Raw genomic sequence first — 114,195 nt, 5'->3', positions numbered from 1 at the left:
CACCCTGCGTCTGGGCGACACCACGGTGTCCTTCGTGCCGGACGGGGTGATCCAGGGCCGCCCGACCGCCTGGCTGCCGGACAGCACCGACGCGTTCTGGACGGCCCACCCGGAGTACCTGGACGCCTCCGGGCACCTGGTCGCGAGCGTCGGCGGTCTCCTGGTGGAGCACGGCGACCGCGCCCTCCTGATCGACGCGGGCTTCGGTCCGCACACGCTCCCGGCGGACCCGGCCACCCCCAACGGCGCCATGCGCGGCGGCGACCTCCCGGCCGCCCTGGCCGCGCTCGGCCGGGCCCCGGACCGCATCGAGGCCGTCGCCTTCAGCCACCTCCACCCGGACCACACGGGCTGGGCCACCCACGAACGGCTCTTCTCCCGCGCCGCATACCTGGTGGCGGAGCCGGAATGGGCCGCCCGGGAGCCCGGCGACGGGCTGGACGCCCTCGCGCCCCACGTCCGTACGGTGGCCGACGGCGAGGAGGTCTTCCCGGGCGTCCGGGCCCGGGTCACCGCCGGACACACCGCGGGCCACACGGAGTACGTCATCACCGGCGGCGGGCAGCGGCTGATCGCCTTCGGGGACTCGCTGCACTCACCGGTCCAGGTGGACCGGCCCGACTGGTCCTGCGTCTACGACCACGACCCGGCCGGGTCCGCCGAGCACCGCCGCCGCCTCGTCGCCGAGCTGGCGGAGCCCGGCACGCTGGGCTTCGGCATCCACTTCGCGGACAGGGTCTTCGGCCGGGTCGTACCGGACGGCGACGGACCGGCCTGGCGACCCCTGGGCACCGCCGACGGTCTCGCGTAGAGCCGGGAAACGCATCAGCCCCCGACCTGTCTCACAGGTCGGGGGCTGATCCTTCAGGGTGAGTAACGGGACTCGAACCCGCGACATCCTGGACCACAACCAGGTGCTCTACCATCTGAGCTATACCCACCGCGTCCGATCTTTCCGACCGGCCGAGAAAAAGTGTACAGGGTCCGGGAGGGTGCTCGCGCACTCATTTCCCGGCGGGTGGTCACGGCCCTCGGGAGGGCCGTGACCAGCGCCTTCAGGCGCGGGGCTGCGAGACCCGCGCGGCCGCCGCCTTCGCCTGCTCGGAGTCCGGGCCGGGCTGCGGGACGAAGACCGCCTCGCGGTAGTACCGCAGCTCGGTGATCGAGTCGCGGATGTCGGCGAGCGCCCGGTGGTTGCCGTTCTTCTCCGGGCTGTTGAAGTACGCCCTCGGGTACCAGCGGCGGGACAGCTCCTTGATGGAGGAGACGTCCACGATCCGGTAGTGGAGGTAGCCCTCAAGGAGCGGCATGTCCCGGGACAGGAAGCCGCGGTCGGTGCCGACCGAGTTCCCGCACAGGGGCGCCTTCCCGGGCTCCTTCACGTGCTCGCGTACGTAGGCGAGGACCTGCTCCTCGGCGTCGGCCAGCGTCGTGCCGCCGGCCAGCTCGTCGAGGAGGCCCGAGGCGGTGTGCATCTGCCGCACCACCTCGGGCATGGTCTCCAGCGCCGCGTCCGGCGGGCGGATCACGATGTCCACCCCTTCGCCGAGCACGTTCAGCTCAGAGTCGGTGACCAGTGCGGCCACCTCGATGAGCGCGTCATCCGCCAACGAGAGCCCGGTCATCTCGCAGTCGATCCACACCATGCGGTCGTTCATGGGCCCCACCCTACGGGGCGCTCCGCTGCCCGGGCAGGGCCGGGCGCCCCGCGGCGAACACGTCGGTGCCCGCCTTCGCCTCCAGGGCCGCGGGTGCGGCGCCGGACGGGCCGGGGACGGCGGGACGGCGGCTCTGCGCGGTGCCCTGGCTGGGCACCGCCACCTCCGTCACCATGACCGGCTCCGGTGCCCCGCCCTGCGGACGGCGGGCCCGGTAGGCGGCCCGGTACGCGGCGGGGGAGGAGCCGAGCTGGCGGCGGAAGTGACCGCGCAGCGCGACCGGCGAGCGGAAGCCGCAGCGGCCCGCGACCTCGTCCACCGAGTAGTCCGACGTCTCAAGGAGGCGCTGCGCCTGCAGCACCCGCTGGGTGATCAGCCACTGGAGCGGTGCGCTGCCCGTCAGCGAGCGGAACCTCCGGTCGAAGGTCCGGCGGCTCATGTAGGCACGCGCGGCCAGCGTCTCCACGTCGAACTGCTCGTGGAGATGCTCCAGCGCCCAGGCGACGACCTCGGCGAGCGGGTCGGAGCCGATCTCTTCAGGTAAAGACCTGTCGAGGTAGCGCTCCTGACCGCCACTGCGCCGGGGCGGCACGACGAGCCTGCGGGCGAGCGCGCCGGCGGCCTCCGTGCCGTGGTCCGAGCGGACTATGTGCAGACACAGGTCGATGCCGGCCGCCGTCCCGGCGGAGGTCAGCACGTCCCCGTCGTCCACGAACAGCTCGCGTGGGTCGACGTGCACCGACGGATAGCGCTTGGCCAGCGTCGGTGCGTACATCCAGTGTGTGGTGGCCGGCCGGCCGTCCAGCAGCCCGGCGGCGGCGAGCACGAAGGCCCCCGTGCACAGGCCGACGATGCGGGCGCCCTCCTCGTGGGCGCGACGCAGCGCGTCCAGCGCCTCCATGGGTGGCGGCGACGTGATCGAGCGCCAGGCGGGCACCACGACGGTGCCGGCCCTGCTGATCGCCTCCAGCCCGTAGGGCGCGGTCAGTTCGAGTCCGCCGGTGGTGCGCAGCGGTCCCTCTTCGCCGCTGCACACGAGCAACCGGTAGCGCGGAACTCCCGCGTCCTGGCGGTCGATTCCGAACACCGACAGCGGGATGGAGCTCTCGAAGATGGGGCCACCGCTGAAGAGCAGGACGGCGACGACTTCCCGGCGTCGTCTTCCGCCCAGCTTCCGTACAGCCTCCGTTGCGGTGGCGGAGTCCTGGCTCATGACGCTAAGCCCCCCTCGGTGTTCGCGTCTTCCTGGTCCTTACGGGCCTGTCGCACCTGCACTTGTCCCCTCGGTCGTGCACGAGTCCCCGGCCTTAGACGCCCAAGATCGAATCTACTGCGTCCCGTGGTGCCGTCGTGACAAGTTCACCAACCGGCTCATTGTCGACAAGGCAACCTGGCGGGAAGCGTTCGATCACGAAGCGTTTCACTCGCGGCCCGTGCAGGGAAGTGCGTCCGGCGTTGATGGCCCGTCCCCATTGGGCGGAAGCGTACCGCCCGGTCTCTTCCTGCCTGGTGGCAAGGGGGTTGATCGGCCATTTCGACAAGGAATCGACCGGTCCTCGAAGTTGGCTGAAAATGTACGGTCGCGTGTGCGGAAATCAGTCGTTCTACCGGCGCACAACCCGGGGCGCCCACCCGCCCCCGCGCGCCCCCTCGCCGGGCCCGGCGGCCCCGGCGGCGGCTTCGGCGCACCCGGCCGGGGTCCTCTCCGGGCGGGCAGCCGAATACCGCTCTACCGGCCGTCCCCGGAGCAGACCGTGCGGTGGGTTCCGGACGTCCCCCGGGGTCCGGCCGACTCCCCCGGAAGGGTGGGTTCCGCTCCTCGTGGGCGACGCCCCCGGACCGCCCGCGCGAGCCCGGCCGGAGCGGTTCCGCCGGGCGCCGCAAGGGGCCCGGGGGGTGGCCGGCACGTCTGTGTAGAGGGCAACCGGCATTGCCACGGGGGCCCGGTCTCGGGCATGCTCCGGAAACCGCCGCACGCCGCTGTGCGCGGGGCGGGCAATGGAGGAGTGGAGCCGTACCCTTGGGGGTAAGGGGTTGGGAAGATGATTCCCGGACACCACGACACCGCCCGCTGACGCACCTTTCCACGTCGCTCTCCTCACGAGGACTCTCTTCGCCGAGACATCGATGGCCGGTCACGAAATCCCCGAACCCGCGGACCGCAAGCAGGTAGCCGACCCCCTGTCGGACCCGCTGGCGGCCGAACAAGCGCGCCGTCCGTGCGATCCCGCCTTCCGGCATGGGGTCGTCGTCGGCTTCGACGGCTCGACCTCAAGCGAGCGGGCCCTCGCCTATGCGATCGGAATGTCCCGCCGGACGGGCTCCGGTCTGATCATCGTCCACGTCGCCAACCGGCTGCCGACCACGGTCTGGGCGGGCTGCGAGCCCCCCGTCTTCGTGGACGTGCCGGACCACCGCACCGAGGTCCTGGGCCTGGAGCTCGCCTGCGCGGACTACCTCTCCGAGGTGCCCTGGGTGCTCGTGGAGCGCGGCGGTGACATCTGCCACGAGCTGGAGGAGGTCGGCCGGGAGTACTCGGCGGACGCCATCGTGGTGGGCTCCACGCACGGCCTGGTGGGCAAGATCTTCGGCTCGGTGGCCGGCCGGCTGGCCCGCCGCGCCCAGCGGCCGGTCGTGGTCATCCCGTAGCCGCCCGGACGCCTCCCCGGGCACGTGGCGTCAACTCGCCTGTGGAAAACGCCGCATGGGCCCTTCCCGGCCGCCCCGGGGCCGATTCCGGTCCGTACGCCGAAGGCCCCGCGGTCACCGACCGCGGGGCCTTCGTCTGCGGAACGTGACTATTCGACGGTGACCGACTTCGCCAAGTTGCGGGGCTTGTCGATGTCCCGGCCCATGGCCAGCGCCGTGTGGTACGCGAAGAGCTGGAGCGGGATGCCCATGAGGATCGGGTCCAGCTCGTTCTCGTTCTTCGGTACGACGATGGTGTGGTCGGCCTTCTCCTGGACCTGGTGGGCCACGGCGAGGATGCGGCCGCTGCGGGCCTTGATCTCCTCCATCGCGGCGCGGTTCTTCTCCAGCAGGTCGTCGTCCGGCACGATCGCCACGGTCGGCATCGCGGGCTCGATCAGGGCGAGCGGGCCGTGCTTCAGCTCGGAGGCGGGGTACGCCTCGGCGTGGATGTACGAGACCTCCTTGAGCTTCAGCGACGCCTCACGGGCCACGGGGTAGCCGCGCACCCGGCCGATGAACATCATCGACTTCGCGTCCGCGTACTCGGCGGCCAGCCGCTTGATCTCGTCCTCGCCCTGGAGGATCTCGCTGATCTGGGCGGGCAGCTTGCGCAGGCCCTCGATGATCCGCTTGCCGTCGGCCACCGACAGGTCCCGGATGCGGCCCAGGTGCAGGGCGAGCAGCGCGAACGCGACCACGGTGTTGGTGAAGCACTTGGTGGAGACCACGCACACCTCGGGCCCGGCGTGCACGTAGGTGCCGCCGTCCGCCTCGCGGGCGATCGCCGAGCCGACCACGTTGACCACGCCGAGGACGCGGGCGCCCTTGCGCTTCAGCTCCTGGACGGCGGCCAGCACGTCGTACGTCTCACCGGACTGCGAGACCGCGACGTACAGCGTGTCGGGGTCCACGACCGGGTTGCGGTAGCGGAACTCGGAGGCGGGCTCGGCGTCCGCGGGGATGCGGGCGAGCTCCTCGATCAGCTGGGCACCGATCTGGCCCGCGTGGTACGAGGTGCCGCAGCCCAGGATCTTGATGCGGCGGACCCCGCGCGCCTCGCGGGCGTCCAGGTTGAGGCCGCCCAGGTGCACAGTGGAGAAACGGTCGTCGATCCGGCCGCGCAGCACCCGGTCGACGGCGTCCGCCTGCTCCGAGATCTCCTTGTGCATGTACGTGTCGTGGCCGCCCATGTCGTACGACTCGGCCTCCCACTCCACGGTGGTCGGCGTGGCCGTCGTGGTCGAGCCCTCCGTGGTGTACGTACGGAAGTCGTCGGCCTTCAGGGTGGCCATCTCGCCGTCGTCCAGAGTGACGACCTGGCGGGTGTGGGCGACCAGGGCGGCGACGTCCGAGGCGACGAACATCTCCTTCTCGCCGATGCCGAGGACGACCGGGGAGCCGTTGCGGGCGACCACGATGCGGTCGTTGAAGTCGGCGTGCAGGACGGCGATGCCGTAGGTGCCCTCGACGGAGCGCAGGGCCTCCCGGACCTTCTCCTCCAGCGTCCCGGCGTCCGAGCGGGCGATCAGGTGGACCAGCACCTCGGTGTCGGTCTCGGAGAGGAAGACGACGCCCTCGGCGGTCAGCCGGGCGCGCAGCTCGGCGGCGTTGTCGATGATCCCGTTGTGGACGACGGCGACCTTGCCCTCGGCGTCCAGGTGCGGGTGGGCGTTCTCGTCGCTGGGGGCGCCGTGGGTGGCCCAGCGGGTGTGGGCGATGCCGGTGGTGCCGGCGAAGCGCTTGGGGACCCGGGACTCCAGCTCGCGGACCCGGCCCTTGGCCTTGACCGACTTCAGCGCGGCGGGCTTCCCGGCCGCGGGCTTCCCGGTGATCACGATCCCGGCGGAGTCGTAACCCCGGTACTCCAGCCGCTGCAGGCCCTCCAGCAGCAGCGGGGCCACGTCACGCTTTCCGATGTAACCGACGATTCCGCACATAGAGCGTTCTGTCCTCCGACGACGAACAAGTTAAGGGGTACCCGGCCGTGAGTCGGCCTCAGCCGTAGACGATCCGGCGCAGCTGGCGGAGCGAGAGCTCCGGCGGCGCGACCGCGCGGTGCGGCAGTTCGGCCGCGATCCGCTCGAAGATCTCCGTGTTCACCAGGCCGCCGGCCTGCAGTTCGCGGTGGCGGCGGCGGACGAAGACCTCGGTCGTCTCGTCGAAGTACGCCAGCACGTCGAGGATCACCCGGGCGGCTTCGCCGCGGGGCAGCGTGGTGCTGCGCACCACGTGGTCAATGAGGTCGTCGTACGACGAGAGGCGTTCGAGCACTCGTCGATATTGCGGCGGAAGAGGGTCGAGCGCAACAATCCTGCCCGATATCGGGCAGGGAACGGCGATACTGGCCCTCTTTTTTCTGGCTTGGGTGGATTCGTGGGGGGCGCCCCAGGGGGCGGGGGAGGGGTCGGCGCGGGAGTGGTCGGAGCCGAAAGGGTGAATGTGCACATAAGCCACAAAAGCTCATCAGGGTGCCTGGGTGACCAACGCCGGTAAGTGGTCTACACCTTGACCACCCGTGAGACGCGCGGTACGCATGGCGACGGAGAAAGGTCAGGAGACCCCGCAGAGTGACCCCCAGAAAGGGACCCGGCTTGTGAGACTGCACACGGTACGTCGCAGTGCTCTTCCCCGTGCGCTGCCCCGGCTCCTCGGCTCGCTGCTACTCGTCGCGGCGGCCGGTGTCTCCAGCGCGTGCGCCGCCCCCCAGGCGTCCGCCGCGGGCACCGCCACGGCGGCGTGGGCGCCCAGGCCGCTCGGCCAGGTGGTGCCCGCCCCCGCCTCGGTCAGGCCCGGCGGCGACCCGTACGTCCTCAACGGCTCCACCAGAATCCGGACCATCGGCGCCTCCGGCGAGGCCCGGAAGATCGGCGACTACCTGGCGGGGCTGCTGCGCCCCTCCACCGGGTTCGCCCTGCCCGTCACCGCCAAGGACGGCGCCGACGGCATCCGGCTCCGGCTCGACCCCCGGGCCGGCAAGCTGGGCGCGGAGGGCTACACGCTCACCTCCGGGCGCGGCAACGTCACCATCACCGCCAGGCAGCCCGCAGGGCTCTTCCACGGCGTCCAGACGCTGCGCCAGCTGCTCCCGGCCCAAGTCGAGCGCGACACCCGCCAGAAGGGCCCCTGGAGGATCTCCGGCGGCTCCATCACCGACACCCCGCGCTACGCCTACCGGGGCGCGATGCTCGACGTCGCGCGCCACTTCTTCTCGGTGGACGAGGTCAAGCGCTACATCGACCAGGTCGCCCAGTACAAGTTCAACACCTTCCACATCCACCTCTCCGACGACCAGGGCTGGCGCATCGCCGTCGACTCCTGGCCGAGGCTGGCCACGTACGGCGGCTCCACCGAGGTCGGCGGCGGGCCCGGCGGGTACTACACCAAGGAGCAGTACAAGGAGATCGTGCGCTACGCGGCCTCCCGCTACCTGGAGGTGGTCCCGGAGATCGACATGCCGAGCCACACCAACGCCGCGCTCGCCTCGTACGCGGAGCTGAACTGCGACGGCGTCGCGCCGCCGCTCTACACCGGCATCAAGGTCGGCTTCAGCACGCTGTGCGCGGGCAAGGACGTCACGTACGACTTCATCGACGACGTCGTCGGCGAGGTGGCCGCGCTCACGCCCGGCCGCTACTTCCACATCGGCGGCGACGAGGCGCACTCCACGACCCACGAGGACTACGTGGAGATCATGGACCGGGCCCAGGCGATCGTCGGCAAGTACGGGAAGACCGTGATGGGCTGGCACCAGCTGACCGGCGCCCACCCCGTGCAGGGCGCCGTCGCGCAGTACTGGGGCTACGACAAGACCAGCGCCGCGGACCGGCAGCAGGTGGTGGACGCGGCGAAGAACGGCACGAAGCTGGTGCTGTCCCCGGCCGACCGGGTGTACCTCGACATGAAGTACACCGACGAGACCGTGCTGGGCCTGAAGTGGGCCGGCACCGTCGAGGTCCAGCGCAGTTACGACTGGGACCCGGGGACGTACCTCACCGGCGCCCCGGAGAGCGCGGTGCTCGGCGTCGAGGCGCCGATCTGGGCCGAGACCCTGACCGACAGCGACGACATCGACGCCATGGCGTTCCCGAGGCTGCCCGGCGCGGGCGAGCTCGCCTGGTCCCCGGCGTCGACGCACGACTGGGACACGTACAAGGTGCGGCTCGCGGCGCTCGGGGAGCGGTTCACCGCCCAGGGCATCGACTACTACCGCTCGCCCCAGGTCCCGTGGCCCGCGTCGGAGACCGGCGGGAACTGACACGAAACCGCCCCGGCGGCCGGGTTTCCGGCCGCCGGGGCGGTGAACGGCCGTGTCAGGCGACCTTCTTGGCGTTCTCGATGGCCTTCGCCAGGTCCTCCAGGATCGGCGCGCACTTGTCGTAGCTGTAGATCGGCTCCGTCGTACGCGGAATGACCTGGCCCGCCTTGACCGCGGGCAGCTGCGCCCAGGTCGGCTTGGAGGTGAGGGCCTCGGGCTGGAGGGCCGAGGAGCGGTTGTCCATCATGATGATGTCGGCGTCGTACTTGTCGACGTTCTCCCAGCTCAGCTCCTCGAAGAAGCCCGCCGAGTTCACCTTCGGCGCCACGAACTCCACGCCCAGCTCCTGGAAGTACAGGGTGTCGGCGGACATCTTGGCGAGCGAGACGTAGAACAGGTCCTGGCTGGCCGAGCCGACCATGACCCTGATTCCCGGCTTCGACTTCGCGGCCGCGCGCAGCCGGGCCGCCGCCTTCTCGAACCGCGTCTTCGCGGCGGTGACCTTCGCGGACTTCACATCGGCGCCGAGCGAGGCCGCCAGGTCCTCGTGGCGCTGGATCGCCTTCGGGATCGTGGTCTCGGCGGCCCACAGGGCGACGCTCGGGGCGAGCTTCAGGATCTTGTCCTTGGACTGGTCCGGCACGTACCAGAGGGCGTCCTTCTCCCACATCGCCGTGACCAGCAGCTCCGGGCCGAGCTCCGCGTACTTCTCGACGTTGAACTCGCCCCAGACGTTGCCCAGGATCTCGACCTTGCTGATGTCGAGGTCCCCGGCCTGCACGTCCGGCTTGCCGTCCTTGGTCTTCGTCGGGCCGAAGACCGCCTTGACCTCGATGCCGTAGTCGTGGAGGGCGGCGGCGACACCGGTGAACGCGACGATGTTCTTGGGTATGGACTTCGCCTCGGCGACCTGGCCCCGGTCGTCCTTGAACTTCCACGGCCCCGCGTCGGCGCTCTTGGCGCCCGAACCTGCGGAGTCCTTCGCGTCGCTGCCGCCGCAGGCCGCCAGTACGGCGCCGAGACCAACGGCGCCGCCCATGGCCAGCAGGCCGCGGCGGGTGGGACGGGACACTCGGGTAGTGCTCATGACGGAGTCCGCTTTCGTACGAGCCGGGGACCGGCCGGTGACACGTTCGAGGGAAGGTTAGCCTAACCTCATGGTGTGTCCACCAGGGGCCCCGGCCCGTACGGGCCCGGGGTCGGGTCAGGCCTGCAACCCCAGCTCGCGGGCGATCAGCATGCGCTGGACCTCGCTGGTGCCCTCGCCGATCTCCAGGATCTTGGAGTCGCGCCACATGCGGGCCACCGGGTACTCGTTCATGAAGCCGTAGCCGCCGTGGATCTGGGTCGCCTCGCGGGCGTTGTCCACGGCCACCGTCGAGGAGTACAGCTTGGCGATGGCCGCCTCCTTCTTGAACGGCTCCTCCGCCAGCAGCCGCGATGCCGCGTCCCGCCAGCCGATACGGGCCATGTGCGCCCGCATCTCCATGTCCGCGATCTTGAACTGGATGGCCTGGTTGGCGCCGATCGGCTTGCCGAAGGCGTGCCGCTCGGCCGCGTACTTCACCGACTCGTCCACACAGCCCTGCGCCAGGCCCGTCGAGAGCGCCGCGATGGCGATGCGGCCCTCGTCCAGGATGCGCAGGAACTGCGCGTAGCCCCGGCCCTCCTCGCCGAGCAGGTTCTCCAGCGGGACGCGGACGTCGGAGAAGGACAGCTCCCGGGTGTCCGAGGCGTTCCAGCCGACCTTGGAGTAGGGCGCGGCCACCGTGAAGCCCGGGGTGCCGGAGGGGACGATGATCGAGGAGATCAGCGGGGCGCCGTTCTCCTTGCGGCCGGTCACCGCCGTGACCGTGACCAACTCCGTGATGTCCGTACCGGAGTTGGTGATGAAGCACTTGGAGCCGTTGATCACCCACTCGCCCGCCGCCTCGTCGCGCACGGCCGTCGTCCGCGTCCCGCCCGCGTCCGAGCCGCCGTCCGGCTCGGTCAGGCCGAACGCGCCCAGCGCCTCGCCCGAGCAGAGCTTCGGCAGCCACCGCCGCTTCTGCTCCTCGGTGCCGAAGCGGTAGACCGGCATCGCGCCCAGCGATACGCCCGCCTCCAGCGTGATCGCCACCGAGGAGTCGACCCGGGCCAGCTCCTCCAGGGCGATGCCGAGCGCGAGGTAGTCGCCGCCCATCCCGCCGTACTCCTCGGGGAAGGGCAGCCCGAACAGGCCCATCCGCCCCATCTCGCGCACGATCTCGTACGGGAACTCGTGCCGCTCGTAGAAGTCGCCGATCTTCGGGGCGACGACGTCATGGGCGAACTCCTCGACGGTGCGGCGGAGTTCCTCGTGCTCGGCGGTCAGCCGGTGGTCCAGGGACATCGGGGGATCACTGCTCCTTGTGGGACAGGGCGCGGACGGTGCGGGAAGGGCTGGGTCGGCCCAGATGACCGGCGAGCCACACGCTGGTGGCGGTGAGCTCGCCGAGGTCGACCCCGGTTTCGATGCCGAGGCCGTCGAGCATCCACACGAGATCCTCGGTGGCGAGATTTCCGGTCGCGCTCTTCGCGTACGGGCAGCCGCCGAGGCCGCCCGCCGAGGCGTCGACCGTGGACACGCCGTGCCGGAGCGCGGCGAGGGTGTTGGACAGGGCCTGCCCGTACGTGTCGTGGAAGTGCACGCCGATCACGTCGGTGGCCACCCCGGCCTCGTTCAGCCCGGTCAGCAGCGCCGTCACGTGGCCGGGGGTGGCGACGCCGATGGTGTCGCCGAGGGACAGCTCGTCGCAGCCGAGGTCCATCAGCGCCCTGGCGACCCGGACGACCTGCGGGACGGGCACGGCGCCCTCCCAGGGGTCGCCGAAACACATCGACAGGTAGCCGCGCACGTGCACCGACTCCGCCTTGGCCCGGGCCACCACCGGCGCGAACATGGCCAGCGACTCGTCCACCGTGCGGTTGAGGTTGCGCGCGGCGAACGTCTCCGTCGCCGAGCCGAACACCGCGATCCCGCGGGCCCCGAGCGCCAGCGCCCGGTCCAGCCCGCGTTCGTTCGGCACGAGGACCGGCAGCGCCACGTCGCCGACGTCCGCGATGTCGCCGAGCATCGGGAACAGCTGCTCGGCGTCGGCGAGCTGGGGCACCCACTTGGGGTGCACGAAGCTGGTGGCCTCGATGGTGGTCAGTCCGGCGACCGCGAGCCGGCGGATGAACTCCGCCTTCACCTCGGTCGGGACGACCTCCTTCTCGTTCTGGAGGCCGTCGCGGGCGCCGACCTCGTGGATGCGGACCCGGGCGGGCATTCCCTCGGCGGGCACGGCCATCGGCAGGGCGCGGGCTTCGGCGCTCATGCGTCCTCCCCGGCACCGGCGGCGGGCACGACCACGGCGAGCACCTGGTCCATGGCCACCGTGGACCCGGCGGTCACGTCGAGTTCGGTCACGGTGCCGGCGTGCGGCGCGGAGATGACGTGCTCCATCTTCATCGCCTCCACCACCAGCAGGCTCTGCCCGGCGGCGACCTCGTCCCCGACGGCCACCTTCACCACGGTCACCGTCCCGGGCATGGGCGCGGCGAGAGTGTCCGCGCCGGAGCGGGCGGCGCCGGTCAGCGACGCCTCGACCGGGTCGTGGTCGCGGACGTGCCAGCTGTCGCCGTCCCGGCCGATCCAGTGCCCCTCCGGGGAGACCGCGTACGCGAACACATGGGTGACTCCGGCGAGTTCGAACGCGATCCGGCCGTCACCGGCCGCGAGGGTCCTGGCCTTCTCCGCCGTACCGGGGAGCGGCCCGAGCGGTCCGCAGGACCCCGATTCCGGGGCGGGCGGGCTCGCGCCCTCGCCGACATGGCCGAACGTCAGCTCCGTGTCCCCGCCGCCGCACGGCCGCAGGCCCACCTGGACCGGGTCGTGGCCCGGGATGTGGAAGTCGAGCACCGTCCGGGCCGGGGCGCCGCCGAGCCGCCAGCCGTTCCCGGCGGAGAACGGGTCGGCCCAGGCGCCGGGCGCGGGGCGGGCGGCGGCGGACGCGGTGTGCTGCCGCAGCAGTGCGGCGGCCGCGTACACCTCCTCCGGCACGCCCTCCGGGACCAGCGCGGCCACCTCGCGCTCCACCAGACCGGTGTCCAGCTCGCCCGCCACCACGGCCGGGTGGGCCAGCAGCCGGCGCAGGAAGCCCGCGTTGACCGGGACGCCGAGGACGACCGTCTCCGCGAGGGCCACCCGCAGCCGGCGCAGGGCGGTCGCCCGGTCCGGGCCGTACGCGATGACCTTGGACAGCATCGGGTCGTACAGGCTGCCGACCTCGCCGCCCCCGACGAGCCCCGAGTCGGTGCGGACCCCGCCGCCCTGCGGTTCGTGGAGCGCGAGCACGGTGCCGCCGGAGGGCAGGAAGCCGCGGGCCGGGTCCTCGGCGCAGACCCGGGCCTCCACGGCGTGCCCGGTGAGCGTGATGGCGTCCTGCCCGTACGGCAGCGGCTCACCGGCGGCGACGCGCAGCTGCCACTCCACCAGGTCGAGTCCGGTGACCAGCTCGGTCACCGGGTGCTCGACCTGGAGGCGGGTGTTCATCTCCATGAAGTAGTACGAGGACGGGTCGTTGCCCGGGACGATGAACTCCACCGTGCCCGCGCCGACGTACCCGCAGGAGCGGGCCGCCTGGACGGCCGCCTCGCCCATCGAGGCCCGGGTCGCCTCGTCCAGCAGGACGGACGGGGCCTCCTCGATGATCTTCTGGTGGCGGCGCTGGAGCGAGCACTCGCGCTCGCCCAGGTGGACCACGTTGCCGTGCGCGTCGGCCAGGACCTGGATCTCGATGTGGCGCGGCCGGTCGATCCACCGCTCCACCAGCAGCGTGTCGTCGCCGAAGGAGGCGCGGGCCTCGCGCCGGGCCGCCGCGATCTCGTCCGCGAGCAGCGCTGCGTCCCGGACGAGCCGCATGCCCTTGCCGCCGCCGCCGGCCGAGGGCTTCAGCAGCACGGGCATGCCGATGCCGGCAGCAGCCTCCGCCAGCTCGGCGTCGCTCAGCCCGCTCCCGGAGGAGCCGGGTACGACGGGGACGCCCGCGGCGGCGACCGTCTCCTTGGCCCGGATCTTGTCGCCCATCAGCGAGATCGCGGTGGCGGGCGGCCCGATGAAGACCAGCCCCGCCTCCGTGCAGGCGCGGGCGAACGCCGCGTTCTCCGCGAGGAAGCCGTAGCCGGGGTGGACCGCCTGCGCACCGGTGCGGCGGGCGGCCTCCAGGAGGCGGTCGGCGCTCAGATAGCTCTCGGAGGCGGGCGCGGGGCCGATCCGTACCGCCGTGTCGGCCTCCCGTACGTGGCGCGCGTCGGCGTCCGCGTCGCTGAAGACGGCGACCGAGCGGACACCCAGCTCGCGCAGGGTCCGGATGACCCGGACCGCGATCTCGCCGCGGTTGGCGACGAGGACCGTGTCGAACATCGTCATCTCTTCCTCACATCCGGAAGACGCCGAAGCCGGCGTCGCCCAAGGGCGCGTTGGCGCACGCGGTCAGGGCGAGCCCCAGCACCTGCCGGGTCTCCAGCGGGTCGATCACCCCGTCGTCCCAGAGCCGGGCGGTGGCGTAGTAGGCGTTGCCCTGGGTCTCGTACTGCTCGCGGATCGGGGCCTTGAAGGCCTCCTCGTCCTCGGCGCTCCAGTCGTCGCCCAGCTGGTCGCGCTTGACCGTGGCGAGGACGGACGCGGCCTGCTCGCCGCCCATGACGGAGATCTTCGCGTTGGGCCACATCCACAGGAAGCGGGGGCTGTAGGCCCGGCCGCACATGGAGTAGTTGCCCGCACCGTAGGAGCCGCCGACGACCACGGTCAGCTTCGGCACCCGGGTGCAGGCGACGGCGGTGACCATCTTCGCGCCGTGCTTGGCGATGCCGCCGGCCTCGTAGTCGCGGCCGACCATGAAGCCCGAGATGTTCTGGAGGAAGACCAGCGGGATGCCGCGCTGGTCGCACAGCTCGATGAAGTGGGCGCCCTTCTGGGCGGACTCGGAGAACAGGATGCCGTTGTTGGCGACGATCCCGACCGGGTGGCCGTGGATGTGCGCGAAGCCGGTGATCAGCGTCGTGCCGTACTCCGCCTTGAACTCGGCGAACCGCGAGCCGTCGACCACCCGGGCGATCACCTCGCGCACGTCGTACGGCGTGCGCGAGTCGACCGGGACCGCGCCGTAGAGCCCGGCCGGGTCCACCTTCGGCTCCTCGACCGGCCGCACCGACCAGGGCAGCGCGCCCCGGTCCGGCAGCGTGGCCACGATGTTCCGGACGATCCGCAGCGCGTGCGCGTCGTCCTCCGCGAGGTGGTCGGTGACGCCCGACGTACGGGAGTGCACCTCGCCGCCGCCCAGCTCCTCGGCCGTGACCACCTCGCCGGTGGCGGCCTTCACCAGCGGCGGGCCGCCCAGGAAGATCGTGCCCTGGTTCCGGACGATGACGGCCTCGTCGCTCATCGCCGGGACGTACGCCCCGCCCGCCGTGCAGGAGCCCAGGACCGCCGCGATCTGCGGGATGCCGGCCCCCGACATCCGGGCCTGGTTGTAGAAGATCCGGCCGAAGTGCTCGCGGTCCGGGAAGACCTCGTCCTGCATCGGCAGGAAGGCGCCGCCCGAGTCCACCAGGTAGAGGCAGGGGAGACGATTCTCCAGCGCCACCTCCTGGGCCCTCAGGTGCTTCTTCACGGTCATCGGGTAGTAGGTGCCGCCCTTGACCGTCGCGTCGTTGGCGACGACCACGCACTCCCGGCCGCTGACCCGGCCGATCCCGGCGATCACCCCGGCGGCCGGGGCGGCGCCTCCGTAGAGCCCCTCGGCCGCCAGCGGGGCCAGCTCCAGGAAGGGCGAGCCCGGGTCGAGCAGGGTGTCCACCCGCTCCCTTGGCAGCAGCTTGCCGCGCGCCACATGCCGGGCGCGGGCCCTCTCACCTCCGCCGAGCCTGGCCGTGGCGAGCCGCTTGCGCAGCTCGTCGGCGAGCGCGTGATGCGCCGCCTCGTTGGCCTGCCAGGCCGCCGAGGCGGGATCCGCCGCGCTCGTCAGCACCGGTGCCTGCTGCATCGTGTCGAGCCCCCTTGCCCGTACCGCGCCGTTCCGATCGCCAACGCCACCGTGTTAATGAGCGTTAACGTGATCACAGGTTAACGAGCGCTAACCCGCCTGTCTAGAATGGCTGCTCATGAGCACCCATGCCGCCGCCCGCGTCGCGGCCCCCACCCGTCGCGAGCAGATCCTCCGGGAGGCCGCCCGGCTCTTCGCCGAGCGCGGCTTCCACGGTGTCGGCGTAGACGAGATAGGGGCCGCCGTCGGCATCAGCGGCCCCGGCCTCTACCGGCACTTTCCCGGCAAGGACGCGATGCTCGCCGAACTCCTCGTCGGCATCAGCGAACGGCTGCTGGCCGGGGGGGAGCTCCGGGTGTCCGAGGACGCCGCCTCCGGCGACGGATCGCCCGAGGCCCTGCTGGACGCGCTCATCGAGGGCCACATCGACTTCGCCCTCGACGACCGCCCCCTGATCACCCTGCACGACCGGGAGCTGGACCGCCTGCGGGACACCGACCGAAAGCGGGTGCGCCGGCTCCAGCGGCAGTACGTCGAGGTGTGGGTCGCCGTCGTCCGCGACCTCTACCCGGACCTCCCCGAGCACGAGGCCCGCGCCGCCGTCCACGCGGTGTTCGGCCTGCTGAACTCCACCCCGCACCTGGGACGCCCCGGCGCGCTGCCCGGGCGCGCCGAGACGGCGGCGCTGCTGCACCGGCTGGCCCGGGGCGCCTTCGCCGCGGCGGGGGAGCAGCAGGCGGGCTGACCGGTCCGCGGACCACCGGGACGCCGCGCAGGCGCCACGGCACAATGGCCCCATGCCGATACCCAGCCGCGCCGCCCTCGTCGAACACCTCGTCCGTACGCGCATCGCGGGGGACGTCGCCACCCCGCGCGACAACAACCTGGCCCACTACCGCAGCCTGGCCAACGGGGACCGGCACTACTGGCTGGGCCTGGAGCTGGGCGACCGGTGGCGCGACGAGCAGGACGTGCTGGCCGTGATGGCCGAGCGGTGCGGGGTCAGCGACGACCCGGAGCACCGGTTCGGGCAGGACACCATCGACCCCGAGCTGACCGTCGACGCCCTGGAGCGGGCCGCCGCCCGGCTCCGCAAGGCCGTCGAGGGCGCCGAGCGGGTCCTCTTCGCCACCGGCCACCCCGGCGGCCTGCTCGACGTCCACCGCCAGACCGCGCAGGCGCTGCGGGCGGCCGGCTGCGAGATCGTACGCATCCCCGGCGGGCTGATGGCCGACGAGGGCATGGTCTTCCAGTTCGCCGACGTCGCCGTCCAGGAGCGCGGCGCGACGCTCTGGCACACCCACTCCCCGGCCCCGATGGCCGCCATCCTCGACGGCCTGGAACGCGAGGGCCGCCCGCTGCCCGACCTGGTCGTCGCCGACCACGGCTGGGCGGGCTGCGCCGCGCAGCGCGGCCTGGACGCCATCGGCTACGCGGACTGCAACGACCCCGCCCTGTTCCTCGGCGAGTCCGAGGGCACCCTCCAGGTGGCGGTCCCGCTGGACGACCACGTCCTGGACCCGCGCTTCTACGACCCGATGACGGACTACCTGCTGGACGCGGCGGGGCTGCTCTGAGGCTTCACGACCCCTCCTCCTCCGCCGCGCGGGCCCGGCGGCGCGCCTCCCGGCCCGACGTGGGGTCCAGGTACACCCGCTTGATGGACGCGTACCGCTGCCGCAGCCGGCGCTCGGCCTGCTCGCACGCCGTCTCGACCTGCTCGGCGGTCACCGTGTCCCGGAAGTCGACCTTCGCGGCGACCAGGATCTCGTCCGGCCCCTGGAGGAGCGTGGTCAGCTCCAGTACGGAGATGAGGTGGTCGACGCCGAGCAGCTCCTCCCGGATGCCGTCCCGCATCGGCCGCGACACCGGCCGCCCGATCAGCAGCTGGACGTTGGACCGGCCGAGCACCCACGCCACGTACACCAGCAGTACCCCGATGAGCAGCGAGGCGATGCCGTCCCACACCCCGGACCCGGTCAGCTGGCCGCCGAGCAGCCCGCCCGCCGCGAGCAGCAGGCCGAGCAGGGCCGCCGAGTCCTCCATCACGACGGCCTTGACGGCGGTGTCCGGGGTGCGCCGGAAGTAGTGCCGGGCGGGCGCGCCCAGGCGGACGGCCTCCTCGCGGACCTGCTTGAGCCCGGTCCGCAGCGAGAAGCCCTCCAGGAGGAAGGCGACGACGAGCACGAGGTACGAGATGAGCGGGTCGCCCAGGTCCTCGCCCGCGAGCAGGGTGTGCACCCCGTCGTAGATCGAGAAGACCGCGCCGCCGACGAACGTGGCGACGGACGCCAGCAGCGCCCAGATGTACCGCTCGGGGCCGTACCCCAGCGGGTGGTCCTCGTCGGCCGGCTTCTCGCTGCGCTTGAGCGCGGTGAGCAGCAGGACCTCGGTGACGGTGTCCGCGACCGAGTGCGCCGCCTCGGAGAGCATCGCGCTCGACCCGCTGATCAGCCCGGCGACCGCCTTCGCCACGGCGATGCCGAGATTGGCCAGCGCCGCGACGACGACGGTGAACGTGGACCCCCCGCCACTGCTTTTCGCGTCAGTCATGCCGGTGAGTATGTCCGCGCCCGGCCCGCTCATGTCCGACGCGCGGCCGGGGGCCGGTCAGCGGGGGACCCGGACCACACCCTCCTGGATGACGGTGATCGCGAGCCGGCCGTCCTGGGTGTAGATGCGGGCCTGGCCGAGGCCGCGCCCGCCGGACGCGGACGGCGACTCCTGGTCGTACAGCAGCCACTCGTCGGCCCGGAACGGCCGGTGGAACCACATCGCGTGGTCCAGGCTGGCGCCGACGACGTCCCCGACCGCCCAGCCGCCGCGCCCGTGGGCGAGCAGCACGGAGTCGAGCAGCGTCATGTCGGAGACGTACGTGGCCATGCAGACGTGCAGCAGCGGATCGTCGGCCAGCTTGCCGTGGGTACGGAACCACACCTGCGACCTGGGCTCGCGGGGTTCGCCCACCGTGCCGAACGGCGGCGCGTCCACGTACCGCAGATCGACGGCGGCCCGGGCCTCGATCAGCCGGTCCACCATGCCGGGGTCGCTGAACCGGTCGGCGTAGCGGGGCAGCATCTCGGCGGCGGTGGGCAGCGTCTCCGGGTCGGGCGCGGGCGGCATGTCCGCCTGGTGCTCAAGACCGTCCTCGTACGTCTGGAAGGACGCGGAGAGGTGGAAGATCGGCTGCCCGTGCTGGACGGCGACGACCCTGCGGGTGGTGAAGGAGCGGCCGTCGCGGATGCGGTCCACGGTGTAGACGATCGGCGCGCCCGGGTCGCCCATGCGGAGGAAGTACGCGTGCAGCGAGTGGGCGGACGTGCCGGCGGGGACGGTGCGGCCCGCGGCGACGAGCGCCTGGGCCGCGACCTGTCCGCCGAAGACCCGGGGCACGACCGCCGAGCGGCTGGTGCCCCGGAAGATGTCCTGCTCGATCCGCTCCAGGTCGAGCAGATCGAGCAGGGAATCGAGTGCGGTGCTCATGGCTGTGTGGACGCGGTCCCTACAGGCCCATGGACTTGGCGATGATCGACTTCATGACCTCGCTGGTGCCGCCGTAGATGCGGTTGACGCGGTTGTCCGCGTACAGGCGGGCGATCGGGTACTCGTTCATGAAGCCGTAGCCGCCGTGCAGCTGGAGGCAGCGGTCGATCACGCGGTGGGCGACCTCGGTGCAGAACAGCTTCGCGGAGGCGGCCTCGGCGGCGGTCAGCTCACCGGCGTCCAGCGCCTCCAGCGCGCGGTCGGCGACGGCCTGGGCCGCGTCCACCTCGGCCTGGCAGGCGGCCAGCTCGAACTTGGTGTTCTGGAACGAGGCGACGGTCTTGCCGAAGACGGTGCGCTCCTGGACGTACTCCTTGGCGAACCGCACGGCGGCGGCGGCCTGGGCGTACGCGCCGAATGCGATGCCCCAGCGCTCGGAGGCCAGGTTGGTGCCGAGGTAGCCGAAGCCCTTGTTCTCCTCGCCGAGCAGGTCCTCGGCGGGCACCTTGACGTCCACGAACGCCAGCTCGGCGGTGTCGGAGACCTTCAGGCCCAGCTTGTCGAGCTTGCGGCCGATGGAGTAGCCCTCGGACTTGGTGTCCACGGCGAACAGCGAGATGCCGAAGCGGCGGTCGTCCTCGCGCGGGGCGGAGGTGCGGGCGCAGACGATGACGCGGTCGGCGTGGACGCCGCCGGTGATGAACGTCTTGGCGCCGTTGAGGACGTAGTGCGTGCCGTCCTCGGAGAGCTTGGCGGTGGTCTTCATGCCCGCGACGTCCGACCCGGTGCCCGGCTCGGTCATCGCGAGGGCCCACATCTCGTCGCCGGTGACGAACTTCGGCAGCCAGCGCTTCTTCTGCTCCTCGGTGGCGAGCATCTTGATGTACGGCAGGCCGAGCAGCGTGTGCACGCCGGAGCCGCCGAAGGAGACACCGGCCCGGGCGGTCTCCTCGTAGATGACCGCCTCGTACTTGTGCGAGTCGATGCCCGCGCCGTCGTACTCCTCGTCGACGTTGATCCCGAAGACGCCCAGCTCACCGAGCTGCTTGTAGAACTCGCGCGGCGCCTGCCCGGCGGCGAACCACTCCTCGTACACGGGCACGACCTCGGCCGCGATGAACGCCCGGATGGTCTCCCGGAACGCCTCGTGGTCCTCGTTGAATACCGTACGGCGCACGGGGTGCCTCCCTGGTCGGCTGCGTCTTCTGGGTCTACGTCTTCCGGAGCATGGCTAAGCGCTTGCTCAGCCATGGTTAAAAGTTACCCGGCGGTCATGGGGCTGTCCAGGGTGATGCGGAGCACGTGGGAACGGGGTGGTGGCGACTACGGGGCGATAGGGGGACGCGCGATCCGCGCCTTCGGGCGGACGCGGGCGAGACGGAACGGTGGAGCTGTGCGCATGGAGCGGCATGTGGTCGACGAGGCGCGCGTCTCGGCCGCGCTGGACGGATTCGAGGGGCGGATCGGCGGGCTGGTGCGGAGCCTGTCCTCGGAGCGGATGACCGCCAACGACTGGTCCCTGCTGGCGGAGGAGTTCCTCGACCACCTCGGTGCGCTGTCCGTCCAGCACCCCGCACTCGACACCTCGCAGGCGGAACACGTCCTCCGCGCCGCCGAGCAGGCGGCAAGCGGCGCCGTCGCCTTCGCCGCGTACTTCCCGGGCCATCCCTTCACGGTCTTCCTCGACTACGTGAACTTCGGGGTGTCCTACGACGCGGGTGCGGACGGAAGCCCTGCTTCCCTCGGGTCGTCCGACTGGCTCGACGCTTTCTGTCTGGCCGTGCTCGGGGGTACGGTCGAGCGCCACCGTGAGGCGTTCCACCACGCGCGGAAACCTCGGGAGGGAGCAGGCTTCCCCGTTGACGCGCTCGCCGACGGCCTCATGGTGTACGTCCTGGGGGACCTGGGCGACGACGACGCGGACTACCCGCCCACGGAGGCGCAGGTGCTCGCGGCGATCGACGGGGGGCTCGCCCGGATCCGCGCGTTCGGCGCCGAGCTGGGGCGCGACGTCGGGGGGTGCCCCGATTACCTCGCCCTCCTGGCGCTGCGCGCCCTCGCTGCCGGGGACCGGGAGGCGTTCGACGCGGCGTTGGGTCAACTGCTGCTTACGTACAGGTCATTCGGCGAAGTCGGCGCACAGCCCCGTTCCCTTCTGCCGCTCCCACCCCTGGCGCTCGCCGCATTGGCCCACCGCCGCCTGGGCTGGACGCCTGCCGTGGACAGCGACTACCTTCCCCGCGCCGTGATCACCGGATTCGAGACCGCGCGCTCGCCGGAGGCTCCGAACCGGGCCGACATGGTCGCCGCGCTCCGTTCGGGGGCGGAACTCTTCGGGCGGCCCGGCGAGTAGTGCGGTTGGTGCCCTCAGGTGGGGAATTCGCCGATCCAGGTGCGCTGGAGGAGGTGCTTGGGGAGGTAGTCAGATTCGATGTCGAGGGGGAAGTCGGCGTCATAGGCGAGGCACGCCATGGCCAGCGGGCCGAGCGCCAGATAGCCCTCGACGCTGGCTTCTCTCTCCGGGGTTGCGGTCCAGTACGCCTTGTGCAGTTCCAGAGCCTCGAAGAGGGCCTGGTTGAAACCTGCTCGGTCTTTGCGCACGAAGAGATGGAAGAGGTTGATCGGTTGATAGAGGATCTTGTCGATGAGATCTCGTTCCGTCACCCGCGCAACGTCAGGATGCGAGCCTTCGATGGTGGTGACGAGTTTCCCCACGAGGCCGGGACGCTCGTCCCAGTAGGACTGAAGTGTGTCGACCCAATCGAACATGAACTCGTCGAACCGCGCTCGTGACGCCCTCAGCAGCTCCAGCGATACGGTGCACAGCTGGGTCATCCGCGCTTGGTCACGGCAGACGATGGCCAGCCAGAAGGCATTGATCCAGTGACCGGGATTGGCGGAACGGGCCGGTCCGGTCGCCGGGATCGATCGCATCTCTTCGGCGATGTGGCACAGGACGTGCCCCTCCGTCCGATCAGCGGCCGCGAACAGCGCGGAATGCACCTGCAACGCCGTCACCACGGCCTCCCAGGTGCGCAGCTCCGACGCGTCCGGGTCGGTGGCCAGATGGGCCCGGACATTCAACAGGGATTTGCCGAGGCCGCTGTCGAACATCCCGGGCGAGCGTTCCAAAGTCTCGATGGTCCTCAGGAGCCCCGCGCTCAGGTTCCGCGCGTACGTCTCGTCGTCAGGCCCCGCATTGCCGTGCCGAGCCACATGCCGTGTCACAAGGTGCTCCCGTTACCCAGGTCGTCCAACTTGCGGATGTCGAACTTCTCCATAGTGTAACCACCGTACAGGCCGCCATCCGCCTTGCCCTTGACCAGGATGTAGTCGAGATTTCCGTGGTCCAGTGCGAACTCAAGTTCCTCCGCCAGGCTCAATTCGCTGGGGTGGGCTCGGCCTCTCTCCTGCATCTTCCGGAGAATGTCGAAGAAATATTCTCTTGAGCCTTGCATGGCGCTACCTCCCTCGGGGAGTTGGCGCGAATTATGAGGGGTCTTGACATTCGACTTGGCCTCTACGACTACAAACTTTCCATCCTTGCGCCGGTAGACCTGGTCGAACTGGTCGTTTCCATTCGCCGGGCCGTACAGATGTTCCTTCTTGACGACGTCGTCATAGAGTTCCGGAATGACCTGGTGCTCTGCCACCAGTTCTCCGTACGTCTCCGCAGCCTTGGTCTGTGTACCCAAGGCGGAGCTGTACTCGTTGGCCGTATCGATCCGTTCAGGGGTTCCGTCGGGAAATTCGGAGTGCATTCCCCTGTGTCGTTCGGCCGCTTGCGCGTAGTCGATGGAGCTTCTTCGGTGAGCGGCTGCTTCATCCAGCATCCGTAGCGTATTCTGATCGGTCGCGTCTCCGCGAACACGGCTTACTCCTTCGCCGTCGAAGTATCGCTCCGGAATGGGTGGCGGGGCATCGCTTGCGGCGATCCACTCCCCGTCCTTCTTGATGAGGTGCGGTGGTGCGTAGCCGCTCTCGTCCACGACCTTGACGCGTATGCGGCGGCCATCGATTGAGTAATACCTCTGGAAATATCCTTCCTCGTGATTGGCCCGATAGACCTGGATTTCTTGCACCTGTTCACGAGTGAGTGAATGGCGAGGGCCATAGTGATCGGCGCCCTGGTGCATGAAGCTGGGGGGCTCATGGCCACCACCTGAACCGACTGGCGCGGAGTGCCCTCCCGCTCCCGTCGATGGGACGCGTCCCGCGCGGCCGTTTACCCCGGCCAGCGCCTCCTCCGGCGAGGCCGAAGCCCGCGCCCCCGCCCCCTCCTGGTGGGCCGCCGAGTGGTGTTGGAGGAGGGTGCCGTCCTCGCGCAGGAGGTTGCCGTGGCCGTCCAAGTAGACCGTGTTGCCGGCCTCGTCCACGCCCCTGAGCACGTTCTCCGGCAGGGCCGTCGTGCCCTCGGGAAGTTTGAGCGCGCCCTCGGGTATGCGGAGGGAGCCCTCCGGGGGGTGTACGCCCTCCGGGAGGCGGACCACGCCGTCGCCCAGGTCCGTCGCGCCCGCAGGGATCTCCGCGCCCTCGGGGAGCTTGACCGTGCGGCTCGGGACCTCGAACGCGCACTCCGGGACCGCAGCGCCCTCAGGAAGGTGCAGGGTGCCGTCCGGGAGCTTGAACGCGCCCTCCGGGAGGGTGATCGCACCCTCGGGGAGGGCGGGTATGTCGAGCGTTCCCAGGCCCTTGAGCGCCGCCAGGCCGTCGCCGATCTTCGTCAGGCCCATGCCCGCGCCCTTGAAGACGTACGTCATCGGGTCCACGACCCGGCCCACCTTGCCCGCCGCCGACACGGCCTTCGCCGCGACCGCCGCCTTTCCGGCGCCGGAGGCCGCGCCGCCCGTGCCGCCGGTGAACACCGTCGTGACGACGTTGAACGACACCGCGCCCAGCGCCCGGGACGGGTTCTCGCTCCACTGGTCCCAGGCCAGCAGCGCCTTGCCGGTCTCCTTCATCGCCGTACGCGATTCACGCAGGTAGGAAGGGAGTTGGTCGTCCGGCAGGCCCCAGTACAGGCCGGCCAGCGGGGTAGCGGTGATCGCCACGCCCGTGGCGAGCTTGCCCAGGCCCGACCACGCCTGCTTCGCGGAGTCCCAGCCGTCGGTGCCGACCAGGGTGCCCAGGCCCTTGATCGTGCCCCAGACGCCGTCGACGAAGAAGCCCTTGACGAAGTCCCAGGCGTGCTCGTGGAGTTGCCACCAGGGCTTGGACTCCTCGACCGGGTCTCCCCAGGGCAGGCCCCCGGCGTGCTTCAGGGTCTCGGCGTCGTAGCCGTACGTGCCCTTCTTGCCGGAGCCGTCGTCCGTCTTCAGCGCGGGGCCGCCGACCAGGGCGACGATCTTGTCGTGGCAGGCCCGCTCCACCGCCTGGAACGCCGCCCAGGTCTCGGCGATCTCGTCGTGGCGGCGGTTGTTCTCCTCGACCAGGTCGCCGTCCTCGCGCCACTTGTCGTCGTCCTTGATCCGGACGACGAACGCCTCGGCCTCGCGCTTGAGCTCCTTCAGCTTCTCGACCAGCGGGGCGGCGTCCGACGCGTACGTGGACAGCGCGGCCGTGATCGTCTCCAGCTCCGACTTCAGGGAGGTCCCGCGGTCCGCGACCGGTTTCGTCGTCGCGAACAGCTGGTCGGCCTCCGGCGCCTTGTAGAAGGCCTGGAGGCCGCCGAAACTGCTGTGGACGTCGCCTGCGGCGGTGGCGGTCGACGCCGCGCTCTTCGTCAGCGTGGTCACGCTGGTGTCCAGCAGGGCGAGGTTGCCGGTGAAGACCGGTATGCCCGACGGGGTGACCGCCTCGTTCTTGCTCACTTGCCCGCCCGGATGTCCTTGAGCACGTCCAGGCGGACGGACTTGGCGGCGTCCTGGGCCCGCTTGGCCGTGTCGAGGTCGCCCTCCACGTACTCGTTCGTCGCCGTCGCGGCGCCCAGCACGGCGGCCTGGATGCGCTCCGCCATGGACTTCAGCTGTGGCTTCCGCTCCGTGATGTACGCGCCCAGCGCGGCGGCGACCGGCCCGAGGGTGGGGTGGGACAGGGGCTCCGCCCCCACCGCCACCGGCCCGGCGACCGGCAGCGACGCCGCAGAGCCCGGCACCGCCGTGCCCGCGTGCGTCGCCGCCTCCGACATCGCGGTGACCATGGCGTTCAACGCCTTCTCCAGGTCACCGGCGTGCGTGCCGACCTTCTTCAGCTGCCCCTGTACGCCCTGCGGTTTGATGTCCCAAGCCGTCACCGGCCGCCCCCCGGAGTCGTAGACGTCAGCCGATGTTGTCGACGGCCGCCTTCGCGCGGGCCAGGGTCTGGTGGGCCGTGCCGTCGTTCTTCTCCAGCGTGGAGCGGAGGAGCTGGATGATGTTCTTGACCTCCTGGGAGGTCGCCTGCCAGCGCAGTTCCTTGCCGTGGTACTCGTCGGCCACGCCGTCCGCCGCGAAGTCGCTCATCGCCGCCTTGACCTGGCCGTCCCGCGCCGTGATGACCAGTTCGAGCTGGGCGATCACCGTCTGGAGGCTGCCCTGCACCTCGGTCGATGCGCCGGTGTCGTACGAGCGCCGGTCCGTGTTGCCGCCTTTTCCTGCCATGACCTTTTTCTCCCCGTCAGGAATGTGTACGGATGCGTCGAAAGTGCCGGTCGTACCGGCTCAGCGGGCGCCGAAGCGGGCCGCGTCGAAGTTGGCCGAAGCCATCTGCGTACGCGCGTTCTCGCCCTGCTCCTGCTCGCCCGAGCCGAAGGCCGCGTCCATGCCCTGCTGGCCGCCCAGGATGCCGGAGAGCGAGGCGTTCAGCGCCGCGGTGATCTCGTCGGAGCGGTTCTTGAAGTCGTCGAACGCGATCTTGCCCGCACCGTTGAACTTGCCCTCCAGCGGCTCCGCCGCGGCGATCAACTGCCGGATCAGCGTGCCCAGATCGGTGCTGGAGCCCTGCGAGTGCTTGAGCAGCGTCGACAGGACCGTGGACCCCATGTCGAACTTCATCGGCTTCCCCCATGCGTCGGACCTCGAACGGTCGTATCCGTTCCAGCATCATGTCTATCAATCCGCGCGTCGCTACTGCAATCTGCAATCGGCCATATCGTCACGAGGGGCGTGCGAGTGGGCTGGTGACCCCCTCGGCCGCGCTTTGCGAAGGGGTACGTCAGCGCGGTACGTACACCGTCTGCGTCAGCCGGTTCGGGCGCCCCCGCTGGATGAACACCCCCCGGCCAGGCGCCTGTTGGGAGGCGTACACGCCGGGGAAGAGCTGGCCCTCGCTGCGGTCGCCGGACATCACCAGCGCCGAGGCCCCCGACTCCCGCAGGCTCTGCACCACCGGCTCGTACATCCCGCGCGCCGCCCCCGCCACGCGCCGCGACAGGACGAAGTGCAGGCCGATGTCCACGGCGGACGGGATGTACGGGAGGAACGCGGCCAGCGGTGACTGGCCCGCCGTCGTCAGCACGTCGTAGTCGTCCACCAGGACCACGATGCGCGGGCCCTTGCCCCAGCTGCCCGGCTCCAGATCCTCGAGACGGGCGTTCTCGTCCGGCAGCCGCTTCTCCAGCTCGGAGGCGATCGCGGCCGAAAGGCCCATGCAGAGCTTGGAGTTGTACGCGTAACCGCCGTTCAGCTCCTCCGGGACCACCCCGCGCAGCGCGCGCCGGGGGTCCATCACCGCGAAGACCAGGTCGTCCTCGCCGTAACGGTCGGCGAGCCCCTGCGCGACGGCGCGCAGCAGGTTCGTCTTGCCGCACTCGCTGTCCCCGAGGACCAGGAGGTGCTGGTCGTGGCCGAAGAGGTCGAGGAGCACGGGCGCCAGGGCCGACTGGTCGAGGCCCAGCGGCACGCGCTCCGGCTCCGCCGCCCGGCCGGGCAGCAGGTGCGGTTCGAGCACGTGCGGCAGCACCCGCACCGGCTGGGCGACCTCGCCGTGCCAGGTGGCCCGGACCGTGCGCGTGGCCCGCTCCAGGACCGCGCCCAGCTCCGACGTCTCCGCCACCCCGTCCGCGCGGGGCAGGGCGACCTGGGCGAAGAGCTTCCCGTCGGTGAGGACGCGGCCCGGCTCGTCGGGGGAGAGGGTCTCGGCCAGCTTGCGGTCGATGCTCGACTCGCCCGGGTCGTTGAGCCGCAACTCCACGCGGGTGCCGAAGTTGGACTGGATCGCGATGCGCACGTCGTTCCACCGGAGCATCCCGGCGACGACGTGGATGCCGTAGCCGCCGCCCCGCTTGAGGATGTCCGCGACCGCGTCGTCCAGCTCGTCGAAGTCGTCGCGCAGCGCGCCGAACCCGTCGATGATCAGGACGATCTCGGCGGACGCCAGCTCCGGCAGCCGGCCCGCCGCGTGCAGGGTGCGCAACTGCTCGACCGAGTCGATGCCGTGCTCGCGGAACAGCTCCTCGCGCAGCGTCAGCATCGCGCGCACCTCCTCTACCGTGCGCGCCGCCCGCTCCCGGTCGGCGCGGCCGGCCACGCCGCCGACGTGCGGCAGCCCGGCGAGCGCCTGGAGGCCGCCGCCGACCAGGTCGAGGCCGTAGACGCCGACCTCCTGCGGGGTGTGCGTGAGCGCGAGCGAGAGGACCAGGGTGCGCAGCAGCGTCGTCTTGCCGGACTGCGGGCCGCCGATGACCGCCGCGTGCCCGCCGGCCACCGTGAGGTCCAGGAGCCACTGCCCCTGCCACTGCTTGGCCGGGTCGTCCAGCAGCCCGAGCGGTACGAGCAGCGGGCCGCGCTGCCGGGTGCCCGGCCGGCCCGCGTCCGGGCGCACCCCGGTCAGCCGCATCCCGCGCACCCCCGCGTCCAGCGGTCCGGCGACCGCGTCCAGGGTGATCGCCGGGGGCAGCGGGGGCAGCCAGATGCTCCGTACCCCGGGCGCCGCACCGGTCAGCTGGTCCACCATGACCGCGAGTTCGGTCGGCCCGGTCTCGCGGCGGCGGGCCGACGGCTCGCGGTCCTGCGGGGCGCTCTCCGGCCCGGCGAGGGTGTTGTACGCCTCGTACGGGAGGGCGAGCGGCCCGGTCTCCTCCTCGTCGGTCCGCACGGGCCCCCGGTACGCGCCGGAGACGTAACCCGCCTTGAAGCGCGTGTAGTGGCTGGTGTCCACCTTGAGGAAGCCGAAGCCGGGCAGCGGCGGCAGGTGGAAGGCGTCCGTGGTGTCCAGGACCATCCGCGACTCGTCGGCGGAGAAGGTCCGCAGGCCGAGGCGGTACGAGAGATAGGTCTCCAGGCCCTTGAGCTTGCCGCTCTCGATGCGCTGGCTGGACAGCAGCAGGTGCACGCCGATGGACCGGCCGATCCGGCCGATGGAGAGGAACAGGTCGATGAAGTCCGGCTTGGCGGTGAGGAGTTCACCGAACTCGTCGATCACCACGAACAGGTGCGGCAGCGGTTCCAGGTCCGGCCGCTTCTGCGCGCGCAGCGCCGCGTAGTCCCCGATGTCCGCGACGTTGCCCGCGTCCTTCAGGGCCTGCTGGCGGCGCTTGACCTCACCGGCGAGCGAGGAGTGCACCCGCTCGACCAGACCCGCCTGGTTCTCCAGGTTGGTGATGACCCCCGCGACGTGCGGCAGGTCCGCGAACGGGGCGAAGGTGGCGCCGCCCTTGTAGTCGACCAGGACGAGCGCCAGGTCCTCCGGCGGATGCGTGGCCGCCAGGCCGAGGACCAGGGTGCGCAGCAGCTCCGACTTCCCGGAGCCCGTCGCGCCCACGCACAGCCCGTGCGGGCCCATGCCCAGCTCGGAGGACTCCTTGAGGTCCAGGAGCACCGGCTCGTGCGCGTCGCTGATCCCGATCGGCACCCGCAGGAAGGCCCGTTCGCCGCGCGGCGCCCACAGCCGGTCCAGGTCCAGCGCCGCCACGTCCTGGATGCCGAGCATCGCGGCGAACTCGACGGGCCCGGCCAGCGGCGCGTCGGCCAGGGACTCCGCGGACAGCCGCAGCGGCGCGATCATCCGGGCCAGGCCCTCCGCGAAGTCCACCCCGACCTCGTCCACCGTGCCGTGCGACGCGACGGTCTCCGCCGCACGCAGGTCCTCCACGACCACGTCGGTGCCGTCCACGGTGAGTCGCACGTTGACGTGGTCCGGCTCCTGGACCCGCCGGTCGAGCAGGTGCACCACGGTCACACCCATCTCGCGCAGCCCGACCGCGTCGTCGGGGCGCGGCAGTTCCACGGCGTCCTCGCCGTGCCCGTCGACCACCACGAGCAGCCGGGAGTTCATCGCGAGCGCGTCCCGTCCGGCCAGTCCCCGGCGCACCTCGGCGGCGTAGGAGGCGCGGCGGCGCAGCTCGGGTCCGAGGAGGCGGGCCAGCTGCGCGGCGGAGGGCGCGAAGCGGCGGGCCGCGACCGGTCCGTCGGACTGCTCGGGGTCGAGCAGATGCGGCAGCCACTTGACCCACTCCCAGTCGGCCATGCGCTCACCGGACGCGGCGACCGCGATGGCCACGTCGTCCGGCGCGTGCAGGGCGGCCGCCTGGACGAGCAGGGCGCGCACGACCCGCAGCCCGTCCTCGCGGGGGCCGACGACGCTGACGTTCCCGGCCCGGTCCAGCGGGACGGTCAGGGGGAGTTCGGTGCCGTTGCGGAACCGCTGCACCAGGGCCGACGCCTCGTTGAGCATGAAGAGGTCGGGCGGGGTGAGGACGGACGAGCCCTGCTCGCCGATCCGGAGGTCCCGCAGCGGCATCTCGCCCGTGCCGGCCCGTATCCGCAGGAAGTCGTCGTCGGCCCTGCGCCGCTCCCAGAGCCGGGCCGGGTCGCGCACGATGTCGTAGAGGGCGTACGGGGACGGGTTGAGCACGTCCGCCTGCTCGCGCCGGACCCGCTCCTCGGCCGACAACTCCTCGCGCAGGTCCTCCACATAGGCGAGATACGCCTCGCGCTGGGTGCGCCGGGTCCGCTGCGCCTTGCCGCGCTGGGAGAGCAGCAGCACCGCCGAGCCGATGACCGTGACGACGAGGATGATCGCGCCGAGCCCGGCGAACTGGCTGTTGCGGACCACCGTCATCATCACCACGGACGACATGACCCCGGCGACCGGGAGCAGTGACATCGCGATGTTCCCGGACTTGCCCTCGGGCAGGTTCGGCGGCGCCTCGATGGTGCGCGGCTCGGAATCGGCCGGCGGGCGCGTCGTGCGGGCGGGGCGGTGGATCAGGCGGGTGCTCATCGGCTCCGTCCGGGGATCTCGGCCGGGTGGGCGTACGAACGTGGCACCGGGGTCACCGGCGCTTCTGGGACAGCTCGAAGACCTCGGCGGCGAGGCGGGTGGCGGCCAGCCGGGCCGGGCGCGAGAGCAGTCCGGTGCGCAACGGTCCGCCGGCCGCCAGGTGCCGGTCGTACGGCAGGACCCGGACGCGGGCGCCGGTCGTGGCGAGGCGTTCGGCCGCCGCGTCGACGTCGATGCCGGGGCGCGGGGTCATCACGGAGAGCGCGACGACGGTCCCCTCGATGACGTGCGGGGGGAGCGCCCGCAGCCACTGGAGCACGGCGTACGTGCTGGTCACCCCGTCGAGCGTGGCGGGCGCGGCGAGCACCCTGGCCTGCGCGGCGGACAGGGCGACCCGGGCGACCTCGGCGGGCAGCGTCTCGCAGTCCACCACGGTCACCCCGAAGTAGCGGCGCAGGGCGACCATCACCCGTTCGTACGTGACGGTGTCGATCATGGCCCCGATCCGGCCCTGGCTGCCGGGCAGCAGCCAGGCGTTGTCCGGGAGCTGGGCGAGATAACCGGTGATGTCGAGCAGTGACATCTGCGGGACGGCGATGTCCGCCAGGTCGGCCGTGGTCCACCGCAGCGCCTCGGCGCCCAGCCGCAGCGGCAGCGAGCCCAGCGCCGGGTCGGCCTCCACGAGGAGGACGGGGTCCTGCCGGTAGTGCGCGTACGTGGTGCCGAGCAGCGCGGTCACCGTCGTCTTGCCGGCGCCGCCCCGGATGGACGTGACCGCGATCTGCCGCCCCGTCGTCACCGGCTGCTGGAGCACCTCGGCGGTACGGGTGAGCGCGGCGACCTCCCGGGCGGCGGACCCGGAGACGATGCGGCGCACGGCGCGCGCGGCCCGTACGGCGACGGCTTCACCGCGCACCGGCCGCCGCGCCGCGGCGGCCATCGCCTGGTCGAGGACGGGGAGCGAGTCGGGGGTGGGGGGAGGCGTGGGCGTCCCGGGCCAGGCGCGGGCGGCGGGGGCTTGCGCCGCCGGTTCCGTCCGTGCGGGCGGGACCGCGGGGCGCGGGGCCTCCGGGGCCGCCGGGGCCTCGGCCGGGCCCGGCCCGCTCAGGTCGCGCAAAAGGTCGCCCTGCCAGTTGTGGTCCGCGTTCGGCATGTCTGCCCTTCTTCGCCGCTTCGCTGCCCCGCCGGGAGCGCCCGCGTGTGTGGTCTCGGAGTCGTCAGAACTTGTTCAGCAGCTGCCCGTAGACGCCGAACACCCCGACGGCGAGCGGGAAGAGCCCCACGACGCCGATGGACTCGATGAGGTCGGCCGTCCGCCGCAGCCGCACCCGTACGTGCTCCGGCGGCTCCGCCACCAGTGCGATCAGGGGCAGCAGCGCGGCCGCGCACAGGACCGCGACGGGCCCCGCGCCCCCGGAGTGGTCCAGCCACAGCACCACCAGCCGCACCCCGGTGAACGCGGCGGCGGCGAACAGCGCCACCACCTCCGCGACCAGCGGGAACGCCCGGGCCCGGGACAGCAGCACCACCGCGACCAGGCACGGCAGCAGCACCGTCCACACCGTCGGCCGGTCCGCCGTGGTGAGGAGGTGGGCGCCGGCGGCCGCCGACACCGCCGTGACGAGCGTCGCCAGGGCGAGGCCCCGGTGCGTGGCGGCCAGCGCGTTGCCCACGTCGTGGCGGCTGACCGAGGCACCGCCCGAGCGGCGGTCGTCCAGCCCCGTGAGGCCCGACGCCATCAGGGCGAGCCGGGGCAGCAGGCCGAGCAGGACCACGGAGAACACGGCCATCACGGCGCCGAGCCGGGCCGGGTCCGCCGTGGTGGCGGCGACGGCCTCCCAGACCCCCGTCAGTACGGCCGTGGCCAGCGCCCCGATCAGCCCGCCCCGGCCCAGCGCCGACAGCAGCCCGAGCAGCACCAGCGACAGGGCGACCGCCCCGGCCACGGCCGCCAGCCGCAGCTCACCGGACCAGTCGTACGCGTCGGCGGCCGTCCACGCCGTGAGGACGCCGAGCCCGGCCGACACGAGGAGCAGGGCGGTCGCCAGCGGGCGGTTGCCCCGGCCGAGCCGGGCGACCAGCGCCCCGGCCACCAGCAGCAGGACCGTGATGCCCGCCAGCGCCCCGGCCAGGGCGCCCAGCGGGAACTCGCGGCGGGCGAGCAGCGCGGCCGTCACCGCGAAGACCGCGGTCGCCGTGCCCGCGCCGACGCGGCGGGCGGCCGGACGCCAGCGCCAGGCCTGCAGGTCCAGGCTGTCGGCCACCTGGTCCGTGACGTCGTGGACCACCGGGGCGGGCGGGGCCGCGTGGCTGCGGACCAGCCGGAGCACGGCACCGTCGCCGATGCCCGCCGAGGCCAGCGTCGCGTCGTGCGGCAGCGCCGAGCCGTCGGCGGTGAGCAGCTGCCTGGTCAGCGGGCGGGACGCGGCGCGGTCGTCCAGCAGCTGGAGAATGTCCGGAAGGAGCTGCCCGACCGGGGTGTCGGACGGCAGGACCAGATCCGCGCGGCGCCGCTCGCCGACCAGGGTCACCCGGCTCATTTCCGCTCGGGGAGCCATTGCCGTACTCACTGACGAGAACCAATCATCACGACGTCCAGGATTTCGGGGGCAATCGGGCACATCCGTCAACCGGTCAGCGGTTGTACTGCTGGTACTGCCGCTGCTGCTTCTCCTGCTCGGCCTTCTGCTTGTCCAGGGTGTGCTGGAGGAAGGACCAGCCGACGCAGCCCGCGCACAGCACCGCGGTGATCGCGATGCCCGCGAACACCTTGCCCAGGCGCTCGTCGGCCGTCCGCCGCGCACGGCCGGTGCCGAACAGGAGCGCGTCGCGCATCCGCCGGCGGCGTACTCCCACCGACTCCAGCAGCTGACTGTCGTAATCCCGTGCCATGCGACCCCCCTTTGCCACTGCAACATAGGCCATGGGGTGACGGGAGGGACACCTCGGGTGGCCGGATCGGGGGCGAGCGGGGCCGGGCGTGGGGGTTTCATCCGTTCCGGTGGGTGAGTGGACGAAACGTACACTTCAGTCCGGCCCCGCGGCCCCCTAACGTCGCCCCGGCACACGCATCCCAGGAAAGGGCACCCCCCGTCATGACCAGCAACGAGACGCCCCGCGGCCCCGTCGACTCCTCCCGCGTCCCCCGGTACGCCGGGCCCGCGACGTTCGCCCGGCTGCCCCGCCTGGACGAGGTCGGCGCGGCGGACGTGGCCGTCGTCGGGGTGCCGTTCGACTCGGGTGTCTCCTACCGGCCCGGCGCCCGCTTCGGAGGCAACGCGATCCGTGAGGCGTCGCGCCTGCTGCGCCCCTACAACCCGGCGCAGGACGCCTCGCCCTTCGCCCTGGCGCAGGTCGCCGACGCGGGGGACATCGCGGCCAACCCGTTCAACATCGAGGAGGCCGTGGAGACCGTCGAGGCGGCGGCCGACGAGCTGCTGTCCACGGGCGCCCGGCTGATGACGCTCGGCGGCGACCACACCATCGCGCTGCCGCTGCTCCGCTCCGTCGCCAAGAAGCACGGCCCGGTCGCGCTGCTCCACTTCGACGCCCACCTCGACACCTGGGACACCTACTTCGGCGCCGCCTACACCCACGGCACCCCGTTCCGCCGGGCCGTCGAGGAGGGCATCCTCGACACCTCGGCGCTCTCCCACGTCGGCACCCGGGGCCCGCTCTACGGCAAGCAGGACCTCACCGACGACGCCAAGATGGGCTTCGGGATCGTCACCTCCGCCGACGTGATGCGGCGCGGCGTGGACGAGATCGCCGACCAGCTGCGCCAGCGCATCGGCGACCGGCCGCTGTACATCTCCATCGACATCGACGTGCTGGACCCGGCGCACGCCCCCGGCACCGGCACCCCCGAGGCCGGCGGCCTCACCTCGCGCGAGCTCCTGGAGATCGTGCGCGGCCTGTCCTCCTGCCACCTGGTCTCCGCCGACCTGGTCGAGGTCGCCCCCGCGTACGATCACGCGGAGATCACCTCCGTCGCCGCCTCGCACACCGCGTACGAGCTGACGACGATCATGACCCGCCAGATCGCGGAGGCCCGGCAGCGTTGAGTCACGACCACCACGACGAGCGGCCCGAACTCACCCCGGCGCAGATCGAGGCCGCGCTGAATCCTCCACCCGGGCGCACCGGCGGCGACCTCGTCGTGGAGACGCTGCGCGGGCTCGGCGCGACGACGGTCTTCGGGCTCCCCGGCCAGCACGCGCTGGCGCTGTTCGACGCGGTGCGCCGCTCGTCGCTCCAGTACGTCGGGCTGCGCGTCGAGAACAACGCGGGCTTCGCCGCCGACGCCTACGGGCGGATCACCGGCGAGGTCGCCCCGCTGTTCCTGTCGACCGGGCCCGGCGCGCTGACGTCGCTCGCCGCGCTCCAGGAGGCGGCGGCGGCCTCCGCGCCGGTGCTCGCGGTCTCCAGCCAGATCCCGGTCCGGGGCCTGGGCGGCGGGCGCCACGGACACCTCCACGAACTGCGCGACCAGCAGGCGTCGTTCCGGGACGTGGTGAAGTCCGTCCACACCGTGCGCGCGGCCTCGCAGATCCCGTCCGCGATCGCCGCCGCCTGGGAGTCCGCGCTGACGGCCCCGCACGGCCCCGTCTGGGTCGAGATCCCGCAGGACGTGCTGGACGCGGCGGCCGGGCTGCCCGTCGTCCTCGCCCCGGACGCCACCCCGCGCGAACTCCATGCCCGCCCCGAGCTCATCGCGGTCGCCGCGCACCTGCTGTCGCACGCCGAGCGCCCGGCGATCGTCGCGGGCGGCGGAGTCGTACGGTCCGACGCCTCCGGGAAGCTGCGGGCGCTGGCCGAGAAGCTGGCGGCCCCCGTCGTCACCACGTACGGCGGGAAGGGCGCCTTCCCCTGGGTCCATCCGCTCTCGCTCCAGTCGTGGGTGGAGGACCGGCACGTCACCGACTTCCTGGAGGACGCCGACGTCCTGCTCGTCGTCGGCTCCGGACTCGGTGAACTCTCCTCCAACTACTACACGTTCGCCCCGCGCGGCCGGGTGATCCAGATCGAGGCGGACGCCGGGAAGCTGGAGGCCAACCTCCCGGCCCTCGGTATCCACGCGGACGCCCGCGACGCGCTCGCCGACCTCGTCGACGCGGTCGCCCCGCGCGAGGACCCGGCAGCCGCCGACCGGGCGGCCGGGGTGCTCGCCCGGGTCCGGGACCGGATCGCCGGCCAGGGCCGCGACCTGGAACAGGACCTTCTCGCGGCGATCCGGACCGCCCTGCCTGACGCCTCGCCCAGCTTCTGGGACATGACGATCCTGGGCTACTGGGCCTGGGCCGCGTTCGACGCCCGCCGCCCGAACACCATGCACTCCGCCCAGGGCGCGGGCGGCCTCGGCTACGCGTTCCCGGCGGCGCTCGGCGCGGCGGTGGCCGACCCGACCCGGCCGGTCCTCGCGGTCTCCGGCGACGGCGGCGCGATGTACTCCCTCGCGGAACTGGCCACCGCCCGGCAGTACGGCCTGCCGGTGACCTGGCTCGTCGTGGACGACGGCGGCTACGGCATCCTGCGCGAGTACCTGACCGGCGCCTTCGGCGAGACCACCGGCACGGAGCTGGCCCGCCCCGACTTCGCGGCCCTCGCCGAGTCCTTCGGCGTCCCCGCGGTCCGGACGAGCCCCGAAACGCTCGCCGCGGACCTGGCGGAGGCGTTCGGACGTCCGGGGCCCTCGGTCGTCGTGCTCCCGGCCCTGCTGAAGATGTTCGAGCCGACGCATCTGTAGGCCCCCGCGGCCGCAAGTCGACAGACCTGTAACAGGCCCCCGCCGGGCCCTGTGCCGCGTACAACCTTCCGGCCCCCCGCGAGTCATCACTTGCGGGCGTGCCGGGGGGCCGCCCACAGGAATCGTTCAGGGGGAACGCACCATGACCACGTCCCGTATCACCGGGCGCACCCGCGCCGCGCTCTGTGCCGCCGTCGCCGCCGGGGTCCTCGCGCCCGTCGCCCTCGCCGCCGCGCCCGCGTCCGCCGCGACCACCGGGGTGAGCTGCACCTCCGGCCGGGCCGGGCTCGCCGCGCAGCTGACCAAGGACATCACCGCCGCGCTGAAGGGCCGCAAGTCCACCGTCGCGCTCGCGCTCTACGACCGCTCCACCAACACCACGTGCACGCTGCGCGCGACCAGCAAGTACGACTCGGCGAGCGTCGTGAAGGCGACCGTGCTGGCCACGCTCCTCTGGGACAACGCCAAGCACAACCGCTACCTCACCCAGCGCGAGATCGACCTCAGCACCAAGATGATCACCAAGTCCGACAACGACGCGACCACCAGCCTCTGGAAGCAGCTCGGCGTCACCAAGATCAACGGCTTCCTCAAGGCGGCCGGAATGACCCACACCGTGCCCGGCTCCGGCGGCTACTGGGGCCTGACCCAGATCACCGCCCAGGACGAGCAGCGGCTGCTGACCCTGCTGACCTCGAAGAACTCCGTGCTCACCGACAGCGCCCGCTCCTACGAGCTGGGGCTGATGAGGAAGGTCGTCTCCTCGCAGCGCTGGGGCACCCCGGCCGGTGCCGTCACCGGGACGACCGTCCAGGTCAAGAACGGCTGGCTGTCGCGCTCCACCCACGGCTGGCGGGTCCACAGCATCGGCGCCTTCACCGGCAACGGCCACGACTACGGGCTGACCGTGCTCACCCAGGACAACAAGACGATGACCGACGGCATCAACACCATCCAGGCCGTCGCCCGGGTCGTCCACAAGGACCTCAACCCGCGCATCATGCACGCCGCCCGTTTCTAGGCACGATCCGGGCAGGGACCTAGGTCCCAGGTCCCGTATTTGTTGCGGAGGGATGAAATCCGCAGCACACCGTGTTGGTGCCTTCCGTCGGAACAGGTCGAACGGGAGGCACCGGGTGGCGGACGCACGGGAGACGGAACGCGGGCAGCGGGGCGGCTGGGCGCGGAGACTGAGCGGGTACGCCTGGCGCTACCGGCGCAACGTCCTGCTGGCCCTCGGCTCCTCGCTGGCCGGCATGGCCGTGATGGCCCTCGTCCCCCTGATCACCAAGGTGATCATCGATGACGTGGTCGTCGGCCACACCCGCTCCCTCGCCGTCTGGACCGGCCTGCTGATCGTGGCGGCCGCCCTCGTCTACGCCTCCACCTACATCCGCCGCTACTACGGCGGGCGGCTCGCCCTGGACGTCCAGCACGACCTGCGGACCGGCATGTACGGGACGATCACCCGGCTCGACGGCAAGCGCCAGGACGAACTGTCCACCGGGCAGGTCGTCGGCCGCGCGACCAGCGACCTCCAGCTCATCCAGAGCCTGCTCTTCATGCTCCCCATGACCATCGGGAACGTGCTGCTGTTCCTGATCTCGCTGGTCATCATGGCCTGGCTGTCGCCGCTGCTGACCCTCGTCGCCGTCGCCGTCGCCCCCGCCCTCTGGTACATCGCCCGCCGCTCCCGCGCCCGCCTCTTCCCCGCCACCTGGTACGCCCAGTCGCAGGCGGCCGCCGTCGCCGGTGTCGTGGACGGGGCCGTCTCCGGCGTCCGCGTCGTCAAGGGCTTCGGGCAGGAGGAGCAGGAGACCGGCAAGCTGCGCGAGGTCGGCCGCAAGCTGTTCGCGGGCCGGTTGCGCACCATCCGGCTGAACTCCCGCTACACCCCTGCCCTCCAGGCCGTACCCGCCCTCGGCCAGGTCGCGATGCTGGCCCTCGGCGGCTGGCTGGCCACCCGGGGCGAGATCACCCTCGGCACGTTCGTCGCGTTCTCCACGTACCTCGCGCAGCTCGTCGGCCCGGTCCGGATGCTCGCCATGGTCCTCACCGTCGGCCAGCAGGCCCGCGCCGGAGTGGAACGCGTCCTGGAGCTCATCGACACCGAGCCCTCCATCGAGGACGGCACCAAGGAGCTGCCCGCCGACGCCCCGGCCAGCGTGGAGTTCGAGAACGTCCGGTTCGGCTACGACCAGACCCGCCGCCCGGTCCTCGACGGCTTCTCGCTCACCATCGAACCCGGCGAGACCGTCGCCGTCGTCGGCGCGTCCGGCAGCGGCAAGTCCACCGTCTCGCTGCTGCTGCCGCGCTTCTACGACGTGACGCACGGCGCGGTCCTCGTCGGCGGCCACGACGTGCGGGAGCTCACCCTCGACTCGTTGCGCGCCGCGATCGGACTCGTCCCCGAGGACAGCTTCCTGTTCTCCGACACCGTCCGCGCCAACATCGCTTACGGCCTGCCCGGCGCCACCGACGAGCAGATCGAACAGGCCGCCCGCTCCGCCCAGGCCCACCGCTTCATCACCGAGCTGCCGAACGGCTACGACACCAGGGTCGGCGAGCACGGCCTCACCCTCTCCGGCGGCCAGCGCCAGCGCGTCGCCCTCGCCCGCGCCATCCTCACCGATCCCCGCCTCCTGCTCCTGGACGACGCGACCTCCGCCGTGGACGCCCGCGTCGAGCACGAGATCCACGAGGCCCTGCGCCAGGTGATGGCCGGGCGTACGACCCTGCTCATCGCCCACCGCCGCTCCACCCTGAACCTCGCGGACCGCATCGCCGTCCTCGACAACGGCCGCCTCGCCGACCTAGGCACCCACGAGGAGCTGGAGCGCCGCTGCGCCCTCTACCGGCGCCTGCTCACCGACCCCGACGAGCTGGGCACCCCCTCACCCGGCCACCGCCCGGCCGCCGCCCCCGAGGAGCCGCGCCGGGACCGCGCGCTCCAGGAGGAGATCGACGCCGAATTCGACGCCGAGCGCGGCATCACGCCCGCGCTGTGGGTGCGCCGGGAGCAGGACCGGGGCGCCGACACGGCGGGCACGCCCGCCACACCCGAACTGCTCGCCCAGGTGGAAGCCCTGCCCCCGGCGAACGACACCCCGGACGTGGACGAGGCCCGCGCGGTGCGCCCCGAGGACTCCTACGGGCTGCGCAGGCTGCTGCGGGGCTTCGGGCTGCCGCTCCTCGTCAGCCTCGGCCTGGTCGCCGCGGACGCCGGGGCCGGGCTGCTGCTCCCGGTCCTGATCCGGAACGGCATCGACGACGGGGTCACCCAGCTCGCGCTGGGCGCGGTCTGGACGGCGTCCGCCTTCGCCCTGGTCGTCGTCCTCGTGCAGTGGGCGGCCCAGATCGGCGAGACCCGGATGACCGGCCGCACCGGAGAGCGGGTGCTGTACGCGCTGCGGCTGAAGATCTTCGCCCAGCTCCAGCGCCTGGGGCTCGACTACTACGAGCGCGAGCTGACCGGCCGCATCATGACCCGGATGACGACGGACGTGGACGCGCTGTCCACGTTCCTCCAGACCGGCCTGGTCACCGCCTTCGTCTCCGTCGTCACCTTCCTCGGCATCATGGTCGCGCTGCTGGTCCTCGACGTGGAACTGGCCCTGGTCGTCTTCGCGACCCTGCCCGTCCTCGTCGTCGGGACCGTCTTCTTCCGCCGCAAGAGCGTCAAGGCGTACGAGCTGGCCCGGGAGCGGATCAGCGTCGTCAACGCCGACCTCCAGGAGTCCGTCGCCGGGCTCCGCATCGTGCAGGCGTTCCGGCGCGAGCGGGACGGGGCCGAGGCGTTCGCCGCGCGCAGCGACGAGTACCGCGAGGCCCGGGTGCGCGGGCAGTGGCTGATCTCCGTCTACTTCCCGTTCGTCCAGCTGCTGTCCTCGGTGGCCGCGGCGGCGGTGCTGATCGTCGGCGCCCACCGGGTGGACGACTCCACGCTCACCGCGGGCGCGCTGGTCGCCTACCTGCTCTACATCGACCTGTTCTTCGCGCCCGTCCAGCAGCTCTCCCAGGTCTTCGACGGCTACCAGCAGGCCGCCGTCTCCCTCGGCCGCATCCAGGAACTGCTGCGCGAGCCCGCCTCCACCACCGACCGCGACGACCCGCACCACGTCCGCGAACTGCGCGGCGAGATCGCCTTCGAGGACGTGTCCTTCGCCTACGGGGACGAGGAGGCGGCCCTCCGGGGCATCGACCTGCGCATCCCGGCCGGGCAGACCGTCGCGTTCGTCGGGGAGACCGGGGCCGGGAAGTCCACCCTGGTCAAGCTGGTCGCCCGGTACTACGACCCGACGGACGGGCGGATCACCGTGGACGGCGCCGACCTGCGCGGCCTCGAACTCACCGGGTACCGGCGCAGGCTCGGTGTCGTACCGCAGGAGGCGTACCTCTTCCCCGGGACCGTGCGCGACGCCATCGCCTACGGGCGGCCGGACGCCACCGACGCGGAGGTGGAGGCGGCCGCCAGGGCGGTCGGGGCGCACGACATGATCGCCACGCTGGACGGCGGCTACCTCCACGAGGTCGCCGAGCGCGGCCGCAACCTCTCGGCCGGGCAGCGCCAGCTGATCGCGCTCGCCCGCGCCGAGCTGGTCGACCCGGACATCCTGCTCCTGGACGAGGCGACCGCCTCCCTCGACCTGGCCAGCGAGGCGCAGGTGAACCAGGCGACCGACCGGCTCGCGGGCCGCCGCACCACGCTCGTCGTCGCCCACCGCCTGACCACCGCCGCCCGCGCGGACCGGGTCGTGGTGATGGACCACGGCCGGGTCGTGGAGGACGGCACCCACGACGACCTCCTGGCCCGCGACGGGCACTACGCGGTGCTGTGGCGCACGTTCATAGGGGAGGACGAGCCCGCGGGCGTGTGACCCAGGGCCTATTCCCCGTCGCGGATCGCCGAGATCTTCCCGGTCGCGAGGTCCGAGCGCACCGTCAGATAGGTGTACGCGGGGTCCTCCGGCGATCCCCAGGTGAGCCGGACCGTCGACCAGGTGTGCCCGGCGCCGCTGTGGCCCGCGGTGACCAGGTGGTCCACGGGGACGTCCTGGGCGAGGAGCACACCGTCCGCGTGGTTGGCCGCCTCCCACCCGGCGAGGCGGTCGCGCAGGCCCGGGGTGAGGTAGAAGCCGCGCAGCGCGGTGGCGAGGTCGCCGCCGTCCTCGGCGGCCACCGCGTCGATGTAGGCACTGTAGAAGTCGTCCACCAGCCGGGACTCCTGGGTCGCGGTCCCGTCGTCGACCGTCGCCCCGGCGGTCGCCTCGCGCGGGGCGACCGCAGCGGCGGCGGGCACGGCGACGGGCACGGCGACGGCGGCGGCGAGGAGCGCGGAGGCGAGCAGCGTACGACCGGCGGTGCGCCGGGCGGAGCGGGTTCGGGTCATGACGGTTCCTGCCTTTCGTGGTGGTCTGTCCTGTCCGGCTCCATGGTGGGCCGCCCCGGTCCCCGCAGCCGCCGGGCCCGCCGGATGCAACCTCCGGATGGCCTCCCGCGTCGTACGCAGGTACAGGCATATGCGCCCAGGTGTCGGGTAGAGGCGCGGATGTTCGAGGAAGCGATGGGGCTGCTGTGACCAGAGGGACCGAAGGGCACGTCCGGGGCGCGCGGCGAGGGTTCCGCCGCCATGCCACGGTCCTCGCCCTGGCCACCGCCTTCGCACTGGTGACCGGCGGGGCGGTCGCGGGGAGCGCGGACGCCGCCTCGGTCTGCGCGGGCCGCCCCAGGAAGACGGTCAAGTTCGCGACGGGCGAGCTCCGCGTCTACAAGTCACGCGCCTACGCCTGCGTCACCGCCGTCGCCGCCCGGCCCGGCAAGCGCCGCCCCATGGCCGTGACGATCCAGCCGCGCGGCGGCCTCCCCGTCACGGACAGCGGCCGCTTCACGCGGCTGGCGGGCCCGGTGACCGTCCACGCCCTGAACCGCTGCGTGCGGGTCTCCGGCACGGTCGACGGCAAGGGCGCCCGCACGGGCTGGATCCTGTGCTGACCGGGTGACAGCTCCGGACCCCGGGCAAGGAGGTCTGGTGGTACGCGTGTTGCCCCGCTAGGTTCACCGCGTCAGCTGTGGACCAAGAGGCGTCCCACGGAATCCGGAGACGTCTCAGGGGAGGACGCGTCATGCGCAAGGCGCTCAGAGGAATCCTGTCGCTCGCGGTGCTCATCGGCACGGTGAGTGCGACGGGTGCCTCGGCCGGGGCGGCCACCGCCGCCGTACCGGCCCCGCTCGGTACCGCCGTGAACGACAGCGGAACGAGCACGGACATCAAGGACCGCATCCTGGCCATCCCGGGAATGAGTCTCATCGAGGAGAAGCCCTACGCGGGCTACCGCTACTTCGTCCTCAACTACACCCAGCCCGTCGACCACCGCCACCCGTCCAAGGGAACGTTCCAGCAGCGGATCACCCTGCTGCACAAGGACACCTCACGCCCCACGGTCTTCTACACCGGCGGCTACAACGTCTCCACCAACCCCAGCCGCTCCGAGCCCACCCGGATCATCGACGGCAACCAGGTCTCGCTGGAGTACCGCTACTTCACCCCGTCGCGGCCCTCGCCCGCCGACTGGTCGAAGCTGGACATCTGGCAGGCGGCCAGCGACCAGCACCGCGTCTTCACCGCGCTCAAGGGGATCTACTCCAAGAACTGGCTGACCACCGGCGGCTCCAAGGGCGGCATGACCGCCACGTACTACGAGCGCTTCTACCCCGAGGACATGGACGGCGTCGTCGCCTATGTCGCCCCCAACGACGTGGTGAACAAGGAGGACTCGGCGTACGACCGGTTCTTCGCGAACGTCGGCACCAAGGAGTGCCGGGACAAGCTGAGCGGCGTCCAGCGCGAGGCCCTGGTGCGCCGGGCACCGCTGGAGGAGAAGTACGCGCGGTACGCGGCCGACAACGGCTACACCTTCGAGACCGTCGGCTCGCTGGACAAGGCGTACGAGGCCGTCGTCATGGACTACGTGTGGGCGTTCTGGCAGTACAGCCGGCTCGCCGACTGCGACTCCCTCCCGGCCGACGCGGAGAAGGCGACCGACCAGGAGATCTGGGACTCGGTCGACGCGATCTCCGGGTTCTCCGCCTACGCCGACCAGGGCCTGGCCAACTACACGCCGTACTACTACCAGGCGGGCACCCAGCTCGGTTCGCCCGACATCGAGCAGCCCTGGCTGGGGAATCTGAGCCGCTACGGCTACCAGCCGCCGCGCAACTTCGTTCCGCGCTCCATCCCGATGAAGTTCCAGCCGGCCGTGATGCGCGACGTCGACACCTGGGTGAAGCACCACGCCACGCACATGCTGTACGTCTACGGCGAGAACGACCCGTGGGGCGCGGAGCGCTTCCGGCTCGGGGCGGGTGCCCGTGACAGCTACGTGTTCACCGTGCCCGGCGGGAACCACGGCTCGAACGTCGCCGGTCTGGTGCCCTCGGAGAACGCCACGGCCACGGCCGCGATCCTGCGCTGGGCGGGCGTCGCCCCGGCCGCCGTCCAGCAGGACGAGTCCAAGGCGAAGCCGCTCGCGAAGTTCGACGCGCGGCTCGACAACAAGGACCTGACGACCGACCACCGTCTCGGCGTCCGGCGTCCGTGACGCGATCCCGTCCCGGCGGCCGTGACACGGCCGCCGGGACGGGAAGCGGTCAGTACTCCAGCCCGTACCCCACCGGATACAGCACCTTCGACGGGTCGTCCGCCCGTTGCACCGGGACCGGGAGCTTCCCCTCCGGGCGGGCCCGGCCCGCGATCACCCGGACCGCCGCGCGCAGTTCGACATCGGTCCAGGAGTACGCGGCCAGGTGTGCCCTGTGCCCGGTCCCCGCCAGCTGCGCGATGTCGTACGGATTGCGGATGGCGATCGTGATCACCGGGACGCCCGTCGCGGCCAGCGCGGTGACCAGGGTGCGCTGCGAGCTGGTCGCCGAGACGTTGTACGTCCCCACGACCACCGCGTCCTTGCCCTGTGCCGCCGCCACCGCCGCGTCGATGGCCGCCTTGGTCGGCGCGGTCCCGGTGGACAGCGCGGTCGCGGTGAAGCCCAGCTCGTTGAACGCCCCGGCCAGCGTCGTCGTCGGCGGGCCCGTGGTGCCCGAAGGGGAGGCCGGGTCGGCGCCCACCACCAGCAGGTTCCGGTGCGAGCGGCGCGACAGCGGCAGCAGCCGGCCCTCGTTGGCCAGCAGGGTCGTCGTGCGCTCGGCGATCCGGTCGGCGGCGGCCAGATGCGCCGGGGTGCCGACCGTGCGGTCCACCCCGGCCCCGGAGACGAACGGCTGGTCGAAGAGCCCCAGCTTCGTCTTCAGGCGCAGGATGCGCAGGATCGATTCGTCCAGCCTGGCCTCGCTGACCTCGCCGCTCTTGACGGCCGCCAGCAGCGCGTTCCACGAGACGTCCAGGCTCGGCGGGTTGAGCAGCTGGTCCACTCCGGCCTGGAGCGCGAGCACCGGCACCCGCTCGTCCCCGTACTTCGTCCGCACGCCCTGCATACCGAGGGAGTCGGTGACCACGACCCCGTCGTAGCCCAGTTCCTCGCGCAGGATGCCGGTGAGGATCGGCTTCGAGAGGGTCGCCGGGTCCTCCGCCGGGTCGAGCGCGGGCACCACGATGTGCGCGGTCATGATCGAGTCGATGCCCGCCGCGATGGCCGCCCGGAACGGGGGCGCGTCCAGCTCCGCCCACTGCTCCCGGGTGTGGCCGATGACCGGCAGGCCCGTGTGGCTGTCGGTGCTGGTGTCGCCGTGGCCCGGGAAGTGCTTGGCCGTGGAGGCGATCCCGGCGCTCTGATACCCCTTCACCTGCGCGGCGACCATCCCGGCCACGGACTGCGGGTCCGAGCCGAAGGAGCGGACGCCGATGACCGGGTTGGCCGGGTTCACGTTGACGTCGGCGTCCGGCGCGTAGTTCTGGTTGATGCCGATCGCCGCCAGTTCGGCGCCCGCGATCTGCCCGGCCCTGCGGGCGTCGGAGCGCGAACCGCCCGCGCCCAGCGCCATCGCGCCCGGCATCAGCGTGGCGGGCTCGCCGACGCGGCAGACGATGCCGTGCTCCTGGTCGGTGGAGATCAGCAGCGGCAGGCGTGACGGGCCCGCGAGGCCCGCGCGCTGGATGCCGTTGGAGAGCTCGGCGATCTGGTGCGGGTCGCGGGTGTTGTGCGCCCAGGCGAAGTAGATGATCCCGCCGACGTGGTACTTGGCGATCATCTCGGCGGCCGTACGCACCCCGATCTCGGCGAGGTTGGCGTCGATGTCGGCCTGGTCGGGGTCGGTGGCGGAGTGCCCGTAGACCCGCATGACGAAGAGCTGGCCGACCTTCTCCTCCAGGCTCATCCCGGAGATGAGCCGCTTCAGCCGCCGGGTGGTGGCGGCGGAGTCGTGGCTGCTGTGCGCGGAGCCCTGGGAGGCGAGGGCCCCGGGGGCGGTCGCCATGCCCGCTGCCGCCGCGACGGCGGTGGCGGCGGTGGCGGTGAGGAGGGTGCGTCTGGAGGTGCGGTGGTGCACGTGAGCTCCTTCGGCCGTTCTCGGTGACGAGGGGGTGAAAGAAACTTCCAAGGAGCACGGATATCCAGAAAATAACTTCCGGTCAAGGGTGCGGGCCGTTTTGAGCGCGTCCCGGACGCCCTCGCCCGCCGCAGCCCACCCGCGCCCGTCCGCCCCACCGCCCGCCCGGTACCGCTTACTGCTTGGGCGCGCCCAGCCGCAGCAGGTGCTCGCGCCCCGCGCCCAGCAGCCCCGGCAGCTCCGCCGCCTCCGGGTACCAGCGCTTCTCGTACTCCCAGCAGACCCAGCCGTCCGGGTCCAGCGTGTCCAGGCACGCCCGCAGCGGCAGCACCCCCGCGCCCAGCGCCAACGGGGTCGTGTCCTCGGCCGACGCGATGTCCTTCACCTGTACGTAGCCGAGGTGCGGGGCCAGCACCGCATGGCTGGCCACCGGCTCCTCGCCCGCCAGCCAGGTGTGCATGACGTCCCACAGCGCACCGATGTTCTTGTGCCCCACCGTCCCGGCCACCCGGGCCACGTCGGCCCCCGCCCGGTGCGAGTCATGGGTCTCCAGGAGCAGGCGTACGCCCAGGTCGGCGGCGTACGGAGCGGCCGCCCCGAGCCTGCGCGCGGCGGTCGCGTCGGCCTCCTCCGGGTCCTGGTCGCCGCCCCCGGGGAACACCCGGACGTACGGCGCCCCCAGGTCCCGGGCCAGCTCGGTCAGCGCGGCCAGCTCGTCCAGGACCGGCTGGTCGTACCCCTCGGCGGCGACCTTCGCGTACCCCGCCACGCCCAGGATCGCGACCCCGCCGCGCTCGGACTCGGCGCGCACGGCCGCCCGTTCCGCCTGTCCGAGTCCCAGGTGCACCGGCTCCTCGGGGTGGGCGCGCAGCTCGACCCCCTGGTAGCCGTGGTCGGCGGCCAGCCGGACGACATCGGCGATGGGCAGCCCCGGCACCCCGAGGGTGGAGAAAGCGAGCTTCACGTGCGTTCCTTCCGTCGTTCCGTGCCGCCGCACCCTACGAGAGGCGGGCGCCCCCACACGTACCCCGCCCCATGGTGCTCATCCCCGGGGCGCCGCCGTCGAGCCGCGCACCATCAGCTCGGCCGGGATCAGCGCGATGCCGCCCGGCGGAGGGTCCTCCTTGCCCATGGCCAGCCTGCCCGCCCGCGCCCCCGCCTCGAAGAGCGGCAGCCGCACGGTGGTCAGGGCCGGGACCACGTCCACCGAGAACGGCAGGTCGTCGAATCCGGCCACCGAGATGTCCTCCGGGATGCGCAGCCCCCGGTCGCGGATCGCCGCCGCCGCGCCGAGCGCCACGGTGTCGTTCGCGGCGACGACCGCCGTGATCCCCGGTTCGCGGCGCAGGAGTTCGACCGTGGCGTCGTAGCCGGAGCCCCGGTCGTACGAGCCGTGCACGGTCAGCCGGTCCTCGTCCCCGGCCGCCCCCGCGGCGCGCATCGCCTCGCGGTGACCGGCCAGGCGGTGGCGGGTGGTGGTCCGTTCCAGCGGGCCCGCGACATAGCCGATGCGGCGGTGGCCCAGGGAGAGCAGATGGCCGGTGAGGCGCCGGGCGCCGCCCTGGTTGTCGAAGGCCAGCGCGGCCACCACGGACGCCCCGTCCGGCAGCGGGGGCCGCCCGCAGAGCACGACCCGGGTCCCCGCCTCCGCGAGCTTCGCCAGCTTCGCGGCCATCGCCGTCTGGTGCTCCGGGTCCTCCACGGCGCCCCCGGTGAGGACGACGGCGGCGGCGCGCTGGCGCTGGAGCAGGGTGAGGTAGGTCAGCTCGCGGGCGGGGGAGCCCCCGGTGTTGCAGACGACCGCCAGTTTCTCGCCGCCCGCCCGGCCGGACCCGTCGCCGGGTCCGCCGATCTCGGTCTGCGCGGCGCCCGCCATGATCCCGAAGAACGGGTCGGCGATGTCGTTGACGAGAACGCCGACCAGGTCGGACGTGGCCGCCGCCAGGGCGCTGGCCTGCCCGTTCAGCACATAGTCCAGGTCGTCCACCGCGCGCAGCACCCGTTCCCGGGTGGACGCCGCCACCGGGTAATTGCCGTTCAGCACACGGGAGACGGTGGCCGGGGACACCCGGGCGCGGGCCGCCACGTCCGCCAGGGTGACTGTCATCGCTTTCCTCCGTGGCCGGTGACCGATTGACGGGCCCCCTCTTGTCCGGGCCGCTGTCGGCAGGCTAGCGTCATCCCGCATAGAAAGCGCTTGCTACGGCTGTACGGAGGGAACTTTCGTGACACGCAGGACAGTGCGCATCGCCATGAACGGCGTGACGGGACGCATGGGATACCGGCAGCACCTGGTGCGCTCGATCCTCGCGATCCGCGAGCAGGGCGGCCTCGACCTCGGCGACGGCGACGTGCTGTGGCCGGAACCGGTCCTGGTCGGCCGCCGCGCCCACGCCCTGGAGGAGCTGGCCGCCCGCCACGGTCTGACCGAGTGGTCGACCGACCTGGACGCGGTCCTCGCGGACGACACCGTCGACATCTACTTCGACGCCCAGGTCACCCAGGCCCGGGTCGAGGCGATCAAGAAGGCCGTCGCCGCGGGCAAGCACATCTACACCGAGAAGCCCACCGCCACGGACGTCGAGGGCGCCCTCGACCTGGCCCGGCTGGCCCAGGAGGCCGGCATCAAGCACGGCGTCGTCCAGGACAAGATCTTCCTGCCGGGCCTGCTGAAGCTGAAGCGCCTCATCGACGGCGGCTTCTTCGGCGAGATCCTGTCCGTGCGCGGCGAGTTCGGCTACTGGGTCTTCGAGGGCGACTGGCAGGAGGCGCAGCGCCCGTCCTGGAACTACCGCGCGGAGGACGGCGGCGGCATCGTCGTGGACATGTTCCCGCACTGGGAGTACGTGCTCCACGAGCTGTTCGGCCGGGTCACCACGGTCCAGGCGCACGTCCAGACGCACATCCCGGAGCGGCGCGACGAGCACGGCAAGCCCTACGCCGCGACCGCCGACGACGCCGCCTACGGCATCTTCCAGCTGGAGGGCGGCGCGGTCGCCCAGATCAACTCCTCCTGGGCGGTCCGGGTCAACCGCGACGAGCTGGTCGAGTTCCAGGTGGACGGCACCCACGGCTCCGCTGTCGCGGGCCTGCGCAACTGCCGCGTCCAGCACCGTTCGGCCACCCCGAAGCCGGTCTGGAACCCGGACCTGCCGGTCACCGAGTCCTTCCGCGACCAGTGGCAGGAGGTCCCGGACAACGCGGTCTTCGACAACGGCTTCAAGGCCCAGTGGGAGCTGTTCCTCCGCCACATCGTGCTGGACGAGCCCTACACCTGGGACCTCATGGCGGGCGCCCGCGGCGTGCAGCTCGCCGAGCTGGGCCTGAAGTCCCACGCGGAGGGCCGCCGCCTGGACGTCCCGGAGCTGTCCCTGTGACCCGCCGCCTCCCCTCCGGCCCCGAGGAGCCGTCACCGTGACCATCCATCTCCCGCAGGGCCCGTACGAACCCCGGGCCACCCCGCTCGACCTCACCCCGACGGGGACGCCGCTCGCCTCCCGTAAGGTCTTCTCCGCCGCGCATGTCGTCGCCGACCCGTACGCCGACACCACGCCGGACTCCCCGGCCGCCGTCGACTGGGACGCCACGCTCGCCTTCCGCCGCCACCTCTGGTCGCACGGCCTGGGCGTGGCCGAGGCCATGGACACCGCGCAGCGCGGCATGGGCCTGGACTGGGCGGGCGCCGAGGAGCTGATCCGCCGCTCGGCCGCCGAGGCGAAGTCGGTCGGCGGACGCATCGCCTGCGGCGTCGGCACGGACCAGCTGCCGCCGGGCCTGGCGACGCTCGCCGAGGTGCGCGCGGCGTACGAGGAACAGCTCGCCGTCGTCGAGGAGAGCGGCGCCCAGGCGATCCTGATGGCCTCCCGCGCGCTCGCCGCCGCCGCGAAGGGCCCCCAGGACTACCTGGACACGTACGCCCATCTGCTGCGCCAGGCCACCGAACCGGTCGTCCTGCACTGGCTGGGTCCGATGTTCGACCCGGCGCTCGAAGGCTACTGGGGCTCCGCCGACCTCGACCTGGCCACCGACACCTTCCTCCAGGTCATCGCGGAGCACCCGGACAAGGTCGACGGCATCAAGATGTCGCTGCTCGACGCGGACCGCGAGATCGACGTGCGCCGCCGCCTGCCGAGCGGGGTCCGCTGCTACACCGGCGACGACTTCAACTACCCGGAGCTGATCGCGGGCGACGACCGGGGCTTCAGCCACGCGCTGCTCGGCATCTTCGACCCGCTGGGCCCGCTGGCCGCGCACGCGGTACGGGTCCTGGACACCGGTGACACGAAGGGCTTCCGCGAACTGCTCGACCCCACGGTCGAGTTGTCACGGCACCTCTTCCAGGCGCCGACGCGCTTCTACAAGACGGGCGTCGTCTTCCTGGCCTGGCTGGCGGGCCACCAGGACCACTTCACGATGGTGGGCGGCCTCCAGTCGGCCCGCTCGCTGCCGCACCTGGCGAAGGCGTACCAACTCGCCGACGGGCTCGGCCTGTTCCCGGACCCGGAGCTCGCGGAGTCGAGGATGCGTTCACTGCTGACCGTGCAGGGGGGCACCCGATGAGCGACGGCCGTCTTTCCATCAACCAGGAGACCATCAAGCAGTGGTCGCTCCCCGAGCTGGCCGAGGGCTGCGCGAAGGCGGGCATCGACAAGGTGGGCCTCTGGCGGGCCCCGGTGCAGGCGTACGGGGTCGAGGCGACGGCCCGGTTGCTGTCCGACCAGGGCCTGACCGTCACCAGCCTGTGCCGGGGCGGCTTCCTGACCGCCGTCGACCCGGCCGCACGCAGCGCCGCCCTGGACGACAACCGCGCCGCGCTGGACGAGGCGGCGGGCGTGGGCACGGACACCCTGGTCCTCGTCTCGGGCGGTCTCCCGGAGGGCAGCAAGGACCTGTACGGCGCCCGCGAACGCATCGCGGACGCCCTGGCCGAGCTGGCCCCGTACGCCGCCGAACGCGGGGTGCGCCTGGCCATCGAGCCCCTGCACCCCATGTTCGCCTCGGACCGCTGCGTGGTCTCGACGCTCTCCCAGGCGCTGGACCTCGCCGAGCGCTTCCCCGCCGACCAGGTGGGCGTCGTCGTGGACACGTACCACCTCTGGTGGGACGACCAGGCCCCCGCCCAGATCGCGCGGGCCGGTGCGTCCGGCCGCATCCACTCCTTCCAGCTCGCGGACTGGATCACCCCGCTCCCGGCGGGCGTCCTGCTGGGCCGGGGCCAACTCGGCGACGGCAGCGTGGACTTCCGCTTCTTCCGGGAGGCGGTGGAGGCGACGGGCTTCGACGGCCCGGTCGAAGTGGAGATCTTCAACGAGGCGCTGTGGGCGAGGAACGGCGCGGAGGTGCTGGCGGAGGTGGCGGCGCGTTACGCGGAACACGCCTGCTGAACGCGGACGTCCCGGGGCCCGCCTGTGCGGTGCGGGTCCCGGGGCGGGCCGTCAGGCGGAGAGGTGCCCACCCTTGATCGCGGTGACGAAGGAGGTCCAGCCGTCGGCGGAGAAGACGACGGCGGGGCCGTCAGTGGCCTTGCTGTCACGGACGGGGACGGAGGCGTAGCCGCGGGCGGCTTCGAGGCAGTCACCGTTGTTGCCCCCGCTGTAGCTGGACTTGAACCACCCGGTCAGGGACCTGGAGTCAGCGTAGGGGCGGTTCCTGCTGTGCATTTTCGTGCTCCTCTGCGATGGCCCGGATGAGATCGATCGAAGCCCGTTGGGGCGCCGCGTCACCCAGGGCGAGAGTGTAGGACTCCTGGCAGGCGGCTACCAACGCCGGATCATCCATCAGATTTCCCGTCTGAAGTCCCTCTACGTACGCGAGGGGAGGGCCGTCCGCGAAGTCGAGCATGTAGAGCGCGCTCTCCATGAGCGCGTGGGCCCCTACGGCAAAAGGCAGTACATGCAGGCGCAGTCGCCCGGAGGCCGCCATGTCCGCGATCTTTCGCAATTGCTCCGCCATGACCTGCGGGCCACCCACACGCCGTCGGAGGGCCGCTTCGTCGAGAAGCGCCCACACCACCGGACGCGCCGACTCCGCGAGCATCCGGCCGCGCTCCAGGCGGTTGACGACGAACGTGTCAAGCTCGTCCGGCTGGTAGTTGGTCCTGTACGCCTCGAAGACGGCACGGGCGTACGGGCCGGTCTGGAGGAGCCCGGGGATGAGCGACAACCCGTACAGGCGCACCTCGGTGGCCTGCCGCTCCAACTCGGCCACGTGCGCGAAGTACTGGACGAACTTCGAGTCCAGGTCCTCAAGCCACCGTACGAAGAACCCGCCCGTGTCCAACGCCCGGTCGATTCTCGCCGCGTCCTCCGGGCTCGGCAGCCGCCGCCCCGCCTCGTAGTGACTGATCAGCGTCGGCGAGCAGACCACCATCTCGCTCAGCGCTTCCTGCGTCAGGTTCGCCGCGACGCGTTGCAGCCGCAGCTCCGCGCCGTACTTCTGCCGTGGTGAACGCGGCACCCGATTCGTACCCATGCGGCTCAACTCCCCGTCTTGACGTGCCCGCTGTCATCCCCAACCCCCTGGCAGCGTAGCGACGCGCGACCCCACTCTGTGATGGGTTCGCTACAGAACGCAGGCCCCCGGAAGGAAGCAGGCAGACGTGAAGGAAAACGAGGCGCAGACGATCAGGCTGCTGCCGTGGGAGAGCCAGGGCGGCAAGCCCTGCTACGTCCTCGGGGACGGCAACGGCTACGTCTCGCGGCTGGCCGACAACATCGAGAGCGTCCAGCTCGGCATGGCCGACGACCTCCTGGGCCACGCGGCCGACCTCCTGGCCGACCAGAAGGTGACGGGCCCGGAACTGCACTTCCTGGCGAGCCGCCTGACCGAGTCCCTGCGGGACGTACGGCGCGTGGCGGAGAGCCGGGGCTCGCGCATGACGGGGGCGGCGGCACGGTCAGCGGAGGGCTGACCCGGCCACCCGCTCGTACGCTTCGCGGGCGCCCTCCACCTCCGGGAGATGCGCGGCGGCCCAGGCGCAGCAGGCCGCCATGGGGGCGAGCAGCGAGCGGCCGAGGGGGGAGAGCGCGTAGTCGACGCGGGGCGGGATGCCCTCGCCGACCGTACGGGTGATCAGGCCGTCCCGCTCCATGGAGCGGAGGGTCTCGGTGAGGACCTTCGGGGTGATGCCGCGCAGGGGGACCGCCAGTTCGGAGAAGCGCCGGGGGCCGTCCTCCAGGCACCGGACGATCTTCGCGGTCCACTTGCCGCCCAGCCGGAACGGCGATTCGGTGTGGTCGCAGCCGGTGAACATCTCGGCGTCCAGGGGTTGGCTCACGCTGTCGAGCGTACGTAACTATCGTTGCGGAAACCATGGGGTGCCGGTCTAGCGTCGCGGCGACGGCCCACGGACGGCGTGGGTCCTGGCGGGGGGACAACCCATGAGCAAGATCGTTGTGTTCGGAGCCGGTGGACGCGCGGGGCGGCGGGCGGTCACGGAGGCCGTGGAGCGGGGGCACCGGGTCACGGCCGTGGTGCGGGACCCCGCCGCATACCAAGGGTTCGCCGGACCCGGGGTGGACGTGGTCGCCGGGGACGTGACCGACGCGGAGAGCGTGGCGGCGGTGGCGCAGGGCCATGACGCGGCGATCGGTGCGGCGGCGCGGATGGACATGCCGTCGGCGGAGTTCTTCGCGGGTGCGGCGCACGCGCTGCTGGCCGGGCTGGAGCGGGCGGGCGTGACCCGGCTGGTGCTGGTCGGGATCGGTACGACGCTGGAGGCGGCGCCGGGCGTCATGCTCCACGACACCCCCGGATTCCCGGCGGACGCCCGGACCTTCTCGCTCGGCCACGCGGCGGAACTGGACGTACTGCGCGCCGCCGAAACCGCCATCGACTGGCTGGTGCTCGCCCCGCCGCCGGTCTTCCTGGACGACCGGGCCGACCGCACCGGCCACTACCGGACGGGCGGCAGCGAACTGCTGCCCGACGCCGACTTTTTCTCGTACGCGGACCTGGCGGTCGCCCTGATCGACGAGATCGAGACCCCGAGGCACAGCCGTTCGCTGACCGCTGTGGCCTCCTGACCGATCCGCGAAGTCAGGTGTAGTGGTACCGGGCCTGCACGACGATGAGCTCCGACTCCGTCGGCTTGTACACGAGACGGTGCTCGTCGTCGATGCGCCGCGACCAGTAGCCGCTCAGGTCGCCCCGCAGCGGCTCCGGTTTGCCGATGCCATTGAAGGGGTCTCGGATGGTGTCGGCGATCAGTTTGTTGATGCGACGCGTCATGCGCCGGTCGCTCTCCGACCAGAAGGTGTAGTCGTCCCAACCACGCGTGGTGAACGCGAGTTTCACGCGCGACCCTCGCCGTCGTCGTCCGGCACGTCCGCCAGTTCGTGGTACTCGGTCCCGCCCGCCTCGGCTTCCGCGATGGAGTCGAGCAGTCGACGCGCGTTGGCGGGGGTGCGCAGCAGGTAGATCGTCTCCTGCCAGGAGGTGAAGTCCTGCTCGGACATGAGGACCGCGTTGCCCTTGCGCGAGGTGATGTGCACGGGGGAGTGGTCCTCGTTGACCTGCTCGATCAGCGGGAAAAGGTGCTTTCGGGCTTCGCTTGCCGTTATCGACATCTCGGAACCTCTTCTGCCGCGACCGACTGGTACTGCTTATGGTACCAGTCGAGCCTCGCTCGCGCTGGGAGCCGTGCTGTCGCACCCGCCCGATACCGTCGCCCCATGGCCACCACCGCGTCCCACACCCCCAACCTGGCCGTCCTCGAAGGCGTCCTCGAACGGATCACGTACGCCAACGAGGAGAACGGGTACACCGTCGCCCGTGTCGACACCGGGCGGGGAGCCAACGATCTGCTCACCGTCGTCGGGGCGCTGCTCGGGGCGCAGCCCGGGGAGTCCTTGCGGATGGAGGGGCGTTGGGGCTCCCACTCGCAGTACGGGAAGCAGTTCCACGTCGAGAACTACCGGACCGTCCTCCCCGCCACGATCCAGGGCATCCGGCGCTACCTAGGCTCCGGGCTGATCAAGGGCATCGGGCCGGTCATGGCCGACCGGATCACGACCCACTTCGGAGTGGACACGCTCGACATCATCGAGCGCGAGCCCAAGCGGCTCATCGAGGTCCCCGGGCTCGGCCCCAAGCGGACGAAGATGATCGCCGCCGCCTGGGAGGAGCAGAAGGCCATCAAGGAGGTCATGGTCTTCCTCCAGGGCGTCGGCGTCTCCACGTCCATCGCCGTGCGGATCTACAAGAAGTACGAGGACGCCTCGATCTCCGTCGTGAAGAACCAGCCCTACCGGCTGGCCGCCGACGTCTGGGGCATCGGGTTCCTGACCGCCGACAGGATCGCCCAGGCCGTGGGCATCCCGCACGACAGCCCGGAACGGGTCAAGGCCGGGCTGCAGTACGCGCTGTCGCAGTCCACCGACCAGGGCCACTGCTTCCTGCCCGAGGAGCGGCTGATCGCGGACGCGGTGAAGCTGCTCCAGGTGGACACCGGGCTCGTCATCGAGTGCCTGGCGGAGCTGGCCGAGGAACCGGAGGGCGTCGTACGGGAGAAGGTGCCGTCGCCCGAGGGCGGGGAGCCGGTCACGGCGGTCTATCTGGTGCCGTTCCACCGGGCGGAGATCTCCCTCGCCGCCCAGGTGCGGCGATTGCTGCGGACGCCGGAGGAACGGATGCCGGCCTTCGCGGACGTGGACTGGGAGAAGGCGCTGAAGTGGCTCGGGGGCCGGACGGGCGCCACGCTGGCGCCCGAGCAGGAGGCCGCCGTGCGGCTCGCGCTCACCCGGAAGGTCGCCGTGCTCACCGGCGGCCCCGGCTGCGGCAAGTCGTTCACCGTCCGGTCCATCGTGGAGCTGGCCCGGGCCAAGAAGGCGAAGGTGGTGCTGGCCGCGCCGACCGGGCGGGCCGCCAAGCGGCTGTCCGAGCTGACCGGGGCCGAAGCCTCCACCGTGCACCGTCTCCTCGAACTGAAGCCCGGGGGCGACGCGGCGTACGACAAGGACCGCCCGCTCGACGCCGATCTGGTCGTCGTGGACGAGGCGTCGATGCTCGATCTGCTGCTCGCCAACAAGCTGGTGAAGGCGGTGGCACCGGGTGCCCACCTGCTGCTGGTCGGCGATGTGGACCAGCTGCCGTCCGTGGGGGCGGGGGAGGTGCTGCGGGACCTCCTCGCCGAGGGCGGCCCCGTGCCCGCGGTCCGGCTGACCACGATTTTCCGCCAGGCCCAGCAGTCGGGCGTCGTCACCAACGCGCACCGCATCAACTCCGGCGTACCGCCCCTCACTCAGGGGCTCAGTGACTTCTTCCTCTTCGTGGAGGACGAGACGGAGGACGCCGGGGTGCTCGCGGTGGACGTCGCGTCCCGCCGCATTCCGGCCAAGTTCGGGCTGAACCCGCGCCGGGACGTCCAGGTGCTCGCCCCCATGCACCGGGGCCCGGCCGGGGCCGGACATCTCAACGGTCTGCTCCAGCAGGCGATCACCCCGGGCAGGCCGGGCGTGCCCGAGAAGCGGTTCGGCGGCCGGGTCTTCCGGGTGGGGGACAAGGTCACCCAGATCCGCAACAACTACGACAAGGGGGAGAACGGGGTCTTCAACGGCACCGTCGGCGTCGTCACCGGCCTGGACCTGGACGAACAGCGGCTGACAGTCCTCACCGACGAGGACGAGGAGATCGGCTACGACTTCGACGAGCTGGACGAACTCGCCCACGCGTACGCCATGACGATCCACCGTTCCCAGGGCAGCGAGTACCCGGCCGTCGTCATCCCCGTGACGAAGAGTGCCTGGATGATGCTCCAGCGCAACCTGCTCTACACCGCCGTGACCAGAGCCAAGAAGCTCGTCGTACTGGTCGGCTCGCGGCAGGCGATCGGCCAGGCGGTCCGCACGGTTTCCGCAGGCAGACGCTGTACGGCGCTGGATCACCGGCTCCGAGGAGGCGGCGACGGAGGATCGTCGGTAAAAATGATCGATCAAATCGGTGGGAAACATCACGGAGGTCTTCCGGAACCGCAGTCAAGGGGGCAGGATGGCTAAGTTCGCGGCACTCAGTGCCGCGAGTAGGTCCAATGGACGACCCCGAGTGCACTCTCCTGAGCCAAATGGGGGAGGGTGGAGACAGTCAGGGAACCTCGAAGAAGAGGCACTACGTCGGTGAGGGATGACGTGAGCGAGCACACCAACAACGCTGTGGTACTGCGGTACGGCGATGGCGAGTACACCTACCCGGTGATCGACAGCACCGTCGGCGACAAGGGCTTCGACATCGGGAAGCTCCGGGCGAACACCGGCCTGGTGACGCTGGACAGCGGATACGGCAACACCGCTGCCTATAAATCGGCCATCACCTACCTCGACGGCGAGCAGGGCATCCTGCGCTACCGCGGCTACCCGATCGAGCAGCTCGCGGAGCGTTCGACCTTCCTTGAGGTCGCGTACACGCTGATCAACGGTGAGCTTCCCAAGGTCGACGAGCTGTCGACCTTCAAGAACGAGATCACCCAGCACACGCTGCTGCACGAGGACGTCAAGCGGTTCTTCGACGGCTTCCCCCGCGACGCCCACCCGATGGCCATGCTGTCCTCGGTCGTCAGCGCGCTGTCCACGTTCTACCAGGACAGCCACAACCCGTTCGACGAGGAGCAGCGCCACCTCTCGACGATCCGGCTGCTCGCCAAGCTCCCGACCATCGCCGCGTACGCGTACAAGAAGTCGATCGGTCACCCGTTCGTCTACCCGCGCAACGACCTGGGCTACGTCGAGAACTTCCTGCGCATGACCTTCTCGGTCCCCGCCCAGGAGTACGAGCTCGACCCGGTCGTCGTCTCGGCGCTCGACAAGCTGCTCATCCTGCACGCGGACCACGAGCAGAACTGTTCGACCTCCACCGTGCGCCTGGTCGGCTCCTCGCAGGCGAACATGTTCGCCTCGATCTCCGCCGGTATCTCGGCGCTCTGGGGCCCCCTGCACGGCGGCGCCAACCAGTCGGTCCTGGAGATGCTGGAAGGCATCCAGGCCAACGGCGGCGACGTCGACTCCTTCATCCGCAAGGTGAAGAACAAGGAGGACGGCGTCCGCCTGATGGGCTTCGGTCACCGGGTGTACAAGTCCTTCGACCCGCGCGCCAAGATCATCAAGGCCGCCGCGCACGACGTGCTGTCCGCCCTCGGCAAGTCCGACGAGCTGCTGGACATCGCGCTCAAGCTGGAGGAGCACGCGCTCTCCGACGAGTACTTCGTCTCGCGCAACCTCTACCCGAACGTGGACTTCTACACGGGCCTCATCTACCGCGCGATGGGCTTCCCGACCGAGATGTTCACCGTGCTCTTCGCGCTCGGCCGGCTCCCCGGCTGGATCGCCCAGTGGCACGAGATGATCAAGGAGCCCGGCTCCCGCATCGGCCGCCCGCGCCAGATCTACACCGGCGAGGTCCTGCGCGACTTCGTCCCGGTCGAGGGCCGCTGAACGCTCCCTCCCGCTTCACCCCGGCCCTGACTGACGCCGGACCCGCGCCCCCGCCTGCCGCGCCCTCGCCCCGAGCGACGCGGCGAGCGGGGGCGTCGGGCGTTCCGGGGGGCGTACGGGAGCGGGCTGGGCGCGTACGCCGGGGCGCGCGCCGGTCCGGGAGCGCTCCCGTGCAAGAGAGAAGCGCCTCGCCATCGATCCCCCCACGGGCCGACAGCGAGGCGCTTCCCATGTCCCGGAGCGGATTCCCCCCACGGGATCCGGCCGGGCGTTCAGTGGGAGCCGTAGCTCCTGGGCTGTGCCTCGGTACTGCTTGTCCTGCTCCTGCGCTGTGGTCTGCCGGGGTACGTACCGACGGGAGGGCCGCTCAAAGCTCCCCGGTGTACGTGCCCCGGCCCACTCTTGCCCGGAGCATCCCCCAAGATGCTCCGTCGGACGTCCCCCAAGACATCCTTGGCATCGCACTCTAAGACTTACGAGCCCATCGAATGGTTACCCTGAAACCGATGTGATCTGAATCTCATTGTGGAAATTACGTGAAGGAGCGCAGGCGCAGGCTGTTCGTCACGACGAAGACCGATGAGAACGCCATCGCCGCTCCGGCAATCATAGGGTTGAGCAGCCCAAATGCCGCAAGGGGTAGGGCGGCCACGTTGTAGCCGAATGCCCAGAAAAGGTTGCCCCTGATGGTGGTGAGGGTGCGCCGGGAGAGGCGGATGGCGTCCGCTGTCACCTTGAGATCTCCACGAACCAGGGTGAGGTCGCCGGCCTCGATCGCGGCGTCCGTGCCCGTGCCCATCGCCAGGCCCAGGTCGGCGGTGGCCAGCGCGGCGGCGTCGTTGACCCCGTCGCCGACCATGGCGACGACCCGCCCCTGCTCCTGGAGACCCCGGATGACGTGCGCCTTCTCCTCCGGCAGCACCTCGGCGCGGACCTCGTCGATCCCGGCCTCCCGGGCCACGGACTCTGCCACGGCGCGGTTGTCGCCGGTCAGCAGGATCGGTGTGAGGCCGAGGTCCCGGAGCGCGGTGACGGCCTCCGCGCTGGTGTCCTTGATCGCGTCGGCGACTTCCAGGACCGCGCGCGCCTCGCCGTCCCAGCCGACCGCGATGGCCGTGCGCCCTTGAGCGGCGGCGTCCGTGACGGCGGCGGCCAGGGTGCCGGGGAGGGGCATTCCGGCCTCCGTGAGCAGCCTGGGGCGCCCGACGAGGACGGTGTGGCCCTCGACGGTGCCCCGGACGCCGAGCCCGGGCACGTTGGTGAAGCCCTCGGCGGCGGGGAGGGCGGTGCCGGTGCGTTCGGCGGCTCCGGTGGCGACCGCTTGGGCGATGGGGTGTTCGGAGGCGTGTTCCAGGGCTCCGGCGAGGCGGAGGGCGTCGGTCTCGGTGGTTCCGGGGGTGGTGTGGACGGCCTGGAGGGTCATGCGGCCGGTGGTGACGGTGCCGGTCTTGTCCAGGACGATGGTGTCGACGCGGCGGGTGGATTCGAGGACTTCGGGGCCCTTGATCAGGATGCCGAGCTGGGCGCCTCGTCCGGTGCCGACCATGAGGGCGGTCGGGGTGGCGAGGCCGAGGGCGCAGGGGCAGGCGATGATCAGGACCGCCACCGCCGCCGTGAACGCGGCCGTCACGTCGTCGGTGGCCAGCAGCCAGCCGATGAGCGTGGCGAGGGAGAGCAGCAGGACGACCGGGACGAACACCGCCGAGATCCGGTCCGCGAGGCGCTGCACCTCGGCCTTGCCGTTCTGCGCGTCCTCGACCAGCTTCGCCATCCGGGCCAGCTGGGTGTCCGCGCCGACGCGGGTCGCCTCCACGACGAGGCGGCCGGAGACGTTGAGCGTCGCGCCGGTCACCGCGTCGCCGACGCCCACGTCCACGGGCACGGACTCGCCGGTGAGCATCGACGCGTCCACCGCCGAGGAGCCCTCGGCCACGGTGCCGTCCGTGGCGATCTTCTCGCCGGGGCGGACGAGGAAGCGGTCGCCCACGACGAGCCGGGCGACGGGGACCCGGACCTCGGCCCCGTCGCGCAGGACGGTCACGTCCTTGGCGCCGAGGTGCATCAGGGCGCGCAGCGCGGACCCGGCCCTCCGCTTGGACTTCGCCTCCAGATAGCGGCCCAGCAGGATGAAGGTGACGACGCCCGCCGCGACCTCCAGGTAGATGGTGGACGAGGCGTCGGCCCCGGTGGCCGTCAGGTCGAAGCCGTGCCGCATGCCGGGCATTCCGGCGTCCCCGAGGAACAGCGCCCACAACGACCAGCCGAAGGCGGCGAGCGTCCCGACGGACACCAGCGTGTCCATGGTCGCCGCGCCGTGCCTCAGATTGGTCCAGGTGGCCCGGTGGAAGGGCAGCCCGCCCCAGACCACGACGGGCGCGGCGAGGGTGAGCGAGAGCCACTGCCAGGAGTCGAACTGGAAGGCGGGGATCATCGCCAGGGCGACCACGGGGGCGGCGAGCACGGCGGAGACGACGAGCCGCTGCCGGAGGGCGGTGAGGGCGGGGTCGGGGGTGTCGTCGGCGGTGGCGTCGGGGTGCGGCGGGGCTTCCGGTTCCGGTTCCGCTTCCGGCCGGGGTGCGCGCGGTGCGGGATCGTGGCGGGAGGACCCGGCGGGCTGCGGGGCTTCGGCGGCGACAGCGGGCTCGGGGGGCTGAAGGGCTTCCGCGGCGGCGGGGCCGGGGGCCCGTACGGCAGCTCCGGGCAGCGGCTTCGCCGTGTAGCCGGTCCGCTCCACCGTGGCGACGAGGTCGCCCACGGAGACGGCGCCGCCGTCATAGCTGACGCGGGCCTTCTCGGTGGCGTAGTTGACCGTGGCGGTGACGCCGTCCATCCGGTTGAGCTTCTTCTCGACGCGGGCCGCGCAGGAGGCGCAGGTCATGCCGCCGATCATGAACTCGGCCCGTGAAGGCTCCGCCGCCGGGGCTCCGGCCTCCGTCGCGCTGTGCGTATCCGATGCGCTGTGCATGTCCGAACTCCTGGAACGCCGACCGGGCCGTACCCCACCAGTATCTGCTGGTCGGTCCGGCCCGGCGGTGACGGGTGGTGCGAGTGGTGCGAGTGGTGCGGGATCGCGGGGCGCTCCCGGGGCGGTCAGGCGCGCCCGGTGAGCTCGTAGCCCGCCTCGTCCACGGCGGCGCGCACGGCCTCGTCGTCCAGGGGGCCCTCCGAGACCACCGTCACCTGCCCGGTGGACGCCACGGCCTTCACCGAGGTGACACCCTCGATGGCGGAGACCTCCTCGGAGACGGCGCCCTCGCAGTGGCCGCAGGTCATGCCGGCCACCTGGTAGACGGTGGTCACGCCGGACTGCCCGGCGTCGGCGCCCGCGCTGTCGTGGCAGGAACCGCTGGGCGAGCAGCAGGAGCCGGTCGCCTGGGGGAGCTGGGTCTCGGCGGTCATGGTGTTCTCCTCTTCGACGGGCACACGGGGGCGGAGGGGCGCGTACCGGTGCGCCTCCACAACCCCACTCTATACCCCTAGGGGGTATGAAGCGAGTGGGGTCCGGTCGTCGTGTCGCCGGGGATCATGGGTTCGAGGTACCGGTGGAGGACCCTCTTCACCTCACGGATGTACGCCTCCCGCTCGTCCCCCTCGTGCGCCATGATCACGTCCAGCCCGGACTTGAAGATGTTGAAGATCATCGTGGCGATCCGGGTGACCTCGGCGGGCTGCTTGTCCGGCAGGTATCCGGCGAGGATCGTCTCGACGCGGCTCAGCATCGTGACGTGTACGGCGTCGTGGTCCTTGGTGGCCATGCCGGGGATCTCGGAACCGTGCATCAGGACCGTGAACGCCGGGTTCGCGCAGTTGAACTCGATCAGCGGGTCGAGGGTGGCGTCGAGCATCCGGTCCAGCGGGAGTTCCAGGTGGTCGGCCAGGAAGGCGGTGCCGTAGGTCTCCCGCCAGCGGGTCAGTAGCTGGTCGCCGAGCTCGACCGCGATGGCTTCCTTGTTGGGGAAGAACTGGTAGAGCGTGCCGGGGGAGACCCCGGCCTCGCGCGCGATGGCATTGGTGCTCGCCGCGGTGTAGCCGGTCGTGCAGAACACGCTGGCGGCGGCTTTGAGCAGCTGTGCGACACGGGCCTCACCCCGGGCCTGCCGCCTGCGCGGCCGGGCGGGGGTGTCGGTGTTGCCGGTGGTCCCGGCTCCTCGGGCGGCCCCGGTGTCCTCGGAGCCCGCCGCTCTGGACTGCGACACGGTGAATCCCCAGCTTTCGTGCACGGTTGACAAACACGAGCGGTCGCTCGCATTCTTGAGAAACGCGAGCGATGACTCGTGTTTGCCAGTGTATGTGGCAATGACTGATCCATGCTGCCCTGCGCGGCTGCCTCGTGCTGCCGCCCCGCGCGCCCGGATCCGGGGGAAAAGGGGACATCGCACCATGCCTGAAGTCAACGGCCCGCGGCGACCGGGAGGCTGGACGCGCTTCGTCACCGCGCGTCCCCGGCTCTCCCTGCTGACGGCTCTGGTGATCACCGCGCTCGCGGTCCTCGCGGGCAGTGGGGTCGCCGACCGGATGGGCAGCGGCGGCTGGCAGGCCCCGGACGCCGAGTCGGCCTACGCCACGAAGGCGCTGGAGCGCGCGTTTCCCGCCTCCCAGCCGAATCTGCTGCTGCTTGTCGACAGCGGCGGCGCCTCCGTCGACGACCCCGCCGTGGCAGCCGAGGCGGCGCGCCTGACGAAGCGGCTGGCCGGTGAGGCGGATGTCGTCGGCGTCCGCTCCTACTGGCAGGACAAGGCGCCCGCGCTGCGCGCCGAAGACGGCAAGGAGGCGCTGATCGCCGCCCGGATCGAGGGCGACGACAAGGCGTCGGGCGAGGTGCTGGACCGGATCGCCCCGGCCTACCGGGGCGGGCACGGCCCGGTGAATGTCTCGATCGGCGGGCCCGTGGCCGTGCAGCACGAGATGCAGACGATCATCCAGGAGGACCTGCTGAGGGCCGAGATGATCGCCCTGCCGGTGACGCTGGTGCTGCTCGTCATGGTCTTCGGCAGCGCCATCGCCGCCCTGCTGCCCCTGGGCGTGGGCATCGTCGCCATCCTGGGGACCAACGCGGTGCTGCGCGGCATCACCGAGTTCACCGACGTCTCCGTCTTCGCCCAGAACCTCACCACGGCACTCGGGCTCGGACTCGCCATCGACTACGCCCTGTTCATCGTGCGCCGCTTCCGCGAGGAGCTGGCGGCCGGTGCCCCGACCAGGGAGGCCATCGGTGCGACGCTGCGCACGGCGGGCCGGACCGTGCTGTTCTCCGCGCTGACCGTCGCGGTGTCGCTCGCCGCGATGCTGGTCTTCCCGCAGTACTTCCTGCGCTCCTTCGCGTACGCGGGCATCGCCGTGGTGCTCCTCGCCGCCGCGGCCGCGCTGATCCTTCTCCCGGCCGCGCTGATGCTCCTCGGCCCCCGGGTGAACTCCCTCGACCTCCGGAAGCCGCTGCGGCGGGGCCGCCCGAAGCCGCGGACGGAAGCCGGTGCGGGGTGGGCCCGGTTCACGGCTCTGGTGATGCGCAGGGCGCCGGTCTTCGCGGTGGTCACGGGCGTCGGGCTCGTCCTCCTCGGACTGCCCTTCCTGGGCGTGAAGTTCGGTACGGCGGACGACCGCCAGCTGCCCGCCTCCTCCGAGTCCCACGTGGTGCAGCAGCATCTGCGGGACGGCTTCCCCGGCAGTCCGGGCGGGAGCCTCGACATCCTGGCGGAGGGCGGGGCGACCCCTGCCCAGTACGCCGAGTACCGCGGCAGGCTCGCCGCACTGCCGGGGGTCCTCCGGGTGGACGGGCCGGTCACGGAGGGGCGGAGCGCCTACTTCAGCGTGCTCGGCAAGGGCGAGCCGGTCGGGGAGGAGGCCCAGCGCCTGGTGAAGGACCTGCGCGCCGAGCCCGCCCCCTTCGACACCTCCGTGACGGGCACGGCGGCGGTCCTGGTCGACTCCAAGGCGGCCATCGGCGACCGGCTGCCGTGGGCGGTGGGCATCATCGCCTCGGTGACGCTGCTACTGGTCTTCCTGCTGACCGGAAGCGTCCTGATCCCCGTCCAGGCCGTCATGCTCAACGCCCTGAGCCTCACCGCGATGTTCGGAGCCGTGGTCTGGGTCTTCCAGGACGGCCACCTCTCCGGGCTGCTCGCCTTCACCAGTACCGGAGACATAGAGACGACGCTGCCGGTGCTCATGTTCTGCGTCGCCTTCGGACTCTCCATGGACTACGGGGTGTTCCTGCTCTCCCGGATCAAGGAGGAGCACGACCGCACCGGCGACCACGAGCAGGCGGTCTCCTTCGGACTCCGGCGCACCGGCGGGCTGATCACCGCGGCGGCCGTGATCCTGGCGGTCGTGATGGTCGCCATCGGCACCTCGCGGGTGACCAACACCAAGATGCTCGGCCTCGGCATCGCGCTCGCCGTGCTCATGGACGCGATGGTGGTCCGCAGCCTGCTCGTCCCGACGGTCATGAAGCTGATGGGCCGGGCGAGCTGGTGGGCCCCGGCACCGCTGCGGAGGTTCCACCAGCGGTTCGGGCTGAGCGAGGGCGAGCCCGGCCGTCCGGAGGCGCCGGAGTCCATACCGGAGCCGGACGCCGAAGCCGAACGGGTGCCCAGCGGGGCGTGAGCCGGAGGGGCCGGGCGGTGGGCGGTACGGGGCCCTCCGCCCGGTCCGTCCCCCGTCGTCACTCCGCGGCGTCGACCGGGACGTCACCGCGCCAGAGCGCGGCCCAGGTGTCCGCGTCGACCACTCCGGTGCCGAGCAGGGGCGGGTGGTCGGCCTGGAAGCGCCGCACGGCGTCCTGGGTGCGCAGGCCGAACGTGCCGTCCACCGCGTCCCACGGCAGGTAGCGCCGGTTGGCCAGCATGCACTGCACCTGGAAGGCGCGGTCCCCCTGGTCGCCGAAGACGGTCATCCCGTCCCCTTCGTAGAAGGCGCACACGGGGCTGGACCCGGCCGGGGGCACGTTCTCGGCATCGGCCGCGGCCCCCGGGGCGGCGGCCACGGCGGCGGCCAGCGCGACGGCGGCCAGGAGCCCGGCGGTCAGGGCCGAGGCGCCGGCGGACCGGCGCGGGGACAGAGGGGTTCGGGACATGGTGGTCGCTCCTCGGTGAGTGCGGGGGGCGGGCCCGGGGGCCCGGTCTCACCCAGGACAACAGCCCGCACCGGCTCCACGTCACTGCCGGAGGCCCGTCGAACCGCGCGAAGCACCCGGAAGCGTCGGGGAAAGCGTCGGGGCGCCCCGGGCGGCCACCCGCAGGAGCGCGGGCAGTCGCCGGTGCGGCGGGCGATTGACTGTGACCCGAGCGGAGATGATCCAGGTACAGGCGCCCAGCCGAAGGGACGTTTCATGCCTGAGCAGCCGTACGACGTGATCACGATGGGGCGGATCGGGGTGGACCTCTACCCCCTGCGGACGGGTGTGCCGCTGGCCCGGGTCGACACCTTCGGGAAGTTCCTCGGCGGCTCCCCGTCCAACGTGGCCGTCGCCGCCGCCCGTCTCGGCCGGCGCACCGCCGTGGTGACCCGGACCGGCGAGGACCCGTTCGGTGACTATCTGCGCGAGCAGCTGAGGGAGTTCGGGGTGGACGACCGGTGGGTGACGCCCGTCGCCGCCTACCCGACACCGGTCACCTTCTGCGAGGTCTTCCCGCCCGACGACTTCCCGCTGTACTTCTACCGGCAGCCCAAGGCCCCCGATCTGGAGATCCACGCCGCCGAGCTGGACCTCGCGGCGGTCCGGGCCGCCCGGGTGTTCTGGATGACCGGCACCGGCCTGTGCGCCGAGCCGAGCCGTACGGCGACCCTCGCCGCGCTGCGCGCCCGTGACCGTTCCGGCATCACCGTCTTCGACCTCGACTGGCGGCCGGTGTTCTGGCCGCCCGGCGCCTCCGGCCCGAGCCCGTCCGCCCGTTACCGCGAGGCCCTGGCCCACGCGACGGTCGCCGTCGGCAATCTGGACGAGTGCGAGATCGCCACCGGCGAGCGCGAACCGTACGCGGCGGCCCGCGCCCTCATCGGGTCCGGCGTCGAGCTGGCCGTCGTCAAGCAGGGCCCCGCGGGCGTCCTCGCCGTCCACCGGGACGGGACCGTCGCCGACGTACCGCCGCTCCCCGTCGACGTGGTCAACGGCCTCGGTGCGGGCGACGCGTTCGGCGGCGCGCTCTGCCACGGGCTGCTGAGCGGCTGGGACATCGCGCGCACCGTGCGGTACGCCAACGCCGCCGGTGCCATCGTCGCCGCCCGGCTCGCCTGCTCCTCCGCGATGCCGTTCCCGCACGAGGTCGAGGCCGCGCTCGCCGAAGGCGCGGTCACCGCACACGGCGAAGGAGCATGAGCATGCGAGGCGAACCGGCGTACCACCTGCCCGCGGGCTCCACCGCGCACGGCCCGTACGCCCTGGACATCGACCCGGACCAGGCGGGCTGGGAGCGCTCGGGGCTCCGCGTGCTGGAGTTGGAACCGGGAGGAGTTCACACACTTGTCACCGGGGAGAGCGAGTGGATCGTACTGCCGTTGACCGGCAGCTGTACGGTGCACATCTCAGATGAGATCTTTGAACTGCTGGGCCGTAGGAGCGTGTTCAGCGGCGTTTCCGACTTCGCCTATGTACCGCGCGACGCCCACGCACAGATCGCCTCCGGCGCAGGCGGCCGCTTCGCCCTGGCAGGAGCGAAGTGCGAGCGACGACTCCCCGCTCGCTACGGCCCCGCGCCGGAGGTACGCGTGGAACTGCGCGGCGCGGGCACCTGCTCCCGCCAGGTCAACAACTTCGCCGCCGCCGATGCCTTCGACTGCGACCGCCTCATCGCCGTGGAAGTCCTCACGCCCGGCGGCAACTGGTCCTCCTACCCGCCGCACAAACACGATGAGCACCACCCCGGCGAGGAATCCGTCCTGGAGGAGATCTACTACTTCGAGGTCGAGGACGACGGCGTCGGCTACCACCGCGTCTCCCCGTCCCGCCCCGGCGGTACGGACGTGCTGGCCGAGGTCCGCAGCGGCGACGCGGTCCTCATCCCGGACGGCTGGCACGGCCCGTCCATCGCCCAGCCCGGCCGCACCCTGTACTACCTCAACGTCATGGCGGGCCCCGGCGAGAAGCGGGAGTGGCTGATCCGTGACCACCCCGGCCACCGGTGGGTGCGCGACACCTGGCCGTCCCAGCCGGTCGATCCCCGGCTGCCGCTCAACGGACCGGAGGACCACGCATGACCGCGACGCCCGGCACGCCCGGACCGGCCGGTGCGGGCACCCGCCGCCTCACCACCGCCCAGGCGCTCATCGCCTTCCTCGCGCGCCAGTACGCCGAGCGCGACGGCGAACGCCACCGGCTGATCGCCGCCACCTGGGGCATCTTCGGCCACGGCAACGTCGCCGGAATCGGCCAGGCACTCCTGGAGACCGGCCCCGCCATGCCGTACTTCCAGGGCCGCAACGAACAGGCCATGGTGCACGCGGCCGTGGGCCACGCCCGCCAGTCCGGGCGGCTGTCCGCCCACGCCGTCACCACGTCCATCGGCCCCGGCGCCACCAACCTCGTCACCGGCGCCGCCCTCGCCACCGTCAACCACCTCCCCGTCCTGCTGCTGCCCGGCGACACCTTCGCGACCCGCCCCGCCGACCCCGTGCTCCAGCAGCTGGAAGTGGCGTACGCGGGCGACGTCTCCGTCAACGACTGCCTGCGCCCGGTCTCCCGCTACTTCGACCGGATCACCCGCCCCGAGGCCCTGATCCCGGCCGCGCTCCACGCCATGCGCGTCCTGGCCGACCCGGCGGAGACCGGCGCGGTCACCCTCGCGCTGCCGCAGGACGTCCAGGCCGAGGCGCACGACTGGCCTGCGGAGTTCTTCGCGGAGCGCGTCTGGCACGTACGCCGCCCCGCCCCCGACCCGTACGAACTCGACCGGGCCGTACGGGCGGTGCGCGCCGCCCGCCGCCCCCTCGTCATCGCGGGCGGCGGGGTCCACCACAGCGTCGCAGAGGACGCCCTCGCCGCGTTCGCCGCCGCCACCGGCATCCCCGTCGCCTCCACCCAGGCAGGCAAGGGCTCGTTGCGCCACGACCACCCCGCAGACGTCGGCGGCGTCGGCCACACCGGCACCGCCACCGCCGACGACCTCGCCCGCACCGCCGACCTCGTCATCGGAGTCGGCACCCGGTACACCGACTTCACCACCGCGTCCGCGACCCTCTTCCAGAACCCCGGCGTCCGCTTCCTCAACATCAACCTCACCGGCTCCGACGCCCACAAGCTCGCCGCGCTCCCGCTCGTCGCCGACGCCCGCACCGCCCTCGACGCCCTCACCGAGGCCCTGGCCGGACACCGCACGGACCCCGCCTACGAGGCCGAGTACGCCGAGAGCAAGGCCCGCTGGGAGCGGCGCGTCGACGCCGCGTACGCCACGCCCGACCCGGAGGCCCGCCCCACCCAGACCCAGGTCCTCGGCCTCCTGGACGAGCTCGTCACCGACGAGGACATCCTCATCAACGCGGCCGGTTCGCTCCCCGGCGACCTGCACAAGCTCTGGCGGACCCGCTCCCCGCGCCAGTACCACGTGGAGTACGGCTACTCCTGCATGGGCTACGAGATCCCGGCCGCGATCGGCGTGTGCATGGCGGCCCCGGACCGCCCGGTCTGGGCGCTCGTCGGCGACGGCACCTACCTCATGAACCCCACCGAGATCGTCACCGCCGTCCAGGAGAACCTGCCGGTCAAGCTGGTCGTCCTGCAGAACCACGGCTACGCCTCGATCGGCGGCCTCTCCGGGGCGACCGGCGGCGAGCGCTTCGGCACGGACTACCGCCACCGGTCGGCGGACGGAGGCTTCACCGGCCCCCCGCTCCCCGTGGACCTCGCGGCCAACGCCGCCTCGCTCGGCATGCGCGTACTGCGCGCCGGGACGGTGGCCGAGCTGAGGGCCGCCCTCGCCGAGGCCCGCTCCGAAGCACGGCCCGTCTGCGTGCACGTCGGGACGGAAACACCCGGCGCCGGACAGGGGCCTCCGGAGGCGCAGGCGTGGTGGGATGTTCCCGTGGCCGGGACGGCCACCCGCCCCGCGGCGGTCGAAGCACGGAAAGAGTACGAACGACACAGCGCCGGCCGACGCCGTCACCTCTGAAGGAGCCACAGCATGAAGACCGTGAACCACTGGATCGGTGGCAAGACCGTCGAGGGCACCTCGGGCAACTACGGCGAGGTCACCGACCCCGCCACCGGCGCCGTCACCACCCGGGTCGCGTTCGCCTCGCCGGACGAGGCCGATACGGCGGTGGCGGTCGCGAAGGACGCGTACCGGACCTGGCGGGACTCCTCGCTGTCCGCCCGCACGGCGGTCCTGTTCCGCTACCACGCGCTGCTGGACGCCCACCGCGACGAGATCGCGGCGCTGATCACCGCCGAGCACGGCAAGGTGCACTCCGACGCGCTGGGCGAGGTGGCGCGCGGTCTGGAGATCGTGGAGCTGGCCTGCGGGATCACGACGCAGCTCAAGGGCGAGCTGTCCACCCAGGTCTCCCACCGGGTCGACGTCTCCTCGATCCGCCAGCCGCTGGGCGTCGTCGCCGGGATCACCCCGTTCAACTTCCCGGCCATGGTGCCGATGTGGATGTTCCCGCTGGCCGTCGCCTGCGGCAACACCTTCGTGCTCAAGCCCAGCGAGAAGGACCCGTCCGCCGCCAACCTGCTGGCCGAGCTGGCCGCGGAGGCCGGGCTTCCGGACGGGGTGCTCAATGTGCTCCACGGGGACCGGGTCGCGGTCGACGCGCTGCTGAACCACCCGGACGTCGCCGCCGTCTCCTTCGTCGGCTCGACGCCCATCGCCCGGCACATCCACGCCACCGCCTCGGCCAACGGCAAGCGCGTACAGGCGCTCGGTGGCGCGAAGAACCACATGCTGGTGCTGCCCGACGCGGACCTGGACGCCGCCGCCGACGCCGCGGTCTCCGCCGCGTACGGCTCGGCGGGGGAGCGCTGCATGGCGATCTCCGCCGTGGTCGCCGTGGGCGCGATCGGCGACGAGCTGGTCGCCCGGATCAAGGAGAGGGCCGCCCGGATCAAGATCGGCCCCGGCACGGACCCCTCGTCCGAGATGGGCCCGCTGATCACCGCCGCCCACCGCGACAAGGTCGCCTCCTACGTCACCGGCGCCGCCGCCCAGGGCGCCGAAGTGGTCCTCGACGGCACCGGATTCACCGTCGACGGCTTCGAGGACGGCCACTGGATCGGCCTCTCGCTCCTCGACCACGTCTCCACCGACTCCGACGCGTACCGGGACGAGATCTTCGGCCCGGTGCTGTGCGTGCTGCGCGTGGCGACGTACGAGGAGGGCGTCGCCCTCATGAACGCCTCGCCGTACGGAAACGGCACCGCGATCTTCACCCGCGACGGCGGCGCGGCCCGCCGCTTCCAGCTGGAGATCGAGGCCGGCATGGTCGGCGTCAACGTCCCGATCCCGGTCCCCGTCGGCTACCACTCCTTCGGCGGCTGGAAGGACTCCCTCTTCGGCGACCACCACATCTACGGCAACGACGGCGTCCACTTCTACACCCGGGGCAAGGTCACCACGACCCGCTGGCCGGACCCGGCGGACGCTCCGGCGGGCGTGGACCTGGGCTTTCCCAGGAACCACTGAGACCAGCAGTACGGGCCGGGGCCCTCGCCCCGGCCCGTACTCAGCCCAGCTCCAGCACCCCGACCGTCTGGTCCCCGCTCGTCTCGCCCGTGGGCCGGAAGCCGAGCCCCAGGTAGAAGCCCTCGGGGCCGTCGTCGCCCGGGTGCCAGGTGACGTACATCCGGTCGCCACCGCGCCGGCGGATCTCGGCGGCCACCGACTCGACCGCGAACCGGCCGTAGCCGCGCCCCTGTTCCCCGGCCGCGATGTTCAGGCGCCACAGCCCCGAACGGATGTCGCGCCCGGTGCCGTCACCCGCGAAGTCGATGTCCAGGAAGGCCATGAGGAAGCCGACGAGCCGGTCGCCGTCGAGGACGAGCCGGGGCCAGGCGGCCTCCCCGTGCGCGTACGCCTCGGCCAGGGACTTCACCACCGGCGCCACCAGACGCTCCTGATCGGGCCGCACCCGCAGCCCGATGGCCTCATCCACGTTCCCGGCGGTGACCTCGGCCAGCCTCAGCGAAGTAGTCATACGAAAACGGTAAACGCCGAGGTCAAGCGGTTTTTGGTCCGCATATGACCGCAGGGCCACTCCCCCGGAGTGGCCCTGCGGCGTTCTGGCGGACCGTCAGTGATCCGTCGCGGCGGCGGCCTCGGCCGCGATCATGCGCTCCATCGGGACGACCCCGAAGCGGCCCGAGACGAGGAAGGCCAGCACCATCGAGACGACCATGAGCACCGTCCCGGCCCACACCATCGTCTCGACCGGCACGGTGTACGCGCCCGCGGCCCGCACCGCGCACTCGGCGAGCAGCGCCCCGCCCCACACCGCCGAGAACCGGGTCTCGGCCTTGCGGAAGGCCGCCGAACCGGCGGAGAGCCGTTCCCAGGCGGCCGTCTTGGCGGCCTCGCCCCGGGTCAGCCACGGCCGCAGCCCCGCCGACAGCATCGGCCGGCCGCGTACCGCCGACACCAGGAACGCCAGCCCGACGATGCTGCTCACCCCGCTGTCCTTGAGGAGCATCAGCCGCGGGTCGCCGGCCACCAGACCCAGCAGCAGCGAGACCGCGTTGACCGACACCATCAGCGCCGCGAGGCCGTTGAGCCGGCGCTCGCGCACCGCACCCCACACGGTGCGGACCGCCGGGACCACACTGCTCCAGGCCAGCGCGCCGAACGTGCCGACTCCCGCCGCCTTCAGCGCGTAGTACGCGGCGAGCGGCAGCGCGACGTCCACCAGCAGCGGCTTCAGGCTGTCCACGAGGGCCTTGCGCGGGGCGATCGGGGCGGTGGCGCCGGCCGGGGCGTCGACGGCGGGGGAGGGGGCGGTGAGTGTGGCGGCCGGGCTGCTCATGTCGGTTCCTCCCGTTGCGGCGGCGCCTTCGTGGCTCCCGCTCTCGACACCTACAGACTGCCGATCCGAGCCCCCTCCCCGGCAGAGCCGCGTGTACCGACCTCCGCATGACGAATGTCATGGCCTTCGCATGCGGTCGTACGGCTCCGAGCGCGTGATCCGATCGTTGCCGTACGGCGTACAACCGGGTCGGGTCCTCCCTTGTCCCACTGGCGTTCCGGTTTTTTTAGAGGGAGGGGACGGTCTCGCGTATGGCGAAGACGATGTGGAACGCGGTGGTGGCCGTGGGAGCGGCGGCCGTGTTCACCGCGATGGCGGCGGCACCGGCGGGGGCGGCGGAGGGCGACGCGTCGTTCTCCCGGGTGTCGTTCAACGGCGGTAAGCCGATCGTGATCGGCGTGCAGGAGGTGGTCGAAGTACATGGCACTTTCCGGATGACGACCACGCGCAAGTTCGACTACGGGCCGACCGTGTATCCGTACCGGGGGAGCCTCGAAGGCGGGGACAGCCTGTGGACCCTCATCACCACCAGCGACTGCCGCCCCGTGGCGAAGGGGATCTGCGACTTCGAGGAGTGGCTGGAGATCGATCCGCGTCACGTCGACTTCGGCAACGAGGACGCGGGCACCTGGAAGACCGCAGCCGAGATCTCGTACGTCGGTGACGACTACGACAAAGACGACATGAACCTCCCGATCCAGGTCCAGCGCGCCACCCGGGTCACCGTCAACGCCGCACCCGAGCCGGCCAGGTTCGGCAAGACCATCACCATCACGGGCAAGGTCACCCGGGCGAACTGGGACACCCACACGTACCAGGGGTACGGGGGCCGCACGGTCAGCCTCCAGTTCAAGGCGGACGGCGCTTCCTCGTACAAGACGGTCAAGAAGGTGACGTCCAGCTCGACGGGGGCGCTCAAAACCACCGTGAAGGCCACCGACTCCGGCACTTGGCGGTGGAACTATTACGGGAACTCCACCTCCGGCGCGAAGGCGTCGACCGGGGACCACGTCGTCGTGTGGTCCGGCGTCCGCGTGATGCACGCCGCGCGCTAGGGCGGAAACTCGTTCGCCGTCCCCCGCCGCCGGTGCTGGGATGGCTGCATGACCGCATCCGCATCCGCAGCCATCCCGCCCCAGCACCAGATCCGCGCCCTGCACACCGCCGGCACCGTGACCGTCTATCAGGCGTACAGGCCGTCGCTCGGGCTGCCCGCCGCCCGCGACGGGCGGTTCCCGGACGCCTGGAAACGCGACCGCATGACGTGGATCAAGCCGAGCTTCCTGTGGATGATGTACCGCTGCGGCTGGGGGACGAAGGAGGGTCAGGAGACCGTCCTCGCCGTCGAGATCACCCGCGAGGGCTTCGACTGGGCCCTCGCCCACGCCGAACTCTCCCACTACGAACGCGGCGTGCACCCCGACCGCGCCACCTGGCAGCGCGACCTGCGCCGGGCCCCCGCCCGCGTCCAGTGGGACCCCGAGCGCGACCTCCACCTGAACCGGCTCCCGTACCGCTCGCTCCAGCTCGGCCTGTCCGGAGAGGCGTCACGGCGTTACGCGGACGAGTGGACGGTGTCGATCCGCGATGTCACCCCGCTCGCCCGGGAGATCCACGCGCTGGCGAGGGCGGGCGAGACGGAGGCCGCGACCGCGCTGCTGCCCGACGAGACGCCGTACCCGCTGCCCCAGGGCACCCCGCTGCCCACGCCTCAGGACATACCGCGTCCGGAGTACGAGGGCCGCTTCCGTACGCCTTGAGGATGCCCGGGAGTTCCGCCCGGCGGCAGGTGGGAGGGGGTGGCGGGCCGCATAGGCTCGGACGCATGGATTCCCCTGTTGCGCGTACCTCCCGGTGGCGGCGGCTGCTGCCCCGCACCCGAGGCCGGTGGGCGGCGGCGGGTGCCGCGCTCCTCGTCCTCGCCGGCGCGGGCACCTGGACGGCGGTGGCCGACGACAGCGGCCCGGCCGTGCACCGCCAGGACCGGATGATGCGCGTCGACGGGGTGTCCCTCGACACCTCGTACTTCACGGCCGGGGGCGCCGGGCGGCGGCCCGCCGTGCTCATCGGCCACGGATTCGGCGGCAGCAAGGCGGAGACCCGGGCGCAGGCCGAGCAACTGGCCCGCGACGGATACGCCGTCCTCACCTGGTCCGCGCGCGGCTTCGGCAAGTCGGGCGGCGAGATCGGCCTGAACGCCCCGGACCGCGAGGTCAAGGACGTGTCCCGGCTGATCGACTGGCTCGCCGCCCGCCCCGAGGTCCGGCTCGACGCCGAGGGCGACCCGCGCGTCGGCGTCACCGGGGCGTCCTACGGGGGCGCGGTCTCGCTGCTCGCCGCCGGGTACGACGACCGCGTCGACGCCATCGCCCCGCAGATCACCTACTGGAACCTCGCCGACGCGCTCTTCCCGGACGGGGTGTTCAAGAAACTCTGGGCCGGGATCTTCGTCAACTCCGGCGGCGGCTGCGGCAACTTCGAGAAGGAGCTGTGCGACCTGTACGAACGGGTCGCCGTCAGCGGCAAGCCGGACGCCGCCGCCCGCGCCCTGCTCACGAAGCGCTCTCCGAGCGCCGTCGCCGACCGCATCAAGGCCCCCGCGCTCATCGTGCAGGGCCAGACCGACTCCCTGTTCCCGCTCGGCCAGGCCGACGCCATGTCGAAGGCCATCGCCGACAACGGCGCCCCCGTCGCCGTCGACTGGGCGGCCGGCGGGCACGACGGGGGCGACATGGAGACCGGCCGGGTACAGAAGAGGATCGCCGCCTGGTTCGACCGCTATCTGAAGGGGGAGGAAGGCACCGACACCGGCCCGGCCTTCCGCGTCACCCGGACCGGCGGCATCGACTCCACGGACGGCGCCGCCCTCACCCGGGGCGCGAGCAGCGACACCTACCCGGGCCTGCGCAGCGGCCCCCGTACCGTCGAACTGCGCGGGCGCACCCAGAAGATCAGCAACCCCGCGGGGGCCAACCCGCCGTCGATCTCCGCCGTACCCGGCGTCGGCGGCTCGCTCGCCCAGCTCTCCACCCTCGGCGTCGGCGGCCTCGCCGTCGACTTCCCCGGCCAGTACGCCCGCTTCGACTCCGCCCCGCTGCCCGCCGCCCGCCGTGTCACCGGCACCCCCACGGTCCGGGTGACGGTGAAGGCCGACCACGGCGACGCGGTCCTGTTCGGCAAGGTGTACGACGTGTCGCCGGACGGGAAGCGGCAGGTGCTGCCCGCCCAGCTCGTCGCGCCGTACCGGATCACGCCCCAGCAGCAGGGCAAGCCGGTCGAGCTGACCCTGCCCGCCGTCGACCACGAACTCGACGCGGGCCACCGCCTCCGCCTCGTCCTCGCCGCGACCGACCTCGGCTACGCGTCCCCGGCCGAGCCGGCCACGTACACCGTCTCCCTCGACGGGCCCCTCACGCTTCCCACCGCGCCCGGCCTGAAAACCGCCTCGGCCGCACTGCCCTGGTGGACCTGGGGGCTGCCGGCCGCCGCCCTGGTGATCGCCGCGGTCCTGCTGCTCACCGCCCGGCGCCGTACCGCGACGCCCGCACCCGACCCGGCGCTCGCCGACGTGCCGCTGCAGATCACGGGCCTGTCCAAGAAGTACGCCAAGTCCGCCGACCGGTACGCGGTCCGCGACCTCTCGTTCCGCGTCGAGAAGGGGCAGGTGCTCGGCCTGCTCGGCCCCAACGGCGCCGGGAAGACCACCACCCTGCGCATGCTCATGGGGCTCATCGCCCCCGACGACGGCGAGATCCGGGTCTTCGGGCGGGCCATCCGCCCCGGCGCGCCCGTGCTGTCCCGGGTCGGCTGCTTCGTGGAGGGCGCGGGCTTCCTGCCGCACCTGTCCGGGCGCGCCAACCTGGAGCTGTACTGGAAGGCCACCGGACGCCCCGACGAGGACGCGCGGATCGAGGAGGCCCTGGAGATCGCCGGGCTCGGCGACGCCCTGGCCCGCGCCGTGCGCACGTACTCGCAGGGCATGCGGCAGCGGCTCGCCATCGCCCAGGCGATGCTCGGCATGCCGGACCTGCTCATCCTGGACGAACCGACCAACGGGCTGGACCCGCCGCAGATCCGCGAGATGCGGGACGTGATGATCCGGTACGCGGCCGGGGGCCGCACCGTGATCGTCTCCAGCCACCTCCTGTCCGAGGTCGAGCAGTCCTGCACGCATCTGGTCGTCATGGACCGGGGCAGGCTCGTCCAGGCGGGACCCGTCGCCGAGATCACCGGCTCCGGCGACATGCTCCTGGTCACCGCCGCCGACCCGCTCACCGAACCCCTCGTGGAGAAGGTCGCCGCCCTGCCGGGCATCGGATCCGCCGTCCGCACCGACGACGGGCACGGGCTCCTCGTCCGGCTCGACGGGGCGAGCCCGCCGCAGCTGATCGCCGATCTGGTCCGCCTCGACGTGCCGCTGACGGGCGTCGGCCCGCACCGCCGCCTGGAGGACGCCTTCCTCACCCTGATCTCCGGAGGCTCCGCATGAGCACCGCAGCCGGCCTCGTCGAGGCCCCCGAGGCGCCCGGCTACCGGGCCCGCCACACCCTCCCGCTGCGCGTCGAGGCGGTCCGGCAGCTGCGCAGGCGCCGCACGCTGCTCATGGGCGGGGTGCTGGCCGCGCTGCCGTTCATCCTGATCATCGCGTTCGCGATCGGCGGCACCCCGGACGGCGGGCCCGGCGGCGGGGACCGGATCACGCTGATGGACACGGCGACCGCGTCCGCCGCGAACTTCGCCGCGACCTGCCTGTTCGTCTCGGCGGGCTTCCTGCTCGTCGTCCCGGTCGCGCTGTTCTGCGGCGACACCGTGGCCTCCGAGGCGAGCTGGTCCTCGCTGCGCTATCTGCTGGCCGCGCCCGTGCCCCGGGCCAGGCTGCTGTGGAGCAAGCTCGTCGTCGCGCTGGGCTTCAGCCTCGCCGCGATGGTGCTGCTGCCGCTCGTCGCGCTCGCGGCCGGAGCGGCGGCCTACGGCTGGGGGCCGCTCCAGCTGCCGACCGGGGGAGCGCTGCCTGCCGGGGACGCGGTGCCGCGCCTCGCTCTCGTCGTCGCCTTCGTCTTCGTGTCCCAACTGGTGACCGCGGGGCTCGCGTTCTGGCTGTCGACCAGGACGGACGCCCCGCTGGGCGCGGTGGGCGGGGCGGTCGGACTGACCATCGTCGGCAATGTGCTCGACGCCGTGACCGCGCTCGGCTCCTGGCGCGACTTCCTGCCCGCCCACTGGCAGTTCGCCTGGGCGGACGCGCTCCAGCCCACGATCGAGTGGGGCGGCATGGCGAAGGGCGCGGCCGTATCGGTGACCTATGCCCTGATCCTGTTCGCTTTCGCGTTCCGTGGGTTCAGCCGTAAGGACATCGTGTCCTGACCTTGACATTCCGCCGGTTCCGCGCTCGTCGTTGCCGCATCGAGATCGTTCCGCAACGCTTTCGTCCGGTCCGGGCCGCCCGTTCGCACGTCACATTCACCAGTGCTGACGTGACGACACAGGGGGTACGGGATGGAACACCGCACACGGAAGTACCGGGGCGCATTGGGACTGTTGCTCGCGTCGGGCGTCCTGCTCACCGGCTGCTCGGGGGCGGACAGCGGGGACGGCAAGGCGACGTCCGACCAGCGGCGCGCGGGGGCGCCCGCGCCGGCGCACACGGGCGGTGGGGCGGACGGGGCGAAGAACGACGACGGGGGCGCGGACCGGCTGAAGGAGTCCGCCCGGCCCGACTACCTCTCCACCTTCGCGCTGGACGTCGACACCGCCTCGTACGGCTACGCCCGCCGCACCCTCGCCGACGGCCGGCTGCCCGGGCCGGAGACCGTGCGGCCCGAGGAGTTCGTCAACAGCTTCCGCCAGGGCTACCAGCGCCCCGAGGGCAACGGCTTCTCCGTCTCCGTCGACGGGGCCAGGGCCGCCGGAGAGGACGGCGACTGGTCGCTGGTGCGGGTCGGCCTGGCCACCAAGGCCGCGCCCAGCACCGGTGAACGGCCCCCGGCCGCTCTCACCTTCGTGGTCGACGTCTCCGGCTCGATGAACTCGCCCGACCGGCTCGGCCTGGTCAAGACCTCGCTCGGCATCCTCACCGACGAGCTGCGCGACGACGACTCGATCAGCCTGGTCACCTTCAGCGACGACGCGGAGACCGTCCTGCCGATGACCCGGCTGAGCGGCCACCGGAGCAGGATCCGCGACGCCGTCGACTCGCTGGAACCCGCTGACTCCACCAACGTCGGGGCGGGCATCGAGCGCGGTTACGAGGAAGCGGTGGAGGGCCGCCGCAAGGGCGTCAACAACCGCGTCGTCCTGCTGTCCGACGCGCTGGCCAACACCGGCGACACCGAGGCGGACGACATCCTCGAACGGATCGACTCGGCCCGGCGCGAGTACGGCATCACCCTGTTCGGCGTGGGCGTCGGCAGCGACTACGGCGACGCGTTCATGGAGCAGCTGACCAACAAGGGCGACGGCCACACCACGTACATCGCCGACGAGGAACAGGCCCGCAAGGTCTTCGTGGACCAGCTCCCGGCCCACCTCGAACTGACCGCCCGGGACGCCAAGGCGCAGGTCGCCTTCGACCGGAAGACCGTCGAGAAGTTCAAGCTGATCGGCTACGAGGACCGCAAGGTCGCCGACGACGACTTCCGCGACGACACCGTGGACGGCGGCGAGGTCGGCCCCGGCCACACCGTCACCGCCCTGTACGCGGTGCACCTGCGCGACGGAGCCTCCGGCCATGTCGCCACCGCGACCGTGCGCTGGCTCGACCCGAAGACCCGCAAGCCGCACGAGAAGACCGGTTCCGTGGCGACCGGGGCGATCACCGGCAAGCTCTGGGGCGGCCGGAGCACCCGCCTCCAGGTAACGGCGGTGGCCGCCTACTTCGCGGAGAACCTGCGCGGCGCGGGCCTGCCCGGCACCCCGGGCCTCGCCGAACTCGCCGACCGTGCCGAGAAGCTGGCCACGACGACCGAGGACGCCTCGGTGACGAAGCTGGCCGACGCGATCACCCGCGCGGACCGGCTGAAGGACGGCGGGGACAGCGTGGAGGACCGGGGAGAGGGCGAGATGGACTGACCGGCAGGGGCCCCGGGGGAGCGATGCGCGCCCCCGGGGCCCCGGCGGTGTTTACGCCGCCACTACACGGGCCGCGCTAGCGTGCTGTGCCCCGCGAAAAAAAGGACCTCCCTCGGGGGGGAGGTCCGGCGCGGGCGGCTGGGCGGATGCGCCCCCGGCAGGACTCGAACCTGCGGCCAAGTGCTTAGAAGGCACCTGCTCTATCCACTGAGCTACGGGGGCCGGGTGGTGGCTGCGGTGGTCAGGAGCCCCGGGACCCGGGCGGTCCGTGACCTTGCCGGGACAAGGATAGGGCTCTGATTGGCTCGACCTCGTTGCTTCACCTGCGTGGCACGATGTGGAGGTTCGGTGAAGCGAAACGATAATCGCAGGTAGGGCCGGATCACGCACCGCTTTTGACGCTTCACGCCACGGGTGTTGTGCACTCGTTATGCCTGCGCCCCACTCATCCCCTCTGTCCGGACGAAGGAACCGGCGCGCAGAGGTGGCTATACGCTTCAAAAAGGCTCCAAAATTGGGCATTCTTCGCATGTGGTGACCTTGGACGTACGGCCTCAGCTCATCGACGCACTCTCCGCCCTGCGCGACCGTGTCGCCGCCGTGCGTCTCCCACTCCCGCTGCCAGGCGCCCCCCGCGCCAGGCAGACCAGGACCGAGCTGCTCGCCCAGCTGGACGACTACCTGCTGCCCCGGCTCAAGGACCCCGAGGCGCCCCTGCTCGCCGTCATCGGCGGATCGACCGGCGCCGGCAAGTCGACGCTCGTCAATTCCCTGGTGGGCCGCCGGGTCAGCGAGGCCGGGGTGCTGCGGCCCACCACCCGCACGCCCGTCCTCGTCTGCCACCCGGACGACCAGCACTGGTTCGTGGACGTACGGGTGCTGCCCCAGCTCACCCGGGTCTGGCTGCCGCCCGAGGAGTACCCCGAGCCCGGCCAGTGCGACGACCTCGACGGACCCGACGGCCACGCGGCCGAGGAGGGCACCGCGCTGCGCGTCGAGACCGCGACCGGGCTGCCGCGCGGGCTCGCCCTGCTGGACGCCCCCGACATCGACTCCCTCGTCGTGCGCAACCGGGTCCTGGCCGCCGAACTCATCTGCGCCGCCGACATCTGGGTCATGGTCACGACGGCCTCCCGGTACGCCGACGCCGTGCCCTGGCACCTGCTGCGTACCGCCAAGGAGTACAACGCCTCGCTCGTCACCGTCCTCGACCGCGTCCCGCACCAGGTGATCGCCGAGGTCTCCCGCCAGTACGGGGCGCTGCTCACCAAGGCCGGGCTCGGCGAGGTACCCCGCTTCACCATCCCCGAGCTGCCCGAATCGGCGGGCGGCGGCAGCGGCCTTCTGCCCACCACCGCCGTCGCCCCGCTCCGCGCCTGGCTCGCGCACCGGGCCCAGGACCCGGCCGCCCGCCAGCAGGCCGTCGGCCGGACCGCCGCCGGGGTCATCGACTCCCTCGACGTCCGGATGCCCGCGCTCGCCGGAGCCGTCGCCGCGCAGTACGCCGCCGCCGTACGGCTCACGGGCGTGGTCGAGGAGGCGTACGGGAAGGAGGGCGCCCGGCTCCGGCGCAGGCTGAAGAACGGCGGCGCGCTCGCCGGCGACGCCCGGACCAGATGGCGCGGCTACCCCACGTACAGCACCTCCGACGAAGTGCTCGACGCCCTGGTCGAGAGCCTGGCCGCACTCCTGGAGTGCGGCGTCGCCGCCGCCGACGAGCAGATCCGCGCCGTCTGGCGCAAGGAGCCCGCGGCGGCCGCCTTCGCCTTCGAGGCGGCGGGCCGCGAGGAGGGCGGCTGGGGACCGGCCGAGGACATCCGGGGCCGCGTCGACATGACCGTGCGCAGATGGCGCCGCATCCTGGAAGAACTCGCCGAGGAGGAGCTGCGCCTGATGGAGCGCAACGCCGCCCCGGACCCCGAGACCGTCGCCGCCCTGCTGGCCGCCGCCCTGCTCGGCGGACGCCGCGCCCGCACCGCGGGCGAACAACTCGCCGAACGCATCGGGGCGCAGGGCGCGCTGCGGCTGCGCGACAAGGGCGGCGCGCTGCTCACCAACTGCCTCGACCACGTGCTGAACGGCGAACGCGACCGGCGGCTCGCCCCTCTGGACGCCCTCGACGTGGCCCCCGAACCACAGGCCGAACTCATCGCCGCACTGTCCCTACTGCAGAAGGAGAGGTGGCAGCGATGACTGCCGTCACTGACGAGAACCCGGGGCAGGGCGGAACCGGGGAGCAGCTGTCGGACACCGGCTCCGACCCCTCCGGCTCCGACACCTCCCGTGCCGACACCTCCCCTCCCGACACCTCCCGTTCCGGCACCGGCTGGGACGACGGGCTGATCGCCCGGCGCGCGCAGGCCGCCCGCAAGGAGGCCGGACAGACCCCGGACGAGGCCCCCGGGGAAGAGGACGAGGGGCGGCCGCAGGTCGAGGCGTACGTGGACTCCGGCAGCCCGCTCCGGCCGCGCCTGGACGCTCTGCGCGAGCTCGTCGGGCTCTCCCGGGCCCGACTGGACCGGGCCGCGCTCGCCGAGGCGGGCCGGGTGCTGGACGAGGCGGCGGCCCGGCAGCGGCTCTCCTCCCGGCACACCGTCGTCGCCATCGCCGGCGCGAGCGGCAGCGGGAAGTCGGCCCTTTTCAACGCGCTCGCCGGCGCCCAGCTCTCCGAGACCGGTCTGCGCCGACCCACCACCTCCTCCCCGCTCGCCTGCTCCTGGACCGACGGGGCCGCCGGGCTGCTGGACCGCCTCGCCGTGCCCGGCAGGCTCCGGCGCAGGCCGCAGCCGGGCGCGGCGGCCGACGAGGCGCTCCAGGGCCTGGTCCTCATCGACCTGCCCGACCACGACTCGGCGGCGAAGGGCCATCGCGACCAGGTGGACCGGGTGCTCGCGCTGGTGGACGCGGTGATCTGGGTGGTGGACCCGGAGAAGTACGCGGACGCCGCCCTGCACGAGCGCTATCTGCGGCCCCTGGCCGGGCACGCCGAGGTCACCTTCGTCGTGCTCAACCAGATCGACCGGCTCCCCGGCGAGGCGGCCGACCAGGTCCTGGACGACCTGCGGCGGCTGCTGGACGAGGACGGCATGGCGCTCGGCGAGCACGGCGAGCCCGGGGCGACCGTGCTGCCGCTGTCCGCCCTCACCGGCGAGGGCGTCGGTGAACTGCGCGAGCTGCTGGGCCGGTTCGTCCAGGACCGCACGGCCGCCACCCGCCGGTTGTCCGCCGATGTGGACGCGGCGGCGGCCAGGCTCCGGCCGGTGTACGTCGCCGAGGGGCGGCCGGGTCTGGGGGAGCGGGCCCGGGAGGAGTTCACGGACCGGCTCGCGGAGGCCGTGGGCGCGGCGGCGGCGGGCCAGGCCGCCGAACGCGAGTGGCGCCGCAACGCCGGACGGGCCTGCGGCACGCCGTGGCTGCGGCTGTGGCGCTGGTACGAGGCCACACGGCAGCCCGGCAGCCGGGACCGGGCCCCGCTCGCCGCCCCGCCCGAGGAACGGCTCACCGCCCGCCAGCGCGTCGAGCAGGCCGTGCGCACGGTCGCGGACGACGCCGCGGCCGGGCTGCCCGGGCCCTGGGCGCAGGCGGTGCGGGAGGCCGCGGTGCACGGGGCGAAGGGGCTGCCGGACGCGCTGGACGAACTGGCGGAGCGTTTGACGGGCGGCGAGACGGCGGTGCGGGGTGCGGGCGGTGCCGCGGTGTGCCCGTCGGCATCGGAGGCCGCGGGAGGACCGTCGGGTGAGGGCCGGGGCGGGCGCGCCGCAGGGAAGCCGCCGCGTCCCGCGTGGTGGCCGGCGGCGGTGCTGGCGCAGGTCGCGATGACGCTGTTGCAGGTCTTCGGCGGCCTGTGGCTGGCCGGCCAGATCATCGGCGTACTGGAGCCGGGGCTGCTGACGCCCACCCTGGTGATGCTCGCCGGAATCGTGGGCGGCCCGCTCGTCGAGTGGTCGTGCGCGGCGGCGGCCCGGGGGCCGGCCCGGCGGTACGGGCAGGAGGCCGAACGGCGGTTGCGCGAGGCGGCGGCGGCCTGCGGGCGGGCCCGGGTGCTCGACCCGGTCGCGGCCGAGCTGATGCGCTACCGCGAAGTGCGTGAACGCTACGTGGCGGTGACGGAGTTTTCCACAACCGGCCGTTAGTCCACAGCCCCCGGCAGGATTTCCGCCTCCCCTCCAGCATGGGACCGGTGACCGCGCGTATGGCGCGGTCACGGAATCCGGGCGAAGGGGAGGCGGAGTCATGAACGAGACGCTGGTGACGCTGGTGGGGAACGCGGCGACGGCGGTGGAGTTCCGGGAGACGGCGACCGGGGGCATGGCCCGGTTCAGGTTCGCGGTGACGCCCCGGCGGTGGGACCGGGCCAAGGAGGCCTGGGCCGACGGGCACACGAGCTTCTACACCGTGTGGGCGTGGCGCACGCTGGCCGCGAATCTGACGGGCTCGGTCGCGGTGGGGGAGCCACTGGTGGTGCACGGCAGGCTCAAGGTGCGCGAGGAGGAGTTGGAGGGGCAGCGCCGGACCTTCGTGGACATCGAGGCGGTGGCGGTGGGCCACGATCTGACCCGGGGCACGGCGGCCTTCCGCCGGGTGGTCAGGGGCGAGCCGGGGCTGACATCGAGGTACGGTCCGGCGCCGGTGGCGGCGGGGGCCGATCCATGGGCGGTGCGGGAGGCGCCGGAACGGCCGGGCGGGGAGCCGGTGGGCGAGGACGGACCGGCGGGCGGTGCGGAGCCGTCGGAGGAGGCGCCGGTGCGGGAGCGGACGGCGACGCGGCGGCGGACGGTGCGTCAGAAGACCGGTGCGGCGCCCCGGAAGCCCGACTCCGATCTGGTCACCGCGTGAGGACCGGGTGGGCCGGGCGGGGGCGCAAGGGGGCGCGTGTTGCCCGGGATAACGATTGCGATTCGGAATGGTTGTCGGTTGGTATGACGGGGGACTGTTCATGGCCCGCTCCATAGGATCTCCCCGTACTCACAAGGCACTTGAGTAGCAGGCGGGACAATCCCCACACGCGTACCGGGCGCGAGGGTCTCGCCCGGAGGGGAAATAAGTGTTTTCTGCTTCTTCAGCGACCGCCTCGTCTTCCAAGGCGACGGTCCCGACCGCACGACGCGGGCGCATAGCCCGGCTGACCGCTTCGGCGATGGCGTCCGGCCTGGTCGTGGCCGGAGCCCTCGTCGGCGCCGGGACCGCGACGGCCGACGAGGTGCCCGCGCACCAGGGCGGGGCCACCGCCGTGCTGGACGGTCTCAAGACCTTCGACACCGCTTACGTCCACACGGACGGCAAGAAGGACAAGGTGTCCGCGGGCCTGTTCGAGATGAACGTCGACGGTGGCGGCAAGCTCAAGACGTACTGCATCGACATCCACAACCACACCCAGGACCAGGCGAAGTACCTGGAGACCCCCTGGGGCCAGACCTCGCTCGGCAGCAACAAGGACGCCGGCAAGATCCTCTGGGTCCTGCAGCACTCGTACCCCCAGGTCGACAACCTCTCGGAGCTCGCCAAGGCGGCCGGCACCGGCACGCTCACCGAGAAGACCGCGGCGGCGGGCACCCAGGTCGCGATCTGGCGGTTCTCCGACCACGTCGACGTGACCGCCCAGGACGAGCAGGCGGAGAAGCTGGCGGACTGGCTGCAGGAGTCCGCCACCGACATCGCCGAGCCGAAGGCGTCCCTGGCGCTCGACCCGGTCGCGGTCTCCGGCCGCTCCGGTGAGCGCCTCGGCCCGGTGACCGTCCGCACCAACGCCGGCCAGGCCACGGTGACCCCGCCGGCGGACCTCGCCAGCGGCGTGAAGGTCACCGACAAGGCGGGCAAGCCCGTCACCACGGCGTCCGACGGGGACCAGCTCTACTTCGACGTGCCCGCCGGCTCCGAGGAGGGCACCGCCTCGCTGACCGTCCAGGCCGCCACCTCCGTCCCGGTCGGCCGCGCCTTCGCCGGGGTCACCAAGAGCCAGACCCAGATCCTGGCCGGCTCCAGCGAGTCGACGGTCTCCGCGACCGCCACCGGCACCTGGGCCAAGAAGGGCCCGATCCCGACGGCGACCGCCGAGAAGAACTGCGACAAGGGCGGCGTCGACATCACCGTCGGCAACCAGGGCGACGAGGCGTTCACCTTCGAGCTCGACGGCAAGGAGAACACCGTCGAGGCGGGCAAGACCGTCACCGTCACCGTGCCCGTCGCCGAGGACCAGGCGTACGACATCACGGTCACCGGCCCGAACGGCTTCTCCAAGACCTTCAAGGGCGTCCTGGACTGCAAGACCACCAGCAGCGGCACCGGCGGCAGCAGCACCGGTGGCACCGACACCCAGACCGGTGGCGACACGCCCACGACGACCACGGCCACGGCCGGCGGCAACACGGGCGGCGACGACACCAACCTCGCCGAGACCGGCAGCTCCAGCGCCACCCCGATGATCGCGGGCATCGCCATCGCCCTGGTCGTCGTCGGCGGCGGCGCGGTCGTGCTCCTGCGCCGCAAGGGCCGCACCGCCAGTGAGTGACCAGCGGTAGCACTCCGTCACACGCACTGATCAAGGCCCCGGCGGGCTTCGGCCCGCCGGGGCTTTGGCGTACCCCCGCCGCACCGCCCCGCCGGGCCCGCGCGCACCGCCCCGCCGGGCCCGCACGTACCGCGACCCGGGACCGTGCGTATCGCGCACCGGACCGGTTTCCGTCAAGAGGCGGCCGTCAGGCAAGATGGGGTGTATCTGCCCACACATCGATTGCCGGACGGTTTCTCTTGGCTGAGTTCATCTACACCATGCGCAAGACGCGCAAGGCGCACGGCGACAAGGTGATCCTCGATGACGTCACCCTGAACTTCCTGCCCGGCGCGAAGATCGGTGTCGTGGGGCCCAACGGTGCCGGTAAGTCCACGGTGCTGAAGATCATGGCGGGCCTGGAGCAGCCGTCCAACGGTGACGCGTTCCTGTCGCCCGGCTTCAGCGTCGGCATCCTCATGCAGGAGCCGGAGCTCGACGAGAACAAGACGGTCCTGGAGAACGTGCAGGACGGCGCCGCCGAGGTCATGGGCAAGCTCAAGCGCTTCAACGAGGTCGCCGAGCTGATGGCGACCGACTACTCGGACGCGCTCATGGACGAGATGGGCAAGCTCCAGGAGGACCTGGACCACGCCAACGCGTGGGACCTGGACGCCCAGCTGGAGCAGGCCATGGACGCCCTGGGCTGCCCGCCCGGCGACTGGCCCGTCGTCAACCTCTCCGGTGGCGAGAAGCGCCGCGTCGCGCTCTGCAAGCTCCTCATCGAGGCGCCCGACCTGCTGCTCCTCGACGAGCCCACCAACCACCTCGACGCCGAGTCGGTGAACTGGCTGGAGCAGCACCTCTCCAAGTACGCGGGCGCCGTCGTGGCCGTCACCCACGACCGCTACTTCCTGAACAACGTCGCCGAGTGGATCCTCGAACTGGACCGCGGCCGCGCGCTCCCGTACGAGGGCAACTACTCCACGTACCTCGACAAGAAGGCCGCCCGCCTCAAGGTCGAGGGCCGCAAGGACGAGAAGCGCCAGAAGCGGCTCAAGGAAGAGCTGGAGTGGGTGCGGTCGAACGCCAAGGGGCGTCAGACCAAGTCCAAGGCCCGCCTCGCCCGTTACGAGGAGATGGCCGCCGAGGCGGACAAGATGCGGAAGCTGGACTTCGAGGAGATCCAGATCCCGCCGGGGCCGCGGCTCGGTTCCATCGTCGTCGAGGTCGAGAACCTCTCGAAGGCCTTCGGCGACAAGGTCCTCATCGACGACCTGTCGTTCACGCTGCCGCGCAACGGCATCGTCGGCGTCATCGGTCCGAACGGCGCGGGCAAGACCACGCTGTTCAAGATGATCCAGGGCCTGGAGACGCCGGACAGCGGCTCCATCAAGGTCGGCGACACGGTCAAGATCAGCTACGTCGACCAGTCCCGCGCCAACATCGACCCGAAGAAGACCCTCTGGGCCGTCGTCTCGGACGAGCTGGACTACATCAACGTCGGCCAGGTCGAGATGCCTTCGCGGGCGTACGTCTCCGCGTTCGGCTTCAAGGGCCCGGACCAGCAGAAGCCGGCCGGTGTCCTCTCCGGTGGTGAGCGCAACCGCCTCAACCTGGCGCTGACGCTCAAGGAGGGCGGCAACCTGCTGCTCCTCGACGAGCCCACCAACGACCTCGACGTCGAGACCCTGTCCTCGCTGGAGAACGCCCTGCTGGAGTTCCCGGGCGCGGCTGTGGTCATCTCCCACGACCGCTGGTTCCTGGACCGCGTCGCCACGCACATCCTGGCGTACGAGGGCGACTCCAAGTGGTACTGGTTCGAGGGCAACTTCGAGTCGTACGAGAAGAACAAGATCGACCGGCTCGGCGCAGACGCGGCCCGCCCGCACCGCGCCACGTACAAGAAGCTCACGCGAGGCTGATCGTCTTGGCTCGTCACATCTACAGCTGCCCGCTGCGCTGGTCGGACATGGACGCCTTCGGCCACGTCAACAACGTGGTCTTCCTCCGCTATCTGGAGGAGGCGCGCATCGACTTCATGTTCCGGCTGGCGCCCGGGGACGGTTCGCCGTCCTTCGCGGGCGGCTCCGTCGTGGCGCGGCACGAGATCGACTACGTGCGGCCCCTGGTCCACCGGCACCGGCCGGTGACCGTCGAGTCCTGGGTCACGAAGATAGGCGCCGCGTCCCTGACGATCGCCTACGAGATCAAGGACCCGGACCAGGTCTACGTGCGCGCCTCGACCGTCGTCGTTCCGTACAACCTGGCCGAGGAGCGCCCCCGGCGCATCTCCCCGGAGGAGAAGCTGTTCCTCCAGGAGTACCTGGCCGAGGAGCCCGCCGCGGTATGACCGTGTCCGTACAGCCGCTGCGGTTCGCCGACGCGAGGGAGGCCGCCGATCTCGGCGCCTTCCTCGGGCGGCTGCTCCACTACGACCGCGCCGCCGCCGTACGCCTCCAGGCGGGCGGCGGCGCGCTCGCCGTGTTCGGCAGGCCCCCGTCCTTCGACGTGCTGGCGATCCGCACGGCCCGGCTCGCCCACGCGCACGACTTCGACGTCACCGTGTCGGCCGGCGACCTCCTGGAGGCCCTGCCGGACCAGGGGCGGGACGACGACGCCGCCTTGCCCGCGCCGGTCACCGGACCGCCCTGGGCCGGCGTCCTCCCGCCGCGCGGCGGCTGGCGGGAGCGGTCCGGCCTGCCGGGACCCGTCGCCCTGCGCGCCGCGCTCACCGCGGCCGTCAGCGAATTCCGGGGCCGCGACGAGGCCCTGCCCGAGGACCGGCGCACCCGCGCCGAGCGGGACCGCATCGGCCACGACATCTGGTCGCGCACCCTCGCCGACACCGAACTCCCGCTGCGCGCGGTCCACGCCGCGCAGTCCCTCGGCTTCCTGCGCGCCGACCCCGACTTCCCGGTCGCCCTCCTGAGCGCCGGCAGCTGGCTGCGCCTGCGCACCCCGTACGGCTCCGTCGCCCTGCGCCGGGCCGGAGCGGCGGGCGGCCTGGGGAACCTCGCGGTCTCCGTGAACGGCTGAGCAGCGCGCCTTACGTCGTAAAGCCCCGCTCACCACCGCATCCGGACGTCCTCCGCCCACCCCAGCAGCCGCTCCACCGCGATCCGCGTCCCGTCGTCCGCGCGCACCGTGCCGTCGTAGTGGCCGAACAGCTGGTCCGTGCGATTGGCCAGCACCCCCGCCTCGGTGCGGACGCGGCGGTTGTGGAACGGGGTGAACGTCAGGTCGACCTGCCCGGTCAGCGGGGTGCGGATCGTCCACGGCCGGAGCGGTTCCGAGGCGGACCAGCGCCAGTCCAGCTCCTCGCCGATCTTGCTGAGCCGGCCGTCCACGCAGAGCGCGTTCTCCGTGGAGCCGGTGCCCAGCGTCCACTGCCCGCCGAGCTGGACGCCCAGGGTGTGCCCGTCGGTGCGGCCGGACGCGGCGCCCCAGTTCCAGCGCACCGAACGCGGCCAGCGGCCCCGGCCGTGGTCCAGGACGGCCCAGGTGTCGTCCCCGTCGAAGTCCAGGAACTCCCCGCCCACCCTGACCCGGCCGGACGCGGGCAGCGCGGTCTGCTTGGAGGTGTACTGGAAGCGGCGGCTGTTCCACGGCACGACGACGGAGAGCGATTCATGGTCCGTCGGCCGGGCGACCAGGAGATCGACCTCCACCGGGACCCGCTCCGGGGTCAGGCAGCGGGCCCGCAGCCGGGTGCCCCCGGGCTCGTCGCGGATCTCCACGCGCACCTTGCCGCCCGTGGGACGCGCCGGGCCCGTCACCACGGCCGGGGCTCCGGGGGAGCCGGCCACCATGTCGGGGAGGCGGGCGCCGAGACCGGCGGGGAGGATCGCCGTACGTTCGAACTCAAGGCCGCCGGGTGCGTACTCCAGCAGGTAGACGCTGTTCAGGGCGAGGAAGTCCAGATCGCTGACGGTCAGCGCCACCAGATGGGTGGGCGTGGTCACGCACCAGTACTCCCACCGCTTCGTCCGGCCCCAGCCGCGCAGCCGGGTGCGGTGCAGCGGGGTCCGCGACCAGCCGACCGCCGCCGGGTCGAGGCGGCCGTCGGGCAGGCACAGGTCGACCGGCTCGGTGATCTCGCGTTCGAACGTCGTCATGGCCGGATCCTAACGGCCGGTCACACGGCCTTCCGGGGCCGGTCACCCGCCCTTCGGGCCGTCCGGCCACACCCCGATGTGGTCCTGCTCCAGCTCCAGCATCACCCGGTGCTCCATGCCCAGCGCCTCGGTGTAGTCGGCGGGCAGTTGCAGCCGTCCGGCGCGGTCGAGCATTGCGTACTCGCGGGCGACCTGGGACTCCTGGCCGGTCGCCGCGTCGACCTCGGTGCGGCGCAGCACCTCGAAGGACGTGCGGCCGTCGCGGATCGCGACCGTACGCCGCACCTCACTGGCCACCGCCTGGTCATGGGTGACGATCACGATGGTCGTGCCCAGTTCCTCGTTGGCGCGGCGGAACGCGGCGAAGACCTGCTCGCCGGTGGCCGAGTCGAGTTCGCCGGTCGGCTCGTCGGCGAGCAGCACCGAGGGGGAGTTGGCGAGCGAGACGGCGATGGCCACCCGCTGCTGCTGGCCGCCCGACATCTGCTGCGGGCGCCGGTCGCGGCAGTCCTCGACCTCCAGCATCTTCAGCAACGCCTCGGCGCGCGCCGCCCGTTCCCGGCCGCGGCCCCGGCCGCGCAGCTGCATGGGCAGGGTGACGTTCTGGATCGCCGTGAGATACGGCAGCAGGTTGCGGGCGGTCTGCTGCCAGACGAAGCCGACCACGTCCCGGCGGTAGCGGAGGCGTTCCTTCGGGCCCATGGACAGCAGGTCGCAGCCCGCGACCTTCGCCGCCCCGGCCGTCGGCTCGTCCAGGCCCGCCAGGATGTTCATCAGCGTCGACTTGCCGCTGCCGGACGCGCCGACCAGCGCCAGCAGCTCGCCCTCCTCCACCAGCAGATCGAGGCCCTGGAGGGCCTGCACCTCCACCCCGTCCGTGGTGAAGATGCGCACCAGCCGGTCGCAGGCGATCAGCGCGTCATGGCCGTAGGAGGGCCGGTCGCGCCGGGCGGCGGCCCGCTGTTCGAGTTCCGCCAGCGTGGAATCGGTCGACGGCGTCGTCATCGGGAGTCTCCTGCCCTGAGTTCGGTGATCGATCCGCGGCGACCGGCCCACCACGCCTGCACACCGGCCACCGCGCCGGTCAGCACGATGACACCGAGCGCCGGGAGGACCAGCGACCACGGATCGGTGCGCAGCGGTGCGGTGTCCAGCGGGCCGGTACCGGGGCCGGACGAGAGTGCCAGGCGTACGAGGTCGACCCCCGGGGCCAGCAGCGCGATGGTCGCCCAGCCGACGAGGAGCCCGCCGACGGCGGCGAGCAGCGCCTGCGGCAGGGCCTCGAAGCCCAGGAGCCGCCCGCCCTGCCGGGAGGTCAGGCCCATGGTGCGCAGCCGGGCCAGCAGCGTGGTGCGCTCCGGCGCGGTCTGGAGGAGCGACAGCAGCACGGCGAGCAGCGCGTATCCGGCACCGGCGATGATCGCCGCCAGGTAGATCCGCTCCGCCCCGGACTGCATCGGGGTGTCGACGTACGTGGCCCGCTCCTCGGAGCGCAGCCGCACGGTGACCTTCTCGCCCGCGTGCCGGGCCGCCGCGCGCAGTTCCTTCGCGTCCAGCCCCGATCCGGTCAGCAGCAGCGCCGTGGTCTGCCGGTGGGTGAACGCGGCGGCGTCCACGACGATGAAGGAGCTGCCGTCCACGGCGGGCGTACGCGTGACCGTGGCGGCGGCCCTCACCTTGAAGGTGCCGGCCAGCGAGCGGAGGCCGAGCGGCCGGTCGCCGAGGCGTTCGGCGACGGACGGCGAGACCAGGGCGGGCACGACGCGGTTCTCGTCCGGCGGCGTCCCCTCGCGGACCGCCGCGCCCTTGGCCCGCAGCCGGTCCGCGGAGAACGGGCCGAGCCCGGTGGAGCGGGCCAGCGCGGCGTACGTGGCGGGGTCGACGCCGACCAGGGTCGCGCCCTTGGCGTCCTGGGTGCCGTTGTCCGCGGCCGGCAGGGGCACCCCGAACTCGACCTGGACCCGGGCCGATCCGTGTACCCCGTCGGCCCGCTCCACCGCGCGGACCAGACCGGCCGGCAGCGGTACGGAGTCGGCCTCGCCGGTGACCCGGGCGTCGGCGCCGGTGGCCAGCACGGCGGCGTCGTCGCGGGCGTCCGCGACCCCGGCCAGCACCGAACCGCCGAACGCGGCCGTGGTCAGCGCGACCAGCAGCGCGAGCAGCGGCAGGGTGCCGGCGGCCGAGGTGCGGCCGGCCCGGGCCAGCGCCAGGAAGCCGACCGCGCCGCGCAGCCGGGCCACCGAGCGCAGGGCCAGGCGCAGCGGCAGGGGGTAGAGCCGGACCAGCACCACCGCCGCGATCAGGCCGACCAGCACCGGCGCGGCGCTGACCAGCAGGTCGGTGCCGCCCTCGGCGTCCGTGCCGCGTCGGCGCAGGGCGAAGACCGCGCCCACGGCCAGGACGAGGAGGGTGAGTTCGGCGACGGTGCGCCGCCGGGACGGGCGGGCGGTCGCCAGGTCGTCCCGGCCGATGTGGGTCTGCGGGGTGCGGTGCCGCAGAGCGGTGCGCAGCGGGAGCGCGACGCAGACCAGCGCGACGACCGCCCCGGCGCCGACCGCGGCGGGCCACAGCCGTGCCTCGCCCACGGTGGCCACGGCGAGCAGCAGGCCCAGCGCCCCGGCGGGCACCGCGGTCACCGCGGTCTCGGCGAGGAGCCGGCCGCCGATGCCCCGCAGGGAGCCGCCCCGGGCCCGCAGCAGCGCGAGTTCGGCGTGCCTGCGGCTCGCCAGCAGCCCGCCCGTCATCAGCAGGACGACGACGGCCACCGCGCCGATGCCGACGGCGGCGACGGTGACGACCGGCTGGATCGCGGTCCGCATCCCGTCGTACCCGGTCAGGATCTCGTCCAGGTCCGTCGCCATGCTCACCGTGGCACCGGCCACGTCGCGCATGGCCAGCAGCCCCGGGCCGCCCTCCAGCGACGCCACCGAGGTCCGCAGCTCCGGCACGTCCAGCGCGGTGAGGTGCGAGACGTCCGGCGCGATCCGCCAGTACAGCTCGGGCTGCCCGGGGGTGGCGAGCAGGGCGGGCGCGGCGTCCGGGGGCAGCAGCAGCGCGGCGATCCAGTAGTAGCGGGGCGTGTCCTTGGTGGGCTTGGCCACCAGCGAGGGCGTCCGCAGCAGCGGCTCGGCCGACCAGTAGGAGCCCGACGGGTTCTTCGGGGCGACGATGCCGGTGATCCGTACGGTCAAGGTGTCCTCGCCCCGGGTGGGGACGGCGATCGTCGCACCGGCCTTGATCCGCAGGGCCTTCGCGGTCTCCTCGGTGACGGCGGCCTCCACCTCCCTGGTGGTCAGGGACACCGTGCCGTGCGTGGCCGGCCAGCTGCCGGTGCGCAGGGTGGCGTGGGAGGACAGCCCGGACGGGGTGACGTACGTCAGGGTCGGGTCCAGGCCGAAGGGGCGCGGGAACCACGGCTCCCCGGCCGCGATCGGCGTCGAGGTGCGCACCCCGTACGCCGACTCGGCGGTGTCGGCGCGCAGCGGAGCGGGGAGCCGCTTCAGGATCTGCGCGTGGGCGGCGGCCATGGTGTCCTCGCGCACCGCGGCCTCGCGTGCCGCCGGGCGCAGTTCGAGGCCGGGCTGGGGGCCCTTCAGCTCCAGCACGCTGTGCGCCGGGGTCGCCGTGCCGAGGTCGTGCCGCAGCCCCTTCGTCTCGTACGCGTCGATGGAGCGCGGGAGGGCGGCGGCGAGGAACGCGGTCACCAGCACCAGCAGCGCGAACGCGCAGGCGGCGCCGGGTGCGGTGCGCAGCCGGGTGCGCACCCAGGGGGCGGCGGCGCGGGGGGTACGGGCACTCATGTCAGTTGTCCCCCTGGGTGCGCAGCGAGGTCGCGGGGTCGGCGCGGCGCAGGGCCAGAACGGCGACGATGACGAGGGGCAGCGCGGCGACTCCGGCCAGGAGTGCGGCGACCTGCCCGGGCGGCAGCTGCACCAGGACCGGCGGCACCGGCTGGGCGGCCTGCCCGGTGAGCACGATCAACGGCACGACCGCCCGGGTCAGCAGGGCCCCGAGCAGGGCCCCGACGAGCAGCGCGATGGCGATCAGGACGCCCTGTTCGGCGGCGGTCATCCGGGCCAGCTGGCGGCGCGGGGTGCCCAGCGCGCGGAGCACGGCGAACTCGGCGGAACGTTCCCGCTGCGAGCCGACCGCGGTCACCGCGAAGCCGACCGCGGCCAGCGCGGCGGCGATCACCGCCACGGCCAGCAGGGCGGACTGCGGGCCCGCCCCCAGCGGGTCGGTGACCAGTTCGTCGGCGATCTCGTCGCGCACCTGGACCTGGACGGGGTCGGTGTCGGGCTGCGCGCGGAGCGCCGCGGCCACCTCCGCCGTCCGGCCGGGGGCAGTGCTCAGCCACCACTCCGTGGCGGTCAGCCGGGCGGTCGGGCGGGCGGCGAAGACCTCGCCGAGGGCGCGCAGGTCCAGCAGGAGCGCCCCGCCGTCCCTGGCCCGCTGGGACTCGGCCGACGCGGTGGAGGAGCCCGAGCCGGGTCCGGTGGTGGGCAGCCGGTGCACGGTCCGGGTGATCGTGACCCGGACCGTCTCGCCGGCCACGGTCACATCGGTCTTCTGACCGGGCTTCGCGCCGGTCGCCTTGAGGTACGCGTCCGTGGCCACGGCGTTCAGGGCCGGTGCCTTGGGACGGGCCGCGGTGAGCCGGACGCCGACGGTGGGGATCGCGTACGCCGCGTCCTCGGCGGTGACCGAACCGGTGGAGTAGGCGACCGCGAGGGGAGTGGCGGCCGACGCGGCCGGGCTGAGCGGCGTACCCGGCTTCGGCTCGTCGAGGAGGGCGTCCTCGGTCTTCTCGCCCTGCCAGCGGAAGCCGTCGGGGACCGGGACGGGGTGCTCGGTGCCGTCGGCGGCGGTGGTCCGCAGCGCGTTCACGGTCAGGCGGTGCGATTCCGCGCGGTCCACGGGCTGCTTGCCGCTCAGTTCGATGCCGGTGACGGCGAACCCGCCGGCGGGCGCGACGGCGACGGAGAGCGGGTGCGCCTTGCCGTCGGCCGGGACGGACCCGGCGACGACCTGGTAGGGCAGCCCGTAGCGGTCCTCCAGGAGGACGGAGACCCGGGCGGTCATGCCGGACGGCGAGGCCTTGCCGGGGGCGTCGTCGGCGGATATCCGTACGTCGAAGTGGAGGCGGGTGCTGTGCTCCGGCAGCGGCAGCCCGGCGCGGGCCGCCTTCGGCGGGGTCAGGGTGTCGAACAGGCCCGCCACCTGGCCGTCCCCGAGGTCGTCGCGCATCAGCATCCGCTCGTCGGCGTGCGCGGTGTCCAGGGCGAGGATCTCGGCGGTGCGCTCGCCGGAGAGGCTCACCGTCGTACGGTAGGCGGGCGCCGCCTGGCGTACCCCCGGCAGCTGCCCGTACGCGGGTGCCTTCGCCGGGTCCGCGTTGATGCCCGCGGTCATGCGCACCGAGGCGCCGGACCTGAAGTCGGCCTGGTCGCTCTGCGAACGGTTCCACGAAGCGCTCTGCCCGATCGCCAGCATGCCCATCGCCACCGAGAGGACCAGCAGCAGCACGGGCCCGGCGCCCCGCAGCGGCCGGCGGCTGAACTGCCAACCCGCCAGCGCGGTCGCCAGCCCCCGCCCGCCGGAAGCGCGCCGCTCCGCGAGCCTGGCGGCGGGCGGCAGCAGACGCAGCGTCAGTACGGTGCCGGCGAGCAGGGCCAGCGCGGGCGCGGCCACCAGCAGCGGGTCGATGCCGAGCCCGCCCGCCCGGTCCCCGCTGAGCGCGCCGCTCCCCGAGCCCTTCGTCTGCCGGTCCAGCTGCCAGTACGCCACCGCCGCGACGAGCAGCAGCGCGAGGTCGGCGCCCGCCCGCACCGGGCCGGGCAGCGCGGCGGAACGCGTGGTGCGCCGCCCCCCGCCGCCGGCGGCCAGGGCGGGTGCCACGACGGCGAGCGCGCAGGCCAGCGCGGTGACGGCGGCGACCAGCCACACCTGCCCGGTGACTCCGGTGTCCAGGCGGAGCCCGATCCGGGACAGCTCGCTGCGGTCCGCGAGGAGCCGGGTCAGCGGGCCGGAGAGCAGGGGCGCGACGACGGCCGCCGGGAGCGCGAGGAGCAGCGCCTCCACGGACGCGAGCCAGGTGATCCGGGCCCGGGAGCCGCCGCGCGCCCGCAGCAGTTCGGTCTCGCCCGCGCGCTCGCTGCTGAGCAGCCGGGCCACGAGGAGCAGGGCGTATCCGGCGAGCAGGACCAGCTGCACGGCCACGATGGTGAGCGTCGAGCGGGAGACCAGCAGGGCGCGGTCGATCTGTTCCAGGACGGTGGGCAGGGAGGTCTGCGCGGTGGCCCCGTCCGTGAACCCGGGCTCGGCCAGCAGCTTCTTCGGCCCGGCGGTGGCCGCGTCGCGCAGCGCCGCCATCCGGTCCGTGGTGACCGAGCGGAAGTCGGCGGACGCCAGCCAGGACACCTCACCCGTGCTGGTCCGGCCCGAGCCGAGCACGGCGGGGTCGGTGAGCAGGGGACCGTACGTGGTGAAGACGACCTTGCGGACGCCGCGCCCGCCGAGCTCGTCCAGCTGCCAGTACGGGTCGGCCTGGTCGGCGGCCTTGTAGAGCCCGGTGACCACGATCTCCACCGGCCGGCCGCCCAGCCGGTCGGCGAGCTTCAGCCGGGCGCCGGGCTTCAGCGACAGGGCCTCGGCGGCCGTCGCGGGCAGGGCCACTTCGACGGGGGCGCCGCTCTTCCCCGCCCCGGCGGCGGGCATGCGTCCGGCGGTGAGGCGGACGCGGCTGCGATCCAGCGAGGCGAAGTGCGTGAGGTCGGGGTCACCGCGCCGGGCGGCCGGGTCCTGGAGGCTGCGCGGCAGCGCGTACGGGCCGGACGACTCCAGCTTCCGCACGGTCACCGGCAGTCCGTCGAAGGTCTCCCGGGCGGCCTTGCGCGCCGCCGCGTCGGCCGGCTGCCGCTCGTCCGGTTCCAGCTGCGCGGAGACCACCAGCGAGGCGGGGACGGCGGAGCGGTGGGTGAGTGTGTGGCGCAGTGCGGCGTCGCCGACGGAACCGGAGAACGCGGTGAGCGCGGCCAGGACCGAGGTGGTCAGGAGCACGGCCAGCACAGCCGCCGCGAGGAGGAGCCGGTGCGCTCTCACCCGCAGAAAGACGAACCCCGTCACTTGTCCCCCAGTCACCACTCACCGCACGCGCGCCCCCGGCGTTGTCTGGATGCTGTCAGACGGCCCGTGCCCCTGGAAACCGCTTACGGGTACAACTTGATGCATTCGTGACCGCTATGCGGCCGCGGAGTACCGGATTCCGCACGGATGTGGGCGATCGGTGACCAGTGGTCAGCCTTCGGTGTTCACCATCGAGGCGGCCGCGTAGGTGAGGTAGTCCCAGAGCTGGCGCTCGTGTTCCGGGGCGAGGCCCAGCTCGTCCAGCGCGACGCGCATGTGGTGCAGCCAGGCGTCGTGCGCGGCGCGGTCCACCCGGAACGGCGCGTGCCGCATGCGCAGCCGGGGGTGCCCGCGCCGGTCGCTGTAGGTGCGCGGTCCGCCCCAGTACTGCATGAGGAACAGCGCGAACCGCTCCTCGGCGGGCCCGAGGTCCTCCTCCGGGTACATCGGCCGCAGCAGCGGATCCTCGGCGACGCCCTGGTAGAAGCGGTGGACCAGGCGCCGGAAGGTCTCCTCGCCGCCCACCTGCTCGTAGAAGGTCGGCTCCTGCACCGTGTCGCGCGGATTCTCAGTCACCCGTCCATGGTCGCAGACGCGCGGGACGGCGGAGCGGCCGGTGAAGGGCTTCCGCCTCACCGGCCGTTCCGCCGCCCCGCGTTGCTCAGTCCCGGCGCACCGTGATCGTCGTCCACGCGCCGACGTGCACCTGGTCGCCGTCCTGGAGCGGCACGGGGACGTAGGGCTGGATCGGCTCCTCGGAGCCGTTGACCGTCGTGCCGTTGGTGGAGTTCTGGTCGACCACGGCCCAGCTGCCGTCCGGCTGCTGCACCAGCACGGCGTGCTGGTGGGAGACGCCCGGGTCCTCCGGCGGCACCGACAGGTCGATGTCCGGGGACTCGCCCGTGCTGTGCCGGCGGCGGCCGATCGTGATCTGCCCGCCGGTGAGCGCGAGCTGCTGCTCCGGCGAGTACGCGGGCAGGTTGAGCCCCGTCGCCTCGGGCCCGCTGCGCTGCATCATCGCCAGGAAGTACTCGCGGTCGGGCGCGATGAACGCGGTCCAGTTGTTGGACAGCGGCGGCTGACCGGGCCCGGGACCGTGCTGCGGACCGGGGCCGCCGTGCTGACCGGGACCGTGCTGGCCAGGGCCCTGCGGTCCGGGGCCGTGCTGACCGGGACCGTGCTGGCCAGGGCCCTGCGGTCCGGGGCCGCCGTGCTGGCCAGGACCCTGCTGGCCCGGGAACAGGGGCTGCGGGCCCGGGCCCGGCGGGGGCGCGGGCTGCGAGGGCGGCGAGAGCAGCCAGTCGTCGCCGTCGGAGCGCGGCGGGGCCGGCGGGGGCGCCGTCTGCTGCTGGAACGCGGGCGGCGCGCCCTGCTGCTGGAACGGCGGCGGCGAGCTCTGCGGGCCGCCCTGCGGACCCTGCTGGTACGGGGGCGGGGGCGGCGGCCCCTGCCGGCCCTGCGGACCGGGGCCGGGGCCCTGCGGTCCAGGACCCTGAGGGCCGGGGCCGCCCTGGCCGAACGGCGGCGGGCCGCCCTGCGGGCCCTGGCCGAAGGGCGGCTGCCCAGGGCCCTGACCCTGGTGGCCGGACTGGCCCGGGCCCGCGGACAGGGGCTCGGCGGACCGGTTCATCTGCGAGGGGCGGGAGCCCTGGTAGTCGAAGGGGTCGCGCGACTGCGGCGGGCCCGGCGGCTGCTGCGCCGGGAAGCCCGGCGGCCGGTTGCCGGCGGGGCCGGGGTCGCCCGGGGAGGTGTGCCGGGGGGCCAGCGGGGTGTAGGACGTCGCCGTGTTCGTGAGGAAGTTCCAGCGGCACTCCTCGCAGAACGGCGCCATCGCCTCACGCGGCGTGCGGCACTGCGGGCACAGCTCGGCCTGGGCGGTCGCGTCCGGGTCGTGCGGCCGGGGGTATCCGTAACCGTGAGCGGGCGGCGGGGGAGGCGGCGGGGGGACCGCACCCGCAGGCGCGCCCGCCCCGGTCATGCGGTGGCCGCAGACCTCGCACCAGTCCTCGGAACCCGACTGGTGTCCGTTCGGGCAGGTCGGCATGTCGGCGCTTCCCCCTCTCCTTCTCCGGCCCGCAGGCCGTCATGTGGCGTGCTCCGCCGCCCGGCGGACCTGAACCGGCGGGCGGCTGATCGTTGCGGATATGTGGTTATTTCTTGACGCGGACCGTCTTCGTGGAGCGCGTTTCGAGAGTCATCTCGTCCGCTTCCGCGACCTTCGCCTTCAGTCGCACAGTACCCGTCGCCGCATCGACCACGTCTACCACCTTCGAAAGCAGTTTCGCAGTGTCCTCGTTCCCGGACGCCGATGCCAACTGCACCGCCCGGCCCAGTTTGGCCGTCGCGCCGTCGAAGTCTCCCGACTTGCGGGCATCGAGCCCCTGCTGGATGACTTGTGCCAGTTCGGCCTGGCCCGTGTAGTGCGCCACCTGCGGATTGATCGAGGTCGACGCCACCATGTCGTCCGTCCACACCGCCCGCACCAGCCCCTGCGAGAGCGTCTGCGGCGCCCCGCCCGACGGGTCGGGAAGGATCAGCGACACCCGGGCGGCGAGCATCTCCTGCCCGATGCCGGCCTCCGGCACCCGGACACAGACGTGGTAGTCGCGGGACTCGTCGCCCCAGGAACCGGTCGGGTAGTCCCCGGCGCGGGGGCCCGCCTCGGTGCGGCGGCCGGTCAGGTCGGCGACCGTCGGCGCCACCTGCTTCACGAACTGGATCTCCACGCCGACCGGGGTCCACAGCCGCAGCGCCACGTCCGCGACCTCCTTGCCCATGGCGTTCTCCATCATCCGCGTGAAGTCCGCCGCGAGCCCGGCCGGGTCGGCGACGATGTCGGCCGTGCCGAGGAGGGCGGAGGAGATCGCTGTGACCTCTTTCACCTCCCAGTCGGTGCCGACCCCGCGGGCGTCACAGGTGAACCGGCCCGCACAGGCGTCGAGCGCCGCGCGCAGGTCCTCGGGCGACTCGTGCTCGTTGCGCCCGTCGGTGAGCAGGATGCCGTGCCGGATGTCCACGTCCGCCGCGCCGAGCAGCCGGTCGGCCAGCCGCAGCCAGGTCCCGATCGCCGTACCGCCGCCCGCGCTCAGCCGGCGCAGGGCCCCCTTGGCCTCGGCCCGCGTCCGCGGGTCGGCGACCGCGAGCCGGCCGTTGCCCGGATAGATCTCCTTGGCCACGTGCGTCCCGGCGACCACGGCGAACGAGGTGCCGTCGCGCAGGGTGTCCACGGCCGCCGCCGTCGCGTCGCGGGCGTTGCGCATCTTGGTCGGCGGGTAGTCCATCGAACCCGAGCAGTCCACCATGATCACGACAGCGGCCCCGGCGGTCCGCCCCGGCAGCGGCACGCCCCCGGTGGTGCCGCCCCCGGTCGAGGTGACCGTGATGATGCCGTTCACCTCGCGGCCGCCCTCGGGCAGGAACTCGTTCTGGTACACCTCGACGGAGAACTGCGGCACGTTCGACTTGGAGAAGTTGGCCATCTGATCGGCTCCTTGAGGCCCCACGTGTCGGATGGAGCCAGAGGTACGGACAAAGGCGTAGGAGGGCGGAAAACCGCCCAGGCATCAGGCGGAGCCTGCCCCTTGGGGCGACACGGCGAACGGCAGCAGGGCCACTGTTACGTTGTCGTGGCCGCCGCCGTCCAGGGCGTGGCCGACCAGGGCCTGGGCGCCCCGCAGCGGGCGGGCGTAAGCGTCCTCCGGCACCGCGGCGGCCATCTCGGCGGCGGACTCCGCGTAGTTCCAGAGGCCGTCCGTGCAGACCACCACGACGCCCGGCCGGTCCGGTTTGAACGAGGCGGTGTGCGGCTCCAGTTCGTACGCGTCCGCGCCGAGCCAGCCCGTGATGGCGTGGGCGCGCTCGTCCGCGTACGCCTCCGCCTCGTTCATCAGGCCGGTCGCCACCATCTGCGCGGCCCACGAGTCGTCCTCGGTGAGCCGGGCGGGCGCGGCCGAACGGTCCGCGGGCACCCAGTACACGCGGCTGTCGCCGACCCAGCCGACGACGAGCAGCCCGCTCGCCATGACCGCGCCGACCAGGGTGCACGCCGGGGCGTTCTGGTGGCGGTGCGGATCGCGCTCCGGGCCCGCGGGCTCCTGGGCCAGCCGGTTGACCGACTCCGAGGCCGCCACGATCGCCTCGTGCATCGCCTGCTGCGGGTGCGTGCCGCGCGGCAGCGACGCCAGCAGGGACTCGTTGGCCGCGATCGCCGCCGCCGCCGACGCCTCGTCCGGCCGGCTGGCCGACGACACCCCGTCGCAGACGATCGCCACGACGGCCGCCGAACCGTCCGGCAGGGCCGTCGTGGACACCGCGAACGAGTCCTCGTTGCGGTGGTGGCGCAGCCCCCGGTCGCTCACCGCGGCGACCGCGCCGAGCTCCTGCTCCATGTGGTCGCGCTCGCGCGGCTGCGCGTGGCCGCAGTTCTCGCAGTAGCCGTCGCCGTCGACCCGCCCGGCCCGGCACGCCACGCACACCTTGCCGCCGGCCGCCGGGGGAGCGGCGGGCGCGGCGGCCCGAGGCGGCTCCGGGACCGTACGGGGATCGGGCGCCGCACCCGGGGCGGCCAGCTCGAAGTCGCCGGAGGCGCCGGGCCCGTCGTGACGGACCCCCGGGGCCGTCGCCGCTCCCGGGGTGGCGATGGCGACCGTCGGACGGTCGCGGGGCGGCTCCGGCACGGCCGACAGGTCGTACCCGCAGGCGCCGCAGAACAGGTCGCCCCGCTCCAGCGGCTCCTCGCAGCCGGGGCACCTCGGCAAGGCGTTCTCCTGGTGGTTCTGCGACATGTTCACACCCACGTTCGGGGGCGGAAGCGGTTGGCCCGCTCCACCAGTTCGATCCTCTCGGCCCCGGGCTCCGCGAGCCGGGCGAGCATCCGGTACGCACGCTCCAGGCCGAACCGCAGTCCGCGCTCGTCCAGCTCGCTGCCGAGCAGCGTCCCCGGGCCGTGCGGCCCGGCCGGCTGCGGGCCCGAAGGGCTACCGGAGAGTACCCAGTCCAGCGCCGTACCCAGCACCTCGGCCGAGAGGCGCTCCCGCCGGACCGCGTCGAGCCCCAGCCCCGACAGGGCCGACACCTGGGCCGAAGCGGCCGTCAGGTCCGCCATCAGCGGCTCGTCCGGGGCCCGTTCACGCAGCCGGGCCCGGACGGCGGCGACCCGGGCCGCCGTGTAGTGGATCGACGCCTCCGGCACCGACTCCAGAGTCCGGACCGCCGCACTCCGGTCACCGGCCGCGATCTGCACCCGGGCCAGACCGAAGGCCGCGCTCACGAAGCTCGGGTCGGTCAGCCACACCAGCCGGTAGTACTCGGCGGCGTTGTCCAGCTGCCCGAGGACCTCCGCGCAGATGCCCAGAGCCAGCTTCGGCGCGGGCTCCCCGGGGAACGCGTCGTACACCGCGTCGAACGACAGCGCGGCGTTCTCCTTGTCGCCGGCCACCAGCGAGGTGAGGCCCCGGTACCAGACGACGCGCCAGTCGTCGGCGTGCTGCCCCTCCAGCGCGGCCAGGGTCTTCGCGGCGGCGCCGAGGTCGCCCATCTCCAGGTAGGCGCGCAGCTCCCGCAGCCTGGTCTCCAGCGATGCGGCGGGCACCGCCTGCAACGCGGCGATCAGCTCGGCGGGCGCCGAGGCCATCACCCCGGCCAGGAACCCGGCGTTCGGGTCGCTCGCGTCGACCCGCGGCACGGGCAGCGCGAGCGAGGTCCCCCGCACGTCGAGCCCGGCCAGGCGGGGCGCTCCGGAGCCCGTCGGCACCGGAGCGGCACCGGGGGAGGGGACCGGGCTGCGCGGAGCGGGGACGCTCGCGGCGGGCGCGTACGGCAGCGGGCCCGGGCCGGTGCCCGCCCCGCCCGGCGTACGGACGTGGGTGGCGGCCGAGGGCACCGGCGCCGCGCCCGTGGGCGAGGCGGGAGGCGGTCCGGCGGGCAGCGCCCCCGGTATCCCCCCGGGCGGGGTCGCGGCGGCGGGTGCCGGGGCGCCCGTCCCGCTCCGGCGGCGGCCGAAGCGGCCCCCGGACCCGGCGGCGGTCCGCGCCCCCAGGCGCGACACCTCGCCCGCCGCGTCCGCGAACAGCTCCGTGTCGGTGACCCGCAGCTCCGCCCCGAACAGCGTGGACAGCGCCGGGCGCGGGCGCCCCGACTGGAGCGAGACCACCTCGCGCAGCACGCCCGTCAGCTGCTCGGCCATCTCCGCCGCCGAGGCGAACCGGCGGGCCGGGTCCGGGTCGGTGGCGCGCACCAGGAGCCGGTAGAACGACTCGTAGCTCCGGAACACCTCGATGTTGTCCGGGTCCGGCAGCGAGTCCACGAAGACGTTCGTGTACCCCTGGAAGTCGAAGGTGAGCACCGCCAGCGTGCGGGCCACCGTGTACAGGTCGGAGGCGACCGACGGGCCGACCTCCGCGACCTCGGGCGCCTGGTAGCCGACGGTGCCGTAGATCGCCGACTCCTCGTCGTCCATCCGGCGGACCGCGCCCATGTCGATCAGCTTCAGCTGGTCCTCGGTCTGGATCGCGTTGTCGACCTTGAAGTCGCAGTACAGCAGGTTGCGGCTGTGCAGATGGCCCAGTGCCTCCAGGGCCTCGATGCCGAACGCGCACGCCTGCTCGACGGGCAGCGGATCACGCTTCCCGGCCGGTGTACGACGCTCGTTGGCGATCTCCTTGAGCGACTTGCCGCCGACGTACTCCATGACGATGTAGCCGTCGAGCGACCCGGTCCGCTGGTCCAGGTGCTCCACGAAGTTGTAGATGCGGACGATGTTGGAGTGCTCGATCTCCGCGAGGAACCGCCGCTCCGAGATCGCCGCCGCCATGGCGTCCTGGTCACCCGTGTCGAGCAGGCCCTTGAGCACCACCCAGCGGTCCGACACCGCCTTGTCCACCGCGAGGTAGACCCAGCCGAGCCCGCCGTGCGCCAGACAGCCCGCGACCTCGTACTGCCCGTGGACGACGTCGCCCGCCTCCAGCTTCGGCACGAAGGAGTACGGGTGGCCGCACTTGGTGCAGAACCCCTCGGTGCGGCCCGGCCGGTCGCCCCGGGCCCGGCCCACCGGCGCCCCGCAGTCGGAGCGCGAGCAGAACCGCTTGCGCTCGGGCACCTCCGGGTTCGCCATGACCGCCGTACGCGGATCGGGCCGCGGCACGTCCGGCACCGTCACCAGGCCCGCGCCCAGCCGGTTGCGGCCGGAGGCGTTGGTCGACCTGGCGGAGGACCGCACCGACACCGAGTGCGAGCCGGTCCGGCCGGACAGCGACAGCGACCGCGAGAGCCGCCCCGACACCGAACGCCGCGACGTGGAGGAACGCGACGAGGACCGGGAGGAGGCCCGCGAGGAGGACTGCGAACCGCTCCGCGCCGACGCGCTGCTGGACCCCCGGCTGCCCCGCCCGCCGACCGCCACCCCGGTGGGCGGTGAACTCACCATGCCGTTCGGGGAGACGACGGGCGCCAGACCGCAGGTGTCGCAGTACAGCTCACCGCCGCCCATGTCCTCGTAACTGCCCTCGCACGCGGGGCGCTGGCACTGCGTACTCATGTCCGTTCCCCCTCTTCGCCCCGCCGCCACGACGGTTTGTCACCTCTGCCCAGCAGGTCCAGCGCCGCGTCCTGGTAGCGCTGCACCGCCTGCGCCGCCACCCGCAGATCGCACGGGGCGCTCCACAGCATCCGGCGCGCCGCGTCGTACCGCTCGATCAGGACCGGGTCCTCCGCGAGGCCGTTGCGGGCCACCTTCGCCTTGTACGCGTCGAGCCGGCCGCGCAGCTCCGCCCGGACGGCCAGCGGCGCGGTCACCGCCGTCAGTTGCTCGCGGGCCCGCAGCAACTCCTCCTCGGCCTCCCGCTCCAGGGTCTCCAGGAGCGGCGAGAGGCGGTGCCAGCGGGCGTGCCTGCGGTACTCCGACGCGGCGGCCAGCCGCTCCTGGAGCACGGTCGGCGGTCCGTTGACCACGGGCACCTCCGACGCGGCGATCTTGGCCAGCACCTCGCCGCGCGCCACCCGGGCCTCGGCCAGCGTGCGGTCGGCCCGGGACAGCACGTCGCGCAGGTGCACCAGCCGCTGTTCGGCGTCCTGCCGTACGGCGAGCACCGCCTCGACCTCGCGCCGCACCTCTTCCAGCGCCTGGGCCGCGCGGTCGTAGCGCGTCGTGTCGGGGCGCCCGCCGCCGGGCGCCGCGCTGCCTGGGCCCGGCAGCCAGAAGGCCAGCGGGTCCGAGATCACCTGCGCCCGCAGCGTGGCCAGCTCCCCGGTGATCGCCTCCAGCTCGTCGCCCGCCGGGTGCTCACCGGGCCGGACGCCCACCGAGTGCGCCAGCGAGTGGGTGCGGCGCAGTTCGGCGGCGAGGAGGTCTATGCGGGCGGGCATCGCCGACCACACCGTGTCCGAGGCCACGACCATGTCGAGGGCGCTCGCGTAGAGACCGTTCATCCGGGAGACCAGCTCCTCCAGCGTGAACCGCTCGGAGAGGCGGGCCGGGCCGGAGACGGACGGGTCGTGCCCGGCGACGGCGTGCGCCACGGTGACCCCCTGGCCGCGCAGCAGCTCGGTCAGGGCCGTCAGGTCCTCGCGGTTGGGGTGGCGGCGCCGGGCCCGCACCTCGCGGGCCCGCTCCAAGACCCCCGTGTACGCGTCGAAGTAGCTCCACAGCAGCGTGACCGACCGTTCGGTGACGGCCCACCGCTCCCTGGTGACACCGGACAGCTCGGCGCCCTCCAGGAGCCTGCGGCCCGCGTGGTCCTGGAGGGCGAGGAGCGAGGTCTCGATCGCCTCGTGCTCCGCGCCGAGCCGGGACAGCGCACGGTCGGCCTCGTCCCGGTCCATGACCGGACCGGGGGGCCGGGCCGCGTAGCTGGGGAAGGGGCCAGCGACGCCCATCGATCACTCTCCGCTCTCCCCGCCGGGCCTGGGCCCGACGGGATCAGTGCCGCCGCCCGCGGGGCGGGGCCGCCCTAGTCCCGGTACTTCGGCTCCGGTGGGGCCTGGACCCCCGGCAGGCCGTCCTGGAGCCAGGCGCGGTACGACTTCATCCAGAGGCTGTCCGCGCCGCCCGCCCGGTAGTCGACCAGGACCTTGTTGACCCGGGACACCAGGTCGTCCGCGCCCTTCTTCGTGGCCACGCCGTAGTACTCGGTGGTGAACGGGTCGCCCTTGAGCTCGACCGCCGGGTCCTGGGCGGCCTGGCCCGCGGCCAGCGCGTTGTCCGTGACGACCGCGTCGACCTCGCCCAGCTGGAGCCGCACCAGGCAGTCCAGCTGGTTGGGGACGGTCAGCCGGTCCTCGTCGGCCGCGGTGCCGTCGTGCTCGTCCTTGAAGACCGAGCCGAACGACTCCTTCTCCAGGGCGTCGTACGCCGTCGAGCCCTCGGCGGTGCAGATGCGCTTGCCGGCCAGCGTGGAGTTGAAACCGGTGATCGAGTGGTCCTCCTTCGCGGCGAGGACCTGCTGCCCTGCCTGGAAGTAGGCGGTGGAGAACGAGACCTGCTTCAGCCGGGCGCAGTTGATCGTCATCGTCCGCACGACCACGTCGACCTTGTCGTTCTCCAGTGCGGCGATGCGCTGGTTGGTCGGGATGGCCCGGAAGATCACCTTGCCGCCGTCACCGAGGATGTCCTTGGCGAGGGCCCGGACCAGGTCGATGTCGAAGCCTTCGAGGTCTCCGGTCGCCGGATTGCGGAAGCCCCACTGGAAGCTGTTCTGGTCGACGCCCGCGATGAGCTTGCCGCGCTCCTTGATCTTGCGGACCGCGTCCCCCTCCGGCTTGCCCGGCCGCAGGCTCGCCTCCGGGTCCGTGCACGCGTCGGCCTTCGCCTGGAGGGCGTGCGCCGCGCCCGGCCCCGTCACCTGCGGGCCGAAGACGTCGTCGCCCGGGTGGGAGAGGGGCAGCAGGGTCAGCGACGCGGTCAGCGCGCAGGCGGCGGCCATCGCGGTCACCCCGCCCCAGCCGCGCAGCCGGCCGAGGCCCCTCGGGTCCTTCGCTGTCATCGCTCCCCCTGTCACCGGAACTCCGAGAGCCTGCGGTTGACGCCGACGATCGCCGCGACCGCGCCCAGCACGGCCAGGATCACCGCGCCGGCCGGCAGGCCGCCCAGGGCGCCGCGGCCGTCCCGGGCGGCCCGGGTGAAGTCGTCCTGCTCGTGCGCCAGGGCGTCGCGCAGTGCGTCGTCCACCTTCTTGAAGGACTCGCCCGTGGAGTTCTCCTGGCCGATGATCTGCTCCAGGGCCGATTCGTAGTCCCCGGCGTCGTCGGTCTTGCGGGCCGTACGGTGGCGGCCCTGCCACTCCTTGACCGCCTCGGCCGCCGCGGCGACCGGCTTGCCGCCCTCGCCGTCCCCGGTCTCGTCGGCCAGCTTCGCCGCCGCGGCCAGCTCGCCGCCGAGCGCCTTCATGCCCGCCGTGTAGTCGGTCTCGTACTTGTCGTTCCTGCCGTCCGCGGTGAGCACCGCGCCCCGGGCGACCACTGTCAGGTTCTCGTCGGCGCGCGCCTTCAGCGAGTCGATGCGGGCCCGGTTGAGCACGTCCATCGGCCGCTGCCCGTGCGAATCGGCCTCGGCCAGGCCGGACCTGGCCACCGTGTGCCCGACCGCGAGCCACAGCAGCAGCACCGCCGTCGCGGCCGTCGCGGCCAGCAGGCCGTGGTTGAACACCCGGTTCGTGCGGCGGTAGTTGCGGCGCTGCGCCCAGGCCAGCACGGCCAGCGCGACGACGCCGGTGCCGAGCGCGAACAGCGGCCAGGACCGGGCGGAGCCCTGGTCGTCGCCGAGCCGGCCGGTCTCCGCCGCGTACAGCCGCTCGGCGGCGGGCAGCAGTTCGCCGGACATCGTCTGGTTCGCGTACCGCAGATAGGCGCCGCCCAGCGGCAGGCCCTGGCGGTTGTTGGCGCGGGCGCGCTCGATCAGGCCCGTGTAGCGGGGGAGCCCTTCGTTGAGCGTGGTGATCTCGCGGCCGGACGCGGTGGCCGCGTCCGTGTTCGCCGCTGCCTTCACCAGCAGGCGGGACGCCTCCTCGATGTCCTTCACATACTGCTCGTGCACCGCGCGCGGCTCCTGCGGACCGGCCAGGAAGCCGCTCGCCGCCGCCGCGTCCGCGTCCGCGAGCGAGCGGTAGATGCCCGCGGCGTCCGCGCTGAGCGGCTGGCTGCGCTCCACCACGTCGTCGGCGGAGGCGGCCCGGCCGTTGATCTGGACCGCCGTCACCGCCCCGAACGCGAGGACCAGGAGCGCGAGGACGGCCCCGATGACGCGCAGCCGTCCCGGTTCGGTGGTCGCGGCGGCACGCAACTGCCCGATCGCGGCGGCCCGGGCGCTCGGCTGCTGCGGCACGGGCGCGGGCGCCGGCACCGGTGCGGGCGCGGCCTCCGGCGCGGGCGTCTGTCCCAGCGCGCGTTGCAGCGCCTCACGCGCACTCGGCGGGTGTGTCACTCGACCTCCCCCTCGGTCACTGACGGCGGCCCGCCCCCGGCCGATCGGGGGACTGGTGCCCGGCCAGAAGTATGGCCTCAGGGACCGGTACCCACATCCAGAACGCCTGGATCGGGCACCGGACCACGCAGCGGCCGGCCGTGACCGGCCGCGGTCAACCGCATTCGATCAAGACCGGCGCCGTTGATCAAGGCGAACGGCACGATCCCCCATGGACCGCCCTCCCCATCAACAACACGTCCGGGACGACCGATCGGTTCCCGTACGCGGAAGACGTCCCGCAACCCGCAGGCTACGGGACGTCCCTGACGGCCCGGCGGTCAGGCGTACTGCGCCCGCAGACGCGCGTGCACCTCAGGCGCGGCACCCGTGCGGTCGAGGCCCAGGAGCCCGGCGCCGAGGACCGGTGACTCCCGCACCACGCGCACCACGGCCTTCGGAGCCCGCGCCGCGAGGAGTTCGCGGATCCGGTCGTCCAGCCGCGGGTGGCGCGCCGCCAGAACGCTGCCGCCGAGCAGCACCGGAGCCTCCTCGTCCAGCAGCCCGAGCCGGGTCAGGGCGACGGAGGCCAGGGCCACGACCTCCTCGGCCAGCCGGTCCACCAGGGCCCGCGCGACCGGGTCGCCCGCCGCGCCCGTCGCGAAGAGCACCGGGGCCAGTTCGTGCCGCCGCTCCGGTGCGATGCGGCCCAGGTGCAGCGCCTCGATCAGCGCGTACATCGAGCCGAGCCCGAAGTGCGCGGGGAGCGCCCGGGCCAGCTCGGTCGGCTCGCCCCGGCCGTCCTCGGCGCGCGCGGCGAACCACAGCGCCTCCTCGGACAGGCCCGAACCGCCGCCCCAGTCACCGGAGATCCGCCCGATCGCCGGGAAGCGCGCGGTGCGCCCGTCCGGGACCATGCCGACGCAGTTGATGCCCGCGCCGCACACCACGGCCACGCCGCGCGGCTCGTCCACCCCTGCGCGCAGGATCGCGAAGGTGTCGTTGCGCACCTCGACGGTCCGGCCCCAGCCGCGCGCGGCCAGCGCCGCCGTCAGCTGCTCCTCCTCGACCGGCAGGTCCGCGTTGGCGAGGCAGGCGGACACATGGGCGACCTGTCCGGCGTCCGCCCCGGCCTCGCTGAACGCCCGCTCCACCGCCGCGCCGAGCACGTCGACGGCCGTCTCCACTCCGGCCAGCGGCGGCTGGAACCCGCCGCCCCTGGCCGTGGACAGCACCGTGCCGTCCGCCCCGATGAGGGCCACATCGGTCTTGCTGTTCCCCGCGTCGATCGCGAGGACGGATCCGTTCACGCCCACGCGAGGTGCTCCCGGTTGTGCGCGATCAGCTTGTCGGTCAGCGCCTCGGCGTACTCGAACTGGCCGATCAGGGGGTGGGCGAGCAGCGCCTTGAAGACCCGGTCCCGGCCGCCGTGCAGCGCGGCCTCCAGAGCCAGGCCCTCGTACGCCGTGACGTTGGCGATGAGCCCCGCGTACAGCGGGTCGAGGGCGGGCACGGCGAGCGGCGTGGCGCCCGAGCCGTCGACCTTCGCCTGCACCTCGATCACCGCGTCGTCCGGCAGGAACGACAGGGTGCCGTTGTTGTACGTGTTGACCACCTGGTGCGCCGAGCCGCCGCCGCCCAGGAGGGCCGCCGCCAGGTCCACGGCCGCCTCCGAGTAGAAGGCGCCGCCGCGCTTGGCGAGCAGCGCGGGCTTCTCGTCCAGCGCCGGGTCGCCGTACATCGCCAGGAGCTCCTTCTCCATGGCGGCGACCTCGGCGGCCCGGGAGGGCTTGGTGCCGAGCTCGCGGACGACCTCGTCGTGCGCGTAGAAGTACCGCAGGTAGTACGAGGGGACGACGCCGAGCCGGTCCACGACCGCGCGCGGCATGTGGAGGTCGTCCGCGATGGCGTCGCCGTGCTCGGCGATCAGCCGGGGCAGCACGTCCTCGCCCTGCGGGCCGCCGAGGCGCACCCCCAGCTCCCAGGTGAGGTGGTTCAGCCCGACGTGGTCGAGGTGCACCTCGCCGGGGGCCACGTCGAGCAGCCGGGCGAACTTGCGCTGGAAGCCGATGGCCACGTTGCACAGGCCGACGGCCTTGTGCCCGGCCTGGAGCAGGGCGCGGGTGACGATGCCGACCGGGTTGGTGAAGTCGATGATCCAGGCGTCCGGGTTGGTGCGCCGGACGCGCTCGGCGATGTCCAGGACGACCGGGACGGTGCGCAGGGCCTTGGCGAGGCCGCCGGCCCCGGTGGTCTCCTGGCCGACGCAGCCGCACTCCAGGGGCCAGGTCTCGTCCTGGTTGCGGGCGGCCTGGCCGCCGACGCGCAGCTGGAGCAGGACGGCGTCCGCTCCGGCGACGCCCGCGTCGACGTCCGAGGTGGTGACGATGCGGCCCGGGTGGCCCTGCTTGGCGAAGATCCGCCGGGCGAGGCCGCCCACGAGGTCGAGCCGGTCGGCGGCCGGGTCGACGAGGACCAGCTCCTCGACCGGCAGCGTGTCACGCAGCCGGGCGAATCCGTCGATCAGTTCGGGGGTGTAGGTGGACCCGCCACCCACTACAGCGAGCTTCATGGTTCAGCCCTTTACTCCGGTCAGTGTGACGCCCTCGACAAAGGCCTTCTGTGCGAAGAAGAAGACGACGATCACAGGGGCCATGACCAGAACGGTCGCGGCCATGGTCAGGTTCCAGTCGGTGTGGTGCGCGCCCTTGAAGGACTCGAGGCCGTAACTCAGCGTCCAGGCCCCCGGGTTCTCCGAGGCGTAGATCTGCGGGCCGAAGTAGTCGTTCCAGGCGTAGAAGAACTGGAAGAGGGCGACGGCGGCGATCCCCGGCTTGGCCATCGGCACCACCACGCGCAGCAGGGCGCGCAGTTCGCCGCAGCCGTCGACCTTCGCCGCGTCGAGGTATTCGTCGGGGATGGTCAGCAGGAACTGCCGCAGCAGGAAGATGGAGAACGCGTCGCCGAAGGCCATCGGGATGATCAGCGGCCAGAGCGTGCCGGACAGGTCCAGCTGCTTGGCCCAGAACAGGTACATCGGGATGACCACGACCTGCGGCGGCAGCATCATCATCGAGATGACGAGCATCAGCGAGAGCCGCCGGCCGCGGAAGCGGAACTTGGCGAGCGCGTACGCCACGGGCAGCGAGGACACCACCGTGAGGACGGTGCCCAGACCCGCGTACAGCAGGGTGTTCCGCCACCAGGTCAGGAAGCCCGGGGTGTCGAACACCCGCTTGTAGTTGGCCCACTCGAAGGGGTGCGGCCACAGGTCCCGGGTGAGGGCCTGCTGGTCACTCATCAGCGAGGTGAGCACGAGGAAGACGAACGGCAGCACGAAGAACAGCGCGGCGGCCACGCCGAGCGCGTGCACGGCGATCCAGTTCAGCAGCGCCTTGCGGCGCGCCACGCGCTGGGCCGGGGTGGCGGGGTCGCCCGCCGGTCCGGCGGTCTTCGGGAGGTCGAGAACCTGCGCCATGTCACTCACCTGCCTGGATCAGTCCGCTGCGGCGCCGCATCAGCAGTGCGGTGAACGCCATGGCGAGGACGAAGAGAACGAGCGCGACCACACAGGCGGAGCCGTAGTCGAAGCGCTGGAAACCGAGGTTGTAGACCAGCTGCGGAAGCGTCAGTGTCGACTTGTCGGGATAGCCGGGCTCGAACTGCTGGCCCGAGCCGCCCATCACGCCGGACGCGACCTTCCCGGCCACCAGCGGCTGGGTGTAGTACTGCATCGTCTGGATGACGCCGGTGACCACGGCGAACATGATGATCGGCGAGATGTTCGGCAGCGTGACGTACCGGAACCGGTGGTAGGCGGTCGCCCCGTCCAGTTCCGCCGCCTCGTACTGCTCCTTCGGTACGTCGAGCAGCGCGGCCATGAAGATCACCATCAGGTCGCCCACCCCCCACACCGCGAGCGCGGTCAGCGCGGGCTTCGACCAGGTGGCGTCGGTGAACCAGCCGGGCGTGCCCATCCCCAGGTCGCCGAGGATCGAGTTGACCGGCCCGGTGCCGGGGTTCAGGAGGAAGACGAAGCCCAGCGTGGCCGCGACCGGCGGCGCCAGATAGGGCAGGTAGAACAGCGTCCGGAAGACGCCCGTGCCCGTCTTGATCCTGGTGATCAGCATCCCGACGCCGAGTCCGAAGACCACCCGGCAGGTCACCATCACGACGACCAGCCACAGTGTGTTGCGCAGCGCCGGCCAGAACAGCGGGTAGTCGTCGAAGACGTACGACCAGTTCTTGAAACCGCTGAACTCGGGGGCGGCGAACCCGTCGTAGCTGGTGAAGGAGAAGTAGACGGTGGAGATCAGCGGGTAGGCGAAGAAGACGCAGAACCCGATCAGCCAGGGCGACATGAAGGCCGCCGTCCGAAGCGCCGACCTGCGGCGCTTCGAGCGGAGTGTGTACGTGCTCATCGCGTCGGCTCTACTTCGCCTGGGCGATCGCCGCGTCGATTTCCTTCGCGGTCTTCTCCAGACCCGCCTGGATGTCCGTCTGCTTGCCCTTCTCGACGTCGAAGCCGAGGTTCTGCAGGGACGTCAGGTACGCGCCGCCGTTCACCGAGGGCGGGGTGGTGGTCGACTTCGGGTTCGCGGCGATGTCCAGGAAGGTCTTGAAGCGCGGGTCGTACTTCAGCTTCGGCGACTTCAGCGCGGCCAGCGTGGAGGGCACGTTGTGGATGGCGTTGGCGAAGTTCACCACCGCGTCGGTGTCGGTCGTCATGAACTTGACCAGCTGCCAGGCGGCGTTCTGCTTGCTGCTCGTCGACGCGATGCCCGCGATGGTGCCGGTCAGATAGCCCTTGCCGTACGTGTCGGCCTCGTCGTCCGCGACCGGCATCGGGGCCACCCCGATCTCGAAGCCCGGCTTGGTCTCCTCGGCCATGCCGAGCCGCCACTCGCCGTCCAGCTGCATCGCGACCTGGCCGGTGTGGAACGGGTGCTTGGCGCCCCACTCGTCGCCGAAGCCGGTACGGAACTTCTCCAGCTTCGCGTAGCCGCCGAGCGAGTCGACCAGCTTCTTCTGGTTGGTGAGCAGCGCCGCGAACGCCGGGTCCTTCGCGATGTTCGACTTGCCGTCCGCGTCGAAGTAGGTGGGGTTCCAGGCACCGAGGTAGTGCTCGGTGGTGGACTCGTAGCCGTGGTAGTTCGGCATGAAGCCCAGCTGCTCGTACGAGTCGCCCTTGGTCTTCGTCAGCTTCTTGGCGTCGGCCGCGAACTCGGACCAGGTCTTCGGCGGGTTCGCGATCCCGGCCTTCTTGAACGCGTCCTTGTTGTAGTAGAGCCCGTACGCGTCACCCAGCAGCGGGACCGTGCAGCGCACCCCCTCGTACTGGGTGTACTCGTTCATCGCCTTCGGGAAGGTCGCCTCGGGGTCGATGCCGTCCTTCTTCAGGAACGGGTTGAGGTCCACGAACGCCTTCGACGAGCAGAACTTGCCCACGTTGTTCGTGGTGAACGAGGAGACCACGTCCGGCGCCTTGGACCCGCCGGCGCGCAGCGCCTGGTTGATCTTGTCGTCGGTCATGTTGCCGACGACCTTCACGTGGATGTTGGGGTGGGCCTTCTCGAAGGCGGCGATCGTGGCCTCGATGCCCTTCACCTCGCCCGGCGCGCTCCAGCCGTGCCAGAACGTGATGGTCGTCTCCTTGGACGCGTCATCGGTGGCCCCTGAATTGCTCTGCCCGGTACAGGCGGAGGCGAACAGGGCTATCGCGGCGGTCGCGGCGAGTGCGGCGGCCGGCTTCCGGCGGTTTCCGGACATGGTGGTGTCTCCCGGTGGAGCGGTGGGCTGGGACGGGGCGTGTACGGGAAAGGGGTGGCGTGAGTGGTCAGCGCGAGGTGTCGAACACTTCGTCACGGGTGGCGGCGAGCGCGCTCTCCAGCGCGCCGCGCAGAACGGGGCGGTGGGTGACGTCCCCGGCGAGCAGCCGGGGCCTGGACGCCGCGAGCTCGGCCAGCTCGGCCGCGACCCGGGCGCGCAGCTGCTCGCCGCCGCGCGAGAACAGCTCACCGGAGAGCACGACGATCTCCGGATCGAGGACGGCGACCAGGGAGGCCAGGCCGGTCGCGAGGCCGGTGGCGAACCGGTCGAGCAGCGCGGCGTACGGCCCCGCCT

General features: G+C 72.4%; 91 protein-coding genes and 2 tRNA genes (2 of these 93 cut by a window edge). 37 read left to right on the top strand and 56 right to left on the bottom strand.

Features of this window, described 5'->3' with window-relative positions; translation table 11 throughout:
• A protein-coding gene (locus tag ACZ6C6_RS04480; RefSeq protein ID WP_469198931.1) for an MBL fold metallo-hydrolase crosses the window boundary here: on the top strand, positions 1-811 show its 3' portion. 14 nt of this gene lie to the left of the window's left edge; 811 of the gene's 825 nt are visible here — the last part of the coding sequence; its start codon lies off the left edge, out of view; it ends in the stop codon at positions 809-811.
• 57 nt (positions 812-868) lie between these two features.
• On the opposite strand, the gene ACZ6C6_RS04475 is transcribed toward ACZ6C6_RS04480, so the two are convergent.
• The 3 genes from ACZ6C6_RS04475 to ACZ6C6_RS04465 all read right to left on the bottom strand — a co-directional run bounded on the left by ACZ6C6_RS04475 (position 869) and on the right by ACZ6C6_RS04465 (position 2,871).
• A tRNA-His gene (locus ACZ6C6_RS04475) sits at positions 869-941 on the bottom strand.
• A 114-nt stretch (positions 942-1,055) separates the two neighbouring features.
• Positions 1,056-1,658: an oligoribonuclease gene (gene orn / locus ACZ6C6_RS04470; protein WP_365681629.1), complete on the bottom strand. Its 603-nt coding sequence runs from the start codon at positions 1,656-1,658 to the stop codon at positions 1,056-1,058.
• Positions 1,659-1,668: 10 nt separating this feature from the next.
• Positions 1,669-2,871, bottom strand: coding sequence for a helix-turn-helix domain-containing protein (locus ACZ6C6_RS04465; protein WP_469198929.1), 1,203 nt, complete (start codon positions 2,869-2,871; stop codon positions 1,669-1,671).
• Between the two features lie 914 nt (positions 2,872-3,785).
• Here ACZ6C6_RS04465 and ACZ6C6_RS04460 point away from each other — a divergent pair.
• Positions 3,786-4,307: a universal stress protein gene (locus ACZ6C6_RS04460; protein WP_469198927.1), complete on the top strand. Its 522-nt coding sequence runs from the start codon at positions 3,786-3,788 to the stop codon at positions 4,305-4,307.
• A gap of 149 nt (positions 4,308-4,456) precedes the next feature.
• On the opposite strand, the gene glmS is transcribed toward ACZ6C6_RS04460, so the two are convergent.
• Complete coding sequence (glmS, locus tag ACZ6C6_RS04455) at positions 4,457-6,286, bottom strand: glutamine--fructose-6-phosphate transaminase (isomerizing) (RefSeq protein WP_365681624.1); 1,830 nt, start codon at positions 6,284-6,286, stop codon at positions 4,457-4,459.
• 58 nt (positions 6,287-6,344) lie between these two features.
• On the bottom strand, positions 6,345-6,620 hold the full coding sequence (locus ACZ6C6_RS04450; protein WP_018105728.1) for a hypothetical protein: 276 nt from the start codon (positions 6,618-6,620) through the stop codon (positions 6,345-6,347).
• 322 nt (positions 6,621-6,942) lie between these two features.
• Between ACZ6C6_RS04450 and ACZ6C6_RS04445 the strand changes: the two genes are divergently transcribed.
• Positions 6,943-8,604, top strand: coding sequence for a beta-N-acetylhexosaminidase (locus tag ACZ6C6_RS04445; protein WP_469198924.1), 1,662 nt, complete (start codon positions 6,943-6,945; stop codon positions 8,602-8,604).
• Positions 8,605-8,659: 55 nt separating this feature from the next.
• On the opposite strand, the gene ACZ6C6_RS04440 is transcribed toward ACZ6C6_RS04445, so the two are convergent.
• The 5 genes from ACZ6C6_RS04440 to ACZ6C6_RS04420 all read right to left on the bottom strand — a co-directional run bounded on the left by ACZ6C6_RS04440 (position 8,660) and on the right by ACZ6C6_RS04420 (position 15,650).
• Positions 8,660-9,643, bottom strand: coding sequence for an ABC transporter substrate-binding protein (locus tag ACZ6C6_RS04440; protein ID WP_469199331.1), 984 nt, complete (start codon positions 9,641-9,643; stop codon positions 8,660-8,662).
• A gap of 165 nt (positions 9,644-9,808) precedes the next feature.
• Complete coding sequence (locus ACZ6C6_RS04435; protein ID WP_469198922.1) at positions 9,809-10,975, bottom strand: acyl-CoA dehydrogenase family protein; 1,167 nt, start codon at positions 10,973-10,975, stop codon at positions 9,809-9,811.
• Positions 10,976-10,982: 7 nt separating this feature from the next.
• Positions 10,983-11,942: a hydroxymethylglutaryl-CoA lyase gene (locus ACZ6C6_RS04430; RefSeq protein WP_469198920.1), complete on the bottom strand. Its 960-nt coding sequence runs from the start codon at positions 11,940-11,942 to the stop codon at positions 10,983-10,985.
• Entirely contained in the window at positions 11,939-14,035 is a 2,097-nt protein-coding gene (locus ACZ6C6_RS04425; protein WP_469198919.1) for an acetyl/propionyl/methylcrotonyl-CoA carboxylase subunit alpha, read from the bottom strand. Before ACZ6C6_RS04425 ends, ACZ6C6_RS04430 begins: the two co-directional genes overlap by 4 nt.
• A gap of 7 nt (positions 14,036-14,042) precedes the next feature.
• Positions 14,043-15,650 (bottom strand): carboxyl transferase domain-containing protein, encoded by a 1,608-nt coding sequence (locus ACZ6C6_RS04420; protein WP_018105734.1) that lies wholly within the window; start codon positions 15,648-15,650, stop codon positions 14,043-14,045.
• Positions 15,651-15,768: 118 nt separating this feature from the next.
• On the opposite strand from ACZ6C6_RS04420, the gene ACZ6C6_RS04415 reads away from it, so the two are divergent.
• The gene (locus ACZ6C6_RS04415) at positions 15,769-16,395 is read left to right on the top strand and encodes an SACE_7040 family transcriptional regulator (RefSeq protein WP_469198916.1); all 627 of its coding nucleotides are present in this window, start codon (positions 15,769-15,771) and stop codon (positions 16,393-16,395) included.
• A 52-nt stretch (positions 16,396-16,447) separates the two neighbouring features.
• Entirely contained in the window at positions 16,448-17,227 is a 780-nt protein-coding gene (locus ACZ6C6_RS04410) for a phosphatase (protein ID WP_073965093.1), read from the top strand.
• A 4-nt stretch (positions 17,228-17,231) separates the two neighbouring features.
• Here the strand turns inward: ACZ6C6_RS04410 and ACZ6C6_RS04405 are convergent, their stop codons facing one another.
• Genes ACZ6C6_RS04405 through ACZ6C6_RS04395 form a run of 3 tightly spaced genes read right to left on the bottom strand, consistent with a single transcriptional unit; the run spans position 17,232 to position 20,310 of the window.
• Positions 17,232-18,203, bottom strand: a complete 972-nt coding sequence (locus tag ACZ6C6_RS04405; RefSeq protein ID WP_469198914.1) for a cation diffusion facilitator family transporter — start codon at positions 18,201-18,203, stop codon at positions 17,232-17,234.
• Between the two features lie 57 nt (positions 18,204-18,260).
• Complete coding sequence (locus tag ACZ6C6_RS04400) at positions 18,261-19,133, bottom strand: acyl-CoA thioesterase (RefSeq protein ID WP_469198913.1); 873 nt, start codon at positions 19,131-19,133, stop codon at positions 18,261-18,263.
• A 19-nt stretch (positions 19,134-19,152) separates the two neighbouring features.
• A complete protein-coding gene (locus ACZ6C6_RS04395; RefSeq protein WP_469198911.1) occupies positions 19,153-20,310 on the bottom strand; it encodes an acyl-CoA dehydrogenase family protein in 1,158 nt (385 codons plus the stop codon).
• 222 nt (positions 20,311-20,532) lie between these two features.
• On the opposite strand from ACZ6C6_RS04395, the gene ACZ6C6_RS04390 reads away from it, so the two are divergent.
• Complete coding sequence (locus ACZ6C6_RS04390; protein ID WP_469198909.1) at positions 20,533-21,486, top strand: Imm49 family immunity protein; 954 nt, start codon at positions 20,533-20,535, stop codon at positions 21,484-21,486.
• A 14-nt stretch (positions 21,487-21,500) separates the two neighbouring features.
• On the opposite strand, the gene ACZ6C6_RS04385 is transcribed toward ACZ6C6_RS04390, so the two are convergent.
• The 9 genes from ACZ6C6_RS04385 to ACZ6C6_RS04345 form a co-directional block, all read right to left on the bottom strand.
• Positions 21,501-22,265 (bottom strand): immunity 49 family protein, encoded by a 765-nt coding sequence (locus ACZ6C6_RS04385; RefSeq protein ID WP_469198907.1) that lies wholly within the window; start codon positions 22,263-22,265, stop codon positions 21,501-21,503.
• 92 nt (positions 22,266-22,357) lie between these two features.
• Positions 22,358-24,943: a hypothetical protein gene (locus ACZ6C6_RS04380; RefSeq protein ID WP_469198905.1), complete on the bottom strand. Its 2,586-nt coding sequence runs from the start codon at positions 24,941-24,943 to the stop codon at positions 22,358-22,360.
• On the bottom strand, positions 24,940-25,365 hold the full coding sequence (locus tag ACZ6C6_RS04375) for a DUF6507 family protein (protein ID WP_469198904.1): 426 nt from the start codon (positions 25,363-25,365) through the stop codon (positions 24,940-24,942). Before ACZ6C6_RS04375 ends, ACZ6C6_RS04380 begins: the two co-directional genes overlap by 4 nt.
• 25 nt (positions 25,366-25,390) lie before the next feature.
• Positions 25,391-25,711, bottom strand: a complete 321-nt coding sequence (locus ACZ6C6_RS04370; protein ID WP_365681588.1) for a pore-forming ESAT-6 family protein — start codon at positions 25,709-25,711, stop codon at positions 25,391-25,393.
• Between the two features lie 60 nt (positions 25,712-25,771).
• Positions 25,772-26,104 (bottom strand): hypothetical protein, encoded by a 333-nt coding sequence (locus ACZ6C6_RS04365; RefSeq protein ID WP_365681586.1) that lies wholly within the window; start codon positions 26,102-26,104, stop codon positions 25,772-25,774.
• A gap of 160 nt (positions 26,105-26,264) precedes the next feature.
• Complete coding sequence (gene eccCa / locus ACZ6C6_RS04360) at positions 26,265-30,272, bottom strand: type VII secretion protein EccCa (protein ID WP_469198901.1); 4,008 nt, start codon at positions 30,270-30,272, stop codon at positions 26,265-26,267.
• Between the two features lie 52 nt (positions 30,273-30,324).
• Positions 30,325-31,425, bottom strand: coding sequence for a nucleotide-binding protein (locus tag ACZ6C6_RS04355; RefSeq protein WP_469198899.1), 1,101 nt, complete (start codon positions 31,423-31,425; stop codon positions 30,325-30,327).
• A 64-nt stretch (positions 31,426-31,489) separates the two neighbouring features.
• Positions 31,490-32,830 carry a type VII secretion integral membrane protein EccD gene (gene eccD / locus ACZ6C6_RS04350; RefSeq protein WP_469198897.1) on the bottom strand — a complete coding sequence of 447 codons (1,341 nt, stop codon included), beginning with the start codon at positions 32,828-32,830 and terminating at the stop codon, positions 31,490-31,492.
• Between the two features lie 76 nt (positions 32,831-32,906).
• Complete coding sequence (locus ACZ6C6_RS04345; RefSeq protein WP_161212351.1) at positions 32,907-33,164, bottom strand: hypothetical protein; 258 nt, start codon at positions 33,162-33,164, stop codon at positions 32,907-32,909.
• Between the two features lie 203 nt (positions 33,165-33,367).
• On the opposite strand from ACZ6C6_RS04345, the gene speB reads away from it, so the two are divergent.
• From speB to ACZ6C6_RS04325, 4 genes are all read left to right on the top strand, one after another.
• Positions 33,368-34,336, top strand: coding sequence for an agmatinase (speB, locus tag ACZ6C6_RS04340; RefSeq protein ID WP_469198895.1), 969 nt, complete (start codon positions 33,368-33,370; stop codon positions 34,334-34,336).
• Positions 34,333-36,018: a thiamine pyrophosphate-binding protein gene (locus ACZ6C6_RS04335; protein ID WP_469198893.1), complete on the top strand. Its 1,686-nt coding sequence runs from the start codon at positions 34,333-34,335 to the stop codon at positions 36,016-36,018. The genes speB and ACZ6C6_RS04335 overlap by 4 nt, the downstream gene beginning before the upstream one ends.
• 142 nt (positions 36,019-36,160) lie before the next feature.
• Positions 36,161-37,039 (top strand): serine hydrolase, encoded by an 879-nt coding sequence (locus tag ACZ6C6_RS04330; protein WP_469198891.1) that lies wholly within the window; start codon positions 36,161-36,163, stop codon positions 37,037-37,039.
• Between the two features lie 115 nt (positions 37,040-37,154).
• Positions 37,155-40,895: an ABC transporter ATP-binding protein gene (locus ACZ6C6_RS04325; RefSeq protein ID WP_469198889.1), complete on the top strand. Its 3,741-nt coding sequence runs from the start codon at positions 37,155-37,157 to the stop codon at positions 40,893-40,895.
• An 8-nt stretch (positions 40,896-40,903) separates the two neighbouring features.
• On the opposite strand, the gene ACZ6C6_RS04320 is transcribed toward ACZ6C6_RS04325, so the two are convergent.
• Positions 40,904-41,407, bottom strand: coding sequence for a hypothetical protein (locus tag ACZ6C6_RS04320; protein WP_469198887.1), 504 nt, complete (start codon positions 41,405-41,407; stop codon positions 40,904-40,906).
• A gap of 185 nt (positions 41,408-41,592) precedes the next feature.
• On the opposite strand from ACZ6C6_RS04320, the gene ACZ6C6_RS04315 reads away from it, so the two are divergent.
• Both ACZ6C6_RS04315 and ACZ6C6_RS04310 read left to right on the top strand, forming a co-directional pair.
• Complete coding sequence (locus tag ACZ6C6_RS04315; protein WP_469198885.1) at positions 41,593-42,009, top strand: hypothetical protein; 417 nt, start codon at positions 41,593-41,595, stop codon at positions 42,007-42,009.
• 131 nt (positions 42,010-42,140) lie between these two features.
• On the top strand, positions 42,141-43,616 hold the full coding sequence (locus ACZ6C6_RS04310; RefSeq protein WP_469198883.1) for a S28 family serine protease: 1,476 nt from the start codon (positions 42,141-42,143) through the stop codon (positions 43,614-43,616).
• A 49-nt stretch (positions 43,617-43,665) separates the two neighbouring features.
• Here ACZ6C6_RS04310 and ACZ6C6_RS04305 read toward each other — a convergent pair whose 3' ends face one another.
• The 3 genes from ACZ6C6_RS04305 to ACZ6C6_RS04295 all read right to left on the bottom strand — a co-directional run bounded on the left by ACZ6C6_RS04305 (position 43,666) and on the right by ACZ6C6_RS04295 (position 47,623).
• Positions 43,666-45,516 carry a glycoside hydrolase family 3 protein gene (locus ACZ6C6_RS04305; RefSeq protein WP_469198881.1) on the bottom strand — a complete coding sequence of 617 codons (1,851 nt, stop codon included), beginning with the start codon at positions 45,514-45,516 and terminating at the stop codon, positions 43,666-43,668.
• A gap of 175 nt (positions 45,517-45,691) precedes the next feature.
• The gene (locus ACZ6C6_RS04300; RefSeq protein WP_469198879.1) at positions 45,692-46,480 is read right to left on the bottom strand and encodes a sugar phosphate isomerase/epimerase family protein; all 789 of its coding nucleotides are present in this window, start codon (positions 46,478-46,480) and stop codon (positions 45,692-45,694) included.
• A 78-nt stretch (positions 46,481-46,558) separates the two neighbouring features.
• The gene (locus ACZ6C6_RS04295; protein WP_469198877.1) at positions 46,559-47,623 is read right to left on the bottom strand and encodes a LacI family DNA-binding transcriptional regulator; all 1,065 of its coding nucleotides are present in this window, start codon (positions 47,621-47,623) and stop codon (positions 46,559-46,561) included.
• Between the two features lie 118 nt (positions 47,624-47,741).
• Between ACZ6C6_RS04295 and ACZ6C6_RS04290 the strand changes: the two genes are divergently transcribed.
• The 3 genes from ACZ6C6_RS04290 to ACZ6C6_RS04280 are packed head-to-tail and all read left to right on the top strand — an operon-like array spanning position 47,742 to position 50,900.
• Positions 47,742-48,893, top strand: a complete 1,152-nt coding sequence (locus tag ACZ6C6_RS04290) for a Gfo/Idh/MocA family protein (RefSeq protein WP_469198875.1) — start codon at positions 47,742-47,744, stop codon at positions 48,891-48,893.
• A gap of 37 nt (positions 48,894-48,930) precedes the next feature.
• Positions 48,931-50,076 (top strand): dihydrodipicolinate synthase family protein, encoded by a 1,146-nt coding sequence (locus tag ACZ6C6_RS04285; protein ID WP_469198873.1) that lies wholly within the window; start codon positions 48,931-48,933, stop codon positions 50,074-50,076.
• Positions 50,073-50,900 (top strand): sugar phosphate isomerase/epimerase family protein, encoded by an 828-nt coding sequence (locus ACZ6C6_RS04280; RefSeq protein WP_469198871.1) that lies wholly within the window; start codon positions 50,073-50,075, stop codon positions 50,898-50,900. The genes ACZ6C6_RS04285 and ACZ6C6_RS04280 overlap by 4 nt, the downstream gene beginning before the upstream one ends.
• Before the next feature lie 51 nt (positions 50,901-50,951).
• Here the strand turns inward: ACZ6C6_RS04280 and ACZ6C6_RS04275 are convergent, their stop codons facing one another.
• Together ACZ6C6_RS04275 and ACZ6C6_RS04270 are read right to left on the bottom strand one after the other, a co-directional pair.
• The gene (locus tag ACZ6C6_RS04275) at positions 50,952-51,176 is read right to left on the bottom strand and encodes a DUF397 domain-containing protein (protein ID WP_469198869.1); all 225 of its coding nucleotides are present in this window, start codon (positions 51,174-51,176) and stop codon (positions 50,952-50,954) included.
• Positions 51,148-51,987 carry a helix-turn-helix domain-containing protein gene (locus tag ACZ6C6_RS04270; RefSeq protein ID WP_469198867.1) on the bottom strand — a complete coding sequence of 280 codons (840 nt, stop codon included), beginning with the start codon at positions 51,985-51,987 and terminating at the stop codon, positions 51,148-51,150. Before ACZ6C6_RS04270 ends, ACZ6C6_RS04275 begins: the two co-directional genes overlap by 29 nt.
• A 127-nt stretch (positions 51,988-52,114) precedes the next feature.
• Here ACZ6C6_RS04270 and ACZ6C6_RS04265 point away from each other — a divergent pair, with 127 nt between their 5' ends.
• The gene (locus ACZ6C6_RS04265; RefSeq protein ID WP_469198865.1) at positions 52,115-52,426 is read left to right on the top strand and encodes a hypothetical protein; all 312 of its coding nucleotides are present in this window, start codon (positions 52,115-52,117) and stop codon (positions 52,424-52,426) included.
• Here ACZ6C6_RS04265 and ACZ6C6_RS04260 read toward each other — a convergent pair.
• On the bottom strand, positions 52,412-52,768 hold the full coding sequence (locus tag ACZ6C6_RS04260) for a winged helix-turn-helix transcriptional regulator (protein WP_469199329.1): 357 nt from the start codon (positions 52,766-52,768) through the stop codon (positions 52,412-52,414). The two genes, ACZ6C6_RS04265 and ACZ6C6_RS04260, sit on opposite strands and share 15 nt — an antisense overlap.
• A gap of 127 nt (positions 52,769-52,895) precedes the next feature.
• On the opposite strand from ACZ6C6_RS04260, the gene ACZ6C6_RS04255 reads away from it, so the two are divergent.
• A complete protein-coding gene (locus tag ACZ6C6_RS04255; protein WP_469198863.1) occupies positions 52,896-53,540 on the top strand; it encodes an NAD(P)-dependent oxidoreductase in 645 nt (214 codons plus the stop codon).
• Between the two features lie 13 nt (positions 53,541-53,553).
• Here the strand turns inward: ACZ6C6_RS04255 and ACZ6C6_RS04250 are convergent, their stop codons facing one another.
• Together ACZ6C6_RS04250 and ACZ6C6_RS04245 are read right to left on the bottom strand one after the other, a co-directional pair.
• Positions 53,554-53,811, bottom strand: a complete 258-nt coding sequence (locus ACZ6C6_RS04250) for a Txe/YoeB family addiction module toxin (RefSeq protein ID WP_365681545.1) — start codon at positions 53,809-53,811, stop codon at positions 53,554-53,556.
• Positions 53,808-54,083 (bottom strand): type II toxin-antitoxin system Phd/YefM family antitoxin, encoded by a 276-nt coding sequence (locus tag ACZ6C6_RS04245; protein WP_469198861.1) that lies wholly within the window; start codon positions 54,081-54,083, stop codon positions 53,808-53,810. The genes ACZ6C6_RS04250 and ACZ6C6_RS04245 overlap by 4 nt, the downstream gene beginning before the upstream one ends.
• 105 nt (positions 54,084-54,188) lie before the next feature.
• Here ACZ6C6_RS04245 and recD2 point away from each other — a divergent pair, with 105 nt between their 5' ends.
• Together recD2 and ACZ6C6_RS04235 are read left to right on the top strand one after the other, a co-directional pair.
• Entirely contained in the window at positions 54,189-56,510 is a 2,322-nt protein-coding gene (recD2, locus tag ACZ6C6_RS04240; RefSeq protein ID WP_469198859.1) for an SF1B family DNA helicase RecD2, read from the top strand.
• A 129-nt stretch (positions 56,511-56,639) separates the two neighbouring features.
• On the top strand, positions 56,640-57,938 hold the full coding sequence (locus tag ACZ6C6_RS04235; protein ID WP_018518088.1) for a citrate synthase: 1,299 nt from the start codon (positions 56,640-56,642) through the stop codon (positions 57,936-57,938).
• Between the two features lie 532 nt (positions 57,939-58,470).
• Here the strand turns inward: ACZ6C6_RS04235 and ACZ6C6_RS04230 are convergent.
• From ACZ6C6_RS04230 to ACZ6C6_RS04220, 3 genes are all read right to left on the bottom strand, one after another.
• The gene (locus ACZ6C6_RS04230; protein ID WP_469198857.1) at positions 58,471-60,903 is read right to left on the bottom strand and encodes a heavy metal translocating P-type ATPase; all 2,433 of its coding nucleotides are present in this window, start codon (positions 60,901-60,903) and stop codon (positions 58,471-58,473) included.
• 125 nt (positions 60,904-61,028) lie between these two features.
• Entirely contained in the window at positions 61,029-61,337 is a 309-nt protein-coding gene (locus tag ACZ6C6_RS04225; RefSeq protein ID WP_469198855.1) for a heavy-metal-associated domain-containing protein, read from the bottom strand.
• A 77-nt stretch (positions 61,338-61,414) separates the two neighbouring features.
• Complete coding sequence (locus ACZ6C6_RS04220) at positions 61,415-62,134, bottom strand: TetR/AcrR family transcriptional regulator (protein WP_469198853.1); 720 nt, start codon at positions 62,132-62,134, stop codon at positions 61,415-61,417.
• Positions 62,135-62,318: 184 nt separating this feature from the next.
• Between ACZ6C6_RS04220 and ACZ6C6_RS04215 the strand changes: the two genes are divergently transcribed.
• On the top strand, positions 62,319-64,541 hold the full coding sequence (locus ACZ6C6_RS04215) for an MMPL family transporter (RefSeq protein WP_469198851.1): 2,223 nt from the start codon (positions 62,319-62,321) through the stop codon (positions 64,539-64,541).
• A gap of 58 nt (positions 64,542-64,599) precedes the next feature.
• Here the strand turns inward: ACZ6C6_RS04215 and ACZ6C6_RS04210 are convergent, their stop codons facing one another.
• Entirely contained in the window at positions 64,600-65,010 is a 411-nt protein-coding gene (locus ACZ6C6_RS04210; protein WP_469198849.1) for a peptidoglycan-binding domain-containing protein, read from the bottom strand.
• Between the two features lie 255 nt (positions 65,011-65,265).
• Here ACZ6C6_RS04210 and iolC point away from each other — a divergent pair, with 255 nt between their 5' ends.
• Genes iolC through ACZ6C6_RS04190 form a run of 4 tightly spaced genes read left to right on the top strand, consistent with a single transcriptional unit; the run spans position 65,266 to position 70,549 of the window.
• Entirely contained in the window at positions 65,266-66,252 is a 987-nt protein-coding gene (gene iolC, locus ACZ6C6_RS04205) for a 5-dehydro-2-deoxygluconokinase (RefSeq protein ID WP_469198847.1), read from the top strand.
• Positions 66,249-67,130 carry a 5-deoxy-glucuronate isomerase gene (iolB, locus tag ACZ6C6_RS04200; RefSeq protein WP_469198845.1) on the top strand — a complete coding sequence of 294 codons (882 nt, stop codon included), beginning with the start codon at positions 66,249-66,251 and terminating at the stop codon, positions 67,128-67,130. Before iolC ends, iolB begins: the two co-directional genes overlap by 4 nt.
• Entirely contained in the window at positions 67,127-69,037 is a 1,911-nt protein-coding gene (gene iolD / locus ACZ6C6_RS04195) for a 3D-(3,5/4)-trihydroxycyclohexane-1,2-dione acylhydrolase (decyclizing) (protein WP_469198844.1), read from the top strand. The genes iolB and iolD overlap by 4 nt, the downstream gene beginning before the upstream one ends.
• Before the next feature lie 12 nt (positions 69,038-69,049).
• On the top strand, positions 69,050-70,549 hold the full coding sequence (locus ACZ6C6_RS04190) for a CoA-acylating methylmalonate-semialdehyde dehydrogenase (RefSeq protein WP_469198842.1): 1,500 nt from the start codon (positions 69,050-69,052) through the stop codon (positions 70,547-70,549).
• Positions 70,550-70,589: 40 nt separating this feature from the next.
• On the opposite strand, the gene ACZ6C6_RS04185 is transcribed toward ACZ6C6_RS04190, so the two are convergent.
• Positions 70,590-71,060, bottom strand: a complete 471-nt coding sequence (locus ACZ6C6_RS04185) for a GNAT family N-acetyltransferase (protein WP_469198840.1) — start codon at positions 71,058-71,060, stop codon at positions 70,590-70,592.
• Positions 71,061-71,156: 96 nt separating this feature from the next.
• Positions 71,157-71,882, bottom strand: a complete 726-nt coding sequence (locus tag ACZ6C6_RS04180) for a VC0807 family protein (RefSeq protein ID WP_469198838.1) — start codon at positions 71,880-71,882, stop codon at positions 71,157-71,159.
• Between the two features lie 251 nt (positions 71,883-72,133).
• Here ACZ6C6_RS04180 and ACZ6C6_RS04175 point away from each other — a divergent pair, with 251 nt between their 5' ends.
• From ACZ6C6_RS04175 to ACZ6C6_RS04155, 5 genes are all read left to right on the top strand, one after another.
• Positions 72,134-72,937, top strand: coding sequence for a hypothetical protein (locus tag ACZ6C6_RS04175; protein WP_469198836.1), 804 nt, complete (start codon positions 72,134-72,136; stop codon positions 72,935-72,937).
• 48 nt (positions 72,938-72,985) lie between these two features.
• Positions 72,986-73,642 (top strand): DUF4291 domain-containing protein, encoded by a 657-nt coding sequence (locus ACZ6C6_RS04170; protein ID WP_469198834.1) that lies wholly within the window; start codon positions 72,986-72,988, stop codon positions 73,640-73,642.
• 65 nt (positions 73,643-73,707) lie between these two features.
• A complete protein-coding gene (locus ACZ6C6_RS04165) occupies positions 73,708-76,371 on the top strand; it encodes an alpha/beta fold hydrolase (protein WP_469198832.1) in 2,664 nt (887 codons plus the stop codon).
• Positions 76,368-77,246 (top strand): ABC transporter permease, encoded by an 879-nt coding sequence (locus tag ACZ6C6_RS04160; protein ID WP_469198830.1) that lies wholly within the window; start codon positions 76,368-76,370, stop codon positions 77,244-77,246. The genes ACZ6C6_RS04165 and ACZ6C6_RS04160 overlap by 4 nt, the downstream gene beginning before the upstream one ends.
• Before the next feature lie 132 nt (positions 77,247-77,378).
• Positions 77,379-78,950 carry a vWA domain-containing protein gene (locus ACZ6C6_RS04155; RefSeq protein ID WP_469198828.1) on the top strand — a complete coding sequence of 524 codons (1,572 nt, stop codon included), beginning with the start codon at positions 77,379-77,381 and terminating at the stop codon, positions 78,948-78,950.
• 149 nt (positions 78,951-79,099) lie between these two features.
• Here the strand turns inward: ACZ6C6_RS04155 and ACZ6C6_RS04150 are convergent.
• Positions 79,100-79,172 (bottom strand) — tRNA-Arg (locus tag ACZ6C6_RS04150).
• Positions 79,173-79,490: 318 nt separating this feature from the next.
• Here ACZ6C6_RS04150 and ACZ6C6_RS04145 point away from each other — a divergent pair.
• From ACZ6C6_RS04145 to ACZ6C6_RS04115, 7 genes are all read left to right on the top strand, one after another.
• Positions 79,491-81,143 carry a dynamin family protein gene (locus ACZ6C6_RS04145; protein ID WP_469199327.1) on the top strand — a complete coding sequence of 551 codons (1,653 nt, stop codon included), beginning with the start codon at positions 79,491-79,493 and terminating at the stop codon, positions 81,141-81,143.
• Positions 81,140-83,083, top strand: coding sequence for a YfjP family GTPase (locus tag ACZ6C6_RS04140; RefSeq protein ID WP_469198826.1), 1,944 nt, complete (start codon positions 81,140-81,142; stop codon positions 83,081-83,083). Before ACZ6C6_RS04145 ends, ACZ6C6_RS04140 begins: the two co-directional genes overlap by 4 nt.
• Positions 83,084-83,183: 100 nt before the next feature.
• Entirely contained in the window at positions 83,184-83,786 is a 603-nt protein-coding gene (locus ACZ6C6_RS04135; protein WP_469198824.1) for a single-stranded DNA-binding protein, read from the top strand.
• 208 nt (positions 83,787-83,994) lie between these two features.
• On the top strand, positions 83,995-85,458 hold the full coding sequence (locus ACZ6C6_RS04130; RefSeq protein ID WP_469198822.1) for a Cys-Gln thioester bond-forming surface protein: 1,464 nt from the start codon (positions 83,995-83,997) through the stop codon (positions 85,456-85,458).
• A 239-nt stretch (positions 85,459-85,697) separates the two neighbouring features.
• Positions 85,698-87,362, top strand: coding sequence for an energy-dependent translational throttle protein EttA (ettA, locus tag ACZ6C6_RS04125; RefSeq protein WP_469198820.1), 1,665 nt, complete (start codon positions 85,698-85,700; stop codon positions 87,360-87,362).
• Positions 87,363-87,367: 5 nt separating this feature from the next.
• On the top strand, positions 87,368-87,790 hold the full coding sequence (locus ACZ6C6_RS04120) for an acyl-CoA thioesterase (RefSeq protein ID WP_469198818.1): 423 nt from the start codon (positions 87,368-87,370) through the stop codon (positions 87,788-87,790).
• A complete protein-coding gene (locus ACZ6C6_RS04115; RefSeq protein ID WP_469198816.1) occupies positions 87,787-88,476 on the top strand; it encodes a DUF8010 domain-containing protein in 690 nt (229 codons plus the stop codon). Before ACZ6C6_RS04120 ends, ACZ6C6_RS04115 begins: the two co-directional genes overlap by 4 nt.
• Before the next feature lie 29 nt (positions 88,477-88,505).
• Here ACZ6C6_RS04115 and ACZ6C6_RS04110 read toward each other — a convergent pair whose 3' ends face one another.
• From ACZ6C6_RS04110 to ACZ6C6_RS04070, 9 genes are all read right to left on the bottom strand, one after another.
• Positions 88,506-89,555 carry a DUF2804 domain-containing protein gene (locus ACZ6C6_RS04110; protein WP_469198814.1) on the bottom strand — a complete coding sequence of 350 codons (1,050 nt, stop codon included), beginning with the start codon at positions 89,553-89,555 and terminating at the stop codon, positions 88,506-88,508.
• 42 nt (positions 89,556-89,597) lie between these two features.
• Positions 89,598-90,560, bottom strand: coding sequence for an ABC transporter ATP-binding protein (locus ACZ6C6_RS04105; protein WP_365681493.1), 963 nt, complete (start codon positions 90,558-90,560; stop codon positions 89,598-89,600).
• The gene (locus ACZ6C6_RS04100) at positions 90,557-93,355 is read right to left on the bottom strand and encodes an FtsX-like permease family protein (RefSeq protein WP_469198812.1); all 2,799 of its coding nucleotides are present in this window, start codon (positions 93,353-93,355) and stop codon (positions 90,557-90,559) included. Before ACZ6C6_RS04100 ends, ACZ6C6_RS04105 begins: the two co-directional genes overlap by 4 nt.
• Position 93,356: 1 nt before the next feature.
• Positions 93,357-96,680 carry an FtsX-like permease family protein gene (locus ACZ6C6_RS04095; protein ID WP_469198810.1) on the bottom strand — a complete coding sequence of 1,108 codons (3,324 nt, stop codon included), beginning with the start codon at positions 96,678-96,680 and terminating at the stop codon, positions 93,357-93,359.
• 171 nt (positions 96,681-96,851) lie between these two features.
• Positions 96,852-97,256 (bottom strand): globin, encoded by a 405-nt coding sequence (locus ACZ6C6_RS04090; protein ID WP_469198808.1) that lies wholly within the window; start codon positions 97,254-97,256, stop codon positions 96,852-96,854.
• An 85-nt stretch (positions 97,257-97,341) separates the two neighbouring features.
• Entirely contained in the window at positions 97,342-98,724 is a 1,383-nt protein-coding gene (locus ACZ6C6_RS04085; protein ID WP_469198807.1) for an FHA domain-containing protein, read from the bottom strand.
• Positions 98,725-98,830: 106 nt separating this feature from the next.
• Entirely contained in the window at positions 98,831-100,159 is a 1,329-nt protein-coding gene (locus ACZ6C6_RS04080) for a vWA domain-containing protein (protein ID WP_469198806.1), read from the bottom strand.
• Between the two features lie 84 nt (positions 100,160-100,243).
• Positions 100,244-101,464, bottom strand: a complete 1,221-nt coding sequence (locus ACZ6C6_RS04075) for a protein phosphatase 2C domain-containing protein (RefSeq protein ID WP_469198805.1) — start codon at positions 101,462-101,464, stop codon at positions 100,244-100,246.
• A gap of 2 nt (positions 101,465-101,466) precedes the next feature.
• Complete coding sequence (locus ACZ6C6_RS04070) at positions 101,467-103,902, bottom strand: serine/threonine-protein kinase (RefSeq protein WP_469198803.1); 2,436 nt, start codon at positions 103,900-103,902, stop codon at positions 101,467-101,469.
• Between ACZ6C6_RS04070 and ACZ6C6_RS04065 the strand changes: the two genes are divergently transcribed.
• Complete coding sequence (locus ACZ6C6_RS04065) at positions 103,790-104,176, top strand: hypothetical protein (RefSeq protein ID WP_469199362.1); 387 nt, start codon at positions 103,790-103,792, stop codon at positions 104,174-104,176. The genes ACZ6C6_RS04070 and ACZ6C6_RS04065 overlap by 113 nt on opposite strands.
• 34 nt (positions 104,177-104,210) lie before the next feature.
• On the opposite strand, the gene ACZ6C6_RS04060 is transcribed toward ACZ6C6_RS04065, so the two are convergent.
• The 9 genes from ACZ6C6_RS04060 to ACZ6C6_RS04020 form a co-directional block, all read right to left on the bottom strand.
• Positions 104,211-105,551, bottom strand: a complete 1,341-nt coding sequence (locus ACZ6C6_RS04060) for a hypothetical protein (RefSeq protein WP_469198801.1) — start codon at positions 105,549-105,551, stop codon at positions 104,211-104,213.
• A gap of 74 nt (positions 105,552-105,625) precedes the next feature.
• Positions 105,626-106,657: a glutamate ABC transporter substrate-binding protein gene (locus ACZ6C6_RS04055; RefSeq protein WP_469198799.1), complete on the bottom strand. Its 1,032-nt coding sequence runs from the start codon at positions 106,655-106,657 to the stop codon at positions 105,626-105,628.
• An 11-nt stretch (positions 106,658-106,668) separates the two neighbouring features.
• The gene (locus ACZ6C6_RS04050) at positions 106,669-108,093 is read right to left on the bottom strand and encodes a hypothetical protein (RefSeq protein ID WP_469198797.1); all 1,425 of its coding nucleotides are present in this window, start codon (positions 108,091-108,093) and stop codon (positions 106,669-106,671) included.
• 320 nt (positions 108,094-108,413) lie between these two features.
• Entirely contained in the window at positions 108,414-109,388 is a 975-nt protein-coding gene (locus ACZ6C6_RS04045) for an N-acetylglucosamine kinase (protein WP_469198795.1), read from the bottom strand.
• Positions 109,379-110,644 carry a 6-phospho-beta-glucosidase gene (locus ACZ6C6_RS04040; protein WP_469198793.1) on the bottom strand — a complete coding sequence of 422 codons (1,266 nt, stop codon included), beginning with the start codon at positions 110,642-110,644 and terminating at the stop codon, positions 109,379-109,381. The genes ACZ6C6_RS04045 and ACZ6C6_RS04040 overlap by 10 nt, the downstream gene beginning before the upstream one ends.
• 3 nt (positions 110,645-110,647) lie before the next feature.
• A complete protein-coding gene (locus tag ACZ6C6_RS04035) occupies positions 110,648-111,550 on the bottom strand; it encodes a carbohydrate ABC transporter permease (protein ID WP_469198791.1) in 903 nt (300 codons plus the stop codon).
• A 1-nt stretch (position 111,551) separates the two neighbouring features.
• Positions 111,552-112,493, bottom strand: a complete 942-nt coding sequence (locus tag ACZ6C6_RS04030) for a carbohydrate ABC transporter permease (RefSeq protein ID WP_469198789.1) — start codon at positions 112,491-112,493, stop codon at positions 111,552-111,554.
• Between the two features lie 10 nt (positions 112,494-112,503).
• On the bottom strand, positions 112,504-113,841 hold the full coding sequence (locus ACZ6C6_RS04025) for an ABC transporter substrate-binding protein (protein ID WP_469198787.1): 1,338 nt from the start codon (positions 113,839-113,841) through the stop codon (positions 112,504-112,506).
• A 67-nt stretch (positions 113,842-113,908) separates the two neighbouring features.
• Positions 113,909-114,195, bottom strand: partial view of an ROK family transcriptional regulator gene (locus tag ACZ6C6_RS04020; RefSeq protein ID WP_469198785.1) — the end only. The gene runs 931 nt beyond the window's last position; 287 of the gene's 1,218 nt are visible here — the last part of the coding sequence; its start codon lies beyond the right edge, outside the window; its stop codon occupies positions 113,909-113,911.

The sequence above is a fragment of the Streptomyces sp. NPDC041814 genome, assembly GCF_055590565.1.
This window is presented reverse-complemented; position numbering and strand designations above follow the sequence as displayed.

What these genes read in the sequence shown, in the direction of transcription:
- orn (WP_365681629.1), bottom strand. Translation starts at nt 1,658, where the DNA reads ATGAACGACCGCATGGTGTGGATCGACTGCGAGATGACCGGGCTCTCG.
- ACZ6C6_RS04465 (WP_469198929.1), bottom strand. Translation starts at nt 2,871, where the DNA reads ATGAGCCAGGACTCCGCCACCGCAACGGAGGCTGTACGGAAGCTGGGC.
- ACZ6C6_RS04460 (WP_469198927.1), top strand. Translation starts at nt 3,786, where the DNA reads ATGGCCGGTCACGAAATCCCCGAACCCGCGGACCGCAAGCAGGTAGCC.
- glmS (WP_365681624.1), bottom strand. Translation starts at nt 6,286, where the DNA reads ATGTGCGGAATCGTCGGTTACATCGGAAAGCGTGACGTGGCCCCGCTG.
- ACZ6C6_RS04440 (WP_469199331.1), bottom strand. Translation starts at nt 9,643, where the DNA reads ATGGGCGGCGCCGTTGGTCTCGGCGCCGTACTGGCGGCCTGCGGCGGC.
- ACZ6C6_RS04435 (WP_469198922.1), bottom strand. Translation starts at nt 10,975, where the DNA reads ATGTCCCTGGACCACCGGCTGACCGCCGAGCACGAGGAACTCCGCCGC.
- ACZ6C6_RS04430 (WP_469198920.1), bottom strand. Translation starts at nt 11,942, where the DNA reads ATGAGCGCCGAAGCCCGCGCCCTGCCGATGGCCGTGCCCGCCGAGGGA.
- ACZ6C6_RS04425 (WP_469198919.1), bottom strand. Translation starts at nt 14,035, where the DNA reads ATGACGATGTTCGACACGGTCCTCGTCGCCAACCGCGGCGAGATCGCG.
- ACZ6C6_RS04420 (WP_018105734.1), bottom strand. Translation starts at nt 15,650, where the DNA reads ATGCAGCAGGCACCGGTGCTGACGAGCGCGGCGGATCCCGCCTCGGCG.
- ACZ6C6_RS04415 (WP_469198916.1), top strand. Translation starts at nt 15,769, where the DNA reads ATGAGCACCCATGCCGCCGCCCGCGTCGCGGCCCCCACCCGTCGCGAG.
- ACZ6C6_RS04410 (WP_073965093.1), top strand. Translation starts at nt 16,448, where the DNA reads ATGCCGATACCCAGCCGCGCCGCCCTCGTCGAACACCTCGTCCGTACG.
- ACZ6C6_RS04405 (WP_469198914.1), bottom strand. Translation starts at nt 18,203, where the DNA reads ATGACTGACGCGAAAAGCAGTGGCGGGGGGTCCACGTTCACCGTCGTC.
- ACZ6C6_RS04400 (WP_469198913.1), bottom strand. Translation starts at nt 19,133, where the DNA reads ATGAGCACCGCACTCGATTCCCTGCTCGATCTGCTCGACCTGGAGCGG.
- ACZ6C6_RS04390 (WP_469198909.1), top strand. Translation starts at nt 20,533, where the DNA reads ATGGAGCGGCATGTGGTCGACGAGGCGCGCGTCTCGGCCGCGCTGGAC.
- ACZ6C6_RS04370 (WP_365681588.1), bottom strand. Translation starts at nt 25,711, where the DNA reads ATGGCAGGAAAAGGCGGCAACACGGACCGGCGCTCGTACGACACCGGC.
- ACZ6C6_RS04365 (WP_365681586.1), bottom strand. Translation starts at nt 26,104, where the DNA reads ATGAAGTTCGACATGGGGTCCACGGTCCTGTCGACGCTGCTCAAGCAC.
- eccCa (WP_469198901.1), bottom strand. Translation starts at nt 30,272, where the DNA reads ATGAGCACCCGCCTGATCCACCGCCCCGCCCGCACGACGCGCCCGCCG.
- ACZ6C6_RS04355 (WP_469198899.1), bottom strand. Translation starts at nt 31,425, where the DNA reads ATGCCGAACGCGGACCACAACTGGCAGGGCGACCTTTTGCGCGACCTG.
- eccD (WP_469198897.1), bottom strand. Translation starts at nt 32,830, where the DNA reads ATGGCTCCCCGAGCGGAAATGAGCCGGGTGACCCTGGTCGGCGAGCGG.
- ACZ6C6_RS04345 (WP_161212351.1), bottom strand. Translation starts at nt 33,164, where the DNA reads ATGGCACGGGATTACGACAGTCAGCTGCTGGAGTCGGTGGGAGTACGC.
- speB (WP_469198895.1), top strand. Translation starts at nt 33,368, where the DNA reads ATGACCAGCAACGAGACGCCCCGCGGCCCCGTCGACTCCTCCCGCGTC.
- ACZ6C6_RS04330 (WP_469198891.1), top strand. Translation starts at nt 36,161, where the DNA reads ATGACCACGTCCCGTATCACCGGGCGCACCCGCGCCGCGCTCTGTGCC.
- ACZ6C6_RS04320 (WP_469198887.1), bottom strand. Translation starts at nt 41,407, where the DNA reads ATGACCCGAACCCGCTCCGCCCGGCGCACCGCCGGTCGTACGCTGCTC.
- ACZ6C6_RS04310 (WP_469198883.1), top strand. Translation starts at nt 42,141, where the DNA reads ATGCGCAAGGCGCTCAGAGGAATCCTGTCGCTCGCGGTGCTCATCGGC.
- ACZ6C6_RS04295 (WP_469198877.1), bottom strand. Translation starts at nt 47,623, where the DNA reads ATGACAGTCACCCTGGCGGACGTGGCGGCCCGCGCCCGGGTGTCCCCG.
- ACZ6C6_RS04280 (WP_469198871.1), top strand. Translation starts at nt 50,073, where the DNA reads ATGAGCGACGGCCGTCTTTCCATCAACCAGGAGACCATCAAGCAGTGG.
- ACZ6C6_RS04275 (WP_469198869.1), bottom strand. Translation starts at nt 51,176, where the DNA reads ATGCACAGCAGGAACCGCCCCTACGCTGACTCCAGGTCCCTGACCGGG.
- ACZ6C6_RS04270 (WP_469198867.1), bottom strand. Translation starts at nt 51,987, where the DNA reads ATGGGTACGAATCGGGTGCCGCGTTCACCACGGCAGAAGTACGGCGCG.
- ACZ6C6_RS04260 (WP_469199329.1), bottom strand. Translation starts at nt 52,768, where the DNA reads ATGTTCACCGGCTGCGACCACACCGAATCGCCGTTCCGGCTGGGCGGC.
- ACZ6C6_RS04255 (WP_469198863.1), top strand. Translation starts at nt 52,896, where the DNA reads ATGAGCAAGATCGTTGTGTTCGGAGCCGGTGGACGCGCGGGGCGGCGG.
- ACZ6C6_RS04245 (WP_469198861.1), bottom strand. Translation starts at nt 54,083, where the DNA reads ATGTCGATAACGGCAAGCGAAGCCCGAAAGCACCTTTTCCCGCTGATC.
- recD2 (WP_469198859.1), top strand. Translation starts at nt 54,189, where the DNA reads ATGGCCACCACCGCGTCCCACACCCCCAACCTGGCCGTCCTCGAAGGC.
- ACZ6C6_RS04230 (WP_469198857.1), bottom strand. Translation starts at nt 60,903, where the DNA reads ATGCACAGCGCATCGGATACGCACAGCGCGACGGAGGCCGGAGCCCCG.
- ACZ6C6_RS04225 (WP_469198855.1), bottom strand. Translation starts at nt 61,337, where the DNA reads ATGACCGCCGAGACCCAGCTCCCCCAGGCGACCGGCTCCTGCTGCTCG.
- ACZ6C6_RS04215 (WP_469198851.1), top strand. Translation starts at nt 62,319, where the DNA reads ATGCCTGAAGTCAACGGCCCGCGGCGACCGGGAGGCTGGACGCGCTTC.
- ACZ6C6_RS04210 (WP_469198849.1), bottom strand. Translation starts at nt 65,010, where the DNA reads ATGTCCCGAACCCCTCTGTCCCCGCGCCGGTCCGCCGGCGCCTCGGCC.
- iolC (WP_469198847.1), top strand. Translation starts at nt 65,266, where the DNA reads ATGCCTGAGCAGCCGTACGACGTGATCACGATGGGGCGGATCGGGGTG.
- iolB (WP_469198845.1), top strand. Translation starts at nt 66,249, where the DNA reads ATGAGCATGCGAGGCGAACCGGCGTACCACCTGCCCGCGGGCTCCACC.
- iolD (WP_469198844.1), top strand. Translation starts at nt 67,127, where the DNA reads ATGACCGCGACGCCCGGCACGCCCGGACCGGCCGGTGCGGGCACCCGC.
- ACZ6C6_RS04190 (WP_469198842.1), top strand. Translation starts at nt 69,050, where the DNA reads ATGAAGACCGTGAACCACTGGATCGGTGGCAAGACCGTCGAGGGCACC.
- ACZ6C6_RS04185 (WP_469198840.1), bottom strand. Translation starts at nt 71,060, where the DNA reads ATGACTACTTCGCTGAGGCTGGCCGAGGTCACCGCCGGGAACGTGGAT.
- ACZ6C6_RS04180 (WP_469198838.1), bottom strand. Translation starts at nt 71,882, where the DNA reads ATGAGCAGCCCGGCCGCCACACTCACCGCCCCCTCCCCCGCCGTCGAC.
- ACZ6C6_RS04175 (WP_469198836.1), top strand. Translation starts at nt 72,134, where the DNA reads ATGGCGAAGACGATGTGGAACGCGGTGGTGGCCGTGGGAGCGGCGGCC.
- ACZ6C6_RS04170 (WP_469198834.1), top strand. Translation starts at nt 72,986, where the DNA reads ATGACCGCATCCGCATCCGCAGCCATCCCGCCCCAGCACCAGATCCGC.
- ACZ6C6_RS04165 (WP_469198832.1), top strand. Translation starts at nt 73,708, where the DNA reads ATGGATTCCCCTGTTGCGCGTACCTCCCGGTGGCGGCGGCTGCTGCCC.
- ACZ6C6_RS04160 (WP_469198830.1), top strand. Translation starts at nt 76,368, where the DNA reads ATGAGCACCGCAGCCGGCCTCGTCGAGGCCCCCGAGGCGCCCGGCTAC.
- ACZ6C6_RS04155 (WP_469198828.1), top strand. Translation starts at nt 77,379, where the DNA reads ATGGAACACCGCACACGGAAGTACCGGGGCGCATTGGGACTGTTGCTC.
- ACZ6C6_RS04140 (WP_469198826.1), top strand. Translation starts at nt 81,140, where the DNA reads ATGACTGCCGTCACTGACGAGAACCCGGGGCAGGGCGGAACCGGGGAG.
- ACZ6C6_RS04135 (WP_469198824.1), top strand. Translation starts at nt 83,184, where the DNA reads ATGAACGAGACGCTGGTGACGCTGGTGGGGAACGCGGCGACGGCGGTG.
- ACZ6C6_RS04115 (WP_469198816.1), top strand. Translation starts at nt 87,787, where the DNA reads ATGACCGTGTCCGTACAGCCGCTGCGGTTCGCCGACGCGAGGGAGGCC.
- ACZ6C6_RS04110 (WP_469198814.1), bottom strand. Translation starts at nt 89,555, where the DNA reads ATGACGACGTTCGAACGCGAGATCACCGAGCCGGTCGACCTGTGCCTG.
- ACZ6C6_RS04105 (WP_365681493.1), bottom strand. Translation starts at nt 90,560, where the DNA reads ATGACGACGCCGTCGACCGATTCCACGCTGGCGGAACTCGAACAGCGG.
- ACZ6C6_RS04100 (WP_469198812.1), bottom strand. Translation starts at nt 93,355, where the DNA reads ATGAGTGCCCGTACCCCCCGCGCCGCCGCCCCCTGGGTGCGCACCCGG.
- ACZ6C6_RS04085 (WP_469198807.1), bottom strand. Translation starts at nt 98,724, where the DNA reads ATGCCGACCTGCCCGAACGGACACCAGTCGGGTTCCGAGGACTGGTGC.
- ACZ6C6_RS04080 (WP_469198806.1), bottom strand. Translation starts at nt 100,159, where the DNA reads ATGGCCAACTTCTCCAAGTCGAACGTGCCGCAGTTCTCCGTCGAGGTG.
- ACZ6C6_RS04075 (WP_469198805.1), bottom strand. Translation starts at nt 101,464, where the DNA reads ATGTCGCAGAACCACCAGGAGAACGCCTTGCCGAGGTGCCCCGGCTGC.
- ACZ6C6_RS04065 (WP_469199362.1), top strand. Translation starts at nt 103,790, where the DNA reads ATGACCGCCGTACGCGGATCGGGCCGCGGCACGTCCGGCACCGTCACC.
- ACZ6C6_RS04060 (WP_469198801.1), bottom strand. Translation starts at nt 105,551, where the DNA reads ATGGGCGTCGCTGGCCCCTTCCCCAGCTACGCGGCCCGGCCCCCCGGT.
- ACZ6C6_RS04055 (WP_469198799.1), bottom strand. Translation starts at nt 106,657, where the DNA reads ATGACAGCGAAGGACCCGAGGGGCCTCGGCCGGCTGCGCGGCTGGGGC.
- ACZ6C6_RS04040 (WP_469198793.1), bottom strand. Translation starts at nt 110,644, where the DNA reads ATGAAGCTCGCTGTAGTGGGTGGCGGGTCCACCTACACCCCCGAACTG.
- ACZ6C6_RS04035 (WP_469198791.1), bottom strand. Translation starts at nt 111,550, where the DNA reads ATGGCGCAGGTTCTCGACCTCCCGAAGACCGCCGGACCGGCGGGCGAC.
- ACZ6C6_RS04030 (WP_469198789.1), bottom strand. Translation starts at nt 112,493, where the DNA reads ATGAGCACGTACACACTCCGCTCGAAGCGCCGCAGGTCGGCGCTTCGG.
- ACZ6C6_RS04025 (WP_469198787.1), bottom strand. Translation starts at nt 113,841, where the DNA reads ATGTCCGGAAACCGCCGGAAGCCGGCCGCCGCACTCGCCGCGACCGCC.